Origin of the sequence: Micromonospora humida (genome assembly GCF_016901255.1) — a bacterium.
GTDB classification, from domain to species: domain Bacteria; phylum Actinomycetota; class Actinomycetes; order Mycobacteriales; family Micromonosporaceae; genus Micromonospora; species Micromonospora wenchangensis.
In genome coordinates this window covers 1-115,343 of sequence record NZ_JAFEUC010000016.1, presented here as the reverse complement: position 1 = coordinate 115,343, position 115,343 = coordinate 1, and the positions used below count along the sequence as shown (strand labels likewise).

Sequence of the window (115,343 nt, the reverse complement as noted above, 5' to 3'; positions counted from 1 at the left end):
GGGGTTTCCCGGACGGGACTCCGCCGGTCACGTTCGACCGTTACACCGGCCAGGAGAACCAGGAGGCTGGACGTCGGATTCTGCAGGATCCACCGGACATCCTGCTCACCAGCTATGTGATGCTCAAGCTGGTGCTGACCCGGCACCGGGAATGGGACCGCCTGATCGGGGCCGCCAGCGGATTATGGTTCCTCGTCCTCGACGAACTGCACACCTACCGGGGGCGACAGGGCGACTGGGCGGTCCCGGCCGACCAACGGTCCGCGCGCCGGGCCGTGGTGATGCGCACGTCGGCGGTGGCCAAGCGGACCACCCTGCGGCTGGTGCGGTTCCGGCTGCACCTGACCCTGCCCACTCGGGCCGCCGACGCCGAGCCCCGCCGGATGATCGTCGAGGAGGCCCTCCTACTGGCGTTCCGGGGCGCGCCGACCGCCGCCGAGTGGTTGGCCCGACGGGGAGGTGGCCGCGCTGCTGGAGCCCCGGACCGGCAACGTGCTGCCCGAGGTCGCCACCCCGCTGCTGGAGTGGGCAACTCGGCAAGCGCGACGCGGCGGTGCCGCACCTCGACCCGACGGCTTGGCCGAGGCGCCGCGCGGCGCGCCCATCCGGGCGCGGGAGGCGGCTGGCCGGCGGGTCCTGCCGCCAGGTCAGCGTCACCGCCCAGAAGCCCGCCGACGTGCTCGGCGTCTATGTCTACCTTCCACACGGCGGCTAAGAATTTCTAGCCCTGGAAATGTCGAGCATGTGCAATTTTTATGAGTCGCTCCGCGTGCGCGTGGACTGCGTTTGTCACTTACCTGCAAAGGGGTTTTAATGCGATCAGTGAGTCGAAGGCGGAACTCGACATCATCGGGCCAATTGCAGGGAAGCGATAATCGCCAAGTTGCGCGCATGGCGTTGATTGGTACAGTCTCGGCGGCAGTCATCACGGCTATTTCTGTGGTGATCGCGGCTATGTCGCCTCACCTTTTGTCGGGCGCTCAGAGTGGCGCTTCGCCTGGGGCATCCGTGCCCGGTGTTGCGTCTTCGTCCCCTCCTCTTCGGCAGCCACTCACTATTGCTGTTCAGCAATCCGATGAATACTGTCGCGAAGGGTGGGTTCTACCCAATGCCCCTCGGCCAATTCCTCAAGCTAATGAAGGTTGGATCGACTGGCCATCTTGGGCCCGGCAGCAGGGGGCAGTACGCGTCAATCGGCACGAGGTTCTGCTTACTGTGCAGGGGGTTTCGGAAGCCCGAGTTGTTATTGATCGAATTCGAGTTGTCATCCTAGGGCCTCGGAGAGCGCCTACTCAAGGAACGCTGGTGGATATCGAGTGTGGGGAGCCCTTCGAATACCGCTATATGGAGGCTAATCTTGACAAAAACCCTCCTACGGTGACCTCAAAGACAACGGGATCTATAAGCGGAGAGCGGGATGTTCGACTAGACCCTGCCAAATTTCCTTACCAAGTCGCAATCGATGAGGCGGAAAGTTTCATCGTTTCGTCCGTTGTCTCTAAGTACGATGTTGACTGGCGGATCGAGTTGGATTGGTCCTCGCAGGGTCAATCCGGAACAATCGAGGTCTACGACAATGGCCAGCCGTTCCGAACGAGCAGTTCGTCAAACGCGAATTCCACCTGTGTTTGGTGGGATAGCGGCATTTTTGTTTCGGACTCCTCTGTGAACTGCACCGTCTAATCAGCCGTTGTCGCGGCCTCTCGCCGGGGAATCCCGCGGCTCTAGCCGGTTTGCGTGTGTCCTTTGTAGAGGGTATGCGTACTCTCGATGGTTCTAGCTCGGCTTACAGGAGCGGGTCGGCCTTCGGGCGTCGCCGCCGAGGAGGCCGACGAGCTTGAGTCTGCCCCGGATACAGTTCGCTCGTCCGCCGGAAGGGCGAGGCCGCTCGCGGCGAGTACCGCACCAAACATCTTATCCTTGACTGCTACGACGCAATCGCGACTCTATTCATGCTGATTTACCGTATGAAACGCCGCTCATTCCGCTGCCAGGTTGTGACCCTCGTCACTCTGCACCGCAATTCATATGGAAGCTGTTCATTGCGCGAGTTGTGGCGAATTGCTCTTTCGGGGGACTTTTGATGGATGACGAGTATTACCGAAAGTATGCCCTTTACGAAACCAGGCGGCCGCCTCGGCTATCTTGGCCTAAAGCGGCTGAAGCTATTGCTCTGGGGGAGCCGTGTGGGGATATTTTCGCACTCCCCTTCTGGCAATCGGGACCAGTTCGGTGGCGATGGATTTGGGGGGCGCACTATAACAAATCCCGTATCAGGAAGCTTCTGGCTGCTCAGCCTGATGGTTATGACGATCAGGGTGACCCGTGGTATGTGGGGGTGCTGTATCCAGGGATGTCCGACGAATATGTATCGGACATGGTGGGGATTGTGACACGATCGGGGCATGTGGGTTGTGTTTGGCCAAATGTATCCGACGGGGGGCTGAGCGAGTTCGTTTGCTCGATGAGTTCCTCGTCCAAGCATTTAGTGGTCCCGCTTAGCATCAGGAACGGCGAACTATGCCATGCTTTCCCGGATAGTTCTGGCATTAATTTCTTCGAATGGGATGATGTTGGATCCCGTGATGGGCGTGCAGCTTGGGTCCTGAATAAGTCGAGGGTTTTGGCGTTGCATCTCCTCCGGTATGGCCCCACGAGTAAGTGGTTAAGATTGGTTGATCTTATCAACTCCGTGTCAGTTCAAGGGGTCCGAACTCTGCCGGCCCTTCCCCTTGCTCCTGGCTATGCGATCCTGAAGGAAGTGGAGCATGACCTCGAAAGTAACGCCATAGATTCAATTTGTCGACTAATGGGCATTCAGGTGCAGTTTGACCTGCAAGGCCCCCCGCATGCCGTCGTGTCGCGAAGCACGATCAAATCAGAGCGGAGGGTCATTCGAGATGCGCGGCGACTGCGTGTGCCGATCTATAGGCCGGAAACCTTCTTGGGAATGGCTGCCGAGGAGATGGTTAACCAGCTTAAGGGGGGCGCCCATAATTAGATCTCGGCCGGCTGTGGTTGCGAAACCGGGATTTAGTCACCCGTTGTCGGGAGGGTGGCTACCATTGACGAGGTAGCGGCATGTGTGGAGCGCGGCTGCTGCAAGAGAATTCGAGAGTCGATGCCAAACGTGTGGTCGAAGCAATGATTTGGCGTCGTCGGCCGTGCTCAAACGATACTCAAGTAGTTCGCCGTCGGCTAACCGCAGCGCCGCTGTCTCATCGCTACGAAGCACGCCGCCGTCGAAGACGAACATGAGGCTGTCGTCCCACGGGCCGTGCGGGGCGACCCAATCGATTACCAGCAGCCTTCCGACCCTTAGCCGGATGCCCATCTCCTCATACATCTCCCGCTCGGCGGCATGATCCGGTGGTTCGTTGGCCTCAGCCATGCCGCCGGGAAGGTCCCAGTCTGGCTTGTAAGATGGGTTGACGAGCAGCACATTTCCTTGTTCGTCCCTGATCAGGACGTCTGCACCGACCCGCTTGCGGGCCTGCTTCGCGTTCCCCTCCGCGAGGTATGCCTGCCACGCGACCGGATCCCGCTCGTACAGTGGGCGATCATCCGAGTTGTCCGTCACCGACTGCTCCTGCCTGTAGCGCACCCACCGTGCCGAGCCATGATCGCTCGCGGATCGTTTCGTGGAGACGGTCGAGGAGCGGCGGGACCTCGGTGCATGCCTTTGCGTGCGACCCGAAGAGTAACGAAGCGTGCCGCAGTTGATCGATGATGACGCCGGAGCCGAGACTTACGACCTCGTCCAGGACTACATGGGTTGCTGCGCATGCTTCCTCGACCTGACCCCTGCCGAGCAGCACCGTGACCAGCATGAGCTGAGCCAGCGCGCGGCTTCTGACCCGATCGGCCGGGCTGACCGCCAGCGCGGCCTGAAGCCGGCGCTGGGACTCGGACAGATCACCGACGCGAAGGAGGCAGCGCGCGGCCTCGATGGCGAACGAAGTCACGTCGAAAGGGCTCAACCATTCCGATGTGGCCACGCTCGGCCTGTGCAACGACGCCTCCGCCTCGGAGAGCGTTTGGGTGGCTTCGACCGGCTGGCCGGCGATGGCGAAAGCGCGTGCCTGCATGGCCAAGAGCCGGGCTTGGAGTCGCCCATGCGACGGAGCCTGCCGAAGACGTTCCAGCCCGTTCCGGGCGTGCAGCAGCGCCTCGTGCGCATCGCCGCCGTGGCTGGCGACATGACTCAGCCCTGCGTGCACCTGCGCTATGAGCTGGTGGTCATCGCTTCCCTCAGCCAGGGTGAGGGCTTCGCCGAGGTGTCGGCGGGCTGGCCCTGCGGCACCGGAGTCGTGTGCCATCCACCCGGCCATTTCGTTGAGCGAGGCGGCGGCAGCGATTGCCGACCTTTCTGGTGCGGTGGTCCCGCAGGGTGCCGGCTCGGCGATCCGTCCCGCGAGGTAAGCCGTCACAGTGGCGTACAGATGGCCTCCGCCTACTCGGCGATCGGCCTGTCGGAGTGACTGTACGAAGTGCAGGTGCTCGTCCCTGGATGCCAGCTTTTGGCGGATTCTGGTGCCGGCCGAGGCCGCGTTGACGTTGATCTCACAGGTGCTCCTCGTTGATCCTAGGCTTGACTTGCTCATGCCGTGCATGCCGGTGGACGTGCCGTTCCCATGATCAGAGGGCAACGCGAACCACAGCAGGGCAGCGGGGACCTGTAGGAGATGTGCCCAGTGCGCGAGGCGGTCGAGGTGGACGACCGCTGGCCCGTTCTCGATCCGGCTGAGCTGGGCCTGCGAGAGGCCGAGCCAGCGGGCCACCGTCTCCTGCGGCAGTGGGTGACGACCGTGGTACGGGTGGCATCGATACGCCCGGACGGCCCGCCCCAAGTGACGTTGGGCCAGCGCTTGCCGGATAGGCCCATGGTCCCAGAAGGAGGCGGGCAGGGCAGGTGGTGAGGCAATGCGGTTCCGTTCGGCTGCCTGACAGGGCCCACAGCGCCCACTGGTGTTGTCGAGGGCGAGCCTTCCGCCGCAGCGGGGGCAGCTTGCGTCACGTCCCGGCGATTTCGCCATGGTCCGGCCTCTCCGTCCATCATGGGCTGCGCTGAGCCTATCCATCTAACTCGCTGTGTGAGCACCTGGTATACGCCGCGCGCATATCGAAGAATCATGTTTTTCGGCGACGTGCATATCGGTCAGCTGTCGGCAGTCATACCCGTAGCCCTCGCGTGCCGCGAATCTGGACGCATGGCCCGGGGCGGGTGCTGGGTTCCGGCGGGGCGCGGCCCCCATCGCGTCTGCGCCGTCCCCGCCCCGGTGCCGTTCCACTTCGCGATCTCGACGGAAGGGCGTGCCATGGCGGCGGTGCTTGACGACTTCACCTGGATCCGGGCGTGACCGGGCTCGGGCCGTACCCCCTCGAAGCGCTCGGGTCGGCGGGGGCGCGCGACGCGGTGGCCCGGTGGCTGCGGCTGGTGGCGGCGGACGCCGAGCTGGCGCCGTACCTCATCGGGGTTGATCGGGTCCGGCTCGCCGGGCACCTGGCGCTGATCCTCACGGTGGCGCTCGGCGGGCCGGCGGGCGACATCGCCCGGCCGGCGGCCGGGGCGTGGCCTGGGCCTGACCGAGGAGCAGCACCGCCGGGTGGTCGACTACCTGGCCGGGGTGTTGTGGGCGCTGGACGTGCCGGCCGGCGCGGTGGACGCGGCCCGGCGGGCCTTCGCCGATGAGGCCGGCGCGTGACCGCCGCCCTGGCCACCTCGTGGTCCACCACCCTGCGGTACGCCCGCGCGGCGGCCGACGACTTCTGGTGCGCGGTCGAGGAGCGCTGCCCGGGGCGGCTGCCGGAGCGGGAGGCGGCCGTGTTCCTCGCCGCGCTGGGGCGGCTCGCCAGCGGCGGCGACGACCCGGCCGGGCGGGCGGCGCTGCTGGCCGTGCTCGGCCACGCCTACCGCCGCCACCGCCTGCTGCCACACCAGGCGGCCGTCGAGTCCGCGCTCACCGCCACCGTCGCCCGGCACGCGCCCGGGACGCCGGAGCTGGCGGCGGCCTGGGCGGTGGCCGCCCGGCGGGCGTCGGCGGCGGTGACCCCCGCCGTCGCGCGGGCCGGTGGTGGCCCGGCCTGGTGGCCGGCCGAGGTGATCGACCACGACCGGCCCGCCGACGGCGTCGCCATCCTGACCGTACGCCCGTGGCGACGCCTGCCGTTCCGCCCCGGCCAGGCGGTCCCGGTCTGCACCCCGCGCTGGCCCGGCCGGTGGCGCTGGTACTCACCGGCCAACGCCCCGCGCCCCGACGGCACCGTCGAACTGCACGTCCGGGCGGTCGGCGCGGTCTCCCGCGCCCTGGTCCACGCGGTACGCCCCGGCGACCCGCTCTGGCTGGGCCCGCCGCACGACGTCGGGCTGGGCCTCGACCCCGCCTTGCGGGCGGACCTGCTGCTGGTGGCCGGGGGCACCGGCCTCGCGCCGCTGCGCTCCCTCGTCGAGCAGGTCGCCGCAGCACCGGCCGGGCGGCGGGTGACCCTGGTCGTCGGCGCACGCGACTTCGCCGACCTCTACGACGCGATCAGCCTCGACAAGCTCCAGTGCGCCCACGACTGGCTGACCCTGGTGCCGGCGTTCTCGCACGACCCGCTCGCCGGGGCGGGGGAGCGGGGCGACGCGTTGACCGTCGCGCTGGACAATTACCGGCCGGGGCAGGAGGTCCACCTGTGCGGGCCGCCGCCGATGCTGGCCGGGTCGCGGCTGCGGCTGCTCACCGCCGGGGTGCCGGCCGACCGCATCCACCTGCCGACCGAGCCCGTCCCTTGATCGGCCCGTCGGGTCTCCGGGCCGCCACACCGTCAACTGCCTCAACCCCGGGCCGACCGCGTGCCGACGTTCAAGTTCAAGCTCTGGGCGTTCGATCCACAGGAACGGGCTGCGGTAGGTCACCAGGTCCTATCGGCGTCGCCTGGTCTCCAGCGGCCATTCCAGGCTGACCCGCTCGTCGCGGCCCTGCCGGTCGAAGTACGCCTGGAGCTTGCGCTTCTGCGCGGCGTACCAGGTGACCTGCGCCCGGTGGAGGTCGTCGGGGAGCAGCCGGGCGATGCGCTCGTGCCGGGCCGCGATCGACAGCGCCATCCCGACGGCGGCGCGGGCGTCGCTCGTGGCATCGTGGGCGGAGCTGAGCTGCACCTCGTAGTACCTGCACAGGTCACCAAGCTTCTGGCTGCCGTACCAGCCGGGTTCGACCTCCTGGTGCAGGATCGAGGGGTCGATGATGAGGGCGCGGTCCCAGTCCAGCGGCGGCAGGGCGTGCCGGGCCAGCTCGGCGTGCAACGTCGTGACGTCGAAGTGGGCGCAGAAGGCGACGAGGGGCGTGCCGTCGGCGATCACCTTCCCGACGGCCGCGCCCAGCTCGGCCAGCGCCTCCCCGGCCGGCCGGCCGTCGCTACGCGCCATCTCGTCGGTGATTCCGTGGATCTCGGTGGTGCGGGGCGGGATCGGCACGCCCGGATTGATGAGCCACCGCGCGGTCGTACCGTCGGAGTAGACCAGTGCGGCGGAGACGATCCGGGCATCCAACGGCTCGTTGTCGGTGGTCTCGATGTCGAAGCCCACCACCGGCAGGTCGTGCCACCCGTGGTGGGTGCCCGGCGGCGGGGCGGTCACGACCGGCGCGCAGCCGTCGTGGTAGGTGGTCCAGCCGGCCCCGCTCCTGATCAGCTGTCCGGCCCCGGCCTCCACCCGCCGTCGGCACGTGCCGCAGTTGCCGGGGTATTTGTTGATCACGTTGCGGACTCCTGGTTCGGTCGAGCGGATGCACCCGCACGTGCGGGCGTCGGGGAAAAGCGCGGAAAGCCGCGCGCCTCAAGATCCTGGATCATGGGGCGGGTTGCCGGCACCCGCCACGCGGGGTCATCCGATGACCAATGTGGACTGTCGGTGGAGGCCCTTCGTCGGTTCCCGTCTGGCGGGCGGCCCCGCTGGGCAGCGACGCGGTCAGCTCCGGTGACGACAAGGCGACAATCGGTATCCCCAATTGCCGGTGTTGCCGCCCGCGACGAGATCGACCCAGCCCGTGGTGCCCACGCTGGTACCCGCCCCCGGGCACGGACCGCGTCATCCGGTGGCCGGCGTCACCTGACGGGTTCACCTGCCCGCCGAGCCCACCACCGCGCGAGGCCGGACACCCGTAGCTCCCTCGCGTCCACGGACCGTAGGGTGTCATGATCGCCGATCGCCGCCTCCGAAAGGTCAGCGTGATGTCAGAGATGATCCGGAACGGGCTGCTGCTGCGCACCTGCCTGGAAGTGCTCCGCGACAACGGCGGTCGGATGCACGGCCGGGAGGTGCTCGACGAGGTCGCCAAACGGATCGACCTGACCGAGGTCGAACGGAAACCGCACAAGAACGGCGTTCCCGCCTGGAACGTGGCGGCCAGGTTCCACACCGGTGACGCCGCGACGGCCGGCTGGCTGGTGAAGCGGGACGGCCTGTGGTGGATCACCGAGGCCGGCCGCAAGGCCCTCGACACCTACCCGGGCACCGACGACCTCTACGCCGAGATCGGTCGGCAGTACCGCGAGGTGTATCGGCACCGCAAGCTTGCCCGCAAGAAGTACGAGAGCAGACTGCACACCCTCGCCAGCGCACTCGAACTCGTCCCGCCCGGCTCCTGGACCGCGTACGACGACCTCGCCGACCTCGTCGACGGCTCGGCCGACGACATCGCCCACCTGCTCGCCGAGACGTACGTCGAGAACTCGCACCGGGTCCTCCAGGCCGACGGCCAGGTGCCGTTGGCGATGCACCAACACGTCAAGCACCGGGGTAACGACCTCCGCGTCCAGTTGGCCGGGGAGGGGGTCGAATTCGAGGGCCGGCACGCCAACGCGGAGCAGCGGATCACCGCCGACTTCCTGCGGGAACGGGTGACGGAGGCCGAGGCAGTCGGCCCGGAGAGCACCGCCCGCCGGGCCTGGCTGGTGCGGGGCTCGAACGTCGACGGGGTGGACCTCGTCCCGGACTGGTTGGCGCAGGGCTGGGTGTCGCTCGCCGCCTCACAGCTGCCGGAGCTGGACGACGAGGTGGACTCGCAGCGCCTCCAGCAGGTCGTCGAGGAGGAATACCGGCACAAGAGCTATTCGGTGCGGGAGAAGCTGCTCGGCTACTTCAGCGCGTTCCTCCGCAGGATGCGGCCCGGGGACTACCTGATGACGATGCACCGCGGCGAGGTCTATCTCGGTCAGGTCGACGGCTCCGCCTACTTCGTCGAGTCGCCGGACCGGCGATCCAACCTGCGTCGCCCGGCCCGGTGGCTCAACGTGGGATCGCCCCGCGACCTCACCGACCTGACCGGGCCACTGCCCACCCTGACGCAGAGCCAGGACGACCTGATCGACCTGACCGACGCCCTCGACGCGCTGGACCGGCTCTTCGCCGACCTGGTACCGGAGCAGCCGGTGGTCGAACCGGCCCCGGAAGCACGGTTGGCCGACGTGACCCCGCAGATCGCCGAGGAGGTGCTGACCGACATCGGGTGGCTGACCGAGCTACGCGACCTGCTCGCCGAGCGTCGGCAGGTGATCCTCTACGGGCCGCCGGGCACCGGCAAGACCTACCTGGCCAAGAACCTGGCCGCCAAACTGACCGAGTCGCATGCGGTGAAGCTGATCCAGTTCCATCCCTCGTACACCTACGAGGACTTCTTCGAGGGCTTCCGTCCGGCGAGTGGCGACGACGGGACACTGCGGTTCAAGCTCACCTCCGGCCCGCTGCGCCAGCTCGCCGACGACGCTCGGGAGAACCCCTCCATCGCGTACATCCTGATCATCGACGAGATCAACCGAGGCAATCTGGCGAAGATCTTCGGCGAGCTGTACTTCCTGCTTGAGTATCGCGACCAGGGCATCCGATTGCAGTACTCCACCGGAGAGTTCACCCTGCCGCCGAACCTCTATCTCATCGGCACCATGAACACCGCCGACCGGTCCATCGCCCTGGTCGACGCGGCGATGCGGCGTCGATTCGCCTTCGTCGAACTGCATCCGACGAAGCCCCCGGTCGCCGGCCTGCTGCGCCGCTGGCTGGACCGCGAGGGTCTGGACTCGGACGCACCGGAGCTGCTCGATGCGCTCAACGGCCGGCTCGAAGACGCCGACTACGCGGTCGGCCCGTCCCACTTCATGCGGGAGTCGGTGCACACCAGGCCCGACGGGCTGGACCGCGTCTGGCGTCACGACATCCTGCCACTGCTCGTCGAGCACCACTACGCCGACGACGTCGACGTCGAGCAGCGGTACGGCCTTGACGCGTTGCGCGAGTCGCTGCCGCCCCGGCCATGACGCTGATCCAGCTCCGCGAGGCCGGCCCTGCCGTGCACGTACGCCTCCACGCCGACGAAGCCCGCCGGCTGGCCGTGGCCGGTGTGGTCGACGTGCGACCCGGACCGGCCGCCGGGGTGTGGACCGTGCGCGCCGGCAGGAAGGTCGGTGCGGCCCGGATCGGCGACGTCGAGCTGCACATCGAGCCGAAGGTGCCGATCGAACGACTGTTGTTCCTCGTCGGCTACGCCCGTAACCCGACGGGTTGGCGCGACGAGACCGTTCCGTTGGCCGACCACGCGGGGCTGGTGCCGGCGCTGGCGGCTGCCCTGTGGCGGCAGACGGACCGGGCGCTGCGTCAGGGTCTGCTCCAGGGTTACCGGACCGTCGACGACACCTCGCCGGTGCTTCGCGGTCGTCTCCGCGAGACCGCGCAACTGGGGCGGCGACCGGGCCTGCCCCTGCCGCTGGAAATCCGCCACGACGAGTACACGGTAGACATCCCGGAGAACCGCATCCTCGCCACCGCGGTCGACCGGATGCTGCGGGTGCCGGGGATCGACGCCGTGTCCCGGCGGATGCTCCGACACCTCGCCGCGCGGCTCGCCGGCGTCCCCCGGCTGCGACCCGGGGAGCCCGTGCCGCACTGGCGTCGGACGCGGCTCAATGAACGGCTGGTCATCGCACTTCGGCTCGCCGAACTGGTGCTCGCCGACACCTCCATCGAGGCCGGCCGGGGTGGCGTCCTGTCCAATGCCTTCCTGCTCGACATGTGGCGGGTGTACGAGGACTTCCTCTCGGTCGCCCTCCGGGCGGCGATCGTGCCGAAACACGGCGGCGCGGTCACCTTCCAGGCGCGTCGCCATCTGGACGAGCAGGGTCGCCTGGAACTGCGGCCGGACATCGTGTGGCGGCGGAGCCGGGCCGAGGTGGGCGCGGTGGTGGACGCCAAGTACAAGGCCGACACCGCCCGCGAGGACGTTTACCAGATGCTCGCCTACTGCGTCGCCTACCGGCTGTCTCGTGGGCACCTGGTCTACGCCCTCGGTGCGCACCCAGCGACCCGGCACGTCGTACGCAACGCCGGGATCGAGATCGTCTGCCACACACTCGACCTGGCCGCCGACCCATCGGCGCTTCTGGCTCACATCCGGGTTCTGGCTGACGAGGTCACCAGGGAAAGCTCCGGCCCGGAAGTCGATTGAAGCTGGCGGACGGGTCGGTACGGATCACGCGGGTGCCCCATACTGGCCCCGTGTTCACTCTCGCCCAGGCGCGGTACCTGGTCGCCACCCTGCACCCCCGCATCGACGAGCTGATCGGCATCCGGGCCGACCTGGCCGAGCTGCGGGCCGACCTGGCCGGCCCGGGGATGTCGGCGCTGGGCGGCCGGGCCGAGGTCAAGGCCCTGGAGGCCCGGCTGCACGGCGTGCTGGAGGAGCTGAACTCACACGACATCCAGGTCAAGGGGATCGCCCCGGTGCTGCTCGACTTCCCCGGCGAGCACGAGGGCCGGGCGGTGCTCTGGTGCTGGCTGGAGGGTGACCCCGACGTGCGCTGGTACCACCGCGTCGAGTGCGGCTTCGCCGGCCGCCGCCCCATCCGCTGACCGGCCCGGCCCGTCCATCCGGGGCGGTGGCGCTCAGGCCAGGGTGGTCAGCATGGTGGGGGAGACGTTGCCGCCGCTGAGGACCAGGATCGTCCGGGTGCCGGGGGCGGCGGTGACCCGACCGGTGCGCAGTGCGGCGAGGGTGACCGCCGCCGCCGGTTCGAGCAGCAGCCTCGTGGCGGCCATCAGGTCCCACCAGGCGGCCCGGATGTCCGCCTCGGTGACCTCCACCAGGTCGTCCACCAGGTCCCGTACGTGGGCCAGGGTGAGCCGGCCGGCGAACGGGGCGGCCAGCCCGTCGGCCATCGAGACCGGCCGGGTCGCCGGGGCGTCGCCGCCGGTGCGCAGCGCGTGGCCGACGACGTTGGCGGTGGCCGGCTCGACACCGACGATCCGGGCGGTCGGCACGGCATCGCGTACGGCGGCGGCCACCCCGCTGATCAGTCCGCCGCCGCCGACCGGGACCAGCACCAGGCCCGGCGGTGGACCGTCGGCCAGCAGTTCCCGTCCCAGGGTGGCCTGGCCGGCGATGACGTCCGGGTCGTCGAACGGCGGCAGCAGGTGGTAGCCGCGTTCGGCGGTGATCTCCTCGCAGGTGGCGAGCAGGTCGTCGGTGAGCACGACCTCCCCACCCCACCGGCGGACCGCTTCGATCTTGGTGGGTACCGCGTGCGGTGGCATGCAGACGACGGTGGGCAGGCCGAACGCACGTCCGGCGAAGGCCACCGCCATGGCGTGGTTGCCGGCCGAGAAGGCGGTCAGCCCGGTGGGCGTCGCCTGCCGTTCGGCCAGGGCGAGCAGCGCGTTCAGCGCGCCCCGGACCTTGAAGCTGCCGGTGTGCTGGAGGTTCTCCGCCTTCACCGCGACGTCGAGCGCGAACTCGTCGCCGAGCTGCGGGCAGGGCAGGAGCGGGGTCCGGACGATCCGCCCGGCGAGCCGGCGTTCGGCGGCCGTGACGTCGTCCACGCTGGTCAGTCGCACCGCCGGAGCCTAGCGGGCGGGGCGTGCGGGGCCGTGCCGGTGGGCGGGTCAGCCGGCCGCGGAGCGGGGGAGGGGGTCGACCGGCGGGTCGGCGACGGCGAAGACCACCACGTTGTCCCGGTAGTGGCCGACGCGCCTGTCGAAGTCGCCCCCGCAGGTGATCAGCCGCAGTTCCGGGCCGGGCGTCGGGCCGTACACGGTGGCGGTGGGGAAGGCGTCCTTGGGCGTCCGCAACGTGCCGGTGACCCGGAACGTCACCCGGCGGTCGTCCCGCCACACCTCGATCCGGTCGCCGGGGCGCAACTCGCCGAGCCGGGCGAAGACGGCCGGGCCGCGCCGCGAGTCCAGGTGACCGGCGATGACCGCCGGCCCCGGATCGCCCGGCGCCGGGCCGCCGCCGTACCAGCCGGCCCGGGTGAAGTCCGCCGGGGGGACCAGGGTGCCGGCCCCGTCCAGCCCGAGGGCGGTGAGCGGGGAGTCGACGCCGATCCGCGCGACGCGTACCCGGGTGGGGAGGGCCGGGGTGGCGCGGGGGGTGCCGGCCCCGGTGGCGCAACCGGTCCCGCAGCCGGGCTGCCAGGCCCCGGCCACCGCGACCGGCCGGGGTGCCCCGCCCGGCCCGCCGAGGCCGGTGGCGGCGGCGACCACGACGCCGACGCCGGCGGCGAGGCAGCACGCCGCGCCGGCCGCGACCAGGACGGTGGCCGGCGTGGGCCGGGCGCGGTGCCGGCGGATCGCGAAGCCGGGCCGGGTCACCAGACCGGCCGCCGCCGACGCCGCACCAGCACCGTCGTGCCCACCACCACGGCCCCCGCGAGCACCCCGCCGGCCATCACCGGGTACGCCCCGAGCCCACTCGTGGACAGCCCGCCGGCCCCCGCCGGCACCCCGCCCGCCGGTGCGGTCCCGCCACCCCGGGCGTCCTCGCGCAGCTCGACGGTCAACCCGCCCCGCTTGCCGTCGAGCACCAACAGCGAGTAGACCCGTCCCCCGGTGAGGGTCACCTCGACATCGGTGCCCGGCCCGCCGCCGCCACCGAGGCGCAGCCGCCAACGTCCCGGCTCGACCTGCCGGTAGTCGGTGGTGGTGGCGAACCGGACGGCGTCGGCGATGGTCGGCCCGTCGTCGGCGGCCACGTCGACCACCGGGGCGCGTACGGACGCCTGGACGACCCGCACCTTCGCCCGGCCGGCCGCCGGGGCGCTCAGGTCGTCGGCGAGCACCCGCAGGCCGAGGTCGGCGTAGCGGCCCACCCCGGCCACCGTGTACGCCTCACCTGCGCGCAGGGCCACCTCGGTGGTGAGCACCGGTGGCTCGCTGGCCGGGGCGCCGGCCTGCCGCATCGCCACCGCGTACCGGCCGACGGCCAGCGGCAGGTAGCGGGAGACGACGCCGTAGCCGACGGCGGGGAAGACCTGCGGCGTCGCCGCGCCCGGTGCGGAGAGGTAGACGTCCACGGCCGGGGTGTCGGGGGAGAGGTGGGCGAGCCGGACGTAGCCGACGTCGCCGGCCGCCGCCCCGGCCGGCGTGCCGCCGAGCGTGGCCAGTGCGGTGCCGAGCAGGAGCGTGCCGGCGGCGGCGAGCAGCCGGCGCGGCGCGGTACGGAGCTGGGGCATCTCGCCTCCGGAGGTGGTGTCGGTGCCGACCCCCAGCGTCCCGTGGACGGGACCCGGCCGCAAGTTGGTCGATCGTCGTGTACCCGTCGTTCCCGATCACCGTGGTGCGGTCCGGAGGCCGGTGCCCGCCATCCGGTACCGTCCGTTCGTGATCAACGTTCGACGGGCCGTGGTCGCCGACGCCGGTGAGATCGTCCGCCTGCGTGGGGTGATGCTGGCCGACATCGACCAGATGGCCCCCGCGCCGGGGCCCTGGCAGCAGGCGGCCCGGGAGGTGCTGCACCGGCGGCTGGCCGAGCCGGTCGACCTGATGGCGGTCTTCGTCGTCGACGACCCCGACCGGCCCGGTGCCCTGGCGGCCTGCGCGACCGGGACCATCGAGCAGCGCCTCGGCGGCCCCGGCAACCCCGACGGCCTGACCGGGTACGTGTTCAACGTGGTCACCGAGCCGGTGCACCGTCGGCGCGGCTACTCCCGGGCCTGCCTGGAGGCGTTGCTCGACTGGTACCGGCAGCGCGGGGTCGGCAAGATCGACCTGCGGGCCTCGCCCCAGGGCGAACCGCTCTACCGGTCGCTGGGGTTCGTGCCCACCATCGGGCCGACGCTGCGGCTGAGCCTGCCCGTCGCACACCGGAGGAACTGAAACGATGTTCGCGCTGCCGTTGACCGGGGACGCCGAGCTCCGCCCGCTCGCACCGTGGCAGGCCGAGGAGTTCCTGGCCCACCTGGACCGGGCCCGGGAACACATCGCCCCGTGGGTGGGCGCGTCCTTCGTGGCCACCGACCTGGAGTCGGCCCGCCGGGTGCTGCGTCGTTCCGCCGACAAGTGGGCCGACGACGCCGGGGGCATCTGGGGGATCTGGCTCGACGGCACCCTGGTCGGCGGGGTGCTGTTCGTGTCGTTCAGCACCGCGACCGGGGTGGCCGAGGCCGGCTGCTGGCTGGAGCCGGCCGCCGAGGGCCGGGGACTGGTCACCCGGGCGGCGACCCGGATCGTGGACTGGGCGATCCGGGAACGCGGCATCCACCGCGTCGAGTGGCGGACCAGCGTCGGCAACGTCCGCAGCATCGCGGTGGCCCGGCGGCTCGGCATGCGGCACGAGGGCACGCTGCGTCAGGTCGCCCGGGGGCTGGCGGGCCGGGTGGACATGGAGGTGTGGGCGGTACTGTCCGACGAGTGGCAGGCTCCTCGCTGAGCCCGGCGGGCCAACCGCCGGCCGCGCGGGCGGGACGGGCCTCACGGCTGCCGTCCCGCCCGGCGCGGTGGGGCGTCGGTCAGGCGTCGGCGTAGCGGCGGGCGGCGGCCAGGGCGTCCCGCAGCCGCTGCGCGTCGGTCGGCAGGCCCGGCTGCTCGAAGCCCGCCGCCGGATCGGCCGTGTAGAAGACGCCGTACGCGGTGGTGTCCCGCTGGAACCGCCAGCCCTCGGCCAGCGGCCCCACGTCGACCGCGTCGTACCCGACGGAGTCGATGAACGCGGTGACCTCGGCCTTGGCTGCCTCGTCGTCCCCGGCGACCGGCAGCGAGGTGCGGTCGGCGGCCCCCGCCGGGCGGGCCAGGGCGAGCAGGTGCTTGAAGTAGATGTTGTTGAATGCCTTGACCACCCGCGACTCCGGCAGGTGCCGCTGGAGCAGTTCGCTGGTGGTGGTCGACTCGTCGTCCAGCTCCGGGAAGCTGCCGTCGCGCTCCGGGTAGTAGTTGTTGGTGTCGATGACGGTCTTGCCGGCGAGCGGCGCGGCCGGCACGTCCCGGTAGGCCCGCAGCGGGATGGTGACCACCACCAGGTCACCCGCTGCTGCCGCCTCGTCCGGGGTGGCCGCCCGGGCCCGTATGCCCAGCTCGTCGACCAGGTCCTTGAGCGTCTCCGGACCGCGCGAGTTGCTGAGTACCACGTCGTGGCCGGCGGTGACCGCCAGCCGGGCCAGGGTGCTGCCGATGTTGCCGCTGCCGATGAGTCCCACAGTTGTCATGCCGGTGACCAACCGTCCTGGTTGGATGCGTATTCCCGACCTGATCGACGGGTTATGCGGGTGGATGTCGACCGTCCACGTCGGCCGGACGGGTCGGCCGCGCGTCGGGGACGTCGCGCGTCGGTGAACCCCTAGTCACCCCTGTTGCCCATCGATAATCTTCCGTAAACACGTGATTGAGTGATATCTATCTCCCACCACCACTTCCTCACCCCCAGGAGTGCGACGTGCGGAGATCCCGACTCGTGACCCTCGCCGTGAGTCTCGCGGCGTCCATCGGCGTGACCCTCGGCGCGGCGGTGCCCGTCCAGGCCGCCCCCACCGACCGGTACGTGGCCCTCGGCGACTCGTACGCCTCCGGTGTCGGCGCCGGCAGTTACACCTCCGAGAGCGGATCCTGTCAGCGCAGCACCAACGCGTACCCGGCGCTGTACAACACCAACATCAAGCCGGCGTCGTACAAGTCGGTGGCCTGCTCCGGCGCGACCACCACCGACGTGGTCAACAACCAGCTCTCCGCGCTGACCTCGACCACCACCCTGGTCAGCGTCACCATCGGCGGCAACGACGTCGGGTTCACCACGATCATGTCGACCTGCGTGCTGCAGGGGGAGACCCAGTGCGTCGCGGCCGTGCAGGCCGCCGAGAACAAGGCCCGCGCGGAACTGCCCGCCAAGCTCGCCACCGTCTACAACGGGATCAAGACCCGCGCCCCGTCGGCCCGGGTGGTGGTCGTCGGCTACCCGGTCTTCTACCAGCTCGGCACGGTCTGCGTGGGGCTCAGCGCGAACTCCCGCGCGAAGATCAACGAAGGCATCAACCTGATCGACGACATCACCCGCACCGCCGCCACCTCGGCCGGCTTCACGTTCGCCGACGTACGGTCCATCTTCGTCGGTCACCAGCTGTGCAGCTACGGCGAGAAGTGGCTGCACGCGTTGAACTTCGCCAACCTCGGCGTCTCGTACCACCCGACGGCGGCCGGCCAGTCCGGCGGCTACTACCCGGTCTTCCGGTCCGCCGCCGGCTGACCTGAACCGCGTCTCGCCGGCTCCACCGTGACCGCGTCGCCCCGCCCGGGTCGGCGCGGTCACGGCCGTCGGGCGGGTCTGCGGCCTGCTGTCCGGCCGGGTCGGGTCCGCAGGTGTCCCTGTTGCGGGCTGCTCCCCGGACGCAGGTGCGCCGGGTTCCGAGCGTGGGTGGGTCGCCCGGTCGAGTGCCGGACGCCGGCCCACCTGCCGGTGTCGTTGCGGGTGCTTTCGAGTCGATGACGCTGACGACTCGCAGCCCGGTCCCCGGTCCCCGACGCCCGTCCGGGCCGGGTGGGGTGTCGTGATCGGTGGGGGATCACGTGGCGTGTCGTCACCGTGGTGGCGGGGACGCGCCGTCAGGCGGGGAGAACCTTCTCGACGGCGGCGCGCAGCTCGGCCGAGTCCGGCGTGACCGTCGGCGCGAACCGGGCGGCGACCGTGCCGTCCGGGGTGACCAGGAACTTCTCGAAGTTCCACCGGACGTCACCGGTGTGCCCCTCGGCGTCGGGAGTGTCGACCAGCGCCGCGTAGAGGGGGTGGCGGGCCGGGCCGTTGACGTCGACCTTCTCGGTCAGCGGAAAGGTGACGCGATAGTTGACCTGGCAGAACTCGCCGATCTCGGCGGCCGTGCCGGGTTCCTGCCCGGCGAACTGGTTGCACGGTACGCCGAGCACCACCAGGCCCCGGTCGGCGTACTCGGTGGCCAGCTCCTGGAGGCCGGCGTACTGCGGGGTGAGGCCGCAGCGGGAGGCCACGTTGACCACCAGTAGCGCCCGACCCCGGTAGTCGGCCAGACCCACGGGTCCGCCGGTCAGCGCGTCGATCTCGATGTCGAAGACGGTCATCCCCTGAGGCTACGCGTGGTGCACGTCGTCCAAGCCGCCCCCGCCTCGCCCCGGGCCGCCGCCGCCCTGGGCCCCCCGCCCTGGGCCGCCAACCGTCCCGTCCGGGGGATGGAGGCCGGATGGGCTGGGTCGGGGCTGGCGGGGGTGACGGCCCGCACCTCGGAAGCCTGCCGTGAAGCTTCAAGATCATATTGCGATTTGAAGCACTCTCTCCGGCGTGTCGTCTACATTTCGGCAATTTGATCATGGGGTGGGGTGGGGTGGGTGGGGGCGCGCGGTCGGTCGAGCCGTCCCTCCCGCTCCGGGTCGGTGATGAATCGACGGATGCGCATCTTGACGAAGTGATGACGGTGTGAGTAGCGTCTCCCCATCGATTTGGAAAGTTTCCTAACTGTTTGAGGAGGCGCCTCATGAAGAGATCGCTCCGCCGCGCCCTCTGGGCCGGCGCCGTCATGGCGCTGACCGTGGCGGCGGTACCGGTGACCTCGGCGTTCGGCGCCGGAAGCGTCACCGCGACATTCGCCTCGGCCCAGGACTGGGGGACCGGCCACGAAGGGCGGGTCACCGTGGCCAACGGCTCCAGCGCCAGCGTCAGCACCTGGCGTATCGAGTTCGACCTGCCGTCCGGCACCACCATCAGCAGCTTCTGGGACGCCGACGTCACCAGCAGCGGCAACCACTACGTGGCGGTGAAGAAGAGCTGGGCCGGGCCGCTCGCCCCGGGGGCCAGCTTCAGCTGGGGCTACAACGGCACCGGGCCGTACAAGGCGCCGCTGAACTGCACGATCAACGGCGCGTCGTGCGGCGGCGGCACCCCGCCGCCCACCACGAAGCCGCCGACGACCCCGCCACCCACCACCGCCCCGCCGACGACCCCGCCCCCGACGACCCCGCCGCCCACCACCCCGCCGCCCAGCGGGGACAAGAAGGTCGTCGGCTACTTCGCCGAGTGGGGCGTCTACGGCCGCAACTACCACGTCAAGAACATCGCCACCAGCGGCTCCGCCGCCAAGCTCACCCACATCCTGTACGCCTTCGGCAACACCACCGGCGGCCGGTGCACGATCGGGGACAGCTACGCCGACTACGACAAGGCGTACACCGCGGCCGACAGCGTGGACGGCGTCGCCGACACCTGGGACCAGCCGCTGCGCGGCAGCTTCAACCAGCTGCGCAAGCTCAAGAAGATGTACCCGCACCTCAAGGTGATCTGGTCCTTCGGCGGCTGGACCTGGTCGGGTGGCTTCACCCAGGCCGCGCAGAACCCGGCCGCGTTCGCCGAGAGCTGCTACAACCTGGTCGAGGACCCGCGTTGGGCGGACGTCTTCGACGGCATCGACGTCGACTGGGAGTACCCCAACGCCTGCGGTCTGAGCTGCGACAGCAGCGGCCCGAACGCGTTCAAGAACGTGATCTCCGCGCTGCGGGCCAAGTTCGGCTCGTCGGCCCTGGTCACGGCCGCGATCACGGCCGACGGCAGCAACGGCGGCAAGATCGACGCCACCGACTACGCCGGTGCGGTGGGCAACCTCAACTGGCTGATGCCGATGACGTACGACTACTTCGGCGCGTTCAACGCCCAGGGTCCCACCGCCCCGCACTCGCCACTCACCTCGTACACCGGGATTCCGCAGCAGGGCTTCAACTCCGACGCGGCGATCCAGAAGCTCAAGTCCAAGGGCGTACCGGCCAGCAAGCTGCTGCTCGGCATCGGCTTCTACGGTCGCGGCTGGACCGGGGTGACCCAGGCCGCCCCGGGTGGCACCGCCACCGGCGCGGCCCCCGGCACCTACGAGGCGGGCATCGAGGACTACAAGGTGCTGAAGAACACCTGCCCGGCCACCGGCACGATCGCCGGCACGGCGTACGCCAAGTGTGGCAGCAACTGGTGGAGCTACGACACCCCGGCCACCATCGGCGGCAAGATGACCTACGCGAAGAACCAGGGCCTCGGCGGCGCGTTCTTCTGGGAACTCTCCGGCGACACCGGCAACGGTGAGCTGATCGGCGCCATCAAGGGCGGCCTCGGCTGAGCCGAGCGCCCGACGCACCACCCGCGCGGGGAGGGACCGGCCACCGGTCCCTCCCCGTCCGGCTGTCCGGCCCGGTCGGCGGCGGCCCCACCGGGCGACACGCCGACCGGCCGGGCCGGCGCGGCCGTGACGGGTTGCCACCGGACGGGTGCGGTGTGGCAGACTCGCCGCTCGGCATCCGTACCCAGGGAGGACGCATGGGCCGCAGGCTCCGCACCGCCGGCGTCGTACCGCTGGCCCTGTTGCCGTTCGCCCTGCTGGGCTGCGGCCAGAACGGCGACGGCGAGGCCGACGGCGGGCCCAGCCGGGTACCCGCCCAGGAGGCGTCGGCCAAGGCCCGGGAGCGGGTCCAGGCGTACCTCGACGCGATGGCCGCCAAGGACCCGGCCGCCGGCCGCAACCAGCTCTGCGCGACGATGCAGGAGGGTTTCGACGCCGCCGCGACCGGGCCGAACGGTGATTTCGCCGACCACTTCCAGGTGCCCGGGGCGACCATCACCGACATCCGCACCGGTGCCCGGGGGCAGGAGGTCAGCACCTCGGTGACCGTTTCGGTGGGGTCGAAGAAGGTCACCCGACCGCTGCTGTTCACCGTCACCCGCGACGGCGCGGACTGGTGCATCGCGGGCGAGGAACCCGGCGGGCACAGCCCCGCGCCCTCGCCGACCCCCTGACTCCCACCTTCCGGAACCCCGCCCCTCGGGGGCGCGGCGTCCGGACCGTCGCCGTACGCTTTCTCCCATGCGCCATGAGTGGCATCAGCTGAGCTACCCCGCCGTGAGCAGCCCCGGGCTGCAGACCAGCCGCCCCACCGTCGACTCGGCCGAGGACGCCGCTCTCGGCCTCGACCGGTGGCGTGACCTGCCCCGTCAGCAGATCCCGCCGTGGTCCGACCCGGCCCAGGTCGCCGAGGTGTGCAAGGTGCTCGACACCGTGCCGTCGGTGGTCGCCCCCTACGAGGTCGACCAGCTCCGACGCAAGCTCGCCCTGGTCTGCGAGGGCAAGGCGTTCCTGCTCCAGGGCGGTGACTGCGCCGAGACCTTCGCCGACAACACCGAGAGCCACCTGCTGGCCAACGCCCGCACCCTGCTCCAGATGGCGATCGTGCTCACCTACGGCGCGTCCCTGCCGGTGGTGAAGGTGGCCCGGGTCGCCGGCCAGTACACCAAGCCCCGGTCGCTGCCGACCGACGCCCGGGGCCTGCCCGCCTACCGGGGCGACATGATCAACGCGCTGGAGGCCGACCCGGCCGCCCGGGTCGCCGACCCGCAGCGCATGATCCGGGCGTACGCGAACTCGGCCGCCGCGATGAACATGCTGCGCGCCTACCTGGCCGGCGGGCTGGCCGACCTGCACGCGGTGCACGACTGGAACAAGGGCTTCGTCAAGAACTCCCCGGCGGGGGAGCGCTACGAGGCGATCGCCCGGGAGATCGACCGGGCCATCGCGTTCATCCGGGCCTGCGGGATGACCGAGGACGACGCGCTGCGTACGGTCACCCTCTACTGCTCGCACGAGGCGCTGGCCCTGGAGTACGACCGGGCGCTCACCCGGGTCTCCGACCGCCGGGCGTACGGGCTGTCCGGGCACTTCCTGTGGGTCGGCGAGCGGACCCGGCAGCTCGACGGCGCGCACATCGACTACATCTCGCGGATCGCCAACCCGATCGGGGTGAAGCTCGGCCCGACCACCAGCCCCGACGAGGCGATCGAGCTGTGCGAGAAGCTCAACCCGGAGAACATCCCCGGCCGGCTCACCCTGATCAGCCGGATGGGCAACCACAAGGTCCGCGACGCGCTGCCGCCGATCGTCGCCAAGGTCACCGCCGCCGGGGCGAAGGTGGTCTGGCAGTGCGACCCGATGCACGGCAACACCCACGAATCCTCCAACGGTTACAAGACCCGGCACTTCGACCGGATCGTCGACGAGGTCCTCGGCTACTTCGAGGTGCACCGGGGGCTGGACACCCACCCGGGTGGCATCCACGTCGAGCTGACCGGCGAGGACGTCACCGAGTGCCTCGGCGGCGCCCAGGGCATCGAGGACCTCGACCTGCCCGGCCGGTACGAGACCGCCTGCGACCCCCGGCTGAACACCCAGCAGTCGCTGGAGCTGGCCTTCCTGGTGGCGGAGATGCTCCGTGGCTGACCCCACGGCGGGCGTCGGTCCGGTGGCCGACCTGCGTTCCGACACGGTGACCCGACCGACCGCCGGGATGCGGGAGGCGATGGCCGCCGCCGAGGTCGGCGACGACGTCTACGCCGAGGACCCGACGGTCAACGCGCTGGAGGCCGAGGTCGCCGCGCTGTTCGGGCACGAGGCGGCGCTCTTCGCCCCGACCGGGACGATGGCCAACCAGATCGCCCTGCAACTGGTCGTCCCGCCCGGTGACGAGCTGCTCTGTGACGCCGACGCGCACGTGGTGACGTACGAGGTCGGCGCGGCTGCGGCGTACGGTGCGATCTCCACGCGGACCTGGCCGACCCTCGGCGCCGACCTGGACCCGGGCATGGTGGAGGCGATGATCCGGCCGGACGGCTACTTCGCGGTGCCGACCCGGGCGATCGCCGTGGAACAGACCCACAACCGGGGCGGTGGTGGGGTGATCCCGCTGGCGACCCTGCGGGAGCTGCGTCGCGTCGCCGACACCGCCGGCCTCGCCCTGCACTGCGACGGCGCCCGGATCTGGCACGCGCACGTCGCCGACGGGGTGCCGCTGCACGAGTACGGCGCGCTGTTCGACACCCTGTCGGTCTGTCTCTCCAAGGGTCTCGGCGCGCCGGTCGGCTCGCTGGTCGTGGGCAGTGCCGCGCGGATCGACCGGGCCCGGTTCCTGCGCAAGCGGATGGGCGGCGGGATGCGGCAGGTCGGGGTGCTCGCCGCCGCCGGCCGGTACGCCCTGGCCCACCACCTCGACCGGCTCGCCGACGACCACGTCCGGGCCGCCCGGATCGCCGAGGCGCTCGCCCCGTGCGGGGTGCTCGCCGGCCCGGTACGCACCAACATCGTGCCGCTGGACCTGACCGGGCACCGGCTCGACGCGCGGGCCCTGGCCACCGCCGCCCGCGCCGAGGGGGTGCTGCTGTCGGTGCTCGGCCCCCGTACCGCCCGCCTGGTCACCCACCTCGACGTCGACGACGCCGCCATCGACCACGCCGCCAAGATCCTCCCTGACCTCCTCACCCCCTGACCCCCCACCGGCACCGCCCGCGCCCTCCGGGCCTTCCCTGCCTTCCGGTGTTGATCAAGAGATTCGCGTCAGCCTGGAGATCACATTTGACGCGAACCTCTTGATCACCGGGGGCGTCGAGCCGGCGGCGTCGAGTGGGGGAGGGTTGCCGGGGGAGAGGACGGCCGTCAGGGGTGGAGGCGGGTGAGGGTGGCTATGTCGGTGGCGTGGCCCTCGTGCTTCTCGGTGGGGGTTTCCACGACGACGGGGATGCCGGCGGTCGCCGGGTGGGCCATCAACTCGGCGAAGGCCGGCTCGCCGATGTTGCCCTTGCCGATGTTCTCGTGCCGGTCCCGGGTCGAACCGCACAGGTCCTTGGAGTCGTTGGCGTGGATCAGCTTGAGCCGGTCCGCCCCGACCGTGGCGACCAGGGTGTCCAGGGTCGCCGTCATGCCGCCCGCCACGGCCAGGTCGTGCCCGGCCGCCCAGGCGTGGCACGTGTCGAAGCAGACGCCCAGCCCCGGGTGCCTGTCGACCGCGTCCAGGTAGGGGCCGAGGTGCTCCACCCGGGAGGCCAGTGACCGGCCGCCACCGGCGCTCGGCTCCACCAGCAGCAATGGACCGCCGCTGGCCGTGGTCTCGTCGAGCAGCGGCAGCAGCGCCTCGCGTACCTGTCGCATGGCGGTCTCGGCGTAGCCGGCGTCGACCGCGCTGCCGGCGTGGAACACCACGCCCCGCGCCCCGATCGCCCGCCCCCGGCGCAGCGCGTGCGTCAGCGTCTGCGTCGACTTCTCCACAGTCGCCGCCGTGGGCGAACCGAGGTTGACCAGCAGCGACGCGTGGATGTAGACCGGTACGCCCCGGGCGGCGCAGCCCTCGGCGAACAGCGCGTCCTGGGCGGGGTCGCCGGGCGGCAGCGCCCAGCCCCGCGAGTTGGAGACGTAGACCTGCACCACCCGGGAGCCGGTCGCGTCCACGTACGGCAGGGCCGCCCTGGCCAGCCCACCCGAGGTCGGGGTGTGCGAGCCGACCGGCCGGTGGCCGCTCACAGGCAGCCCAGGGTGACCGGGGTGCCCGGTGGCACCTGCGAGTTCTCGCCCGGGTTCTGGAACCGGACGATGCCGTTGGGGTTGAACTGCACGTTCACCGTGAACCCGGCCCCCTCCAACTGCTGCTTGGCCTGCTGGCAGGGCAGGTCGACCACCCGGGGCACGGTCACCTGCGGCGGGCCCTTGCTGACGTCCAGCTTGACCTTGGTGCCCTTCTCCACACCCGCGCCGTCGGCCGGGCTCTGCCCGAGGACCTCGTCGCGCGGCTTGTCGGATTCCTTGTACGTCTCGACCAGCTCCAGGCCGAGCCGGGACAGGGCGGTGCGGGCGTCGGTGAGGCTCTTGCCGACCAGGTCGGGCACCGTGATCGGGGCGCGGCCCCGGCTCAGGATGACCGTCACCTTGGTGCCCGGCTTCACCTCGGTGCCCACCTTCGGGTTGGTGTCCACCACCACCCCGGCCGGCAGGTTGTCGTCGTAGCGGGGCGTGCCCTTGGCGACCACCAGTTTCGCGCTGGTCAGGTCGGCCTCGGCCAGATCGAACTCCTTGCCGACGACGTCCGGCAGCGGGAACCGCTCCGGGCCCAGGGAGAGGGTCAGCGTGATGGTGCCACCCTTGAGGATCTTGGCAGCCGAGCCCGGGTCCTGGGTGATCACCCCGTCGCGGGGCACCTTCTCGTCGTAGCGGGGCTCGGCGAAGGCGACCTGGAAACCCGCCCGGTCCGCCTGCGCCTGCGCGTCGGCCCGGCTCAGGTTCACCAGCTGCGGCGCGACCGTGTACCGGCCCACCCCCACCCACCAGCCGCCCATCGCGGCGAGCAGGCCGACCACCACCACGGCCGCCGCGACCGACAGCCGCCCGCGCGGGGTGCCCATCACCCGGGTACGCAGCTCCGCCAGGCGGGATCCCAGGCCGGCGCTCTCGGCGGCCCGCCGCCGGTGCGGGCGCTGCGGGGCGGCCGGCTCGGGCAGCCGGGCCCAGGTCGGCCGGGTCGCCGGGCTGACCGCCGCGACCACCATCGTCGGCTCGGCCACCGCCGGCAGCTCCCCGGCCACCCGGCCCAGCACGGCGGTGTGCGCGTTCGGGTTGCCCAGGTCGTCCCGGGCCACCTGCACCTCGGCCAGCAGGGCGCCCGCGTCGGCCGGCCGGGCGCCCGGGTCCCGCCGGGTCGCCCGCGCGACCAGTTCGTCGAGCACCCGGGGCAGGCCGGGCACCAGGACCGAGGGGGCCGGGACGTCCTTGTCGACGTGCTGCCAGGCCACGTCGACCGGGCGGTCCCCGTCGTACGGCACCCGGCCGGTGAGCATCTCGAACAGCACGATGCCCGCCGAGTAGACGTCGGTGCGCGGGTCGGCGCGTCCGTCGGTGACCAGCTCCGGCGCCACGTACGCGACGGTTGCCATCAGCTGGTTGCCGTCGCCCTCCTCGGCGCTTGCCTCCACCGCCCGGGCCAGGCCGAAGTCGGCGACCTTGACCACACTGTCGACCAGGTTGGCCACCCCGCCGGTGGGCGCCTCGGCCACCAGCACGTTCTCCGGCTTGACGTCGCGGTGGACCAGCCCGGCCCGGTGCGCGGCGGCGATCGCGGCGAGCATCTGCTCCATGATCGCCAGTGCCTCGTCGGGGTTGAGCCGGCGGCGTTCGGCCAGCACCTCGCGCAGGGTGCGGCCCCGGACGTACTCCATCACCAGGTAGGGCAGCCCCTGGTGGGTGCCCTGGTCGTAGACGGCGACCACGTTGGGGTGGGTCAGCCGGGCGATGGCCTTGGCCTCGTCGGTGAACCGGTCCGGGAAGCCCGCCAGCCGGGACCGCGCCTCCGCGGCCTGGGACGGGTGGATGATCTTCACCGCGACGGTACGCTCCAGGCGCTCGTCGGTGGCGGTGTACACGGTCGCCATGCCGCCACGGGCCACGCGACCGCGTATGCGGTAGCGCCCGTCGAGCAGCGAGCCCAGCAACGTGTCGGCGACCTGTATGTCCATCGGCAGGGAGTCTATGTGTCCTGAGGGTGAAGGTTGAACAGGATGCTACAGCCGGGGTCGGTGCCGGTCGGTCCCGCCGCGCTCGCCCCGGCCCGACGGGGTGCCGCTGCACGGGCGGCCGGGCGACGTGGCAGGGTGGTCCGGTGACCGAACCCGTACCCGCCGACCAGTCCGCCGGCAGCGACCTCGGCGGCCCCAGCGACCCGGCCGCGTGGCTCACCCTCCCGGACGTCGCCGAGCGGCTCGACCTGTCGATCAGCAAGGTCCACCAGATGATCCGGGACCGCGAACTGCTCGCCGTCCGCCGCGACGGGGTGCGCCGGATTCCCGCCGACCTGGTCGCCAACAAGACGGTGCTCAAGCACCTGCCCGGCGTGCTCACCCTGCTCGCCGACGCCGGCTACGACGACGAGGCCGCCCTGCGCTGGCTCTACGAGCCCGACGACACCCTCTCCGGCGGCACGGGCGCGGCCACCCTCGGCGGCGACCACGCCCGCGAGGTCAAACGCCGCGCCCAGGCCCTGGGCTTCTGACCCCACTCCCACTCCTGCTCCCGCCGGCCCCCACCGTGCCGGCGGTCCGCCGCACCGCGTTGATCAAGAGGTTTCGGTCATCCCCGGGGACATCCGTGACGCAAACCTCTTGATCAACGCGCCCCAGCGACGGGCTCCAGCGACGCGCCCCAGCGACGGGCTCGAGCGACGGGCTCCAGCGGGGTGGGCGGGTCAGTCGGCGCGGCGGGTGGCGGCGATGGCGAGGTCCACCAGGGCCTGCCGGGCCTCGGTGTCGAGGTCGACACCGGCCAGGGCGGCCAGCGCGGCGTCGGTCAGGGTGACGATGCGCTGTTCGGTACGGGCCAGCGCGCCGGTGCCGGAGATCAGCTCACGGAGCCGGGTCACCCCGTCCCCGTCCAGCTCCGGATCGCCGAGCCGGCCGAGCAGCAGCTCCCGGCCGGCCTCGTCGGCGGCCTCCACCGCCGCCGCGACCAGGTAGGTGCGCTTGCCCTCGCGCAGGTCGTCCCCGGCCGGCTTGCCGGTCTGCGCCGGGTCGCCGAACACCCCGAGCACGTCGTCGCGGAGCTGGAACGCCTCACCGAGCGGCAACCCGTACGCCGAGTAGGCGGTGCACACGTCGGCGGACGCGGCGGCGAGCGCGCCACCGAGCAGCAACGGCCGCTCGACCGTGTACTTGGCCGACTTGTACCGGGCCACCTTGCCCGCCCGGTCCAGCGACACCTCCCCGGTGGCCTGGGTCAGCACGTCCAGGTACTGCCCGACGGTGACCTCGCCGCGCATCTCGTCGAAGACCGGCCGGGCCCGCGCCACCGTGTGCGGGTCCAGCCCGGCGGAGTGCAGCAGCTCGTCGGACCAGACCAGGCAGAGGTCGCCGAGCAGGATCGCCGCCGCGTCGCCGAAGGCGTCCGGGTCGCCGCCCCACCCGTGGGCGCGGTGCCGGGTGGCGAACCGCCGGTGCACGGCGGGCTCACCGCGCCGGGTGTCGGAGCGGTCCATCAGATCGTCGTGGATCAGGGCGCTGGCCTGGAAGAACTCCAGCGCCGCCAGGGCGGTCACCACCTGGTCGGCGTCCACCCCGCCGGCCCCCCGGAACCCCCAGTACGCGAACGCCGGGCGCAGCCGTTTGCCGCCGCCGAGTACGAACCCCTCGATGGTCTCGGCGATCGGCGTCAGGGCGTCGTCGATGCCGGCCATCCAGCTACGCCGGCCGGCCAGGAACTCGGTCAGCGCCTTGTCGACACGCTGCCGTAGGCCGGCACGGTCGACGGGGGAGACGGGAGCAGCGTGGGTCACGCCACGACGCTAGCCGGTCCCCACCTCCACCGCCTCACCAGCGCCTCGGCGCGTCACCCGGCCCGCTGCCCGCCCCGAGCGGACCGGACGGTCGGGGCGGGCAGCCGGACGGGACGGAGCGCGTCCGACGCCGGGCCGCTCCGACACCGCGCCGGCCCGGCGTCGCTCCGGTGGCGGGCCGGCCCCTGCGGACGCCGTTCGGCTCGGCCGCAGGCCGTTCGGCCCGTCGGCCCCGGTGCGGCGGTTCCGGCCCGGACCGGCCCGCCGGGCGCGGGACGACCCGGTGGACGGCGGCCCGATCGGGGCGTCGAGCACGACGGCGAGCTGCCGCCGCCAGCGGTCGCCTGGCACGCGTACCGAGCGTTCCCAGCGGGACACCTCGTGCCGGGTGAGGGTGGCCGTGCCGGCGGCGGCGCAGAGTTCGTCGGCGAGCCGCCGCTGGCTCCAGCCCCGGGCCAGCCGGAGCTGCGTGATCAGCGGCCCGAGCGGGCGGGGGTCGGACGGGGTCATCGGTCCTCCGGGGGATGTCGGCGCGGCCCGCCCGCCCCGCGGGGCGGCCGACGTGCCACGGTCGCGTGCTGCCGACCCCCGCGCGTGACCCCGGGCGTCGGCCCCCACCGACGCCACCCGCGCCCCCTCGTTCTACCCCCGGGGTACGACGTCGTCCGCAGCGGCGGCCGACGCGGTTTCGGCGGGTGTCGATGCTCCGGTGGGAAGTGTGTGAGGGCGGACGGCGTCGCCCGCTAGAGTCGTCACGTGGCGCTCGGTCTTCCCTCCGTCCTTCCCAATCCCCAGCCGGCGATCGGGGAGCTGATCCGCGACCGCCAGCCGACGTTCTCCTTCGAGTTCTTCCCGCCCAAGACGGCGCAGGGGGAGCGGCTGCTCTGGCAGGCGATCCGGGAGCTGGAGCCGCTGCGCCCGTCGTTCGTGTCGATCACCTACGGGGCCGGCGGCTCGACCCGGGACACCACGGTCGCGGTGACCGAACGGATCGCCACCGAGACCACCCTGCTGCCGATGGCCCACCTGACCGCCGTCAACCACTCCGTCGCCGAGCTGCGCAACGTGATCGGGCGGCTGGCCGGCGTGGGGGTGCGCAACGTGCTCGCCGTCCGGGGTGACCCGCCCGGCGATCCGGGTGGCGAGTGGGTCCGTCACCCCGAGGGCGTCGACTACGCCGAGGACCTGGTCCGGCTGGTCCGCGAGGCCGGCGACTTCAGCGTCGGGGTGGCCGCCTTCCCCTACAAGCACCCCCGCTCGGCCGACGTGGCCAGCGACACCGCGCACTTCGTCCGCAAGTGCCGGGCGGGTGCGGAGTTCGCCATCACCCAGATGTTCTTCGACGCCGACGACTACCTGCGGCTGCGCGACCGGGTGGCGGCGGCCGGCTGCGACACCCCGATCCTGGCCGGGGTGATGCCGGTGACCCAGATCGGCACCATCGAACGCTCGGTGCAGCTGTCCGGCGCGCCGTTCCCACCCGCGCTGGCCGCGCGGTTCGAACGGGTCGCCGACGACCCGGAGGCGGTCCGCCGGCTCGGCATCGAACAGGCCAGCGAGATGTGCGCCCGGCTGCTCGACGAGGGGGTGCCCGGCATCCACTTCATCACCCTCAACCGTTCTCCCGCGACCCGGGAGGTGTGGCGCAGCCTGCGGGCCGACGCCCGGGTGTGAACGCGCCGGCCCCGACACCTCGACCGCGCCGCGACGGTTGACCGATGGTGGGCACACAGCTGAAGTGGGACGAGTACGCGACCGCGTGGGCGCGGTTGCACGGCGGCTTCGACCCCCGGGTCGCCGCGCCGGTGGTCCGTGCCTGGCTGCGTTTCGCGTACCACGTCGGTTACGTGCTGGGTCGGCTGCGGGTGACCCCGACCGCGGTGACCGTCGGTGGGGTGCTGCTCTGCCTGTGCGTGCCGTTGTTCAGCGCCCGGTCGGGGCAGGGGCCGATCGTCGGCGCGCTGTTCGTGCTGCTCGCCTCGGTCGCCGACAGCGTCGACGGGGCGGTCGCGGTCGCCACCGGCCGGACCACCCGGCTCGGCTACGTCTACGACTCGGTCGCCGACCGGCTCGGTGAGATCGCCTGGCTGGCGGCGTTCTGGCTGGTCGGAGCGCCGGGTGCGCTGGTGGTCGCGGCCGGCGCGCTGTCCTGGCTGCACGAGTACGTGCGGGCCCGCGCGGTGGCCGCCGGGATGCGGGAGATCGGCGCGGTCACCGTGGGGGAGCGGCCCACCCGGGTCTGCGTCGCCCTGGTCGGGCTGCTGCTGGCCGGGCTGACCGGGCTGATCGACCTCGACCTGGCCGCCGGCACCATCACCATGGCCACCGCCGTCTGGGTGCTGCTGGCCGGCTTCGGCCTGGGGCAGTTGCTGTCCACCGTCCGCCGCGCCCTGCTCGACGCCGGCTGACCCGCCCGCCCCCGCCGCCGGCTCCCGCTCCCGCCCCTGCCCCGCCTCCTCGACGCCGGACCCGCCGCCACACTCCCGCCGCCTGGTCGGCGACGCGGCCGGGCGATGGTCAACTCATTGTCGGCGAAACAGCGGCTTCCGAGACGCGGGACACCGCTGTTTCGCCGCAACAGCGGCCACCCGCCCTGGCCACCCGGCCACGCGGCCCGGCCCGGCGGGCCAGGCAGGGCTGGGTCTACCAGGCGGGGCCGATCTCGTCGGCGACGATCTGCGCCGACAGGGTGACCATGGGCAGGCCGCCGCCGGGGTGGGTGGAGCCGCCGACCAGCCACAGCCCGCGTGCCGGGCCCCGGTTGGCCGGGCGGAGCAGCCCCCCGGCCGTGCCGTAGATCGACCCGCCGGGCGCGGCCGTCGCGGCGTCCAGGTCGGCGGGGGTACGGATCTCACGGAACACCAGCCGGTCCCGCACGTCGACCCCGCGCGCGGCGAGCACGTCGAGGACCCGGTCGGCGTACGCGTCGGCGAGCCCCGGCCGACGCCAGTCGACGGCATCCGGGGCGGTGCCGTGGCGGGCGGCGTTGACCAGCACGAACCACGCCTCGTGCCCGGCCGGGCGGACCATCGGGTCGTCGGCCACGGTGACGAAGACCGTCGGGTCGGTCGCCGGTCGGGCCCGGATCCCCCGCCCGGGGTCGCCGAAGACGGCGTCGAACTCGGCGTCGTAGTCGTCGGGGAAGAAGACGTTGTGGTGGGCCAGCCCGGAGTCCCCGCGTACCCCGAGCAGCAGCACGAAACCGGCCAGGCTGCGGTCGGTGAGCGCGGCCAGCCGGCCCGGGTGCGGCAGCAGGTCCCGGTAGACGGTGAGCGCGTCGGCGTTGGCGACGACCACGTCGGCGGGGACGGGTGCGTGGACCCCGGCGAGGCGTACCCCGTGCACCCGGCCCCCGGCGGCGTCGATCCGGGTGACGGTCTCCGCGGTGCGGACCGTCACGCCCAGGTCCAGGCAGCGGGACAGCAGCGCGTCGGCCAGGGTGCCCAGCCCGCCGCGCAGGTACCAGCCACCGAAGGTCAGCTCGGCGTAGGGGACGGCGACCAGCGCGGCCGGGGCGCGGCGCGGGTCGGCGCCGGTGTAGGTGGCGTACCGGTCGAGCAGCATCCGCAGCCGGGGGTCGGACAGGTGGCTGCGGCCCAGCCCGCGCAGGGTGCGGCCGGGCCCGATCGCGGCCAGGTCACCCAGCCGCCAGGCCAGCGTCGCCAGGTCGCGCGGCGAGTCGACGGTACGCCGCAGGATGTCCCGGTGCGACGCGGTCCACACCCGGGCGGCCCGCCGCCACAGCCGCCGCCAGTCGGCGGCGGCCCGGTCGCCGAGAGTGACACCGATGCGGGCGGCGAACTCGTCCGGGTCGGCACACGAGTCGAGGGCCGGCCCGCCGCCGGGGAAGACGTGCCGCACGATCGGGTCCAGCGGGGTCAGGTCGAGGTACTCGTCGAGCTTCGCGCCGGTGGCCTCGAACAGCTCGTGGAAGACCTGCGGCAGGGTGAGCAGGCTCGGCCCGGTGTCGAAGTGGAAGCTGCCGGCCGGGGTGTCGTGGACGTGCCGGCCGAGTTTGCCGCCGACGGTGTCGGACCGTTCGAAGACGGTCACCTCGTGCCCGCTGACGGCGAGCCGGGCGGCGGTGGCCAGCCCGCCCACGCCGGCGCCGATGACCACGATCCGCGCCATGCCGCGCCTCCTAGCTGACCGGGCGGCCACGCCAGGACAGGCGACGCCGCTTCCGCAGATGGTACGACCGCAGGGTCAGCCAACCGAGCACCACGACCGAGCCGGGGTGGGCCAGCGCGTCGGGCCAGGCCCGGCCGCCGGTGGCGCGGGCGGCGACCACCCGTCCGGCGACTCCCGCCGCGTACCCGCACAGGGCCAGCCCGGCGGCCGGCGGTGAACCCGCCACCAGCGCCGCCACCGCCAGCAGCGGCGGCGCGGTGTAGAGCAGGAGCAGCGCGGCGACCACGGCGGCTGCGGCTCCCGGGTGGCCGAAGGTGGCCCAGAGCGACTTGGTGTAGCCGTCGCGCAGCTGCGGCCAGGTCTCGTACATCCGGCAGGCGGCCAGCCGGGAGCCGTCGGCAAGCGCGATCCGGCCACCGGAGCGTTTCACCGCCCGCGCCAGCTCGATGTCCTCCAGCACCCGGTCGGCGACCGCGGCGTGCCCGCCGGCCCGCTCGTAGCCGGCCCGGTCCACCAGCAGGAACTGCCCACCGGCGGCGGCCAGCGACGGCCGCGGCGAGCGTTCCATCGCGCGCAGCGGCAGGAAGGTCAGCCACAACCACTGCAACAGCGGCTGCACCAGCCGGTCACCCACCGTCCGCACCAGAATCCTCGGGTACGCCGACAGCAGCGTCGCCCGCGCCGCGCGTAGCTCGGTCACCGCCGCCGCGACCGCGTACGGGGTGAGCACCACGTCCGCGTCGACGAAGGCGTACACGGTGGCGTCCGGCCCGGCGTGCCCGGCGAGCTGGTGGCAGGCGTACGGCTTGCCCAGCCAGCCCGGTGGCGGGGTGACCCCGGTGCGCAGGGTGACCCGGGGGTCGTCGCCGGCGACCGCGCGGACCACCTCGGCGGTGCCGTCGGTCGAGCCGTCGTCGAGCACCACGATCCGTAGGTCGGGCACCCCCTGCTGGGCGAGCAGCGCGCGCAGGCACGGGGTGACCCGGTCGGCCTCGTCGCGCAGCGGCAGCAGCACCGCCACCGTCTCGTCGACCCCGGCCGGCCCGTCGGCGGGCCGGCGCAGCCAGTACCGGGCGTTGACCCAGGTGTGCGCGGTCAGCGCGGTCACCGCGACGGCCAGCACGACCGCGACGACGGTCACCGCCATGCCCTGACCGACCCGGCCGGGCGCGGTCGTCGTCCCGGTGTCGGGTGCCGGCGCGGTGGCGGGGCGGGTCGACCGGGTCGGGTGCCGCTCATGCCGGTGTGTCGACGCCGGTGCGGGCCGGTGCCGGCCGGTCGGCGGGCCGGCGACGGGCGCGCAGCAGGGTCACCGCCAGCGGCACCGCCACCACCGCCATGCCCACCGCGCCCCAGATCGCCGAGGCGGGCAGCCGGAGGAAGACGGCGTGCGCCAGCACGCTGGAGAAGTACGTCCACAGGTAGAGGGCGGACATCGGGTCGTCGCGGGAGTCGGTGACCGCGACGGCCGGCCCGGCCAGCGGGCGCAGCGCGCTCATCAGCAGCACCGCGAACAGCAGCCAGCCCAGGTAGTTGCTGACCGGGATGCCGGGCAGTCCGGGCAGCGCCGGGGTGGCGTCGCGCCACACCCAGTAGCCCTCGGCCACCATCTGCGGGTCGAGGAAGAGGTCCCAGCCGGCCAGCCCGACGGTGGCCAACGCCACCCGCCCGACGTGCCCTCCCGGCGTCAGGGTGCCGGGCGTCCGGCCGGCGGGCGTGGTCAGCCGGACGGCGGCCAGCCAGGCGGGCCAGGCCATCCAGGTCCAGGCCAGCGGGATGATCAACGGCACCCCGGCCAGCTTCGGCCCCAACTCCCCCGAGTAGTCGTAGCTGCCGAACGGGAAGCCCGTCGCCACCCCCAGCGCCTCGATGGCGAACCCGCCGCCGGTGGCCACCGCGACCAGCGCCGCCGCCGTGCGGGGACCCCGGGTGAGCAGCGCGTGCCCCACCGCGAGTAGGTAGCCGAGCACGACCGTGGCGACGGTGAGCCGGGCCCGGGTGGCCCCGGTGGTGAGCGGGTAGCAGATCTGGATCAGCACCAGCAGGGCCAGCAGCAGCCACGGGACGTGCCGGCGGGTCACGACGCGGCCGGCCCGGACGTGTCGGGCCGGGGCAGCGGCAGGTCCCGGCCGAGCACCCCGAACGGTCGTTCGTCGCCGGGGAACCGGAAGTGCCGCAGCACGTCGACGAAGCCGAACCGCCGGTAGAGCCGCCAGGCCCGGGACGTCTGCTCGTCGGCCTCCGGGGTGGACAGCAGGGTGGTGCCGCCCTCGGCGATGCTGAGCAGGGCGGTGAGCTGCCGGGCGCCCAGTCCGTGCCCCTGCGCGGGCGGCCGGACGTGCAACTCGACCACCTCGAAGCAGTGGGTCAGCCAGCGCTGCCGGGCGTCCGGGGGAAGCGCCCGGTAGACCTGGTCGTGCCACCACTGTCCACCCGCGCCGAGGTAGCCGTATCCGAAGCCGGCCAGGTGGCCCTCGCTGGTGAGGCTGGCGACGGCGCGGAACCCGGGCCGGCGGGCGTGGGTGGCGATGTAGCCGCGTCGGGCCTCCAGCAGGTCGCTGCGGTAGCCCATCGCCTCCCCGTACACCGCGACCACGTCGTCGAGCCGCCGGACGAGATCCTCCGGCGTCCACCGCACCAACCTCATGCGCGTCCTCTCACGGTTGCGGATCACCGTCGGCGACCCAACCCAGCACCGACCGGTCACCGACCACTGCGCGCACCTCGAAGCGCGCGAACAACTCCTCCGCGTACCACCCCTCGGTGGGGGTGCGGGTGATCGCCGCGCGGTGCTCCGGGTGACGGTACGCGAAGGCCACGAGGTCCGTCGGGTCGCGCCACACGCTGACCGTGCCCTGCCAACCCAGCGGGGCCTCACCGACACCGAACCGGGCGAGCAGCCCCGGCGCGGCGTGCAGCGCGGCGGCGACCGGCGGGACGGCCCGCCAGAAGGTGAGCGCCCGGCGGGGACGCAACCGGGCCCGGGTCAGCGCCAGCACCGGCCCGTCGACCCGGCCGCCCGCCGGTTCGCCGAACGGCCGCCGGCCCGACCACTCGCCCCGGCTGGTCACCGGGCGCAGCTCCAGCCGGGCCGAGGCGTGGGCGATCCGGGCCCAGGAGCGGCCGACCGGGGAGACGTCGAAGCCGGCCGCCGCGGCGGGGGAGTCCCACACCACCAGCGCCGCCCACCGGGTCAGGTCGGCGTCCCCCGGGCCGAAGCCGGTGCCGGTCCCGGTGCCGAGCAGCTTGCCGAACCGTACGCCGGGGGTGCGCCGCAGCTGCCACGGATGCCGGGCCATCCGGGCCAACGCCCGCCCGACGGCGACCCGGGGCACCCGCCACACGTGCAGGGTGACCAGCTCCGGGGTGGTGTTCACGCCACCTCGGCGGGGGTGCCGCCGGTGATCCGCAGCAGCTCCGGGTAGGTGGTGGGGAAGACCGCCTGCGGTACGCCCCCGGCGGCCCACACCTGCGGGTGCCCGGCCAGGGCGGTGTCGACCAGGGTGCGCAGCGGCCCGGGGTGGCCGACCGGGGCGACCCCGCCGATCACCTGGCCGGTGTGCTCCCGGACGAAGTCGGGGGTGGCCCGGCGCAGGTGGGTCACCCCGAGCCAGGCGGCCAGGCCGGCGGTGTCGACCCGGTGCGCGCCGGAGGTGAGCACCAGCAGCGGTGTGCCGTCGGCGTCGAAGACCAGCGAGTTGGCGATCGCGCCGACGGTGACGCCGAGCGCGTCGGCCGCCGCGACGGCGGTGTGCGCCGCCGCGGGCAGCAGGCGGACCCGGCTGGCCGCGCCGGAACCGTCCCGCGCGCCCGCGTCGTCGAGCGCCCGCTGCACCGCCTGCACGTTCGGGTGTGACTGCATGCGGCCCATTCTCCCCGGTACGCCCCGACGCCCCGCACCCGGCCGCCCATCGTGGCGGGTCAGCGGGCGGGTGGCGACCCGGGACGGGTGCCGGGCCAGTGCCCGGTGGCCCGGATCCGGCCGTCGGCGGTCACCAGCAGCGCCTCGTGGTCGGCCAGGCCGGTCAGCCAGGTCAGTGCGTCGTCGGCGTCGCGGGTCATCGCCGCGGTGGCGTACACGTCGGCCCAGAGCAGTTCCGGCCCGACCACGGTGACCGACCGCAGCGCGGTCGCCGGTCGGCCGGTACGCGGGTCCACGATGTGCGCGCCGCGCCGGGCGGTGCCCGAGGTGGCGACCGCGCCGTCGCGCCGGTCCAGCACGTCCAGCAGGTGGCCGGGGCGGTCCGGGTCCTCGATGCCGACCCGCCAGGCCGGCCGGTCCGTCCCGGCGTGCAGCACCACGTCCCCACCGGCGTTGAGACAGAGGTCGTGCCCGGCCAGATCGGCCAGCCACCCGGCGGCCCGCTGCACCGCCCACCCCTTGACCAGCCCGGACGGGTCGTAGCCGGCACCGCCGGTGGGCAGCGGCAGCCGCCGGGCGTCGAACCGGCCGCCGGTGCGCGTCCGGGCCAGTTCGCACAGCTCCGCCACCTCCCGTACCAGTGGGCTCGCGGTGGCCGGATCGGGTTCCCGCCCGGCCAGCCGTCCGATCTCGCTCTCCGGCCGGTAGGCGCTGAACGTCGCGTCGATCGCGCCCAGCCAGGTGAAGAACCGTTCCACCCGGGCGGCGACCGCGTCGTCGTGCACGTCCGGGCCGCGCAGGTGCACGCTGACCGGCAGCCCCATCACCTGCACCACCCAGGCCCGCCGGTCCAGCTCCGCCGTCCGGCCCGTCGGCGTGCTCATCTCAGGTGCGCCGCGTCGATGGCGGCCTGGAGGGACTCGCGGTAACCGTCGCTGGTGACGGTCGCCCCGGACACGGTGTCGATCCGGGCGCTCTGCGCGGTGAGCGCCGCCTGCCGCAGGATCGGCACCGCGTAGTCGTTGATCTGCTGGTCCCGGAAGTTGCCGTCGGGCACCTGGAGGGTCGTGACGTCGGTGATCCGCCCGCCCGTCACGGTGATCCGGACCTGCACCGGCCCCCACCGGGTCTGCGCCACCGACCCGTCGTGGCTTCCGTCGCCGGTGTCTGCGCCGTCGCCGGTGTTCGCGCCCTCGCCGGTGTTTGCGCCCGGCGCGCCCGAGCCCGGGTCGGTGCCGGTGGGCGTGTCCCCGGAGCCGGGGGAGGTGCCGCCGCGGTCGACGGCGACGGCGCTGGTCCCCCCACCGACGCCCATGGTGCTGGTCCGGTAGCTGAACAGCAGCACCAGGGCGGTCACCGTGGAGAGCAGCCAGATGGTGATCCGTCGCACGGTTCCCCCTTCCCGCCCGTCACCAGGCGAAGCGTTCGTGATGGACGTGCCGCTCGGGCACCCCGGCGGCCCGGGTCGCGGCCTGCACCGCGTCGACCCAGCCGTCCGGGCCGCAGAGGTAGACGTCGTGGTCGGCGATGTCGGGGGAGAGCCGACGCAGCGCCTCGGCGTCCGGGAGCCCGGCCGCGTAGCCGGGCAGCCAGGCGGGCTGCCGGCCGCGCGGACCGACCAGGTAGTGGACCGACACCCCGCGTTCGACCGCGAGCCGCTCCAGCTCCGCCCGGAAGACCAGCTCCTGCGGGGTACGCACGCGGTAGAGCAGCACCGCCTGCCCGGGTGCGTACGGCAGTTCCCGGAGCAGGGCCAGCAGCGGGGTGACGCCGATCCCGCAGGCGAGCAGGGTGATCCCGCCGCCGCGCCAGTGTTCCTCGGTCAGCCGCCCGTACGGGCCCTCCAGCAGCACCCGGGTGCCCGGTCGCAGGGTGGCCACCCGGGAGCTGTCGTCGCCGAGGTCCTTGACGGTGATCCGCATCAGGTCGCCCGTCGGCGGGGCGGACAGCGAGTACGGGTGCGCCCGGGACCAGCCGGGGCCGGTCAGGAAGCGCCAGCCGAAGAACTGCCCGGCCCGGACCGGCAGCCGGTCCAGGTCCCGCCCGCGCAACCAGACCGAGGTGACGCCGGGTGCCTCGGGGACCACTGCGGCCACCTCGACCCGGTGCCGCAGCGAGCGGTACGCCGGCAGCCCGAGCCGGAACACCAGCACGCTGCCCAGCGCCCCCAGGTACGCCGTCCACCAGTACGCCCGCGCGGCGGCCGAGGAGACGAAGTCCGCGCCGGTCCACAACTGGTGCGGCAGCGCCAACCCGGTCCCCAGGTACGCGTACAGGTGCAGCAGGTGCCAGGACTCGTAGCGCAGCCGACGGCGGGCCGCCCGGACCGAGGTGACCACCACCAGCACCAGCAGTGCCAGCGCGGCGGTGGCCAGCAGCATCCCCGGGTAGCCGGTGACCAGCAGCCAGAGCTGCGTCACGGGGTTCTCCCGGGCGGTGCCGGCGTACCCCAGGGTGGTCAGCAGCACGTGGGCCAGCAGCAGGTGGAACGAGGTGAAGCCGGCCAGCCGGTGCCAGCGGGCGATCCGGTCCTGGCCGAAGCGCCGTTCGACGAGCGGCACCCGGGCCATCAGCACCACCTGGACGAGCATCAGGTCGGCGCTGAGCAGGCCGGTGAGCCGGCCGGCGGAGGTGAGGCCGGTGGCCACCCCGGAGAGCAGTTCCTGCACCCCCCGGTCGGCGGTCCAGAGCGCGACGACGACCAGCAGGCTGAGCACCGCCGCGCTGCCGGCCAGGTCGGCCCACCAGCCGGGGGCGGTGGGCAACGGCCGGCGCGGGGTACCCCGGTCCAGGACGGTGGCGCTCATCCGCGGGTCGTTCCGGCGGGTCCTTCACTCATGCGTTCCACCCTGCGGCGGTGACCTCGGGCCAGGCTTTGCCGTCGCTGTGCGCGGGCTGGGAATCGTCGCTGGCACGCCGTACGCCAGACGTTGCGTTTTCGTCGGGGGCAGGGTGTACTGTCAGAGCAGTTAGAACGAGTGTTCGATTCACTCGCACACCCGTTCCAACGCCCCCGGGCGGTGTTTCGCGGCGTCGACCCGGGCAGGTGCGGTTTCGCGGACCGCACCGGGTTCCGGGCAGTCGCGAGCCCGGTCCCGTCAAGGCAGGTCGTCGCCCGCCGCCCACGACCCCCGGGCGGCGGGCGACGAACCCGCCGGTTCGCCGGCCGGGTGTGGTGTGGGGAAGCTCCGCACCCGGCCGGCCCCCAGCGGTGCGTCTTCCTCCGCACCACCCGCCCCGGGCGTCACGCCGGTGGACCTCCTCCACCGGGCGTCCCGCCCGATCCGGTCACGCGGAGGAGACAGTCATGCCGACCAACCCGGCCCAGGCGCCGACGGTGCCCGCGCACGTGCTGCCGCACCGCACCCCGACCCAACTCCTCACGGCGGCCCGACACGGGCTGGCCGAGGCCGCCCAGACCCGCCCCGACGGGCTGCGCTACGCCGCCGCCCACCTGGCCGCGCTCCGCGCCGCCGCCGCCCTGCTGGCCGCCCGGGCCCGGCCCGCGCCCGCCCGCCGCCGCCGGATCACCAGCGTCTGGGTGCTGCTCGCCGGGGTCGCCCCCGAACTGGACGAATGGTCCCGCTACTTCGCCGCCGCCGCCGGCAAGCGGGCCGCCGCCGAGGCCGGCATACCCCGGGTGGTGAACGCCCGGGAGGCCGACGACCTGCTCCGGGCCGCCGAACAGTTCGTGACGGTGGTGGAGCAGGCGCTCGGAGTGACCCACCAGCCCGCCCTCGACGGTCTCGCCGCCTGACCCGGGGCGTGCCCGGGTCCCCGCCGGGCACCTGACCCGGCCGGCACCGGGCCCGCCGCAGCACCTCGACGCAGCGTCCCACCGCGTCCGGGGTGAGCACGCAGTGCACCTGATCCACGCAACGACACGACGGGGGGTTGGTCCGATGGCGGGCCGCATGGTGGTCGGTTCCGCCGCACTGGCCGATCTGGTCCGCCCGGCGAGCGCCCCGGACCCGGCCGGCAGCCACCGGGTGCTCCCGGTGGCACCCGAGTTGACCGGCCTGCTGCCGCACCGGGGGCTGCGCCGGGGCAGTACGGTCGCCGTCACCGTCGGCCAACCCCGGCGCAGCGGCGGCACCTCCCTGGTGCTGGCGTTGCTCGCCGAGGCGTCCCGGGCCGGGTCGTGGTGCGCGGTGGTCGGGGTGCCCACCTTCGGCGCCGGTGCTGCCGCCGAGCTCGGCATCGCCCTGGACCGGCTGGCCCTCGTCCCGCATCCCGGTCCGGAGTGGCCGACCGTGGTCGCCGCCCTGATCGACGGGGTCGACGTGGTGGTGACCGCCGTACCGCACACCGTCTCCGCCCCGGTGGCCGACCGGCTGGCCGCCCGGGCCCGGCAACGCGGCTGCGTGCTCGTCCCGTACGGCCGGTGGACCGGTGCGGACGTGACGCTCCAGGTGGTCCGGGGGGTCTGGGAGGGGCTCGGGGCGGGGCGGGGCCGGCTGCGCCGACGCGAGGTCACCGTGTCGGCACGCGGACGCGGAGCGGCGGCCCGTCCGAAGGAGATCACGATGTGGCTGCCCGGCGACGCGCTCACCCGGGTCGTGCCCCCCGCCGCGCCGGCCGTCCCCGCCGCAACCGTCGGGCCCCGGCCGGGCGGATTCACCGTGGTCGGGTCCGGGTGACCGGCGCGCCCGTGCGCACCCTGCTGCTCTGGTGCCCGGACTGGCCGGTGCTCGCCGCCGAGATCGTCGACGGGGTGCCCGCCACCGGCCCGGTGGCCGTGCTGCACGCCAACCGGGTGGTGGCCTGCTCCGCACCGGCCCGTGCCGCCGGGGTACGCCGGGGCCTGCGCCGCCGGGAGGCGCAGGGGCGCTGCCCCACGTTGACCGTCGTCGACCACGACCCCGGTCGGGACGCCCGCGCCTTCGAACCGGTCCTCGCCGCCGTGGAGGAGGTCGCCGCCGGGGTCGAGGTGGTCCGCCCCGGCGTCTGCGCGCTCGCCGCCCGGGGGCCCGCCCGCTACCTCGGCGGTGAGGAGGCCGCCGCCGAGCGGATCATCGAACAGGTCGCCGAGTCCTGCGCGGTGGAGAGCCAGGTCGGGATCGCCGACGGGGTCTTCGCCGCCGGTCTCGCCGCGCGCACCGGTCAGGTGGTGCCGCCGGGCGGGACACCGGGGTTCCTGGCCGGGCTGCCCGTCGAGGCGATCGGCCGACCGGCCCTGGCCGACCTGCTGCGTCGGCTCGGCGTACGCACGCTCGGCGAGTTCGCGGCGCTGCCCGCCGGTGACGTGCTGGCCCGGTTCGGCTTCGACGGGGCCCTCGCCCACCGGCTCGCCGCCGGGCACGACCACCGGCCGCTCGCCGTCCGGCAGCCCCCGGTCGACCTGACCGTCACCGCCCACCACGACGAGCCCCTCGACCGGGTCGACGCGGCGGCCTTCGCCGCCCGGATGCTCGCCGAACGGCTGCACGACCGGTTGGCCGGGCACGGGCTGGCCTGCACCCGGCTCGGCATCGAGGCGGTCACCGCGCACGGCCAGGAGCTGCACCGGGTGTGGCGGCACGACGGGTTGCTCACCGCCGCCGCCATCGCCGACCGGGTGCGCTGGCAGCTCGACGGCTGGCTCTCCGGCAGCACCGGTCGGGCCGGTGCCCGACCGGCCCGGCCGACCGCCGGGATCGTCCGGCTGCGGCTGGTGCCCGACGGGCTGCTGGCCCGGGGCGGACTGCAACCCGGCCTGTGGGGGGAGGCCGGCGAGGAACGCGACCGGGCGCACCGGGCGCTAAGCCGGGTGCAGGGCATCCTCGGCCCGGAGGCGGTGGTCACCGCCGTGCTGGGCGGTGGTCGCTCCCCGGCCGACCAGACCCGCCTGGTCCCCTGGGGCGACGAACGGCTCCCGGCCCGCCCCGGCCCGCCCCCGCTGCCGGACGTCGTCGAGGCGTCGCCGGATGCCGCCGGGCGGGCGGTGACGCAGCCCGGTGGTGCCGGGCGGGGCGAGCCACGGCGGCCGGGTCCCGTACCGCCGTGGCCGGGGCGGCTACCGCCACCCGCGCCGGCCGTCGTGCTGCCCGTTCCGCTGACTGCGACCGTGCACGACGTCACCGGGGAACCGGTGCTGGTCAGCGCCCGGCTGGCGGTCAGCGCCGCGCCCGCCCGGCTGGCCGTCGGCGGCGCCACCCCGACGGAGATCGTCGGCTGGACCGGCCCGTGGCCGGTGGACGAGCGGTGGTGGGCCCCCGCCGAGGCCCGCCGTCGGGCCCGGTTCCAGGTCTGCCTGGCCGACGGTGCCGCCCTGCTGCTGGCCGTCGAGGCGGGCCGGTGGCTGGTGGAGGCGATCTATGACTGACCGGTGGTCCGCGCTGGTCCGGTCGGTGTGGCGTTCCGTCCGGGGCCATCCCGCGTCCCGACGATGTTTCCGGGTGAGCGGTATGCCTGGCGGTCATAAATATGACTCAGCGGCATACCGCTCACCGAGCGATCCATTCCCGTCCGCGACGCCCCTGCCGCACCACGCAGCCGGTCGCAGGAAGAGATCCGGATGAGCTTCCACAATCCGAAGCTGCCCTGGTCGGAACTGGAGCGGGTGCTGTCCGGACGGTCCACCACCGACGGCGGCGCAGGCCCCGGCGAGCCCCGGGGTGACGGGGGACGGGGCGGGCGGCGGCGCGGGGAACGGCACCTGCACGTGGTGGACCCGCTCGCCGACGCCGACGGCGGCGACTCGCCGGCCTGGACCCGGCACCGCGAGCGGTACGCACCGCCGGAGCTGACCCGCCCGGACGACCCGGTGCCCTACGCCGAACTGCACGCGCACACCAACTTCAGTTTCCTCGACGGGGCGAGCCACCCGGAGGAACTGGCCGAGGAGGCCGCCCGGCTGGGGTTGACCGCGCTCGCCGTGACCGACCACGACGGGTTCTACGGGGTGGTCCGGTTCGCCGAGGCGGCCCGTACGCTGCGCCTGCCCACGGTCTTCGGAGCGGAACTGTCGCTGGGGCTGCCCGGCCCGCAGCAGGGCGAGCCCGACCCGCTGGGCCGGCACCTGCTGGTGCTCGCCCACGGCCACGAGGGGTACGCCCGGCTCGCGTCGGTCATCTCCCGGGCCCAGCTACGCGGCGGCGAGAAGGGCCGGCCGGTCTACGGCGAACTGGAGGAGGTCGCCGCCGAGCTGCGCGACCACGTGCTGGTGCTGACCGGCTGCCGCAAGGGGCACGTGCCGGCGGCGCTGCTCACCGAGGGGGTGGACGCGGCGGCCCGGGAGCTGGGCCGGCTCACCGCGCTGTTCGGCGCGGAGACGGTGGCGGTGGAGCTGACCGACCACGGGCACCCCGTCGACGCCGACCGCAACGACGCGCTCGCCGAGCTGGCCGCCGCCGCCGGGCTGCCCACCGTGGCCAGCAACAACGTGCACTACGCCAACCCGGGGCGACGGCGGCTGGCGACCACCCTGGCCGCCGTACGGGCCCGACGCAGCCTGGACGAGATCGACGGCTGGCTGCCCGCCGCCGCCACCGCCCACCTGCGCAGCGGCGCGGAGATGGCGGCCCGGTTCGCCGCGTACCCGGGCGCGGTGTCCCGGGCCGCCGAGTTCGGCGCGGAACTCGCCTTCGACCTGCACCTGGTCGCGCCCCGGCTGCCGGCGTACCCGGTGCCGGCGGGGCACACCGAGATGAGCTGGCTGCGCCACCTGACGCTGGCCGGGGCGCACGAGCGCTACGGGCCGCCCGGGGCGCACCCGGAGGCGTACGCGCAGCTGGAGCACGAGCTGCGGATGATCGACGAGCTGGGCTTCCCCGGATACTTCCTGGTGGTCTACGACATCGTGGCGTTCTGCCGCGCACAGGACATTTACTGCCAGGGCCGGGGTTCGGCGGCCAACTCGGCGGTCTGCTACGCGCTGCGGATCACCAACGTGGACGCGGTACGGCACCGGCTGCTGTTCGAACGGTTCCTCGCCCCGGAACGCGACGGGCCACCCGACATCGACGTGGACATCGAGTCCGACCGACGGGAGGAGGTGATCCAGCACGTCTACGCCCGCTACGGCCGGGAGCACACCGCCCAGGTCGCCAACGTCATCTCGTACCGGCCCCGGTCGGCGGTGCGGGACGTGGCGAAGGCGTTCGGCTACTCGCCCGGCCAGCAGGACGCCTGGAGCAAGCAGATCGACCGCTGGGGTTCCGTCGCGGCGGTCGACGTCGAGGGCATCCCCGAGCAGGTGGTGGCGTACGCCGACGAGTTGCAGACGTTCCCCCGGCACCTGGGCATCCACTCCGGCGGCATGGTGATCTGCGACCGGCCGGTGATCGAGGTGTGCCCGGTGGAGTGGGGGCGGATGCCCGGCCGCAGCGTGCTCCAGTGGGACAAGGACGACTGCGCGGCCGTCGGGCTGGTCAAGTTCGACCTGCTCGGGCTGGGCATGCTGTCGGCCCTGCACTACGGCTACGACCTGATCGGCCAGAGCCTCGACCTGGGCGAGATGACGTTGGACGACCCCGAGGTCTACGACATGCTCTGCCGAGCCGACTCGGTAGGGGTGTTCCAGGTGGAGAGCCGCGCCCAGATGGCCACCCTGCCCCGGCTGAAACCCCGCGAGTTCTACGACCTGGTGGTGGAGGTGGCGCTGATCCGACCCGGCCCGATCCAGGGCGGTTCGGTGCATCCGTACATCAGGCGCAAGAACGGCCAGGAGCCGGTGACGTACCCGCATCCGCTGATGCGCAACGCGCTGGAGAAGACCCTCGGCGTGCCGCTGTTCCAGGAGCAGCTGATGCAACTCGCCATCGACCTGGCCGGTTTCGACGCCGCCGGGGCCGACCAGTTGCGCCGGGCGATGGGGGCGAAACGGTCGGTGCAGCGGATGGCGCAGCTCGCCGACCGGCTCTACGCCGGGATGGCCGAGCGGGGCATCACCGGCGAGCTGGCCGACGACGTCTACCGCAAGCTCACCGCGTTCGCCAGCTACGGCTTCCCGGAGAGCCACGCGATGAGTTTCGCCTACCTGGTGTACGCCAGCTCCTGGCTCAAGCGGCACCACCCGGCGGCGTTCCTGGCCGCCCTGCTCAACGCCCAACCGATGGGCTTCTACGCGCCGCAGACCCTGGTCGACGACGCCCGGCGGCACGGCGTCGAGGTCCGCCGGCCGGACGTCAACGCCAGCGGGGCCGGTGCGGTGCTGGAGTCCACCCCGCAGACCCGCTGGGGGAGCGTGCCGGGGGAACCGCCGCACGCCTGGGGGCTGGGCGGTCCGGCGGTCCGGCTCGGGCTGGGCGGTGTCCGTACCCTCGGCGACGACCTGGCGAGGCGGATCGTGGCGGAGCGGACGGCGCACGGGGCGTACCGGGACATGCCGGATCTGGCCCGGCGGGTCGGTCTCACCGCGGGCCAGCTGGAGGCGCTGGCCACCGCGGACGCCTTCGCCTGTTTCGGGCTGACCCGGCGGCAGGCGCTCTGGGCGGCCGGCGCGGCGGCCCAGGACCGGCCGGGTCGGCTGCCCGGCACGGTGACCGGCGCGGCGGCCCCCACCCTGCCCGGGATGGAGGCGGTGGACCGGCTCGTCGCCGACGTCTGGGCCACCGGGCTGTCCCCGGAGACCCACCCGGCCCGGTTCGTCCGGGACCGGCTCGACGCGCTGGGTGCGGTGCCGATCGCCAGGCTGGGACGGGTGGAGCCGGGTCGGCGGGTCCGGGTCGGCGGGATCGTCACCCACCGGCAACGGCCGGCGACGGCCGGCGGGGTCACCTTCCTCAACCTGGAGGACGAGACCGGAATGCTGAATGTCACGTGTTCGCCGGGGCTGTGGCAGCGCTACCGTCGAATCGCCCGCACCAGCAGCGCCCTCGTGGTCCGTGGTCGGTTGCAGCGGCACGAGGGGGTCACCAACCTCACCGCCGACCGGCTGGACCCGATCACGCCGCCGGTGGAACCCGCCTCCCGCGACTTCCGGTGAAGTGATCCACATTACGGTTTTCCCGGCCGGGAGACAGGAGAATTCCGGCACGCGCGGGCAGAGCGGCCCGCGCGCGGCAAGGGGGAAGACCAGTGACGATGGACAGTACGTACACCGGTGGACTGGCGAACGCCCGGCGCACCCGGCTGGGTGCCGGTTGGACGCCCGCCCAGGACGCCGAGCCGCGGGAGTACCAGGTGACCGAGGGCCCGGTGGCGAACACCCGCCGGTCCCGTGCGGAGGAGGACCCGGCCGGCGGCGGGGAGATCTGAGCCGGCGACGGCCCCGCCGACGGGGGGTCGGTGGCGTGGGTGACTAGGCTCGACCGGGTGGAACAGAGCACCCGCAGCCGGTTCGCCGAGCCGCCGTTGACCCCCCGTACCGCCGTCATCTGGTCGGTGCTCGCCGCCGAGCTGGACCGGCGGGCCGACGACACGCTGACCGTGCTCGACGTGGGCGGCGGCACCGGCGGCTTCGCCGTGCCGCTCGCCCAGGCCGGCCACCGGGTGACCGTGGTCGACGCCAGCCCCGACGCGCTCGCCGCCCTCACCCGCCGGGCCGCCGAGGCCGGGGTCGCCGACCGGGTGCGCGCCGTGCAGGGCGACGGGGACGCGTTGACCGGGCTGGTCGAACCGGCCACCGTCGACCTGGTGCTGTGCCACGCGGTGCTGGAGGTGGTCGACGACCCGGCGCCGGTGGTGACCGCGCTGGCCGCCGCGCTGCGTCCCGGTGGCGCGGCGAGTGTGCTGGTCGCCGGCCGGGCCGCCGCGGTGCTGGGGCGGGCCGTGAACGGCCACCTGGACGTCGCCGCCGCGCTGGCCGCCGCCCCCGACGGGGCCGCCGGCCCCCGGGACACCCTGCGCCGCCGCTTCGACGCCGAGGAGGCCACCGCCCTGTTGCGCGCCGCCGGCCTCACCGTCGAGGAGATCCACGGGGTACGCGTCCTCGCCGACCTGCTGCCCGCCACCGTCGCCGACGGTCAGCCGGGTGCCCTGGTCGAGCTGGAGAAGGCGCTGGCCGGGCGTCCGCCGTACCGGGATCTCGCCGCCCAACTGCACCTGTTCGCCCGCCGCCCGGCATGACCGACCTGCCCCCGGCCGGGACGACCGGGCCCCCGGCCGCTGTGCCGGTGGACCGGGCGTCGGGGCCCGTTCCTGCGGCGGACCCGCTCGCGGTGGTGCCGCCGTGCTACGGCGGGGGCAGCCTGGCCGACGTGCTGCCCAGCGCGCTGGCCGTGCTCGGCGTGCCGGGCGCGGTCGACCTGCTCGGGCTCGCCCCCGGCCTGGCCGGGGTACGTCGGGTCGCCGTGCTGCTCGTCGACGGCCTCGGCTGGTACCAGCTGCCCACCGCCGCCCGGTACGCCCCGACCCTGACCGGGCTGGCCGCGACGGTGGGCCGCCCGTTGACCTCCGGCTTCCCCTCGACCACCCCGACCAGCCTGGTGACCCTGGGGGCGGGGGCGGCCCCCGGCGCGCACGGCGTGCTCGGCTTCACCGTCCGGGTGCCCGGCACCGACCGGGTGCTCAACCACATCGACTGGCACGGCGACCCGGACCCGCTGCACTGGCAGCCGGTGCGCACCCAGTGGCAGCGCGCCCGGGCCGCCGGGGTCGCGGTCAGCGTGGTGAGCCGCCCCGAGTACGCCGGCAGCGGGCTCACCCTGGCCGCGAACCGGGGCGGCGACTACCGGGGCGTCGGCGGGGTGGACGCGCTGGCCCGGACGATGCTGGCGGCGCTGTCCGCCGGGGCCGGCCCCACCCTGGTCTCCGGCTACCACCCCGACCTGGACCGGCACGGTCACCTCAGCGGGGTCGACTCGGCCCCGTGGCGGATCGCCGCCGCCGAGGTGGACGCCCTGCTCGCCCGCCTCGTCGACGGGTTGCCGGCCGACGCCGCGCTGCTGGTCACCGCCGACCACGGCCAGCTCGACGTGCCGGCGGGGCACCGGTTCGACCTGGACACCGACCCGCGGCTGCGGGCCGGCATCCGGGTGGTCGCCGGTGAGCCGCGGGTGCGGTACCTGCACGTCGACCCGGGGGCGGTGGACGACGTGGTGGCCACCTGGTCGGCGGTGCTCGGGCCGGCCGCCCGGGTGTGCACCCGGGCGGAGATGGTGGCCGAGGGGTGGTTCGGCCCGGTCGCCGAGGAGCACCTGTCCCGGGTCGGCGACGTGGTGGTGACCTGCCGCGACACGTACGCGGTGCTGGCCACCCGGTCGGAGCCGCCAGCGGTGTCCCGGCTGGTGGCGTACCACGGCGCGGACACCGCGGCGGAGATGACCGTGCCGCTGCTGGTGGTCCGGGGCTGACCGGGCCGTCGCCCGTGGGGCGGGCGGGCCGGGTGTCGTACCGGGCGGTTAGCCTGCCGGAATGGGTCGGAGCCAGTCGTTGCCGCGCGGTGGTGACCCGCGTTTCGGGCCCGACGCCGACGACTCGGCCAGCCCGATCCTGCACGTCGACATGGACGCCTTCTACGCCTCCGTCGAGGTGCGCCACCGGCCCGAGCTACGCGGCCTTCCGGTGGTGGTCGGCGGGGTCGGGCCGCGCGGCGTGGTCAGCTCCGCCAGTTACGAGGCCCGCCGCTTCGGCGTGCGCAGCGCGATGCCCACCGCGCGGGCCCGCGCGCTCTGCCCCGGCGCGGTCTACCTGCCCCCCGACTTCGCCCGCTACCGGGCGGCCTCCGACGCGGTGATGCGGATCTTCCGGGACGTCACCCCGCTGGTCGAGCCGCTCTCCCTCGACGAGGCGTTCCTCGACGTGGCGGGTGCCCGCCGGCTGTTCGGCCCGCCCGCCGCCATCGCCCGGCGGATCCGGGAACGGGTCACGGCCGAGCAGGGGCTGACCTGTTCGGTCGGGGTGGGCCCGAGCAAGTTCGTGGCCAAGCTCGGCTCCACCCGGGCCAAGCCGGACGGCGTGCTCGTGGTGCCGGCCGACCGGGTGCTGGAGTTCCTCCACCCGCTGCCGGTCGACGCGTTGTGGGGGGTGGGGGAGCGGTCCGCCGAGACGCTGCGCCGGCTCGGCCTGCGGACCATCGGTGACCTGGCCGAGGCGCCGGTGGGGATGCTGCGCAAGGCGCTCGGCGCGGCGTCCGCGACCCACCTGCACGAGCTGGCCCGGGGGCGGGATCCGCGCCCGGTCAACCCGGAGCACGTGGAGAAGTCGATCGGGGCCGAGGTGACCTTCGACGTCGACGTCGTCGACCCGCAGCAGATCCGGCGGGCGCTGCTGGCCCTCAGCGAGAAGGTGGGCAGCCGACTGCGCGGGGCCGGTCAGGTGGGCCGGACGGTCTCGCTAAAGGTGCGGCTGTCCGATTTCCGCACCGTCAACCGGTCCCGGACGCTCGGCGTGGCCACCGACGTGGCCCGGGAGATCTTCGACACGTCCTGGGACCTCTGGACGGTTCTCGACCCGGGTGAGCCGGTCCGGCTGGTCGGTGTGCGGGTGGAGGGTCTGGCCGGGGCGGTCGACACGCCGCGACAGCTCACCCTCGGCGCGCCCGAGCGTGGTTGGCGGGAAGCGGAAACCGCCGCCGACGCCGCGGCTGCCCGTTTCGGGCGGTCCGTCATAGGTCCGGCCAGTCTGCTCGGCAGGCGTGACGCCGGCCCCGGCGAAAATAGCAGTCGGCCATAGGTCGTCCCGCTTTCCGACGCGCGACCCCCCTCGTAGACTTGGCGGCAAGCAGCCGGTTGGCTGCCACGGTCTGTCGGCCCGACCGGGCCGACCAACGTGACCGGGGAGGAGTGCCGTGCCGCTCTCGGAGCACGAGCAGCGGCTGTTCGAGCAGATCGAGCGGTCGCTTGCCGAGGACCCCAAATTCGCCTCGGCCGTGCGCGCCAGCGACCCGCGTTTCCACACGCGGCGTCGCCTGCTCGTCGCTGCCGGCGTGGTGGTCGTCGGCCTGGCCCTGTTGGTCTACGGCGCGGTGATCAAGACGCCGCCACTGGCAGTGGCGGGCTTCGTCGTCATGCTGGCCGCGCTGGGCTATGCGGTGCAGTCGCACCGGCGTGGGCAGTCACCTGACCTGCACGTGGTGGGCGGCACGACGAGTCGTCGTCGCCCGCGTGGCCGCGGCGGCCGGCGGCCGTCGCTGCTGGACCGCATGGAGGACCGGTGGCGTCAGCGCCCGGAGGGACATCGTTGAACCCCGCCCACCCCTGAGGTGGACGGGCGACACCGACGACGGTAGGTGCCGGACCTGGTCCGGCCACCTCCGTCGCATCTTCCTGTCCGGCGACAGCTCGCGCAGGTGGGCGAGGTAGCTACGCATGTGGGGCGAGGTAGCGGTATCAGTCGTTTCGGATACCGCTACCTCGCCCCACATGCGCCTACCCCACCCCCCGGCCCGCCCGACCAGCCTGGCGGTCAGGCGCGGCGGGTGGCCAGCAGGCGGCGGGGGTTCCAGCGCAGCAGCAGGCGACGCAGCCGCCCGGAGGCCGTCACCAGCCGTGCCGAGCTGTCGCCCAGCGAGGCACGCCAGCGCAGCAGCACCGACGGCGGCAGCACGGCGGCCAGCAGCCGGGTACGCCGGTCGGCCCGCGCGGCGAGGGTGTCACGTACCGTCCGCAGCGCCGGGTGCAGGGGCTCGCCGGTGAGCGGGTCCCGGGCGTACCGGGCGCGTTCCTCGGCCCGGCCGAGCAGCCGTACCGCCGTGGCGGAGCCGGCGTCCTCGCCGACCGCCTCCCGGGCCAGGCGCTCGGCGGTCGCCCGGGGCGTCTCCGTCCGGTCGACCCGGACCCGGTAGTCGACCAGGGTGTCCAGCAGCTCGTCCCAGGCGGCGTGGGCGTCCGCGCGGGCCCGCTCGGCGTCCGCGCCCAGCACCGTCATCGGGATGCTCGCGCCCGCCCCGTCGTCGGGGGCGGCGCCGGCCGCCACCGGAACGGGCCGACGGTGCCGCTGCCGGCGTAGCGCGCGCCGCCGCAGTGCCGGCAGCGCCAGCAGCGCCGCCAACGCCAGCAGCGCGCCCAGCGTCCACCAGGGCCAGGTCGGGGCCCGCTCGACGGGGGCGCCGGTGGTCGGGTCGAACCCGGCGTCGGTGTCCTTGTCGATGGCCTCGTCACGCTGCGGCCCGGCCGTGGCGCCCGGGTCCTCCGGCGCGGCCGGCGCGGCCGTGTCCGACGGCTCCGGGTCCGGGGCGTCGGAGTCCGGCGCCCACGCCGACCGGGTCGACCCCTGGACGCCGTACGCCGGGGTGGCGTCGAACGGCACCCAGCCGAACCGGTCGAAGTAGACCTCCGTCCAGGCGTGCAGGTTGCGGTTGGTCAGCACGGCGGTGTCCCCGTCGACGCTGCTGCCGTTGGTGAAGCCGAACGCCACCCGGGCCGGGATGCCGGCCTCCCGCACCAGCCAGGCCAGCGCCGCCGCGTACTGCTGGCAGTAGCCGACCTTGTTGGTGAGGAAGTCGACGATCTCCTGGCCGCTGGTGCCGCCCTTGGTGCTCAGCGAGTAGCTGAACCCGTTCTCCCGGGAGAAGTAGTCGTAGAGCGCCCGGACCCGGTCGTAGTCGGTGGACTTCCCCTCCACCAGCCGGTTGACCAGCACGCTGACCTCGCGGACCTCCGGGGTGCGGGTCTGTTGCAGCCGGATCGGGTGATCGGCCGGCAGCGGGCGGGCCCGGCGCAGCGCCGCCGGGGTGTACGTCGAGCGCACGTACTCGAAGGAGTAGCGCTTGCCCCGGGAGTTGTCCCGGTTGGAGAAGACCACCCCGAGGTTCTGGTCGTACGACCAGTTGCCGTTGAGCCCGTCGAAGCTGACCGGGTCGGTGTAGACCGGCACGAAGGGCATGTTCAGCGACCGGTTCACCTCGACGGTCGCCCGGTAGGTCTGCTGCTCCACCCCCGCCTGGGCCCGGTCGGCCGGGTCGGGCAGGTCCCGGTTCACCGGCCGGCCGTTGGGCGGGCGCACCCGGAAGCCGTCCGGGCGCAGCTCGTCGGCGACGCCGAAGCGCAGGTAGAACGGGTTCTGCTCGGTGGTGGTGACGGTGACCATGTCGGCCACCTCGGACTGGTTGAGCTGCCCGCTGAGGGCGGCGAAGAGGTCGATCCGGCCGGGGCCGCCGCCCTGCCCGAGGCGTCCGTTGCCGGTGCCGTTGCCGGCGGTGTTGAACTGGTCCAGCAGCCCGCCGGACATCCCCGGCACGGCCAGCGGCAGCACCACGGCCAGCACCACCCCGACCACCGCCAGCCGGCGACCGGCGGCGGCCAGCGGGGACGACTCCCAGACGTCCACGTCGCGGCCCTCGCCGGTGAACCGGCGGCCGAACCGGCGGACCCGGTCGACGTTGTCGGTGACCAGCAGCCAGAGGTAGCCGGCGGCGCCGACCACGAACGGCAGCGCGGGGACGCTGTCGACGTAGACCGCCACCGGCACCGAATAGATGGCCAGCATGGGCAGCCCGGCCAGGGCCGGCCGGCGCAGCCCGACGGCGAGCACGTCGACCACGATCGCCACCGAGCCCACCCCGAGCACGCTGATGAACAGCAGCGGGGTGGTGTCGGGCACCTTCACGCCGTAGGAGCGCATGTCCTGCAACGAGCCCTGCGCCAGCTCACCGAAGTGGGCCAGCGTCGCCGGCGTGGGCAGGAAGGCGACCAGCTCGCCACCGCCCGGGAAGAGCCAGGTCAGGGCGAGTAGCAGGCCGGCGAGCATGCCCAGCACCTGGCCCCACAGCGGGGCCCGGACCAGCCGGGTGAGCGCCGCCGCGCCGGCCACCACGGCGACCGCGATGGCCGACTGGATCAGCCAGGTCCACTGTTGGAAGATCGACGACAGCGGGGCCGCGGCGAGCAGGGTCGCCGCGGCGGCCACGAAGCCGATGTTCCGGGACGCGTTCACGACGTCACCCTCTCTGTCGTCGGGCGTCGGTGGCGGGGCCGACCGCACGGCGGCCGACGACGGCGGTACGCCCGTCGGCGGCGCGGCGGACCGGCCGGTGGTGCCGGTGCGGGGCCGGTCGACGGCTCACCGGACGGCCCCGGCGACCGTCTCGGCGAGCGCCGCACGCAGCGCGAAGCCCTGTGAACCGCGGCCGGCCTGCGGCCAGAGCGCCGGGAGTTGGCCGTCGTGGTCGACCCCGATGACCCGCCAGCCGCCCTGCAACAGGGACAGCGCGGCGGCGGCGTGGGCCTGCTCGGACTCGAACCGGGCCCGCTCGGGCAGGCTGAGCCAGGTGGAGCTGTGCAGCACGAAACCGACGCAGGTCGCCCCGTTGCCGCGCAGCCCGCCGAGCAGTTCCGCCTCACTGGTGGTCAGCGACCCGAACAACGCGATGATCAGGCCACCGTCGGCACGCTGGCGGACCCGCTGCACCAGCGTCGCCACGTCGCCGCGCTGGTCGAGCCGGACGTCGGAGAGATGGTCGAGGAGCAGGCCGTCCCCGGTGGCCTCGTTGGCGTCGACGTCGACCCCGTCGCCGGTGACCAGGCGCAGCTTGTATCCGGCCTGGCGCAGGTGCACGGCGATGCTGGCGGCGGCGGAGACCGCCCACTCGAAACTGGCCGTCGGGCCGTCACCCCGGTGCCCGTGCGCCCGGGTGTCCAGCACCACCGTGGCCCGGCTCTCCCAGGGCTGCTCCTCGCGGCGCACCATCAGCTCACCGGTGCGGGCGGTCGACTTCCAGTGCACCCGGCGCAGGTCGTCGCCCCTGCGGTACTCCCGGGTGGCGGCGTCGTCCTCGCCGTGCACCGCCACCGACCGGGCCCGGCTGTCGCCGCTGCCGGCGTACTCGCCGGGCAGCCGTACCGAGGGCAGCGGGGTGACCTGCGGGATCACGGTGAGCTGTTCGGTGCTGGGGAACGCCCGGCTCAGCTCGCACAACCCGAACGGGTCGGTCATCCGGATCACCAGCGGACCCACCTCGTACCGGCCGCGCACGTCGGCGCGCACGGTGTACGCCACCGAGCTGGCCTGGTGCGCGCCGAGCCGTTCCAGCACCACCCGGGGCCGGCTGCCCAGCGCGTACGGCAGCCGGTCCTCCAGCAGCAGGGTGCCGGTGGGCAGCCGGGACATGTTCTGCAACCGCAGCACCACCCGGGAGCTGGCCCCGACCGGCACCCGGTGCGGGTCCAGCGAGCGGTTGCAGGCCAGCTTGTACCGGGTCCGGCCGACGTAGAGCGCGGCGAGCAGCGGCAGGACGGCGAGCAGCACCGCCACCCGGAGCAGGTCCCGTTCGCCGAGGATGCCGGCCGAGATCGCGGCGGCGATGGCCGCCGCCAGGAACGAACGGCCCCGGGTGGTCAGGCCACGCAGCCCGTCCCGCACGTCACGGCCTCCGCGGCTCGAACGGCGGGCGGCCGTTGCCGGCGGCGGGGCGGGGCGCGTCGTACCCGGTGGGGCGCTTGCGGTCCGGCGGCAGGGCCAGCCGGTGCACCAGCTCGGCGACGATCGCGTCGGTGGTGCGGCGGGCCAGCTGGGCGTCGGCCGTGGGGATGATCCGGTGGGCCAGCACCGGCACCGCGAGCGCCTGGAGGTCGTCGGGGAGCACGTAGTCGCGGCCCTCCAGGGCGGCCACCGCGCGGGCGGTGCGCAGCAGCTGGAGGGTGGCCCGGGGGGACGCGCCCAACCGCAGGTCGGGGGCCTCCCGGGTGGCGGTGACCAGGTCGACGGCGTACTGCTTGACGGCGTCGGCGACGTGCACGTTGCGCACGGTGGCGATCAGCCGGCGGACCGTGTCGGCGTCGGAGACCGGGCGCAGCTCCTGGAGCGGGTCGGCGGCGCCGTGCCCGTCCAGCATGGCCAGCTCGGCGTCCGGGCCGGGGTAGCCCATCGCGATCCGGGCGGTGAACCGGTCGCGCTGCGCCTCCGGCAGCGGGTACGTCCCCTCCATCTCGATCGGGTTCTGGGTGGCGATCACCATGAACGGGGTCTGCAGCTGGTAGGTGACGCCGTCGACGGTGACCTGCCGTTCCTCCATGCACTCCAGCAGCGCGGACTGGGTCTTCGGCGAGGCCCGGTTGATCTCGTCGCCGACCACCAGGTTGGCGAAGACCGCGCCGGGGCGGAACTCGAAGTCGTGCGTCTCCTGGTTGTAGACGCTGACCCCGGTGACGTCGCTGGGCAGCAGGTCGGGGGTGAACTGGATGCGCCGCACCGAACAGTCGATGGACCGGGCGAGCGCCTTGGCCAGTTTGGTCTTGCCGACGCCCGGGACGTCCTCGATCAGCAGGTGCCCCTCGGCCAGCAGGACGGCCAGGGCGAGCCGTACGGTCGCCGTCTTGCCCTCGATGACCTGCTCGATGTTGGCCACGATGGCCTCGCTGGCGGCGCGGAACTCGTCGTGCGGCAGCACGCCGCCCACCTCGTCCCAGGTCTGTTGTGTCACGGGCCTTCTCCTCGTCGCGACGGCAGCTCGGTAAAGAGCACCTGGACCCGTCGTTCGGTTCGCAACGGGAAGCCTCGTCTGCCGCAGGAATCGCACTGGTCTCTCAGGCTAACCATGTTTACGGTGAACGCCGAACCCTGCCGGAAGTCGGCCGGTCACCCGGCGGATATTCGTCAGGTCGGGGGACCGGACGCGGCCGGGCGACCACGGAAGGTGACGGTCGCGGGGTGGATGTGCCGGGCGGTCGCCCGACGCCACGGGGTACACTGCGGAACATGACCGGAGTCTTCCTGCTTCTTACCGGGCCGTGCTGATGCGCTGACGCGCGACAGCACGGCGGCCCCTCCTGTGCGAGGGGCTTTTTCGTGCCCGCGGCGGGGTCCTGCGGGCCCGACGCTCCCCAGACCCGACACGACCGCGCCAAGGAGCCAAGGAGAAGGCATGAGCGAGGCAGCCGCACCGGCGGGCGACATCCCCCCGTACCGCTACACCGCGGCCATGGCCGACGAGATCGAGCGTCGGTGGCAGGACACCTGGGAGCGGGAGGGCACCTTCCACGCGCCGAACCCGACCGGCCCGCTGGCCGATCCGGGCCACCCCCGGGCCGGCGCGGAGAAGCTGTACGTGCTGGACATGTTCCCCTACCCGTCCGGGGCGGGGCTGCACGTCGGGCACCCGCTGGGCTACATCGGCACCGACTGCTTCGCCCGCTACCAGCGGATGGCCGGGCGTAACGTGCTGCACGCGATGGGCTTCGACGCGTTCGGCCTGCCCGCCGAGCAGTACGCGGTGCAGACCGGCACCCACCCCCGCACGACCACCGTGGCCAACATCGAGCGGTACAAGGCGCAGCTGCGCCGGCTGGGGCTGGCCCACGACGACCGGCGCTCGGTGGCCACCATCGACACCGACTTCTACCGGTGGACCCAGTGGATCTTCCTGCAGGTCTACAACTCCTGGTACGACGTCGACGCCCGCAGGGCCCGGCCGATCGCCGAGCTGACCGCCGAGTTCGCCGCCGGTGACCGGCCCACCCCCGACGGTCGGGCCTGGGCCGAGCTGAGCCCGGCCGAGCAGCGGCGGATCGTCGACGACCACCGGCTGGCGTACGTCTCGCAGGCGCCGGTGAACTGGTGCCCGGGGCTGGGCACGGTGCTGGCCAACGAGGAGGTCACCCCGGACGGCCGCTCCGACCGGGGCAACTTCCCGGTCTTCAAGCGCAACCTGAAGCAGTGGATGATGCGGATCACCGCGTACGGTGACCGGCTGCTGGACGACCTGGACACGCTGGACTGGCCCGAGTCGATCAAGCTGCAGCAGCGCAACTGGATCGGCCGTTCGACAGGTGCGCACATCGACTTCCCGACCGGGACCACTGATTCCGGTGTCGCGGGCGAAGCCCGCATCAGAGTGTTCACCACCCGGCCGGACACCATCTTCGGGGCCACCTACCTGGTGCTGGCACCCGAGCACGAGCTGGTCGACGCGCTGACCCCGGCGGCTTGGCCGGCCGGGACGCGGGACGCCTGGACCGGTGGGTACGCCGGCCCCCGGGAGGCCGTCGAGGCGTACCGGAAGGCGGCGGCGGCCAAGACCGACGTGGAGCGGCAGGCGGACACCAAGGAGAAGACCGGCGTCTTCGTCGGCGCGTACGCCACCCACCCGGTCACCGGCGGCCAGATCCCGATCTTCATCGCCGACTACGTGCTGGCCGGCTACGGCACCGGCGCGATCATGGCGGTGCCCGCCCAGGACGAGCGGGACTGGGCCTTCGCCGAGGTGTTCGACCTGCCGATCGTGCGGACCGTGCAGCCGGCCGACGGGTTCGACGGGAAGGCGTGGACCGGGGACGGGCCGGCGATCAACAGCGCCGCGCCCGAGCGCGGCCTGGACCTGAACGGGCTGGGGGTGGCCGACGCCAAGGCGGCGATCATCGCCTGGCTGGAGGCCAACGGCCACGGCGTCGGCGCGGTCACCTGGCGGCTGCGGGACTGGCTGTTCTCCCGGCAGCGCTACTGGGGCGAGCCGTTCCCGATCGTCTACGACGCCACCGGCGCGGCGATCGCGCTGCCCGAGGAGATGCTGCCGGTCGAGCTGCCCGAGGTGGACGACTTCTCCCCGAAGACGTTCGACCCCGACGACGCCGACAGCAACCCGGAGACCCCGCTGTCGCGGCGGCGCGACTGGGTCGAGGTGGAGCTGGACCTGGGCGACGGGCCGAAGCGGTACACCCGGGAGACCAACGTGATGCCGCAGTGGGCCGGCTCCTGCTGGTACGAGCTGCGCTACCTGGACCCGACGAACTCCGGGCGGTTCGTCGACCCGGAGAACGAGGCGTACTGGATGGGCCCGCGCGCCGAGGGCGACTGCGGGGGCACCGACCTGTACGTCGGCGGCGCCGAGCACGCCGTGCTGCACCTGCTGTACGCCCGGTTCTGGCACAAGGTGCTGTACGACCTGGGCCACGTGTCGTCGTTCGAGCCGTTCCGCAAGCTGTTCAACCAGGGCATGATCCAGGCGTACGCGTTCCGCGACTCCAGGGGCACGCCGGTGCCGGCCGAGGAGGTCGTCGAGGTCGACGGGCGCTGGTTCCACGGTGAGCACGAGGTGACCCGCGAGTACGGCAAGATGGGCAAGTCGCTGCGCAACGTGGTCACCCCGGACGACATGTGTGCGGCCTACGGCGCGGACACCTTCCGGGTGTACGAGATGTCGATGGGCCCGCTGGAGGTGTCCCGCCCCTGGGAGACCCGGGCGGTGGTCGGGTCGTACCGGTTCCTGCAACGGGTGTGGCGGGCCGTGGTCGACGAGCAGACCGGCACGCTGCGGGTCGCCGACGCGCCGGCCGACACCGCGACCCGCCGGCTGCTGCACCGGGTGGTCGACGGGGTCCGGACCGACATGGAGGGCATCCGGTTCAACACCGCGATCGCCAAGCTGATCGAGCTGACCAACGCGGTGACCCGGCTGGAGCAGACCCCGCGCGAGGTGGCCGAGCCGCTGGTGCTGATGCTGGCCCCGTTCGCCCCGCATGTGGCCGAGGAGCTGTGGCGGATGCTGGGCCACGACACCTCGCTGGCGTACGCCGACTTCCCGGCCGCCGACCCGGCGCTGCTGGTCGCCGACACGGTCACCTACCCGGTGCAGGTCAACGGCAAGGTCCGGGGCCGGATCGAGGTGCCCGCCGACGCCGCGCAGGAGGCCGTCCGGGCGGCGGCCCTGGAGGCGGTCGCGTCCGCGCTGGCCGGCAAGGAGCCGCGCAAGGTCATCGTGGTGCCGGGCCGGCTGGTCTCGGTCGTCGCCTGACGTGAAAGGAAGGGCCCCTCGTCGACGCTTCACGCGGCGCGAGGGGCCCTTCCCGACGGCCCGCCCGGCGTGCTGCCGCCGGCCCGTGGGGCGGGTCAGGGTTCGCGGCGGTGCACGACCAGCGCGGCGACCAGGGTGGCGACGACCGGCCAGGCGGCGAGCGCCACCCAGGAACCCGGGACCGTGGCGAGGTGCTCGTTGAACTGGATGTACGGGTTCGCGACGAGCCGTTCCCAGGCTGGCACCGGCAGGGCGTTGTGGATCGCGGCCGTCCACCGGTTCTCCAGGTCGAACGCGAGCGGCAACAGGAGCAGCAGCCCCGTGGTCGCGACGATCGCCGGAGCGGTGTGCCGCAGCAGCGCGCCGAAGCCCAGGCCGATGAGCGCGCAGACCGGCAGCAGCAGCGCCGAGGCGACGACCGCCCGCAACGCCCCGGGGTCGCCGAGCGACGCGCCGGCCCCCCGGTCGGCGAGGATGGCCTGCGACAGCCCGAACGACACACCTGCGGTCAGCACCCCGACGACCAGCATGACCGTCGCCAGCACCAGCACCTTGGCGGCGGCGACGGCGGCTCGGGCCGGTACGGCGGCGAACGTCGTACGGATCTGGCCGCTGGCGTACTCAGCGGCGATCGTCACCGCGCCGACCGCCCCGGCGGCGAGGATGACGAACAACCAACCCTCCTCGGGGAAGGCATCGTGGATCGGGTCGAACGCGGCCTGCCGCTCCGCCGAGTAGCCAGGCCAGTTGTGGTGGTCGGCCAGGGCCGCCCGCACGCTGAACAGCACGGCCGACACCGCGATCAGCGCCAGCGACCCGTAGGTGGAACGCAGCGACCACAGCTTGAGCCACTCGGCGGCGAGCAGGTCACGGAAGCGGGCGGCGGGCTCGACGGCCCGGCGGCCGGCGCTCCGGGTGGCCTCGGTCGGTGCGGTCACCGGTCTTCTCCTGCCCGGTAGTCGACGCGGTCGGCGGTGAGGTTCATGAACGCTTCCTCCAGCGAGGTGGACCGGGTGATCAACTCGTGCACCGGGATGCCCCGGGTGAATGCGAGGTCGCCGAGCGCCGTCGGGCTCAGGCCGGTCACCGTGAGCGAGCCGTCGGGGGCCGTCCCCACGTCCGCGCCCACCTCGCGCACCGCGACGGTCAGCGCCGTCGGGTCGGGCGTACGGACCACGACCTGCGTCCGGACGCTGCGGGCGGCGAACTCGGCCAGGCTCTCGTCGGCGATCAACTCGCCCCGGCCGATCACCACCAGGTGCTGGGCGGTCTGTTCCATCTCGCTCATCAGATGGCTGGAGACGAGGACGGTCCGGCCCTCGGCGGCGAGCCGCCGGAACAGTTCGCGCACCCACCGCACCCCCGCCGGGTCGAGGCCGTTGAACGGCTCGTCGAACAGCAGCGTCGGCGGATCGCCGAGCAGCGCGGCGGCGATGCCGAGCCGCTGCTTCATGCCGAGCGAGAAACCACCGATCCGGCGTCCGGCGACCCCGGTCAGGCCCACCTCGCCCAGCACCTCGTCGACCCGCGACCGGCCGATGGCGTTGCTGGCGGCCAGCGCCCGCAGGTGCGACCGGGCGCTGCGCCCGCCGTGCACGTCGCCCGCGTCGAGCAGCGCGCCGACGTGCCGCAACCCGCGCCGGCGTGCGGCGAACGGCTGCCCGTCGATCAGGGTGCTGCCGCTGGTCGGGCGGTGCAGGCCGAGCAGCAGCCGCAGGGTGGTGGACTTGCCGGCGCCGTTGGGCCCGAGGAATCCGGTCACGTGCCCGGACCGGACGGTGAGGGTGAGCCGGTCGACGGCCGTGGTCCGGCCGTACCGCTTGGTGAGGTCACGTATCTCGATCACGGGTTCGACGCTGCCGGACGATGCGCTGCCGGACGTCGTACCGCCGGCCACTTCCGGCCCCGCGGGGTAGGCCCCGGGGCGTACGCCCGCCGGCCGATGACCACCCGGCCACCCGCTGGCTACGGTGTCCCCATGCGTGCCGTCGCCGCCCGTCCGGCTCCCGTCGCCCGTCGGGTGCGGACGGTCCTGATCTGGGCCGGGGTGGGCCTGCTCCCGGCCGTGGTGCTGCTCGCGTCGACCGTCGGCACGGGTGGCCCGCTCCTGCCGGTCGTCACCCCCGACGGAAGCGTGCCGGGGATCCCGCTGCGCTATCTCGCGCCGGCGCTGGTGGTGTTGCTGCCCGCCGCCCTGCTGGGGCGTCGCCCGCTGCTCGCGCTGGGGCTGGCGCTCGCCGGGGCCTGCACGGTGACCGTGGCGACGAGTGCCTGGGAGAACGGCTACCTGTCCGCCGTCTGGTACCTGCAGTTCCTCGTCGTCGATGCGATGGTGGGGCTGGTCGCGGCACGCTTCCCGGGCCGGATCGCGGTCCCCGCCGCCGCCGTGGTGCTCGTGCTGCAGGTCACGGCGGGTTTCGTCAACTCGGCCACCGGCCCGGTCGACCGGGCCACCAGTTCGGTGCTGCTGGTGGTCGCCGCCGTGGTGGCCGGCGGCGCGGCGCGGGCCCGCCGTCGGCACGCCGAGGAGTCACGCGCGCACGCCGCCGTCGAGGCGGTCACCGCGGAGCGGCTGCGGATCGCCCGGGAAGTGCACGACATGGTGGCGCACAGCATCGGCGTCATCGCCATCCAGGCGGGTGTCGGAGCCCGGGTCATCGACACCCAGCCGGGACAGGCCCGGGCCGCACTCGCCGCCATCGAGCAGACCAGCCGGGACACGCTGGCCGGGCTGCGGCGGACCGTCGGCGCGCTGCGTCACCCGCAGCAGGCGGCGGCGTCGCTGGACCCGCCGCCCGGTCTGGTGGACCTGGACCGGCTGGTCGACGTCGCCGCCGACGCGGGGGTCCGGGTGGCGGTACGCCGGGAGGGCCCGCCCCGACAGTTGCCCGGGGAGGTCGACCTCGCCGCCTACCGGATCGTGCAGGAGGCGCTGACGAACGTGGTCCGGCACGCGGGCGTCGACCGGTGTCAGGTCACCCTCGGCTACCTGCCGGACGGGCTCCGCGTCGAGGTGGTCGACGCGGGCCGGGGCGCTCCGCCCGGCGGTGCGGGTGCGGGACACGGGATCGTCGGCATGCGGGAACGGGTGACGCTGCTCGGGGGCCGGTTCGCCGCCGGGTCGCGCCCGGAGGGCGGCTTCCGGGTCGCCGCCCGCCTGCCGGCCGACGGCGGACGGGCCAGCGTCGAGATGCCTGCCGGGGTCGACGGGTGAGCATCCGGGTCCTGCTCGTCGATGACCAGCCGCTGGTCCGCGCCGGTCTGCGGGTGCTGATCGCCGACGCGCCCGACATCGAGGTGGTCGGTGAGGCCGGCACCGGCGCGGAGGCGGTCCGGCTGGCCCGGGACGTGCTGCCCGACGTGGTGCTGATGGACCTGCGGATGCCCGGGACCGACGGCATCACCGCCACCCGGGCGATCACCGCGGCCGGCGGCCCGCCCCGGGTGCTGGTGCTGACCACGTTCGATGACGACGTGCACGTGCACGGCGCACTACGTGCCGGGGCGAGCGGATTCCTGGTCAAGGACATGGCCCTGGAGGACATCCTCGGTGCGGTCCGGGTGGTCGCCGCCGGTGACGCCCTCATCGCGCCGGCGGTGACCCGCCGGCTGATCGCCGAATTCGCCCGCCGCCCTGACCGGGCGGCCCAACCGCGCCCCCTGCCCGGGGTGACCGGGCGGGAACGCGAGGTGCTGACCCTGGTCGGCCGGGGACTGTCCAACGCGGAGATCGCCGCGCACCTGTTCATCAGCGCGGCCACCGCCAAGGCCCACGTGGCCCGGCTGTTCACCAAGCTCGGCGCACGGGACCGGGTGCACCTGGTCATCGCCGCCTACGAGGCCGGACTGGTCCACCCCGCGCGCCGTGACGACCGTGACGCGGACCGGGGCCGCTGACCCACCGCGGCGACGGCCCGCCACCGGCCGGTCCGGTCGGCGTCAGCGTCGATCCCCGACGCCGGTCGGGCTCAGCTCGGGTCGCGCCGGCGGCGGCGTTCGGCCCGCCACCACTGGTACGCCAGCACCGCGCTGGCGATCAGCCCGAGGCTGGCCGGGGCGGCGGCGTACCAGTTGATGCTGCCGGGGGAGCTGGCCGCCGCGCCGATGGCGGCGTAGCCGAAGGCGGTCGGGGCGGAGGCCAGCACGCTGCCGACCAGGAACGGCAGCACCCGCGCGCCGGTGGTGCCGTAGCCGTAGCTGACCAGCCCGAACCCGGCGACCGGCAGCATCCGTACGGTGATCACGCCGAGCACGCTCTGCCGGGCGAACCAGCCGTCGAGCCGGGCCAGCCGGCCGCGTACCCGCTCGGCGACGAACTCCCGGCCCAGCACCCGGCCGACGGCGAAGCCGAGCGCGGCGGCCAGCAGTGCCGCGCCGAGCGCGTACGCCGCGCCCTCGAGCGGGCCGAAGACCGCTCCCGCCGCCAGCGTGACGAAGGTCCGGGGGACCAGGGCCACCAGCAGCAGCGCCCCGACCACCACGCCCAGCACCGGGGCGTACCCGCCGAGCGAGTCGGCCAGCCGGGGCAGCTCGGCGACGTCCGGGTGCGGCGTGACCAGCAGCAGCACCAGGAACCCCGCGAGCATGACCAGCAGCAGGGCGAACCGACGTGCCGACGGCTGGCGAAGCAGCCGCCGGACGGCGGTGGTCACGGGCGGGCGGCGGGCGTCACGGGCGGGCGGCGGCGGCCACGGCGGCGCGGCGTTCGGTGCGCAGCCGCTCGGCCCAGGTGTCGTCCAGCGGCGGGAGCTGGTGCGCGCCGGTGGCCCAGCGCAGCAGCAGGTCGGCCAGGGCGGGGTTGCGGGCCAGCGCCGGCCCGTGCGAATACGTGCCGAGCAGCTTGCCCCGCCACGCGCCCTCGGTGACGCCGTCGTTGCCGACCCCGGCACTGACCCGGGCCAGCGGCGATACGCCGGGGCCGAGGTGGGTCCGGCCGCCGTGGTTCTCGAACCCGGACAGCGGCGGCACGCCCAGCCGGGGGTCGATCTCGCCGGCCAGCTCGCCGACCGCCCGGGTCGGGCCCCGGTCGGAGGAGAGGTCGAGCAGCTCCAGCCCGGCGCACCGGGTGCCCTTGGCGAAGAAGGAGGTGCCGAGGAGCTGGTAGCCGGCGCAGACGCCGAAGACCACCGAGCCCTGGGCGACGGCCCGGTGCAGGCCGCCGTCGGCGAGCAGCCGCTGCGCGCCGAGCGCCTGCGGGCCGTCCTCGCCGCCGCCGAGCAGGTAGATGTCGGCGGTGGCGGGCAGCCGCTGGTCGGAGCGGACCTCCAGCACCTCGACCGGCATCCCGCGCTGCTGCGCCCGGCGGGCCAGGATCAGCAGGTTGCCCCGGTCGCCGTAGGTGGAGAGCAGGTCGGGGTAGATCCAGACGATACGCAGGCTCTCAGTTGACACGGTCCAACTCCGCTCGGATGTCCTGGAAGGCGGTGTAGTTCGCGATGACCTCCAGCCGGCCCGGCGGGACCGCCCGGACCGCCTCGCCGAACGCCCGGACGTGCTGGAACGGCACCCCGTTGACGTCGAGCCGGACCGCCAGGTCGTACGCGCGGTCGCCGGTGATCAGCACCTGCCGGCCGCGCAGCGGCGCGAAGTCGACGTCGAACAGCCAGGAGGTGTCCAGCCCGTCGGGGTCACGGGCGTTGATGGACAGCAGGGTGGGCGCCTCGTCGGCCATGTCGAACGCCTCCAGCCAGCTGGCCGGGTTCTTGGCCAGCAGCAGCCGGATGTTGCGCCCGTCCCGGTCGACCTGGGCGTACCGGCCGGCGACCGAGGTGACCGTGTGCAGCCGGGAGACGGCGTCGACGGGGCGTACCCCGAACTCGGCGGCGACGGCCAGCGCGGTGGCGGCGTTGCCGAGGTTGACCTTGCCGGGGAGCTGGAGGGTCACCTTGTGCCAGGCCCCGGTGGGGTCGAGCACGCCGTCGTCCTCCACCGTCCACTGGGCGTCCGGGCGGCGCAGCGGGCAGCCGGAGCACCACCACTGCTCGCCGGAGCGCTGGATGGTGGAGCCGCACTCGGGGCAGACCCAGGAGTCGTCGTGCCAGCGCTGGCCGGCGCTGAACCAGGTGACGTGCGGCGGGCGGACGCCCTGCGCGGGGTCGGCGGGCGGGGTGGCCGCCCAGACCACCATCGGGTCGTCGGCGTTGGCCACCACCCGTACGTCGGTGTGCCGGACCAGCGCCGCGCGCCAGAGCTGCGCCATCATGGCGACCTCCTTGGCGCGGTCGAGCTGGTCGCGGGAGAGGTTGAGCAGGGCCACCACGTGCGGCTCGGTGGCCTCCAGCACCTGCGCGAGGTAGTGCTCGTCGACCTCGAGCACCGCGTACGGGGTGCTGCCGGCCTTGGCCAGCGCCGAGGTGTGCCCGGTGGGCATGTTGGCGCCGAACGAGTTGGTCGCGACCCGGCCGAGCACGCCGACGGCGGCGGCGCTGAGCCGGGTGGTGGTGGTCTTGCCGTTGGTGCCGGAGACCAGCGCGATGGCGCGTCCGGCCGAGAGGTGGGCCAGCAGGTCGGGGTCGATCTTCAGGCCGATCCATCCGCCGATCACCGAGCCGTCGCCCCGGCCGGCGGCGCGCGACAGCGCCGCGGCGGTCCTCGACACGGAGCTGGCCACCTTCGCCCGCAGGGGCATCTTCGCGTCCGTCACGCGAGCGAGGTTACCGGACCCCCGCGCCCGCCAGATCGCCGCCGACGGCGAACCGTTCGGTCGGGGCGGGCCGGGCATCCGGTCGGCGGACGCTCCACCGGATGGAGTCGATCTATGTCGGGTAGCGGACGCGGCTGCGGCCCGGCGCGCCCCTCCACTCCGCTCCACCCGCTCTGACGTGCGGTTTTAGCCGCGACGGCGACGCGCCGGGGCGGCGATTCTGGTTGCAGGTGGAGGGAAGTGGAGTAGAGTGGGGCGCAATGGTGAGGCCGGGAGGGCCCACCGGCCCAGGGGGTCAGCGGCGCCGCGAACGCCGCTCAGGGCAAGGGGGTTGGGCCGATGTTCCTCGGCACCCACACTCCGCGCCTGGACGAAAAGGGCCGTTTGATCCTTCCGGCCAAATTCCGGGACGAGCTGGCGGGGGGTGTCGTGATCACCAAAGGGCAGGATCGCTGCCTCTACGTCTTCCCCACGCCCGAGTTCCACCGGATCGCCGACCAGTTGCGCGCGCAACCGATGACGAACAAGGCGGCCCGGGCCTACAGCCGGGTCTTCTTCGCCAGCGCGCACGACGAGGTCCCCGACAAGCAGGGCCGGGTCACCATCCCGTCCCACCTGCGGACCTACGCCGCGCTCGACCGGGACCTGGTGGTGATCGGGGCGTCCACCCGGGTGGAGATCTGGGACCGGACGGCCTGGGAGAGCTACCTCGCCGACAGCGAAGACGACTTCGCCGACATCGAGGAGGGGGTGCTGCCCGGCGGTCTGTAGGGCGCGGCGACGCCCGACGTACTGCGAGATCTCCAGCCGCTTTCGAGTTCCTGGCGCCCCTTCCCCGGTGCCAGGGGCACGATCTCCACTCCGGGCGTCGGCCCGGGGCCGGGGCGGGAGCGGATGGGGATCTGGCGGTACGACGGCACGGCGTCGTCCGACGGGCAGAGCGCGACACGACGAGACATATTCCACAGTGGGGGTCGACATGGGGGAGCTTCGCGGCACGCACGTGCCGGTGCTGCTTGAGCGGTGCCTCGAGCTGCTGGCCCCCGCGCTGGACCGGGGCGGCCGTACGGTCCACGTCGATGCCACGCTGGGGTTGGCCGGTCACGCCGAGGCGGTGCTGCAACGGCATCCGCACACGGTGCTGATCGGCCTGGACCGGGACACCGAGGCGCTGGCGCACGCCCGGGTCCGGCTGGCCCGGTTCGCCGACCGGATCCACCTGGAGCACGCCGTCTACGACGAGTTGCCCGAGGTGGTGGACCGGCTGGGCTACCCGGGCATCGACGGGGTGCTGTTCGACCTGGGCGTCTCGTCGTTGCAACTCGACGCGCCCGACCGCGGGTTCGCCTATGCCCAGGACGCGCCGCTGGACATGCGGATGGACCAGACCCGGGGGGTGACCGCCGAAGAGGTGGTCAACAGCTACTCCCACCCGGACCTGGCCCGGGTGCTGCGGGTCTACGGCGAGGAGAAGTTCGCCGGCCGGATCGCCTCGGCGATCCTGCGGGAGCGGGAGCGGGGTCGGATCACCTCCTCGGCCCGGCTGGCGGAGCTGGTCAGGGAGAGCATTCCGGCACCAGCGCGACGAACCGGGGGACACCCGGCCAAGAGAACGTTTCAGGCTTTACGCATCGAGGTAAACAGGGAACTGGCGGTGCTGGAGACGGCGCTGCCGGCTGCCCTCGACAAGCTCCACGTGGGCGGTCGCATGGTGGTCCTGTCCTACCACTCGCTGGAGGACCGGCTCACCAAGCAGGCGCTCGCCGACCGGGTCCGCAGTAAGGGCCCGGTCGACCTTCCGGTGGAACTCCCCGGGTCGGGTCCGACGTTCCGGCTGCTCAGCCGGGGCGCCGAGCTTGCCGGGGAGGCCGAGGTCGCCGCGAACCCGCGGGCCGCGTCCGTGCGGCTACGGGCGGCGGAGCGACTCGACCCGGCCACCGGTCACCAGGGGCGGACCGACCGCGAACGGTCCGGCCGACGGGTCAGGGCGATGCACCAACCGGGCACGGGGTCGACGCGGGGTTCCACAGTGGACCTGGAGGCGATCCTGGGGGACGGCAGGACGGACGAACAGGGGGAGGGGACATGAACGTCAACAAGCGTGACGGCCGCGACGCGGCCGTCGGGCAGCGCGCACCGCGGTCGGGGGGCCGGACCACGGCGCAGCGCACGGCCCGTACCACGACGCCGGCGGACCTCACCGGTCGAGCGGGGGAGGCGCGCCGGGGGGCGCGCGAGTTCCCCACCCAGGGCAGCGCCGCGTTGCGGCCGGCGGAGCAGCCGGCCACCCGTACCGCCGCCACCGCCGCCGGGTCGCCCCGGCTGCGGGTGGCGCCGCCGCCGCCGGTCCGGGTGCCCCGGGCGCCGTTCGCGGCACTGATCGTGGTGCTGGTCGTCGGCGGGGTGCTGGGCATCCTCGCGGTCAACACCAAGATCAACGAGAACGCGTTCAAGCTCCAGCAGCTCCAGCAGCAGCAGGCCCGCCTCGACGTCGACCAGCAGCAGCTGGAGAAGGAGATCGAGGAGGCCAAGGAGCCGGGCAACCTGACCGCCGAGGCCCGCAAGCTGGGCCTGGTCGAGGCGGGCGAACCGGCGTACATCCGGCTGCCGGACGGTCGGCTGATCGGCGTGCCGCAGCCGGCCGACGGGCAGCCGGCGATCACCAGCCAGCAGGGCAACGGGGGGTAACGCCCGTGCCACCGAGATCCGACGATCCGCGCCGGGACCCCACGGGCTCCCGGCGCGGATCGGTTCGTGGCGGGGCCGCCCGGGGCGGCGGGCCCCGGACGCCGGAACCACGCACCCCCGAGCCACGCACCCCCGAGCCGCGCGGCGGAGAATCCCCGGCCGCCGGTCCCCGCGCCGGTGAGCCCCGGGGACAGGGCCGCGCCGGTGAGCCCCGCACCGGGCAGCCCCGGACCGGGGACGTCGGGGGGATCTCCGACGCGCGGGCGTACACCCCCCGGGGCCGGACCATCCGGGAGAGCAGCGAGGACCGGGGCGGACAGCGGCGTACCCCCCGGGCCGGCCGCTCCGGCGACCCGTTCCGGCCCGCGTTGCAGGTGCTCGACGGCGGCCGGGCCGCCGCCGGTCGTGCCGCGGCCAACCGGGCGGGCCGGCGGGAGGCCGCCCCGACCGGGCGCACCGGCGTCATCCGGACCGTGCCGCCGCGCGCCGTCCCCGACGACGACGAGTTCGCCGAGCCGCCCGCGCCCCGCCGCCGCCCCGGTCGCCGCACCGACACCCCCGGCCGGGGCGCACCGCGCCGGACCGAGGCACCCCGGCGCACCGACCGGCCCGCCGGGCGTAGGCCGGTGCGCAAGCCGCGCCGCCCGCCGAAGCTCGCCGAGCCGCGTCGCCGGCTGCGCCTGGGCACCATGCTGGTGCTCGCGGTCTTCGCCGTGATCGGCATCCGGCTGGTCGTCCTGCAGGCCGTGGACACCCCGGCGTACGCCGGCGGCGGCGTCGACAACCGGCTCGCCCGCATCGACCTGCCCGCCCCGCGCGGCTCGATCCAGGACCGCACCGGCGCCCCGCTGGCCCGCAGCATCGAGGCCCGGTACGTCTTCGCCGACCCCACCATGATCAAGGACCGTACGGAGACCGCGAAGCTGCTCTCCCCGCTGCTCGGCGTCCCGGCCTCCGAACTGGCCGAGAAGATGAAGCGCAAGGGCAAGCTCCAGTTCCGCTACCTGGCCCGGGGCGTCGACATCGCCCGGGCCAAGCAGATCGAGGCGCTCGACCTGGCCGGCATCGGCACCCACCGCGACGAACGCCGCGAGGTGCCCGGCGGCGACCTGGCCGCCAACCTGGTCGGCTTCACCAGCCAGGACATGGACGGACTGGAGGGTCTGGAGGCCCGCTACGACGACGTGCTGCGCGGGCAGGACGGCCGCCGGGTGTACGAGGCCGGCCTCGGCGACCTCAACGCGCCCATCCCCGGCGGCTACAGCCAGACCACCGACCCCAAACCGGGCAGCTCGCTGGTGCTCACCATCGACCGGGACCTCCAGTTCCAGGTGCAGCAGATCCTCAGCCGGCAGATGGCACAGACCCGGGGCGCGATCGGCGCGGCGGTGGTGCTCGACGTCAAGACCGGTGACGTGCTGGCCCAGGCCAGCAACCCGACCTACAACGCGGCCACCCCGGAGCAGAGCCGGCCCACCGACCGGGAGGACGCGGCGACCAGCTTCGTGGTCGACCCGGGCTCGGTGCACAAGGCGATCACCTATGGCGCGGCCCTGCAGGAGGGCATCATCACCCCGGACAGCGCCTGGCCGGTCGCCAACACCATCACCCGGGGCGACGTCACCTTCCGCGACACCCACCCGGCCGACGGCAAGAAGCTCAGCGTGGCCGGGATGCTTGCCTACTCGTCCAACGTCGGCACCATCGAGATCGGCGACCGGCTCGGCCCCGACCGGCTGATCGACTACCAGAAGCGGTTCGGGCTGGGGCAGCCCACCGGCGAGGGGATGCCCGGCGAGGCGTCCGGACGGCTGCTCCCGGCCGACCAGTGGAGTGGCTCGTCGTACGGGTCGGTGCCGATCGGGCACAGCGTCGACGCCACTCCGTTGCAGATGGCCGCCGCGTACGCCACCATCGCCAACGACGGCACCTACGTCCAGCCGCACCTGATCAAGGAGGTGGTCGGGGCGGACGGGACACGCACCCCGTCCGCCGCCCCGGTCACCCGCTCGGTGCTCAGCCCGCAGAACGCTGCCGCCCTGCGCACCCTGCTGGAGGCCGTGACCACCGTCGACGGCGCGACCGGCCTGGCCGCCGCGGTGCCCGGCTACCGGGTCGCCGGCAAGACCGGCACCGGGCTGCGCTACGTCGACGGCAAGCAGCAGCCCGGCGAGGTCGGTTCGTTCATCGGGATGGCGCCCGCCGAGGCGCCCCGGTACGTGGTGGCGGTCTTCGTATGGAACCCCGAGGGCGGTGGCGGCGCGGTCGTCGCCCCGGCGTTCCGCGAGATGATGGGGTTCACGCTGCGTCACTACCGGGTTCCGCCGTCGCGCGGGAAATCCCCCAACTTCGAGGTCTTTCCGCGCTGACCGGGAACGGCGGGACATCATCGGTGAGTGCCGACGAACCACCGGGGCGGCTGTGCGGCCGGAACCGGACGACCGGGTAGGGTCTGACGCCGTGCCCGGCAATCCACGCCCCCGTACCGTGCCCGGAGTCCGGCTCGGCGACCTCGCCGACCGGCTCGCCGTGACGCCGCCGGCCGACGCCGCCGCGCTGGTCGTGACCGGGGTGACCCACGCCAGCCAGGAGGTCCGCCCCGGCGACCTGTACGCCGCGCTGCCCGGCGCCCGCCGGCACGGCGCCCAGTTCGCCGCCGCCGCCGCCACGGCCGGCGCGGTGGCCGTGCTGACCGACCCGGCCGGCGCCGTGGCGGCCGGCGCGACCGGGCTGCCCGTCCTGGTGACCGCCGACCCCCGGGCGGTGCTGGGCGAGCTGGCCGCCGCCGTCTACGGCGACCCGACCGACGGACTCACCGTGATCGGGGTGACCGGCACCGCCGGCAAGACCTCGACGGCCTACCTGATCGAGTCCGGGTTGCGCGCCGCCGGCCACGTCACCGGCCTGATCGGCACCGTGGAGACCCGGCTGGGTGACCTGGTGACCGACAGCGTCCGGACCACCCCGGAGGCCACCGACCTGCACGCCCTGCTCGCCGCCGCGCGGGAACGCGGGGTGACGGCGGTGGTCATGGAGGTGTCCAGCCACGCCCTGGCGATGGGGCGGGTCGGCGGGGTCCGGTTCACCGTCGGCGGCTACACCAACTTCGGCTCCGACCACCTCGACTTCCACGCCGACTCGGCCGACTACTTCGCGGCGAAGGCGAAGCTGTTCGACGGGCGCTGCCGGGTCGAGGTGCTCAACCACGACGACCCGGCGCTGCGTCCGCTGTACCGGTCGGCCACGGTCAGCTACTCGGCGGCCGGTGACCCGACCGCCACCTGGTGGGCCGACCGGGTCGGCGGCGAGGGCTACGCCCAGCGGTTCACCGCCCACGGCCCGGACGGGCTCGACCTGCCCGCCGGGGTGGCGCTGCCCGGCCGGCACAACGTGGCCAACGCGCTGCTCGCGATCGCCTGCCTGGTCGCCGCCGGGGTCGACCCGACGGTGGCCGCCGCCGGGGTGGCCGCCTGCGGCGGGGTGCCCGGCCGGCTGGAACTGGTCAGCGGGGACGCGCCGGTGCGCGGCGTGGTCGACTACGCGCACAAGACCGACGCCGTGGTGGCCGCCCTGGCCGCGCTGCGTGACTCCGGCACCGGCCGGCTGATCTGCGTCATCGGCGCCGGGGGCGACCGGGACCGGGGCAAGCGTCCGGCGATGGGCGCCGCCGCCGCCCGGGGCGCCGACGTGGTGCTGGTGACCGACGACAACCCGCGCACCGAGGACCCGGCGACGATCCGGGCCGAGGTGCTGGCCGGGGCGTACGGGGCCGAGGCGGCCGCCCGGATCGTCGAGGTGCCGGGCCGGCGGGAGGCGATCGCCGAGGCGGTGCGGCTGGCCGGGCCGGGCGACGTGGTGGCGCTGCTCGGCAAGGGGCACGAACGCGGTCAGGAGATCGCCGGCGAGGTGCACCCGTTCGACGACCGGACCGAACTGGCGGAGGCGTTGCGCGTCCGCTTCGGTGACCTGGCGGGTCGACGGTGATCCCGCTGAGCCTGGCCGAGGTGGCCTCGGCGGTCGACGGCCGGCTGCACGCCGCCGACCCGGACACCCGGGTCACCGGCCCGGTCGAGTTCGACTCCCGCAAGGTCGTCACCGGGGCGCTGTTCGTGGCGTTCCCCGGCGAGCGGGTGGACGGGCACGACTACGCCGCCGGTGCGGTCGCCGCCGGCGCGGTGGCGGTGCTCGGCACCCGGGAGCTGCCCGGGGTGCCGATGGTGCTGGTGGACGACGCGCTGGCCGCGCTGGGCCGGCTGGCCCGGGCCGTGGTGGGCCGGCTGCCCGGGCTCACCGTGATCGGGCTGACCGGGTCGTCGGGCAAGACCACCACCAAGGACCTGATCGCGCAGCTCGCCGTGCGGCTCGGCCCGACGGTCGCCCCGCCCGGCTCGTTCAACAACGAGCTGGGGCACCCGTACACCGCCTTGCAGGCCACCGCGCAGACCCGGTACCTGGTGATGGAGAAGGGGGCGCGGGGCGTCGGGCACGTCCGCTACCTCTGCGACGTGGTGCCGCCGCGGATCTCGGTGGTGCTCAACGTCGGGGTGGCGCACCTGGGCGAGTTCGGCTCGGTGGAGAACATCGCCCTGGCCAAGGGGGAACTCGTGGAGGCGCTGCCGGCCGACGGGCTGGCGGTGCTCAACGCCGACGACCCGCTGGTCGCCGCGATGGCGTCGCGCACCGCCGCCCGGGTGGTCCGCTACGGCGAGTCCGCCGACGCCGACGTGCGCGCGGTGGACGTCACCCTGGACGGGCGGGGCCGCCCGGCGTACACCCTGGTCACCCCGGAGGGGACGGCCCCGGTGCGGCTCGGGCTGACCGGCCGGCACCAGGTCTCCAACTCGCTCGCCGCGGCGGCGGTGGCCCGGGAGCTGGGCATGCCGCTGGCCGAGCTGGCGGCGGCCCTGGGTGACCTGGGGCTGGTCTCCACCCGCCGGATGGACGTGTTCACCCGTCCCGACGGGGTGACAGTGATCGACGACTCGTACAACGCCAACCCGGCCTCGACGGCGGTGGCGCTGCGCGCGCTGGCCGGGATGCACCGGGGCGGGCGGACGTTCGCCGCGCTGGGCTACATGGCCGAGCTGGGCGCGTACGAGGACGAGGGGCACCGGGAGGTCGGCCGGCTCGCGGCCGAACTCGGTGTCGACCGGCTGCTCGTGGTGGGTGAGCCGGCCGCGCCGATCCACGAGGGCGCGACAGCGGTAAGTGACTGGGGAGGAGAGTCGGTGCTGCTCACCGATCAGGCGGCGGCAGTCGAGGTACTGCGCAGCGAGCTACGACCGGGCGACGTCGTCCTGGTGAAGGGCTCCCGGTACCGCACCTGGGAGGTCGCCGACGCGCTGCGGGTCGACGCCTCCGGGGCCGGCGCGGGCGCGGGGGGTGCCGCGTGAGGGCGGTCATCGTCGCCATCGGCGTGGCGTTCCTGGTGTCGTTGCTGGCCACCCCGCTGGCGATCAAGGTGTTCGCCCGGCTCAAGGCCGGCCAGCCGATCCGGTCCAACCTCGGGCTGGCCAGCAACGAGGGCAAGAAGGGCACGCCGACGATGGGCGGCGTGGTGTTCATCCTGGCCACGGTGATCGCGTACGTCGCCGGCCACCTCGCCCTGACCACCCTGCCGGACGCGCAGATCGCCCAGGTCGAGCCGACCATCACCGCCCTGGTGCTGCTGGGACTGATGGTCTTCTCCGGCGCGGTCGGCTTCATCGACGACTTCCTCAAGGTGCGCAAGCGGCACAGCGGCGGGCTCAACAAGCGCGGCAAGCTGTTCGGGCAGATCCTGGTCGGCGCGGTCTTCGGGGTGGTCGCGCTGTACTTCCCGAGCAGCATGACCGACGCCAGCGGCGCGACGACCAACACCGAGACCGTGGGCAGCACCACGCTGAGCTTCATCCGGGACGTCCCGGCCCTGGAGATCGGCAAGGTCGCCTCGGTGATCGTGATCATCATGGTGGTGATGGCGGCGACCAACGGGGTCAACCTCACCGACGGGCTGGACGGGCTGGCCACCGGCGCCTCGGTGATGGTGCTGGCCGCGTACGCGCTGATCGCGTTCTGGCAGTACCGGCACTGGTGCGCCGACCCGACGTACACCGCCAACCCGAACAACTACTGCTACGCCGTCCGGGACCCGCTGGAGATCGCGCTGATCGCCGGGGCGGCGGCCGGGGCCTGCGTGGGCTTCCTGTGGTGGAACACCTCCCCGGCCCGGATCTTCATGGGCGACACCGGCGCGCTGGGCCTCGGCGGGCTGATCGCCGGGATGGCGATGTCCACCCGGACGGTGCTGCTGCTGCCGATTCTCGGCGGGCTGTTCGTGATCATCACGATGTCCGTGGTGATCCAGATCATCTCGTTCCGCACCACCGGGAAGCGGGTGTTCCGGATGTCCCCGCTGCAGCACCACTTCGAGTTGGCCGGCTGGAGCGAGGTCAACATCGTGGTCCGGTTCTGGATCATCGCGGGCATCGGGGTGGCCATCGCGCTGGGCCTGTTCTACAGCGACTTCCTGGCCAGCATGGGCTGACCGACCCGGTGTGCCGGACGGGGGTTCCTCCTACCGGAGGGGCCCCCGTTTCGTATTTCGACACGCCGACCGGGGGGAACGGCCGGAACGGGCCGCCCGCAGCGGCGATGATGGGCGGGTGGGGGAGGACCGAGGCACGAGCACCGGGACGACGACGGAGACCCAGCCGCGGCGGGCCGCGGGGACGGGACGTACCGCCGACCCGCCCGGCGGGCTGTCCGGGCTGGGCCCGGCCAGCGGCCTGGCGGCGCTGCGCGGCCTGCTGGCCCGCCCGCTGACCTCCTACTACCTGCTGCTGTCCAGCGCCGGCCTGCTGCTGCTGATCGGCCTGACCATGGTCTTCTCGGCCACCAGCGTGCGCGACTACGCCGAGGCCGGCGACGCCGCCGCCTCGGTGACCAAGCAGGCCATCTTCGCGGTGATCGGCATCGTCGCGTTCTGGGCCTGCCAGCGGCTGCCGGCCACCACCTTCCGTTCGCTGGGCCGACCGCTGCTCGGCGGGGCCGTGGTGCTGCTGCTGGTGCTCAACCTGCTGGTCGCCCTGGAAGCGCTGTTCGGGGTGACCTCGGTGGGGCCGCTGCGGGCCCACCTGCTCTGGCTCTACCTGGGGCCGATCCAGGTGCAGCCCGCCGAGCTGACCAAGCTGGCGCTGGTGCTGTGGGGCGCGCACGTGATCGCCCGCAAGGGCGCGGCACTGGGCTGGTGGCGGGAGCTGGCCACCCCGCTGTTCCCGGTGGTCGGCCTGCTGTTCGTCCTGGTCGGCTACAACGACCTGGGCAGCATGCTCTGCCTGCTGGCCATCGTGGTCGGGCTGCTGTGGGCGGCCGGGGTGCGGCTGCGGGTCTTCGCCGCGCTGTCCGCGGTCGGCCTGGTCGGGGTCGGCCTGCTGATCGCGGTGGCCTCGCTCGGGGCCGGCTCCGGGGCGCGCGGCCAGGAGAACTACCGGCTGGCCCGGCTCACCTCGTTCCTCGACACGCCCGACCCCAAGGTCTGCGCCGAGCAGGCGCTGGAGGGCTGCTGGCAGATGGTCCAGGCGCGCAACGCCATCGAGCACGGCGGCTGGTTCGGCGTCGGCCTGGGCAAGAGCAGCATCAAGTTCGGCTGGCTGCCGGAGGCCCACAACGACTTCATCTTCGCCGTCATCGCCGAGGAACTGGGCGTGGTCGGCTGCACCGTCATCCTGGTGCTGTTCGCCGTGCTGGCCTACACCGGGCTGCGGATCGCCCGCCGGGTCGCCGACCCGTTCCGCCGGCTCGCCGCCACCGCCGTCACCGCGTGGCTGGTCGGCCAGGCCGTGATCAACATCGGTGGGGTGACCAAGCTGCTGCCGCTGACCGGCGTACCGCTGCCGTTCATCTCCGACGGGGGCAGCGCCCTGGTCGTCACCCTGGCCGCGGTGGGCATGCTCGCCTCCTTCGCCCGCGCCGAGCCCGACGCGGCCCGAGCCCTGCACGCCCGTCCGCCCGCCCGATGGGTCCGACTAGTCTGGGCCCCGTTGCCGCCGCTTCCCGGTGCGCGGAGCCGACCGGCGTCGCCACCGGCTGCCCCGGGGTCCGTACCCCGGGCGCGCGGGCGGCGACCCGACGATCAGGCCGTACCGCGCGGCGTCCGGCAGGACCGGACCCGGGGCGGGCCGGCGAGCGAGAGGAGACGCTGATGGGTCCGCTGCGTTCGGTGGTGCTCTGTGGAGGGGGCACCGGTGGGCACATCTACCCGCTGCTCGCCTTCGCCGACTGCCTGCGCCGACACGACCCGGGCGTCCGGATCACCTGCCTCGGCACCCCCAAGGGCCTGGAGAACGAGCTGATCCCGCCGGCCGGCTACGACCTGCGGCAGATCCCCGCCTACCAGCTGCCCCGCTCGGTCAACATGGGCCTGGTCCGCACCCCGGACCGGATGTGGAAGGCGGCCCGCGCCGCCGGCAAGGTGATCGACGAGGTCGCCGCCGACGTGGTCGTCGGCTTCGGCGGGTACGTCTCCGTCCCGGGCTACCTGGCCGCCTGGCGGCGCGAGATGCCGATCGTCATCCACGAGGTGAACGTCCCGCCGGGGGTGGCCAACCGGCTCGGGATGAAGTTCACCAAGAACATCGCCGTCGGTTTCCCGCACCAGCCGGCCCAGGCCGAGGCGCTGCGCGACGCCCGGGTGGTCGGGGTGCCGCTGCGCCGGGGCATCGCCGGGCTGGACCGCAACGCCGTGCGGGCCGCCGCCCGCGCCCACTTCGGACTCCGCCCCGACCTGCCGGTGCTCTTCGTCGCCGGCGGCTCGCAGGGCGCCCGGTCGATCAACCTGGCGGTCTCCGGCGCGGCCAAGGAGCTGGCCCGCAACGGCGTGCAGGTGCTGCACGTGATGGGCGCCCGCAACGAGCCGGTGCCGATCCCCACCGACCTGCCGGTGCCGTACGTGGCGCTGCCCTACCTGTCCGAGATGGAGTTGGGCTACGCCGCCGCCGACCTGATGCTGGCCCGGGGCGGGGCGATGACCTGCGCCGAGGTCGCCGCCATCGGACTGCCCACCATCTACGTGCCGTACCCGCACTCCAACCAGGAGCAGAAGCGCAACGCGCTGCCCGTGGTGGAGGCCGGCGGCGGGCTGCTCGTCGACGACGCCGAACTGACCCCGGCGTGGCTGGAGCGCACCGTGCTGCCCCTGCTGCGCGACCCGCAGCGGCTGTACGCGATGGGTGCCGCCGCCGCCGCGTACGGGCGACGCGACGGCGACGTGGCCCTGCTCAACTTCGTCTACGAGGCGGTGGCCCGGTGAGCCGGTCCAGCGCGACGGGAAGGTACCTGGCATGAACACCGCGCAGTTCACCCCGGCCGGCACGCTCACCGCGGAGGACCTGGGCCGGATCCACCTGATCGGGGTGGGCGGGGTCGGCATGAGCGGCCTGGCCCGGCTCTTCCTCACCCGGGGCCTGCCGGTCTCCGGCAGCGAGCTGCGCGAGTGGCCGTCGCTGGCCGGGATGCGGGCGCTGGGCGGCACCATCCACATGAGCCACGAGGCGACCAACCTCGACGGGGTGGACACCGTGGTCTACTCCTCGGCCATCCCGCAGGACCACCTGGAGATGGTTGAGGCGCGGCGGCGTGGGCTGCGGGTGCTGCACCGCTCCGAGGCGCTGGCGGCGGCGATGACCGGCCGGCGGACGGTGGCGGTGGCCGGCACCCACGGCAAGACCACCACCACCTCGATGGTGACCATGGTGCTCCAGCAGGCCGGGGTCGACCCGTCCTTCGTCATCGGCGGGGAGATCTCCGAGGTGGGCTCCGGGGCGCACCACGGCACCGGCGAGCACTTCGTGGTCGAGGCCGACGAGAGCGACAGGTCGTTCCTGATCTACCGCCCGTTCGTCTCGATCATCACCAACATCGAGGCCGACCACCTGAACACCTACGGCGACCTGGCCACCCTGGAGGCGACCTTCGCCGAGTTCGCCCGGCTCACCGACCCGGCCGGGTTCGTCATCACCTGCGCCGACGACCCGGGCGGGCGGCGGCTGGCCGAGACGCTGCGCGCCGAGGGGCGGCGGGTCTGGACGTACGGCGAGGCGGCCGACGCCGACCTGCGGCTGTCCGAGATGGCCTCGTCGGCCCAGGGGGTTCGCTACCTGGCGGCGCTGGACGGCCGGTCGCTGGGCGAGATCCGGCTGCCGGTGCCGGGGCGGCACATGGGGCTCAACAGCGCCTCGGCGGTGCTCGCCGCCCACCTGCTCGGCCTGCCGGTGGCGGCGGCCGAGGCGGCGCTGGCCGCGTTCCCCGGGGTACGCCGACGCTTCGAGCGTAAGGGCGTCGCCGACGGGGTGCTGGTCTACGACGAGTACGCCTACCACCCGACCTCGATGACGCTGGCCCTGCAGACGCTGCGGGAGGTGGCCGGCGACGGCCGGCTGATCGTGGTGTTCCAGCCGTACCGGCTCTACCGCACCCGCGACCTCCAGGCGGAGATCGCCGCCGCCCTGGGCATCGCCGACGAGCTGGTGCTGCTGGAGGTCTTCGGCCCCGGTGAGCTGCGCCAGCCGGGCGAGGGGTCGGCGGCGTTGCTGGCGGCGGTGCCGCTGGACGCGGCGCACAAGGTCTTCGTGGACTCGTTCGACGACGCGCCGGTGGAGGTGGCCCGCCGGGCCCGTCCGGGCGACGTGGTGGTGACCATGGGCGCTCCGCCGAGCTCGCTGCTGGGTGACCAGCTGCTCGACGCGCTGACCGCCCGGGTGACCGGGCCGGCGACCGGGTCGGGCCGGGACGGCACGGCCTTCACCACCGGATGAGTCCCGGCCCGGCCCGGGGCCGGACCGGCCGCGCCACGGGCGCGGACGGCGGCCCCCGACGTGGTCCGGTGCGGCGCTGGCAGCTCGTGCGGGCCGGTAGCGACGCCGTCCCGCCGTCCACCCGGCGGTTCATGGCGCGGGCCCGGCAGCGGCGGATGCGGGCCGCCCTGCCCTGGGCGGTGCTGGCCGGGGTGCTGGTTCTCGTCGCCCTGGTGGCCTGGACGGTGCTCGGCTCCGGCCTGTTCGGGGTGCGCGAGGTCCGGGTGGAGGGGGCCCGGCTGGTCACCCCGGTCGAGGTGCGCGACGCGGCGGCGGTGCCGGACGGGGTGCCGCTGGCCCGGGTGGACCTGGCGGCGACGGCCCGGCGGATCGGCGCGCTGCCCCCGGTACAGCGGGCCACGGTCCGCCGCGACTGGCCGGACACCCTGGTGGTGACGGTGGTGGAGCGCACCGGGGTGGCGGCGGTGCCCCGCGACGACCGGTTCGTGGTGCTCGACGCCAGCGGGGTGGTGTTCCGCGAGCTGCCCCGCGCCCCGCAGGGACTGCCGCTGGTGCGGTTGGCCACGCCGGGGCCGGACGACCCGGGCACCCGGGCGGCGTTGCAGGTGCTGGCCGTCCTCACCCCGCAGCTGCGGGCCGTGCTGGTCGAGGTGGGCGTCGAGGGGCTGGCCCGGATCGGGTTGCGGCTGCGCGACGGGCGGACGGTGGTGTGGGGCGACGCGACCCGCAGCGAGGACAAGGCGCGGGTGGCGACGGCGTTGCTCGGTCGGAAGGCCGACACGATCGACGTCAGCGCGCCGGACGTGGTCACGTTCCGGTGAGGTCCGCAGCGAACGTGAGTCGTTACGCTCCCGGCGGCGACACGCCGGTGAGGTCCTTGGCTCTCGGCGTGGGGGCGCTTACGTTGCCCCGAAGAGGATCAGTGGTTGACATAACTGTAAGCCTCTAGTAGAGGGTTAGGGTTCACCACTGATCCTCGCTGGTGACAGCTCGTCGACCACCGGTCTGGGCCACGCCGTACCGGGGCGCTGCGAGCCAATCTCGAAGGGAAAGGACCGGAGATGACACCTCCGCACAACTACCTGGCGGTCATCAAGGTCGTCGGCATCGGCGGCGGCGGCGTCAACGCCGTCAACCGCATGATCGAGGTTGGGCTCAAGGGCGTCGAGTTCATCGCGATCAACACCGACGCGCAGGCGCTGCTGATGAGTGACGCCGACGTCAAGCTCGACGTCGGCCGGGAGCTGACCCGGGGGCTCGGCGCGGGCGCCAACCCCGACGTCGGCAAGAACGCCGCCGAGGACCACCGCGACGAGATCGAGGAGGTGCTCAAGGGCGCCGACATGGTCTTCGTCACCTGCGGCGAGGGCGGCGGCACGGGCACCGGCGGCGCGCCGGTGGTCGCCAACATCGCCCGCAAGCTCGGCGCGCTGACCATCGGCGTGGTGACCCGGCCGTTCTCCTTCGAGGGCAAGCGCCGCCAGGTGCAGGCCGAGGCGGGGATAGACGAACTGCGCAACCAGTGCGACACGCTGATCGTCATCCCGAACGACCGGTTGCTCGCGCTGGGCGACCGGGGGATCAGCATGATGGACGCCTTCCGCACCGCCGACCAGGTGCTGCTCTCCGGTGTCCAGGGCATCACCGACCTGATCACCACGCCCGGCCTGATCAACCTCGACTTCGCCGACGTCAAGAGCGTGATGAGCGGGGCGGGCAGCGCGCTGATGGGCATCGGCAGCGCCCGGGGCGAGAACCGGGCGGTCGAGGCGGCCGAGGCGGCCATCTCCAGCCCGCTGCTGGAGCAGAGCATGGACGGCGCGCGGGGGGTGCTGCTGTCCATCGCCGGCGGCTCCGACCTGGGCCTGTTCGAGATCAACGACGCCGCGCAGCTGGTCACCGACGCGGCCCACCCGGATGCGAACATCATCTTCGGCGCGGTCATCGACGACGCGCTCGGCGACGAGGTGCGGGTCACCGTGATCGCCGCCGGCTTCGACGGGGGCACGCCCGCGTACAAGGCGTCCGAGTCGCCGCGCAAGAGCAACCAGAACCAGCCCACGCCGCAGGCTCCGGCGGTCACCGCACCGGCCGTCATGCCGCCGCCGCAGCAGTCGCCGCGCCGGGTGCTCTTCGACGACGTCGACGTGCCCGACTTCCTCAAGAACGGTTCCTGATCCCGCCGATGACGGACAACCACGTCGGCGACCACGCCACCCCGCCCCCGGCGGGCACGTCCCCGGTGGGTCGCGCCACCGCGTCGCCGACCGGGCGGCCCGGCCGATGACCGCTGCGCCGGATCCGGTGGGTGCCGACCGTCGCGCCGCGCTCGCGGCCGGGCTGGCCGCGGTGCGGGCCCGGATCGCCGACGCCTGCGCCGCCGCCGGCCGGGACCCGTCCGAGGTGACGATGATCGCGGTGACCAAGACGTACCCGGCCGGCGACGCGGTCGCGCTGGCCGGGCTCGGGGTCACCGACCTGGGGGAGAACCGGGACCAGGAGGCGGCCCCGAAGGCGGCCGAGGTGGCGGCGGTCGGCGCGGCCGTCCGCTGGCACTTCATCGGTCAGTTGCAACGTAACAAGGCCCGCTCGGTGGTGCGCTACGCCGACGTGGTCCACTCGGTGGACAGTGTGCGGCTGGCCCGCGCGCTGGGCACCGCCGCCGAGTCCGGGCGGGACCGTCCGTTGACGACGTTGGTGCAGGTCAGCCTGGACGGTGACCCGGCGCGTGGCGGCGCCCTGCCGGACGCGGCCGACCCCGACCGGGGGCTGCGCCCGGTGGCCGAGGCACTGGCCGGCGCGGCGGCGCTGCGGCTGGCCGGGCTGATGGCGGTGGCGCCGCTGGGCTGGGAACCGGAACGGGCGTTCGCCCGGCTGGCCGAGGTGGCGGCGGCGTTCCGGGTCGGGTATCCGACGGCCACCGTGCTCTCCGCCGGGATGAGCGGCGACCTGGAAACGGCCATCGGATACGGCGCGACACATGTCCGCGTCGGCAGCGCGTTGCTCGGAATGCGTTCCACGCTGCGGTAGCCTGACCGCGGTAGAAGCAAATTACATCAGTGTTGTTCAGGGGTGGCGCCCCCGGTCGGGGGCCACGACGGGCGAGCCGCGAATCGCACGTCGGGGATTGCCGCTCTGATCCGGTGGGCATGGAGTCCACTCGCGATCATGGCGACACGGCACGGGGGTGCGTGCCGCACGGCGGACGGAAGGGCGCGGGATGGGTGCACTGCGCAAGGCGGGGGTCTGGCTCGGTCTCGTCGAGGAGGACGACGAGCGGGGCTACGACGAGGGCTACGACAAGCCCGGCTACCGCGAGTCGCGGTACCGGTCGAGCCGGTACGCCGAGGAGTTCGCCGACGACGACGAGGACGACGCGGAGGAGCCGCCGGCGCCGCGTCCGCGCCTCGGTGACCGGGGCCGGCTGAGCGAGCGGTCGAGCCGGCTGGCCGACGCCGACCGGGCCGACGACGAGCGGTCGGAGCGTGCCGAGCGGCCGGAGCGCCCGGAGCGGGCCAGCGTCCGGTCGATCACCCGGTCCGGGGGTACGGACACCTCGGGCGCGCTGAGCTACCACACCCGGGACAATCTCGCGCTGGCGCCGCAGGCGTCGCCCCGGGAGCGACCGGTGGTGGCCGAGGAGGAGCAGCGCTACCAGATCACCACCCTGCACCCGACCACCTACCGCGAGGCGCGGACCATCGGCGAGCACTTCCGCGACGGTGTCCCGGTGATCATCAACCTCACCGAGATGGACGAGGCCGACGCCCGCCGGCTGGTGGACTTCGCCGCCGGGCTGGCGTTCGGGCTGCGCGGTACGATCGAGCGCGTGACCAACCGGGTGTTCCTGCTCTCACCGGCCAACGTCCAGGTCACCGCGGAGGACAAAGCCAAGATCGCTGAGGGCGGCTTTTTCTCCCTGAGCTAAGTCCACCCGACCGAGGGACGTCGCTGCCGTGTTGTCGATCATGTTCCAGCTGCTCTACCTGATCTTGTACGTCTTCCTTATCGTGCTGCTGGCCCGATTCGTTCTCGGTGCCGTCCTCCAGTACGGTCGTCGGTGGCAACCGGGGCGTGGCGCGTCCGCCGGACTCGAGTCCGTGTGGAGCGTCACTGATCCGCCTCTGAAGGCGTTGAGGCGGGTGATCCCCCCACTGCGAATTGGTACCGTGAGCATCGACCTGGCCTCCCTTGTGCTCCTGGTTATCCTGTTCGTGCTGATGAGGTTTGTGTTAGATCCGCTGATCAGGAACTTCTCCTGACCAGCGCGCGCTTTCGCGGCCGCAACTGACCCGAGGAGTTTCGATGCCGCTGACACCGGCCGACGTGCACAACGTCGCCTTCAAAAAGCCGCCGATCGGCAAGCGGGGGTACGACGAGGAGGAGGTCGACGCCTTCCTGGACGAGGTCGAGCGTGAGCTTGCCCGTCTGATCGAGGAGAACAACGAGCTGCGCGCCCAGGTGGAGCGCGGCGGTCGTGGCGGGGCCCCTGCCGGCCCCGGTGGCGATGCCCGGCTGGCGGCTGAGCTCAACGACGTCAAGGCCCAGCTCGACCGGGTGCAGCGCGACAAGGCCGCCGCCGAGCAGGCCGCCCGTGCCATGCAGGCCGAGCTGGAGCAGGTCCGCACCACCGGTGGCCCGGCCGTCGGCGGCGACGGCGAGCAGCAGGCGCTGCGGGTGCTGATGATGGCCCAGCGCACCGCCGACGACCACGTCTCCGACGCCCGTCGGGAGGCCGACCAGCTGCTCTCCGAGGCGCGCTCCAAGGCCGAGGAGGTCACCCGCGAGGCGCGGGCCAAGGCCGACGCGCTGGAGCGTGACGCCCGTCAGCGGCACCAGGAGGCCATGGGCGGCCTGGACGCCAAGCGGACCGCGCTGCAGAAGCACATCGAGGAACTCAAGCAGTTCGAGCGCGAGTACCGCACCCGGCTCAAGGCGTACCTGGAGAGCCAGCTGCGGGACCTCGACGGTCGGGGCCAGGGCCTCGAGGCCGAGATGACCCGCGCCGAGGGCACCCGTGCCGTCGGCGGCAACGGCCTCGCCGCGGCCGGCCTCGCCGGCTCGTACGGCGGCGGTCGCTCCGGCGCCCTCGAAGCAGGTCGCTGATCCACGGTCGGCGACCGTCCCCCGACGGTCGCCGACCCAGCCGACGACCCATGACGCGGCGGGGGTGAGCTGTGCTAGTCGCCAGTCTGCTGCTCATCCTCGTCGCGGTCGTCCTGCTGGCGTTCGGTCTCGTCGACGGCTCCAGCACGTTGTTGACCAGTTCCATCGCGGCCAGTCTGCTGGCCGCCGTCGCGTTGGTGGCCGGTGCCCGCCAGGCAGCCGTCACCCGAGCGAGGGCGGCGGACCAGGCGCGGGGTCGGGGCGCGACGGAGTCCCGCCCGACCACCCCGCCGGCCGCGACCACGCCGTCGGACGAACCGACGACGTACCCTGCGACGACGTTCGGCACCGGTGACGCCGGGTGGCGGCAACCACCCGGCGCGCCGGTGGCCGGCGACCCCGTCGACGTTTCCACCCGCCCCGACGCCGGCGCCTGCGAGCCCGACGCGGAGGCACCCTGGGAGCCCGTCGTCGTGTCCGCCGCGCCGGACCGGACGACCTCGGGCCGCGCCGAACCGGCGACCGACCGTGCCCCCGATCCCGATCCCGACCGGCCCGACCCGGACGACCCCCGGTGGGACCCGGTCACCGACCCCGACCGGCCCGACCCGGACGACCCGGCCTGGGCGGCCGGGGACGATCTCGCGCCGCCCTGGGAGCACTCGGACGACGCCGCGTCGCCGTGGGACCCGCCGGCCCAGCGGGTCCCGCCCGCCGACGCCGCCCGGGTCGCCCAGCTCGACGCCGAGGTGCGGGTGGTCGACGGGCACCCCCGCTACCACCTGCTCTCCTGCGCCCACCTGATCGAACGGGAGCACGAGCCGCTGCCGGTGCACGAGGCGGTCTCCCTCGGGTTCACCCCGTGCGGCCTGTGCAACCCGGACACCGCCCTGCTCGCCGACACCTACCCCCGCTGAGGCCGGCGTCGATGCCCACGGACGACACGGTGACCGTCGCGGTGCGGGTCAAGCCTGGGGCGTCCCGGCCCCGGGTCGGCGGTTGCTTCACCGGCCCGCACGGGCCCGCCCTGGTGGTCGCGGTGTCCGCGCCGGCCGTGGACGGCCGGGCCACCGAGGCGGCCCGCCGGGCGCTGGCCGACGCCCTGGGCGTCCGCCCGGCGGCGGTGGCGCTGCGCACCGGCGCGGCCAGCCGGGACAAGCTCTTCCTGGTGGACGGGGCGACGCCGGAGGTCACCGCGCTGTTGCGGCGACTGCGCGACGGATCGGCCGGGTGAGGACGCCCCGGGTGGGGCGCCCGTGACGCCGGGACTGGATCTGGCCCTGCTCCTCGGGGCGGCCGTGCTGCTGGTGGCGATCGGCGCGGTGCGGTTCTCCACCCGACTGGGTGTGCCGAGTCTGCTGGTCTATCTCGCGCTCGGGGTGGCGATCGGCGAGGCCGGGCTGGGCATCCGGTTCGACGACGCCGAGCTGACCCGGATGCTGGGGTTCTGCGCGCTCATCGTGATCATCGCCGAGGGTGGGCTCACCGCGCGGTGGAGCACCCTACGCCCGGTGCTCGGGCTGGCCGGCGCGCTGTCCACCATCGGGGTGCTGGTCAGCATCGTCGTCGTCGGCCTGGTGGTGCACCTGCTGCTCGGGCTGGACTGGCGGTTGGCGCTGCTCTACGGCGCGGTGCTCTCCTCCACCGACGCGGCGGCGGTGTTCGCCACGCTGCGCCGGTTGCGGCTGCCGCCCCGGCTGGTGGCCGCCCTGGAGGCCGAGTCGGGCATGAACGACGCCCCGGTGGTGATCCTGGTGGTGCTGCTGTCGCGCACCGGGCCGGTGGAGCACCCGTGGTGGTTCGAGGTCTTCCTGGTCGGCTACGAGCTGGGGGTGGGCGCGGCGGTGGGGTTGGCCGCCGGGCTGGCCGGCCGGTTCGCGCTGCGTCGGGCGGCGCTGCCGTCGTCCGGCCTGTACCCGATCGCCGCCGTCGGGTTCACCGTGCTGGCGTACGCGGCCGGTGCGGTGCTGCACGCCTCCGGGTTCCTCGCCGTCTACGTGGCCGGGGTGCTGCTCGGCAACGCCCGACTGCCGCACCGGCAGGCGATCCTGGGGTTCGCCGACGGGCTGGCCTGGCTGGCGCAGATCGGGTTGTTCGTGCTGCTCGGGCTGTTGGCCACGCCGGAGCGGCTGCACACCGCGCTGGTGCCGGCGGTGGTCACCGGGCTGGCCCTGCTGCTGCTGGCCCGGCCGCTGTCGGTGCTGGTGTCGGCGTTGCCGTTCCGGGTGGGCCTGCGCGAGCAGCTCTTCCTTTCCTGGGCGGGGTTGCGCGGCGCGGTGCCGATCGTGCTGGCCACCATCCCGCTGTCGGCCCGGGTGCCCGGGGCGGACCGGCTGTTCGACGCGGTGTTCGTACTGGTGGTGATCTTCACGGTGCTCCAGGCGGGCACGCTCGCGCCGGCCGCCCGCCGGTTGCGGGTGACCGCCCCCGCCGAGCCGGCCGAGATCCGGGTGGAGACCGCCCCGCTGGAGCGGATGCGGGCGGACCTGCTCCAGTTGGAGGTGCCGGCGGGGTCGCGGCTGGCCGGGGTGCACGTGGACGAGCTCCGGTTGCCGGTGGGCGCGTCGGTGACCCTGGTGCTGCGCGACGGGGTGGGATTCGTGCCGGGCGCGGACACCCGGCTCAAGACCGGCGACAGCATGTTGATCGTGGCGACCGCCGGGGTGCGGGACGAGGCGGAGCGGCGGCTGCGGGCGGTCAGCCGGCGGGGCCGCCTGGCGCGGTGGTTCGGCGAGTACGGCGAGGACCGGGACGGCTGATCTGCTAGTCTTCGTTTTGCCCCAATTAGCGGTTATTAGGGGCTGAATAGCGGTACGACAGTGCGGCACGTTGTCGGACGCCTGTACGTTCCGTATTCTTGCCAACCTCCGGAGTGCGCGGCCACCGTTGCCGTGCGCCCGTTTTGTTACCCGGGGACGCCACGTCGGCGGACCCTGTCCGGGCACCGCCGAGCGCCGCGTCCCGCGGCTGAGGGAGCTGACGATGGCGAAGCCAGCCGACACCAGGACGGCCGGTCGCAAACCTGCGGCGAAGGCCACCGCGCAGGCCACCCGCAGCACGGCGGAGACCGAGAAGATCCGGGCGGCCCTGGCGGCCCGCCGCGACGAGCTGCGCGCCGAGTACGATCAGACGCTGAGCGAGATCACCGAGCTGCAGCGCGACCGGCTGACCGACTCGGCCGGGGACGACCAGGCCGACACCGGCACCAAGACGTTCGAGCGTGAGCAGGAGATCTCTCTCGCCAACAGCATCCGGGAACGGATCACCCAGGTCGAGCGTGCCCTGGAGCGGCTCGACGAGGGCGGCTACGGATGGTGCGAGCGGTGCGGGAACCCGATCCCGGTGGAGCGGCTCGCGGCCTTCCCGTCGGCGACCCTCTGCGTGACCTGCAAGCAGCTGGAGGAGCGGCGCTGACATCCGCTCCCCGGTGACCTCGCGAGACGGCGGACCTGCGTCGTCGGGACAGTCGATGGGGAGTCGATGACCACAGCACCGACCGCCGGACCCGGCACCACCGAGCCGGCCGGCCGTACGCCCCGCCGCAGGGCGGTCGTGCTCCTCGTCGGCATCGCGCTGCTCGCGCTGCTGACGGATCTGCTCACCAAGCACCTCGCCCTGCAACAGCTCGACGACCGCCCGCCGGTCCGCCTGCTCGGCGGGGCGGTCTACCTCACCCTGACCCGCAACAGCGGCGCGGCGTGGAGCATCGGCGCCGACCACACCTGGGTGTTCCCGCTGATCACCATCGGGGTGGTCGGCTGGATCACCTGGATGGCGCTGCGGCTGCGCTCGCTGCCCTGGGCGGTCTCCCTGGGGCTGGTGCTGGGCGGGGCGCTGGGTAACCTCGCCGACCGGATCTTCCGCGCACCCGGTCACTTCGTCGGGCACGTGGTGGACATGGTCAGCCTCTTCGACCCGTACGGCCAGGTCTGGCCGGTGTTCAACCTGGCCGACAGCTGCCTGGTCGCCGGGGTGCTGCTGGCCGTCCTGCTGGAACTGACCGGCCGGCAGCGCGACGGGCGACGGATCGGGGCCAGGGGCGACACCGCCCCGGAGGCGGCCGGGCCGTCCACCGGGCCGGTGTCCGCCGAGACCGCGCCGACCGACGCCGAACCCCGGGAGCGGGCATGACCTCCACCGCCACCGGTGGCGACCACCGGTCCCTGCCCGTCCCGGACGGCCTCGACGGCATGCGGCTCGACCAGGCGGTGTCCCGGCTGTTCGGGCTCTCCCGCACCGCCGCCGCCGCACTCGTCGACGCGGGGGACGCGCTGGTCGACGGCGCGGCCCGGCAGAACTCGCACAAGGTCAGGGCCGGCTCCTGGCTGGAGGTGACGCTGCCCGCCCCGGTCGCGCCGCCGACCGTGGTCCCGCAGGCGGTCCCCGGGCTGACCGTGGTCTACGCCGACGACGACATCGTCGTGGTGGACAAGCCGGTCGGGGTGGCCGCCCACCCCAGTCCCGGCTGGACCGGCCCGACCGTCATCGGTGGCCTGGCCGCGATCGGGCACCGGATCTCCACCAGCGGGGCCGCCGAGCGGCAGGGCGTGGTGCACCGCCTCGACGTGGGCACCACCGGGATCATGGCGGTGGCCAAGAGCGAGCAGGCGTACACCGCGCTCAAGCGGGCGTTCAAGTACCGCGAGGTGGAGAAGCGTTACCACGCGGTGGTCCAGGGGCACCCCGACCCGTCGCGCGGCACCATCGACGCCCCGATCGACAGGCATCCGCACCACGACTACCGCTGGGCGGTGGTCTCCGACGGCAAGCCGAGCGTCACCCACTACGACACCATCGAGGCGTTCCCGGCGGCCAGCCTGCTCGACGTCCGGCTGGAGACGGGGCGTACCCACCAGATCCGGGTGCACTTCTCGACCCTGCGGCACCCCTGCGTCGGCGACCTCACCTACGGCGCCGACCCGACCCTGTCGGCCCGGCTCGAACTGCGCCGGCAGTGGCTGCACGCCAGGTCGTTGACCTTCGCCCACCCGCGCACCGGCGACGACGTGACCTTCGTCAGCGAGTACCCGGACGACCTGGCCCGCGCGCTGACCATCCTGCGCGACTGACCGTGCGGCACGACCCGTCGGCCGGCCCGGGGCCGGACGGCGACGACACCCCGGCGACCGGCGTCCCGGCCGCCGGGACGTCCCGGCCGGCCCGCTGGCTGGTCACCACGGCGGTGTTCGCCGTCGGCGCGGTGCTGCTCGCCGCCGGCTGGTCGGCCCGCCGGCCGGCACCCGTCGGTGACCGTACGGTCGGGCAGGTCACCCGGGTCGGGGTGCTGCCCGGGGACTCGCTGCCCGGCTACGCCACCGCCAGCCGGGCCGAACTGGCCGCGCTGACCGCCGGGGCGTACGCGCTGGTGAGTTTCGACAGGTACGTCGCGCCGGACGAGCTGCCGGCGCTGCTGGCCGGCGTCGAGGTCACGGCGGTGGTGGTCCGGGTGCCGCTGCCCGACCGGCAGACCGAGGTGGTCCGGCTGCCGGCGCAGCGACTGCCGCAGGACGTGACCGCCGGCATGGCCGGCCTGGCCGACCGCAAGGACCGGGAGGCCGCCGACCAGCGCACCCGGGCCGCCGCCGGCACCGACCCGACGACCCGCCGGGGGTACGAGACCGGGGCGCAGGTCGCGGCGCGGGAGGCGGCCGGTTACCGGTCGGCGTGCGCCTGCGTCTACGCGGCGGTGGTCCGGGCCGAGCCGCCCGCCCTGCGCGCCACGGCCGGGCGGGACGGGGTCCGCGCGGTCGACCCCGCCCCGGAGGTGACCCGGCTGGACCGGACGGTGTTCCTGCCGCCGCTGCCGGAGCAGCGGGACGTGGCCCGGCCCCCCGCCGACACCGCCACGTCACCCGGCTGACCCGCTCCCGACCGCCCGGCCCGGCCACCGGCCGTGGGGCCGTCTGTCCGAGCGGGCCGCCCTGCCCGAGCGGCCCGGCGAAGGGATCCGGGACGTCCCACCGCAGCGGGTGGACGTCCCGTCGACCGGCCAGGACGTCCGGTGGTGGGTTCCGGTGGGGGCGCGGGGATGGGCGATTCGTCGGAAGGGGCACCCGCTGTGATCGGTCCGGTACGGTCGCCGACCGGGGCGGGGTGGGGCCGGCCGGTGCCGACCCCCGCCCCACCTCCCCGGACGCCCGTCGCGGTGCGTCTCGCGTCCGATCGCGGTAAGTATTGTCCCCGGCAGATGTGTGCAGACCGGTGTGGTCCGAATAGGGTTTCGTTCGTAGCCTGTCAGGCGGAGATCGACGGCGCGGGAGGGCGAGCCTTGGACGGCACCGAGACCGGCTGGGGCCGGTCGGCCGAACCGGCACCGCGATGGCGGACGCTCTTCGAGCGCGCCCGCCTCGGCGGGCGCGCCGCCGAACCGGCGGAGCCGGACCGCCGGGGCGAGGACGCGCCCCGGGAGCCGCTGCCCGGCCGGATGCCCGGCGGTGGCTGGTCCGGCCGGGGATCGGCCGCCGTGCCGCCACCGCCCGACCCGGGCTACGGCCCCGATCCCGGCTACGCCCCCGACCCGGGCTACCGCGCCGGCGCCGCCTACCGGGCGGACCCGGGCCACCGCGCCGACCCCGGCTATCCGGTCGACCAGGGTTACCGGGCCGACCCGGGCTATCCGGCCGATCCCGGCTACCGCGCCCCCGGCGGCTACCCGGCCGACCCCGGATACCTGCCGGAGCCGGCCCGGCCGCCGGAGCCGCCGGTCGTCCCGTCCCGCTACGCGCTGCTCGACAACGGCTACCGGGCCGAGCCGCCGCCCCCCGAGTCCCGCTATGCGCTACTCGACAACGGTTACCGCGCACCCGGCTACGCACCCCCCGAGCCGACGTACCAGCCGCCGCAACCCGCCTACCCCGAGCCGGCGGCGTATCCCGAGCCCGGCTACCCGGCGACGCCGACGTACCAGCCGGAGCCGGTCTACCAGCCCGAACCGACGTACCAGCCGGAACCGACCTACCAACCCGAGCCGACGTACCAGCCCGAGCCGGCGGCGTATCCGCCGGCGGTGACCGCCGACCGGGGCTACCCGGCCCGGATCGAGCCGGCCCGCATCGAGTGGCGTCAGCAGGGCCCCCAGGACGAGCAGGAACGGGCCGCCGGCATCCTCCGCCGCGACCTCGGCACCCCCCGGGTGCTGGCGTTCGCCAACCCCAAGGGCGGGGTGCACAAGACCACCGCCACGGTGCTCGCCGCCGCCACCGTCGGCAGCGTCCGGGGCCGGGGCGTGCTCGCCTGGGACGACAACGAGCTGCGTGGCACCCTCGGCCTGCGCGCCGGCAGCGCCCGGCACGCCCGGACGATCCGGCACCTGATCAGCGACCTGGCGCACATCGAGATCCGCGACGGCGCGGAGCTGTTGGAATCCCTCGACGACTACCTGCGGCACGCCTCCGACGGCTCGTACGACGTGCTGGCCGGGGAGGAGAGCCCCCGGTTCGCCCAGCGGCTCGACCAGTTCACCGTCAAGCGGGTGCTGGAGCTGCTGCGCCGTACCCACGACGTGGTCTGCGTGGACACCGGCAACAACGTGGAGAGCCCCAACTGGCGGACGGTCATGCACGCCGCCGACCAGCTCGTGGTGACCACCGTGCCCCGCGAGGACGCCGCGTTCAGCGCCGACTGGATGCTCGACCTGCTGCACGAGGAGGGCATGGGTGAGCTGGCCGACAACGCGGTCACCCTGATCTCCTGCCCCACCCCCGGCCGGTCGACGCTCCAGGACGACCTGGAGCGGCACTTCGCCACCCGCACCCGGGCCGTCGCCGTCGTGCCGTACGACCCGGTGCTGGAGACCGGCTCGTCGATCGAGTACCACCAGCTCCAGGCGGAGACCCGGGCCGCGTGGCTGCGGGCGGCCTCGGTGATGCTGGAACCGTTCGCCCGGTGAGGGGTGGTACGGGCTCCGCCGCCCCGCCGTACCGCCCGGCCTGAGAGGATCATCGGGTGAGCCCGGACACCCCCGATCCGCACCGCCCCGCCGACACCCCGGCGGGTGCCGCGCCCACCCCGCACGCCGTCCCGACCGGGCCGCCCGCCGACGGGCCACCGGCCGGGCCCGGGTACGCCCCGACCCCGCCGGGACCCGAACCGACCGCGCCCGGCCACGCCGCGACCGGACCCGAACCGGCCGGGCCCGGCCACGACCCGGGTGGGTCGTACCTGCCGTGGCCGCCGCCGTCCGGCTGGCCGGCGCAGCCGGTGCAGCAGCGGCCCCGGCACACCCGGGCGGTGGCTGCCGGCCTCGTGCTGGGCCTGACCGCGTCGGGGGTGCCGCTGGGGCTGCTCTGGGCGGCGCTGGCCCCGGACACCCCCGTGCTCAAGACCGCCGAGGGGGCCGTCTACGCCCAACCCCAGCCGGAACAGCCGATCGCCGCCGACGGCTGGTTCAGCCTGCTCGGGATCGGGTTCGGGGTGCTCGCCGCGATCGCGGTGTGGACGCTGCTGCGCCGCCGCCGGGGGCCGGTGAACCTGGTCGCGCTGACCGTCGGCGCGCTCGGTGCCGCCCTGGTCGCCTGGCAGGTGGGCCGCCGGGTCGGGCTGGCCGGCTACCAGCGGCTGCTCGACACCGCCCCCGCCGGCACGCCGTTCGGCAAGCCGGCCGACCTGCGGGCCGGGGGCATCGACCGGCTCTTCGGCGTGCTGCCCGTACCGTACGGCAACCTGCTGCTGGCCGCGTTCGCCGCCGCCGTCACGTACACCCTGCTGGCCGGCTGGTCGCGGTGGCCGTCGCTGCGCCCGGAGCCGGAGCCCGGCGGCCCCGGCTGGCCGGACGCGCCGGGCGCGGTCGGTGCGCCCGACGGGGGCGGCCCGCCGGGTGCGGCCGGTACGCCGGGCGAGGTCGGCCCGGCGGGCGGGGTCAGTTGGGGGCCGGCGGGGACGCCAGCTCCGACAGCGGCACCGGAACCGCCCGCACCTGGCGCAGCAGGGCCGACTCGCGGTTGAGCAGCCGCAGCTCGGCGCGGAGCCGGGCGGCGGTGTCGTCGATGGCGAGCAGCCGTTGCCGGTCGGCCAGGGTTAGCACGGCGGTGGCCGCCACCAGGTGCGACAGCACCGTCGGGTCCTCCGGGAGCTGCTCGGACAGCTCCTGCGGGTCGTCCCGGATCAGGCCCAGGTACTGCCGGAACACCGCGATCACCCGGGCCGCCAGCAGCTCGGCCGCCTCGTCCGGGCCGGCCGGGTCGGGCAGCCACTCGACGTCGGCGGTCAGGTAGGGGGCGGCCTCCCGGTCGACCCCGGCGACCCGGAACCGCCGCCGGCCCACCGTGACGATGTCGAAGCCACCGTCGTCCAGCTCGGTGACCTGCCGCAGCTCGGCGGTGCAGCCCACCTCGTGCAGGGTCACCTCGCCGCCGCCCGGGGCGGCCCGGCCCGCGCCCGGGGCGACCTCCCAGCCGGAGCGGATGGCCACCACACCGAACTCGCGGGGCACCCCCTCGGGCTTCCCGACCAGGTCCCGCACCAGGTGGCGGTACCGCTCCTCGAAGATGTGCAACGGCAGCACCAGACCCGGGAAGAGCACCGTTGCGAGGGGAAACACCGGCAGCCGTGCGGTCACGCGTCCGAGCGTAGCCCGATCCGGCGCGGTCGGCGTGTCCCGGCTCACCGTCCCGCGGTGCGGGCGGCGCGGGTCGCCCTGCGGGCCGCCGCCTAGACTCGGGGGCGTGTTGAAACGGATCGACCTGCGCGGCGGGGTTTCCGACCCGCGTCGCCTGCTGCCCCGTGCCCAGCTCGACGTCTCCGTGGCGGTCGAGCGGATCCGCCCGCTCGTCGAGGCGGTCCGGGACCATGGGTACCCGGCGATCCGGGAGGCCAGCGAACGGTTCGACGGCGTCTGCCCGCCGGTGCTGCGGGTCCCGACCGAGGCGATCACCGCGGCCGAGGGGGTGCTCGACCCCGACGTGCGGGCCGCGCTGCTGGAGTCGATCGCCCGCGCCCGTCGGGTGCACGACGACCAGCGGCGCACCGACCACACCACCCAGGTCGTGCCGGGCGGCACGGTCACCGAGCGCTGGGTGCCGGTCGACCGGGTCGGCCTCTACGTCCCCGGCGGGCTGGCGATGTACCCGTCGACCGTGGTGATGAACGTGGTGCCGGCCCAGGCGGCCGGGGTCCGCTCGCTGGTGGTGGCCAGCCCGCCGCAGCAGGACAACGGCGGCCTGCCGGACGCCCGGGTCCTCGCCGCCTGCGCGCTGCTCGGCGTCGACGAGGTGTACGCCGTCGGCGGCGCCCAGGCGGTCGCCATGCTGGCGTACGGGTCGACCGTCGACGCCGAGGGCACCCGGCGCTGCGCGCCGGTCGACATGATCACCGGGCCGGGCAACATCTGGGTGACCGCCGCCAAGCGGCTGCTGCGCGGCGTGGTCGGCATCGACGCCGAGGCCGGACCGACCGAGATCGCCGTGCTGGCCGACGACACCGCCGACCCGGCGCACGTCGCCGCCGACCTGATCAGCCAGGCCGAGCACGACCCGTTGGCGGCCAGCGTGCTGGTCACCCCGTCGGTCGAGCTGGCCGACGCGGTCGACCGGGAGCTGGCCCGGCAGGTGCCGGCGACCAAGCACGCCGAGCGGGTCGGCACCGCGCTCGGCGGGGAGCAGAGCGGCGTCGTGCTGGTCGACGACCTGGCCGACGGGCTGCGGGTGGTCGACGCGTACGCCGCCGAGCACCTGGAGATCCAGACCCGGGACGCCCGCGACTGGGCGCTGCGGGTGCGCAACGCCGGGGCGATCTTCATCGGGCCGTGGGCGCCGGTGTCGCTCGGCGACTACTGCGCCGGCTCCAACCACGTGCTGCCCACCGGGGGCTGCGCCCGGCACTCGTCGGGGCTGTCCGTGCAGTCCTTCCTGCGCGGGGTGCACCTGGTGGAGTACACCCGCGAGGCGCTGCGCGACGTCGCGCCGCACGTGGTGACCCTGGCCACCGTGGAGGACCTGCCGGCGCACGGGCAGGCGGTCGCCGTGCGGTTCGCCGGGGAGGCGTCGTGACCACCCTGGACGACCTGCCGATCCGCGACGACCTGCGGGGCCGGTCGCCGTACGGGGCACCGCAGCTCGACGTGGCGGTCCGGTTGAACACCAACGAGAACTCCTACGCCGTGCCCGAGCCGGTGGTGGAGGCGATCGGCAAGGCGCTCGCCGCCGAGCTGCGCGACCTCAACCGCTACCCGGACCGCGAGGCGGTGGCGCTGCGCGCCGACCTGGCCGGCTACCTCGGGCACGGGATCACCGCCGACCAGGTCTGGGCGGCCAACGGCTCCAACGAGATCCAGCAGCAGCTGCTCCAGGCGTTCGGCGGGCCGGGGCGCAGCGCGTTGGGCTTCGTGCCGGCGTACTCGATGCACCCGTTGCTGTCCCTGGGCACCGGCACCCGGTGGGTGCCGGCGCAGCGGGGGGTGGACTTCGGGCTGACCGCCGACGAGGCGGTCGCCGAGGTCCGGGCGCACCGCCCCGACGTGGTCTTCCTCTGCTCGCCGAACAACCCGACCGGCACCGCGCTCGACCCGGCGGTGGTCGCCGCCGTCCTCGACGTCGCTCCCGGCATGGTGGTCCTCGACGAGGCGTACGCCGAGTTCGCCCGGCCCGGCACGGTCAGCGCCCTGACCCTGCTCACCGGGCACCCGCGGCTGGTGGTGACCCGGACGATGAGCAAGGCGTTCGGGTTCGCCGGTGGCCGGCTGGGTTACCTGGTCGCCGACCCGGCGGTGGTGGCGGCGGTGCAGCTCGTCCGGCTGCCGTACCACCTCTCGTCGCTCACCCAGGCCGCCGCCCGCGCGGCGCTGGCCCACCGCGACGTCCTGCTGGGCACCGTCGACGCGATCAAGGAGCAGCGGGACCGGATCGTGACCACCCTGCGGGCCCGGGGGCACCGGGTGGCCGACAGCGACGCCAACTTCGTGCTGTTCGCCGTCGGCGACGACCAGTCGGCGGCCTGGCGGACCCTGCTCGACGCCGGGGTGCTGGTGCGCGACGTGGGCCTGCCCGGCTGGCTGCGGGTCACCGCCGGCACCCCCGCCGAGACCGACGCCTTCCTCACCGCGATGGAGAAACTGTCATGAGCCGCACCGCCCGGGTGGAACGGATCACCAAGGAGACCAAGGTCCTCGTCGAGATCGACCTCGACGGCACCGGCCGGGCCGAGATCAGCACCGGGGTCGGCTTCTACGACCACATGCTCCACCAGATCGCCCGGCACGGCGGTTTCGACCTGACCGTGCGCACCGTCGGTGACCTGGAGATCGACGCCCACCACACGATGGAGGACACCGCGCTGGCCCTGGGCGCCGCGTTCGACCAGGCGCTGGGGGACAAGGCCGGCATCCGGCGGTACGGCTCGGCCACCGTCCCGATGGACGAGGTGCTCGTCCGGGCCGCCGTCGACCTGTCCGGCCGTCCGTACGTGGTGCACGACGAGCCGGCGCTGTCGCCGTACATCGGGCCGGTCTACCCGACCAGCATGACCCGGCACATCTGGGAGTCCTTCGGCCAGGCGGCCCGGGTCACCCTGCACGTGGACGTGCTGCGCGCGGCCCGGCCGGGCGGCCACCCGGACGCCCACCACGTGGTGGAGGCCCAGTTCAAGGCGGTCTCCCGGGCGCTGCGGGAGGCCACCGCGCTCGACCCGCGCACCGCAGGTGTGGTGCCCAGCACCAAGGGCGCGCTGTGAGCGGCCCGCTCGGGGTCGGAGGGCGGCGCTGATGGGCCCGGTGCTGCCGACCCTGCTGCTGATCCTCGCCGGCATCCTGGTCGGTGGGGCCTGGTCGTTGTACCGGCAGGACGCGCCGCGCGGTGCGATCGTGGTCACCGGGCTGCTCGCCGTGCTGGCCACCGTCGGCGGGGTGCTCTGGCTGCTACCCGGGGAGGGCTGATGGGCGCGCACGGCACCGGCAAGCGGATCGTGGTGCTCGACTACGGCTCGGGCAACCTGCGTTCGGCCGAGCGGGCCCTGGCCCACGCCGGGGCGGAGGTGACGGTCACCGCCGACCTGTCCGCCGCCGCCGATGCCGACGGCCTGGTGGTGCCGGGTGTCGGCGCGTACGCGGCCTGCATGGCCGGGATCGAGGCGTCGGGTGCCGGCCCGGTGATCGCCGAACGGGTCGCCGCCGGCCGCCCGGTGCTCGGCATCTGCGTCGGCATGCAGGTGCTCTTCGCCCACGGCGACGAGCACGGTGTGGTGACCAAGGGGCTGGGGCTGCTGCCGGGCGGGGTGACCCGGCTGCCCGCCGACCGGCTGCCGCACATGGGCTGGAACACGGTGACCCCACCGGACGGGTCGGTGCTCTTCGCCGGGCTGCCCGCCGACAGCCGGTTCTACTTCGTGCACTCCTACGGGGTGCTCGACCAGGCGTCGTTGCGCGAGGCGGGTGCCCGGGTGACCACCGCCCACCACGGCACGGACTTCGTCGCGGCGGTGGAGTGGGGTCCGCTGTCGGCGGCCCAGTTCCACCCGGAGAAGTCGGCCGAGACCGGTGCCCTGCTGCTGCGCAACTGGCTGGCCACGGTTGACTGAGACGCGCGGCCGCACCGGACCGGGTGCGCGGTGAGCAAGGAGCGGGCCCGTCGGCGGGCCGTCCGGGAGGCGGAGGCGGCCCGCGACCGCGTCGTACGTCAGCGCAAGCTGGCCCGTCGGCAGCGTCGCCGCGCCCTGGTCCGCCGGGTCACCCCGCAGTGGCGGCGGGGCCGGACGGGCCGGCTGGCCCGCCGCACCCGGGGTGAGCGGGCCGCCATCATCGGGTTGACCGCGGCGGCGCTGGCGCTGATCTGGGTGTTCGTCGACGATCTCGCGCTGCGGGTGGTGCTGGTCGTGCTGTTGCTTCTGGTCCTGCCGGCGATCGTGGTGATCGCCCTGGACCGTCGGATCTGAACGAGGAGTAGGAAACGTGACCCTGACCCTGTTGCCCGCCGTGGACGTCGCCGACGGCCAGGCCGTCCGGCTGGTGCAGGGCGCCGCCGGCAGCGAGACCGCCTACGGCGACCCGCTCGACGCGGCGTTGGCCTGGCAGAACGACGGCGCGGAGTGGATCCACCTGGTCGACCTGGACGCCGCCTTCGGCCGGGGTTCCAACGCCGCCCTGCTGGCCGAGGTGGTCGGCAAGCTGGACGTGCGGGTGGAACTCTCCGGGGGCATCCGCGACGACGCGTCGCTGCGCGCCGCGCTGGGCACCGGCGCGGCGCGGGTGAACATCGGCACCGCCGCGTTGGAGGACCCGCAGTGGTGCGACCGGATCTGCGCCGAGTACGGCGACCGGGTGGCGATCGGTCTGGACGTGCGGGGTCGTACCCTCTCGGCGCGGGGCTGGACCCGCGACGGCGGTGACCTGTGGGAGGTGCTGGCCCGGCTGGACGCCGCCGGTGCGTCCCGGTACGTGGTGACCGACATCACCAAGGACGGCACGATGCGCGGGCCGAACCTGGACCTGCTGCGCGAGGTCTGTGCCCGTACCGACGCCCCGGTGATCGCCTCGGGTGGCGTGTCGACCCTGGAGGACCTGCGGGCCCTGGCGACCCTGGAGGAGGCCGGCGTGGAGGGCGTGATCGCCGGCAAGGCGCTGTACGCGGGCGCGTTCACGGTGGCCGAGGCGTTGGCGACGCTGCGGGCCGCGGGGTGACCGACGCGGCGGACCCGGACGACGGGACCGTCACCCGGCTCGGCTCGGGCGGCCCGTGGGAGGCCCGGTACGGCTACTCCCGGGTGGTCCGGGCCGGCCGTTCGGCCTGGACGTCGGGCTGCACGTCGACCGTCGACGGGGTGGTGACGCACGTCGGTGACGCGGCGGCGCAGACCGCCCAGGCGTTGCGCATCGGCCTGTCCGCGCTGGCCGAGGTGGGCGCGGGCCCGACCGACGTGGTGCGGACGCGGATGTACGTGACCGACCGGCTCTTCGTCGATGAGGTGGGCCGGGCGCACCAGGCGGTCTTCGGCGCGGTCCGGCCGGCCGCCACGATGGTGGTGGCCGGCCTGCTCGATCCGGACCATCTGGTCGAGATCGAGTTGGAGGCGCACCTCCCGCCGTCCTGACCGGCCCGGCCGGTCGGTCGGGTCGGGAGACGGGTGTCACTCCCGGCCCAGATAAGTAGTGCACAACTGAATTGCGGGCTACCTTTGCCGGGTGAGTGACCATCTGGTGTTGCGCGATCAGGTCTGCTTCGCGCTCTATGCGGCCTCCCGGGCGCTCACCGACGTGTACCGGCCCATCCTCGACGAGTTCGGGCTCACCTACCCGCAGTACCTGGTGCTGCTGGTGCTCTGGGAGCGCGGTGACGACCCGCCCACGGTCTCCGAGCTGGGCGCCGCGCTCCGGCTCGACTCCGGCACCCTCTCCCCGCTGCTCAAGCGGCTGGCGGCGGCGGGCCTGGTGGTCCGCACCCGCTCCGCGCTCGACGAGCGGCGGGTGGAGGTGGGGCTGACCGCCGAGGGCGCGGCCCTGCGCCAGCGGATGACCGACGTGCCGCTGCGGGTGGCCTGTTCCACCGGCCTCGACGAGACCGAGCTGGTCGCGTTGCGCGACACCCTCACCCGGGTCACCGAGACGATCCACCGACAGAAGGAGCAGTGATCCCCATGCAGGTGCTCTACACCGCCTCCGCGACGGCCACCGGCGACGGGCGCGACGGCCACGTCCGCACCTCCGACTCCACCCTCGACCTGGACCTGGCCGTGCCGAAGGAGATGGGCGGCGCCGGTGGCGCGGCCAACCCCGAGCAGCTCTTCGCCGCCGGCTACGCGGCCTGCTTCCACTCCGCGCTGCGCGTGGTCGCCCGCCGGGCCAAGGCCGACGTCACCGGCTCGGTCGTCGAGGCCGAGGTCGGTATCGGCGCGAACGGCAGCGGCGGCTTCGGTCTGGCCGTCACCCTGGTGGTGGACCTGCCGGCCGTCGAGCGCGCGGCCGCCCAGCAGCTCGTCGAGGCGGCCCACCAGGTCTGCCCCTACTCCAACGCCACCCGGGGCAACATCGAGGTGACCCTCACCGTGCGCGAGGTCGCTGCGGCCTGACCACCGCACCGGGCCACCACCATCGGGTACGAGAGGACGACACCGTATGACCAGCAACCGTGAGATCCACCTGGCCTCCCGCCCACAGGGCTGGCCGACCGCCGACAACTTCCGCCTCGTCGAAACCGGGGTGCCCACCCCGGGGCCGGGGCAGATCGTGGTCCGCAACCAGTTCATCTCGGTCGACCCGTACATGCGGGGACGGATGAACGACGTGAAGTCCTACGTGCCGCCGTTCGCCCTCGACGCACCGCTCGACGGTGGCGCGGTCGGCGAGGTGGTGGCCGGCGGCGGCGACGGGATCAGCGTCGGCGACACCGTGCTGCACGGGCTCGGCTGGCGGGAGTACGCGCTGCTCGACGCCGGCTCCGCCCGCCGGGTCGACCCCGACCTCGCCCCGGTCACCGCCTACCTGAGCGTGCTCGGGATGACCGGGCTGACCGCGTACGCCGGGTTGCTCGACGTGGCGGCGATGCGGCCGGGGGAGACGGTGTTCGTCTCCGGCGCGGCCGGCGCGGTGGGCAGCATGGTCGGCCAGATCGCCAAGCTCAAGGGGGCCGGCCGGGTGGTCGGCAGCGCCGGCTCGCCGGCCAAGGTGGCCCGGTTGACGGAACTCGGCTTCGACGCCGCCTTCGACTACCACGACGGTCCGGTCCGCGACGCGCTGAAGGCCGCCGCCCCGGACGGGATCGACGTCTACTTCGACAACGTGGGCGGCGAGCACCTGGAGGCGGCGATCGGCGCGATGAACCTGCACGGCCGGGCCGCCATCTGCGGGATGATCGCGCAGTACAACTCGGCCGAGCCGCCGGCCGCGCCGCGCAACCTGGCGCTGGTCATCGGCAAGCGGCTCACCCTGCGCGGCTTCCTGGTCGGCGACCACGGCGGCCTGCGCGAGCAGTTCGTCACCGAGGTCGCCGGCTGGCTGCGCGAGGGGAAGCTCTCCTACGACGAGACGATCGTCGACGGCATCGAGAACGCCCCCGACGCGTTCCTCGGCCTGCTGCGCGGCGAAAACCTCGGCAAAATGCTCGTCCGCCTCTAACCCCCCGCCCCACCCGCGCCCCCGCCCCGCCCCCTGGCCGTGGTGATCAAGAGGTTCGCGTCACGCTTCGAGATCGAACTGACGCAAACCTCTTGATCACCGGCGGGGTGGCGGGGTTGGCGCGCGGGCGGGGCAGGGTGGGGTGGTAGGTCGGCGGCGGTGGGGCGGGGTGGGTGCGGGGGCGTTGGATAGGCTCGGGGCATGACGGTGGCGGTGCGGGTGATCCCGTGTCTGGACGTGGACGCCGGTCGGGTGGTCAAGGGGGTCAACTTCCTCGACCTGCGCGACGCCGGTGACCCGGTGGAGCTGGCGGCCGCGTACGACCGGGCCGGCGCGGACGAGTTGACCTTCCTGGACGTCACCGCCTCCTCCAGCGACCGGGGCACCATGCTCGACGTGGTACGCCGCACCGCCGAGTCGGTGTTCATCCCGCTCACCGTCGGCGGTGGGGTACGCCAGGTCGCCGACGTGGACACCCTGCTGCGCGCCGGGGCCGACAAGGTGGGGGTGAACACCGCCGCCATCGCCCGCCCCGAGCTGATCGCCGAGATCGCCGACCGGTTCGGCCGGCAGGTGCTGGTGCTCTCGCTGGACGTCCGACGGGCGCCCGCCGGCACCACCCCCAGCGGTTTCGAGGTCACCACCCACGGTGGCCGCCGGGGCACCGGGCTCGACGCGGTCGAGTGGGCGGCGCGCGTGGCCGAGCTGGGCGCGGGGGAGATCCTGCTCAACTCGATGGACGCCGACGGCACCAAGGCCGGCTTCGATCTGACCCTGATCGAGGCGGTCCGGGCGGTGGTCGACGTGCCGGTGATCGCCAGCGGCGGCGCCGGCCGGGTGGCGCACTTCCCGCCCGCGATCGGCGCGGGCGCCGACGCGGTGCTGGCCGCCAGCGTCTTCCACTTCGGCGAGCTGACCGTCGGCGAGGTCAAGGACGCCCTGCGCGACGCGGGTCACCCCGTCCGCTGACCCGAGCCCGCGCGGGCCACCCCGCCCGTGCCGACCCGGGTGGGCGGCTCAGCGGCGGCGCGGCCGGCTCAGCGCCCGCTCTGCCCCTCGGGCGAGCGGCGGGGGGCCGGGATCGAGCGGACCACGTACTCCTGGACGGCGGCGGCGTGCTCCTCCTCGGCCAGTTGCCAGTCGGCGCTGCCCGGGGCGTGCCGCCGGACGAGCACCCCCTGCATGCTGTCGACCGTGCCCCCCACCCCGGCCCGGGGTCGGGTACGCCAGAGCTGCTCACCGTCCGGGGTGATCCGGAACCAGCCGTCGGAGACGGTGACCAGCCCCGCGCCGACCAGCCGCCGGACCGCTGTCTCCACGTCCTGTCGTTCGGGTATCGCCTGGTTGAGATGGTCGGCGGTGGACAGCACGTCGGTGAGCCGTACCCCTTCCGGGCGGCGGGAATCCGCCGCCCGCCGGTGCCGTCCGGCCCCGCTGGCGATCACCAGTGACACGAAGATCCAGGCGTCCGTCCAGCGCCACGCGTTCTCCCCCATGCACGAATGATGCCCGTAGGTGTCCGTTGAGGAAACACCTACTTTCCCCCTGTCCTGTCAGCGCAGCTCAGCGTGCCCACGTGCGGACGCAGCGCCGCACGGCGGGGTGGGAACCGGTGCCGGGGCACCGGATCGCGGGGCGGTGGGGGCCGCCGCCGGCGGGTCGGGAAGCGCGAGGCGGGGGATGAAGAACTGGGCGAGCGGGCCGATGCCGAGCGCGTACGCGACGGTGCCCACGCCGACCGTGCCGCCGAGCAACCAGCCCAGGGCCAGCACGGTGACCTCGATCACGGTGCGGACGAGCCGGACCGAGCGGCCCGGCCGGCGGGCGACGTACCCGGTCATCAGGCCGTCGCGGGGGCCGGGGCCGAGCCGGGCACCGAGGTAGAGGCCGGTGGCGGCGCCGTTGGCGACGATGCCGCCGATCAGCAGGGCGATCCGGGCGGGCAGCGGCCATCCGGCCGGCAGCAGGGCCACCGTGGCGTCCACCACCAATCCGATCACCAGCACGTTGCTCACCGTGCCGAGCCCGGGTCGTTGCCGCAGCGGGATCCAGAGCAGCAGCACCACCGCGCCGACCGCGATGGTCACGGTGCCGAACGACAGGCCGGTCTGCCGGGACAACCCCTGGTGGAAGACGTCCCACGGGTCCAGCCCGAGCCCGGAACGGATCATCATGGCCATGCTGACCCCGTAGAGGACCAGCCCGGCGTAGAGCTGGGTGAGCCGGCGGCCGGGCCGGTGCCGGAGATTGCCAATCGGAGCCATGCATGCCACCCTAGGGTCCAATATCGCCCACTGAAGAGCCAATTCCGAAGGGGTGGCCGTGACCAGCCAGGTGCGAGGGGTCCAATTGGCGCGGCTGCTCGGGCAGTGGCATGCCCTGCCCGGTCGCCGCCGCAGCCCCGACTACGCCGCGCTCGCCGCCGCCGTCCGGGGCCTGCTCGCCGACGGTCGGCTCCCTCTGGGGGTACGCCTGCCGGCCGAACGGGAGCTGGCCGAGGCGCTGCGGATCAGCCGTACCACGGTCACCGCCGCGTACCGGCAGCTACGGGAGACCGGCCACCTGGCCAGCCGGCGCGGTGCGGGGAGCTGGACCATGCTGCCCGGCACCCACCGGGTCGCCAGCACCGGCCTGTGGACCCCGCTGGACGACCGCGACATGATCGACCTCGGGGTGGCCGCGTTGGCCGCCCCACCCGAACTGGTCCCGGCCGCCCGGGCCGCGGTGGAGGACCTGCCCCGGTACCTGTCCGGCGCGGGCTACCACCCGACCGGCATCATCGAGCTGCGGGAGGCGGTCGCCCGGGCGTACACCGAGCGGGGGCTGCCCACCAGCGCCGAGCAGATCATGGTGACCAGCGGCACCCAGCACGCGTTGGACCTGGTGCTGCGGCTGGCCCTGGTGCCCGGCGGGAACGTCCTGGTCGAGTCGCCCACCTACCCGAACGCGCTCGCCGCGCTGGCCGCCCGGCGGGCCCGGATCACCACCCACGGCCTCGCCGTCGACGGGATCGGGTGGGACGCCGACCTGCTGCTGGGCAGCGTCCGCCAGACCCGGCCGAAACTGGCCTACCTGATCCCCGAGTTCCACAACCCGACCGGGCACCTGATGGCCGCCGAGCTGCGGGAGCGGCTGGTCGCCACCGCCCACGCCGCCGGCACCGACCTGGTCGTCGACGAGTCCTTCGTGGACCTGCCGCTGGACGGCACGCCGCTGCCCCCGCCGATGGCCGTGTTCGACAGGCACTCCCGGGTGATCTCCATCGGCGGGATGAGCAAGCCCTACTGGGGTGGCCTGCGGATCGGCTGGGTCCGCGCCTCGGCCCCGCAGGTGCAGCGGCTCGCCGCCGCCCGGGTCGGGGTGGACATGGCCAGTCCGGTGCTCGACCAACTGGTGGCGGTGCACCTGCTCGCCCAGGCCCCGGCCATCGTCGCGGCCCGCCGGGCGCAACTGGTCACCCAGCGCGACGCGCTGCTCGCCGTGCTGGCCGAACGGCTGCCGGACTGGCGCTTCGACGTCCCCCGGGGCGGCGTCACGCTCTGGGTCGAGCTGGACGGCCCGATCTCCAGCGCGCTGGCCCGCGCGGCCGAGGAGGTCGGCGTACGGCTGGCGCCCGGTCCCCGGTTCGGCCTGGACGGCACCCTGGAACGGTTCCTGCGGCTGCCGTTCACGCTGCCCGTCGCCGACCTGGTGGAGGCGGTCGGTCGGCTGGCCGCGATCCGCTACGACCTCGACCGGGGCGCGGGTCGGCCGCGCTGGCGGGAACCGGCCGTCATCGCCTGACCGGCCGCCCGCGACGTTCCGCCGCCCCGGGCCCCGACCGCACCGGGCGGGTCGCCCGTCACCGTCGGTCGGCCGGGTCGCCGGTCGGGGCGAACCGGCCTGACCGGGCGGCCCCGGCTGGGAGACTGCCGGTGTGGGTGGCCCGGGACGGTGGCACGGGATCCGGCCCGGTGCGCCCGGCTCCCGGACCACCCGGCTGGAACTCTTCTACGACCTGGTCTTCGTCTTCGCGTTCTTCACCGTCACCGCGCTGACCTCACAGGAGCCCACCGGGGCCAACCTGCTGCGCTGCCTGCTGGTGCTGGGCCTGCTGTGGTGGTGCTGGACCGGTTTCGCGGGCCTGGGCAACGCGGTCCGCGCCGACCAGGGACCGCTGCCGCTGCTCGGCTTCCTCACCGTCACCGCCACCTTCCTGCTGGCGCTGAGCATGCCGGGGGCGTTCGTCGACGAGCCGGGCGGGCTGAACGGCCCACTGGTCTTCGCCGGCTGCTACTTCCTCGTCCGGGCCTGCCAACTGGGGGTCTTCGGGGTGCTGGCCCGGGGCGACCCGGCCCGGTGGCGGCAGTGGACCCGGCTCGCGCTGCTGCCGGTGGCCGCCACGGCGCTGCTGGTCGCCTCCGCGCTGCTGCCCCACCGGGTCGCCGCCGACGGCACCGCGACCGTCCTGCAACTCACCCTCTGGACGCTGGCCCTGCTGGTGGAGTACGTGGCCGGGATCCGCCTCGGCGGGACCTACTGGGCGGTGCTCTCCGCCGGGCACTGGGCCGAACGGCACGCCCTGATGGTGCTGATCGCGCTCGGCGAGTCGATCATCGCGCTCGGCGTCGGCCCGAAGTTCGTCACCGGCCTGCCGCTGACCTGGCCGGTGGTGATCGCCGCGGTGTTCGGCATCGCCGTCGCGTCGGTGCTGTGGTGGGCCTACTTCGACACCCTGGCGCTCGCCCTGGAGCAGGCGCTGCACGCCAGCCGCGATCCGGTGGGCAGGGCCCGGTTGGCCCGCGACGTCTACACCTACCTGCACCTGCCGATCATCGCCGGGGTGATCTTCTTCGCCCTCGGCCTCAAGGACCTGCTGGCCGAGGTGGCCGACCCGGACACCCCGACCTGGGGGGTGCCGCTGGGCGGCTTCTGGGTGCTGGTGCTCTGGGGCGGGGTGGGCCTCTACCTGCTCAGCCTCGTGGCCTGCGAGCTGCGGGCGACCCGGGTGCTGCGCTGGCCGCCGGTGCTGGCGGTGCTGGCCCTGGCGGCGCTCGCCCCGGCCGGGGCCCGGGTGCCCGAGGTGGGCGCGTTGGCCCTGCTGGCGCTGGTCTGTGTGGTGCTGGCCGCGGTGCAGACCCGCAGCCAGGGCCGCCGCCGGCGACGGGTGCGCCGGCTGGCCCTGGCGCAGGAGGAGGCCGTCGAGGAGGCACAGAGCCGGTGGCGTCACGAGCACCTGTGACCGGCCGGCGGCCGTGTCCCGGGACGGGGGGACACGGACGCCGGCCGGTCGGCGGGGCTCAGATCTCGGCCAGGCTGCCCTCGTACATCCGGTCGATCTCGGCGGCGAAGTTGCTCTCCACACCGCGCCGCTTGATCTTCAGCGAGGGGGTCATCTCGCCGTCCTCGATGGTCAGGTCGCGGGGCAGGACGGTCACCTTCTTGATCGTCTCCCAGCGGTTGAGCCTGGTGTTGAGCTGGGCGACGTGCTCCTCGACCATCGCGCGGGCCTCGGGCGAGGCGACGATCTCGGCGTAGTCACGCCCCTCCAACGGGCCACCCGCCGCCCAGCCCCGGATCGCGTCCGGGTCCAGGCTGACCAGCATGGTGCAGTAGTTGCGGGCCTGGCCGATGACGATCGCCTGCGAGGTGTACGGGCAGATGGCCTTGAACATCCCCTCGATGTGCGACGGCGCGACGTACTTGCCGCCGGAGGTCTTGACCAGGTCCTTCTTGCGGTCGGTGATGCGCAGGTAGCCGTCGTCGTCGAGGCTGCCGATGTCCCCGGTACGGAAGAAGCCGTCCTCGGTGAACGCGGCGGCCGTCTCCTCGGGCAGGTTGTGGTAGCCGCGCATGACCGGCCGGCCGCGTACGAGGATCTCCCCGTCGGTGTCGATCCGGCACTCCAGGTCGCCCATCGCCCGGCCGACCGTGCCGATCCGCAGCCCGTCGGGCGGGTTGACGAAGTTGCCGGCGCTGGTCTCGGTCAGGCCGTACCCCTCGGAGATCGGCAGGTTGGCCGCGGCGAAGAAGGTGGCGATCTCGGCGCTCAGTGGGGCCGCGCCCGAGACGAGCACCCGGATCCGGCCGCCGAGGCGGGCCTGGAGCTTGCTGAACACCAGCTTCTCGGCCACCGCGTACTTGGCCTTCAGCATGCCCGGCACCGGCCGGCCGGCCTGCTCCAGGGCGACCTTTCGCTTGCCGACCTCGACCCCCCAGGCGAAGATCTTCGCCTTGGCGCCCCCGGCGTCCTGCGCGGTGGTGACCGCCTTGTTGTAGACCTTCTCGTAGACCCGGGGTGCCCCGCACATCAGCGTCGGCCGGATCACCCCGAGCAGCTCGACGAGCTTGTCCACCCGGCCGTCGACGTAGGTGGGCAGGCCGACGTGCGTCGAGCCGCAGAGCAGCGTCTTGCCGAACGAGTGCGACAGCGGCAACCACAGGTACTGCACGTCGTCGTCGCGCAGCAGGCCCGTCTCCGCCTGCACCACCCCCTCCCAGCACCAGCCACCGTGCAGCAGCTCGACCCCCTTCGGCCGGCCGGTGGTGCCCGAGGTGTAGATCAGCGTGGCCAGGTGCTCGGGGCCGACCGGGGCGATCAGCCGGTCCACCAGGCCCGGGTCCGCGGCGAGCGCCCGCGCGCCCTGCTCCTCCAGCTCGGCCAGGGTGAGCTGGGGCACGGCGGCGGTCGGGTCGGGGGTGCCGTCGAAGAGCACCACGTGGGTCAGCGCGGGCAGCTGCGCGCCGGACACCTTGGCCGCCTGGGCCGGGTTCTCGGCGAACAGCACCCGCGAGCCGGAGTCGGCGATGATGTACGTCGCGTCCTGCGGCTCGGTGGTGGGGTAGACGGTGGTGGTCGCGCCGCCCGCGCACATGATGCCGAAGTCGGCGATGATCCAGTCCAGCCGGGTGTTGGCCAGGATCGCCACCGGGTCCTCCAGCCCGACCCCGAGCCCGTGCAGGCCGGCGGCGACCGCGTCGGCCCGCTGGCCGACCTGCGCCCAGGTCAACCAGACCGGCCCCGAGTCGTCCGCCGCCGGGTGGGCGAAGGCGCGCTGGTCGGGGGTGGCGGCCACCCGCTTGCGGAACATATCGGGGATGGAACGGTAAGGGACATCGAGAGCCATCGAGGTTGCCGCCTTCGGGGGTGGGTGACGTGACGGGGGTCACGTCGCTCTGCGGTTACCGAAGGGTATTGCCTGCACCCGGGCATCGGCTAGCCCTCGAACCTGTGAGGCGGCTGAGTCCCGCCGGGCGCGCCGGACGGCCCGGCGTACCGGTCCGCCCGCATCGACCAGTCGTAGGTGGCGCGTAGCCAGGCGCGGCGGGCCGCCAGAAAGGGCGTCACCGCCGGCCCGGCGTGCGCGACCAGGGCCGCCTCCCGCACCAGGTAGCCGGCCAGCCCGTCGTTGAACCAGCCGGCGGCCAGTTGGAAGGCCGCCGCCTCGTCCCGCCCGTGCTGCTCGGCCAGGACGGTCACCAGGTTGTGCGGGTCGGCCGCCGCGTCCCGTTCCTTGCGGTAGGAGAACAGGTCGTTGCACCAGCAGACCAGGTCGACGGTGAGGTCGTCCAGGGCGAGCAGCGCCGGATCGACCCGCCGGGCCGGGGCGGGCGGGTGGCCGTACGCCAGGTCGGTGAGGGTGAGACTGGGGCGTACGCCACCGGTGTGCCGGCGCATCTGGCGGTACTCGGCCAGCCCGGGGACCCGGCGGCGCTCCCGGTTGGTGGCCTCCCACAGCAGTGCCAGCAGGTACTCCCGCAGTTGGCTCACCAGGCGCAGCAGCAGGGTGGGCCGGCGCTGGTCGACCACCCGCCGGCACAGGTCGGCCAGCGCGACGCCGAGCGCCCCGGCCAGCGTGTCCCGGTCGCCCGGGGGGACATTGTCGCCGACCGATCCGCCCTGGCCGGTCGACGCCCCGGCCGGTCCGCCCCGGCCGGCCCACGTGCCGGCGTCGGTCGGCTCGCCGTGCCGGTCGAGCACGTCCAGCAGTGCGGCGACCGTCGGCGCGAGGGTGGCCGGTGCGCTGCCCAGGCCGTCGTCGTCGCAGACGTCGTCCATCACGAACAGCCAGGAGAACAGGTCGGTGAGCAGTCGTAGCTGGGTGACCGGGGCCTGCGGGCAGGCCCGTCCGGCCAGTTCGGCCGCGCCGGCCCGGTGCAGCCGGGAGGTCGACGGTCCGGCCGCGACCAGGCCCTGGCCCCGGGCCCACTCCAGGCTCTCCGCTGCCACCCGGTCGGTGGCGACGTGCCGGCGGCTGACGAACGGTGGCTCGTACAGGGCCGAGACGTCGAAGCTTCGCATGGCGTCCCCAGTCGGCCGCCCCGCACGAGCGACGTCGCCGGAGAGTACGGCAGAGAGATCGACACCAGTCGTTGTCGAGGCGGTCGGGGTGACCGATTCCACCCCTGTCGCGAACAGCGACGCTTCTCACTGCGCCAAGTGATCAACCGGCCGCACAGGGTGTCCGCCGCAGTGGCCCCGCCGGACGGCCCGACGGAGGCGATGCGGGGCTCACAACCCCAGCGCGGCCGTCCGCAGCCGCTCGGTCAGCGCCGGTGGACCGTCGAGCTGGACCCGGGCCACCCGCTGCCGACCGGACAGGAACAGCACCAGCTCACCGGGGGGCCCGACCAGCCGTACCCGGTCACCGCCCCGGCCGGCGGTCAGCTCGCCGTGGCCGGGGGCCTGCACCAGCAGGTGCGCCGGGAAGCGTCGGGCCCGGGTCCGGGTCAGCAGGGACACCGGCTTCCACAGCCGGGCGGCCAGCCCCGCCGGGACGTCCCGGGGGTGCCAACCCGGGCGGGCCCGCCGGACGTCCTCGTGGTGGATGAAGAACTCCATCGTGTTGGCCAGCTCGTCGGTCAGCGGATTGCTGACCGGGCTCCACACCGGGGGCCGGCGCACCTGGTCGACCAGTTCCGGCCAGGGGCGGGCGGCGACCCGCAGCCGCACCCGCTCGGCGTACCCGTGCAGGGGCGGCAGCAGGATGCCGCCGGCGGCGTCGGGGCGGCGCTCCCGCACCACCAGGTGGGCGGCGAGGTCCCGGGCGGTCCACCCCTCGTTGAGGGTGGGGGCATCCGGGCCCACTTCCAGCATCAGGTCGGCGAGCGCCTCGCGCTCCGCTCGGGCGTACCGCGGCATGCAGCGATCGTAGGTCGGCGGGCCGCCGTCGGCGCGGCGGAGACCCGCCGCGACGGGCGCGGGCGGGACGTGACGGTGGACATACGTCGCCGGGCGGCGGCGGTGGCCGGGACCGGTAAGGATAAGGGAGATAATTGCGGCTTACGGCGGGGGAGAGCGTGGCGAGCGGGACGAGTCGGGACGTGATCCGCCGAGGGTTGTGGGTCCTCGGCCGGGCGATCCGGGAACAACCGCGCATCTTCGCGGTGGCGGTGGCCGGCAGCGTGCTCTTCGGCGGGTTGGTGATCGCCAGCGCGTACGTGGTCGGCGCGGTCGTCGGCGACGTGGTGGTGCCGGCGGTCGAGGCCGGCGAGGTCGGCACCGGCACGGTGGCCCTGGCCGCCGTGGCACTGTTCGGGATCAGCGTGCTGCGGGTGGTCGGCATCTTCGGCCGGCGGCTCGGGGCCGGCTACATGCAGTTCCGCCTCCAGGCCGCCTACCGTCGCCGGGTCACCCGCCGCTACCTTGACCTGCCGCTGGCCTGGCACCACCGCAACGCCACCGGCACGTTGCTGTCCAACGCCAACTCCGACGTCGAGGCGGCCTGGTACCCGATCGCGCCGCTGCCGTTCGCGGTCGGCACGCTGGTGATGCTGGTCGGCGCGGTCGGCTCGCTGTTCGTCACCGACTGGGCGCTCGCCCTGGTCGGGCTGGCCGTGTTCCCCGCCCTGTTCGCGCTCAACGTGGTCTACTCCCGCCGGATGGCCCCCCGCCAGGCCCGCGCCCAGCGGCTGCGGGCCGAGGTCAGCGGCATCGCCCACGAGAGCTTCGACGGCGCGCTGGTGGTCAAGACCATGGGCCGGGAGGCCCAGGAGACCGCCCGCTTCGCCGGCCGGGCCCGGGAGCTGCGGGACTCGCTGATCGCGGTCGGCCGGTTGCGCGGCGTCTTCGACCCGCTGCTGGAGACGCTGCCCAGCCTCGGCACCCTGGCTGTGCTGGTGGTCGGCACGGTCCGGCTGCGGCAGGGCGCGATCACCGTCACCGAACTCGTCAGCGTCGCCTTCCTGTTCACCGTGCTCGCGTTCCCGGTGCGGGCGATCGGCTGGGTGCTCGCCGAGCTGCCGCGCAGCGTGGCCGGGTGGGACCGGGTCAGCCGGGTGCTCGACGCCACCGGCGAGATGCCCTACGGCGAGGTCACCCTCGACGACGCCGGCCCGGCGACCCTCGCCTTCGACGGCGTCCACTTCGGCTACGAGCCCGCCGAGGCGCACCTGCCCGGCACGTCTGTGCTCGGCGAGGTCGCCTTCACCGTGCCCGCCGGGCGGACGGTGGCGCTGGTCGGGCCGACCGGCGCCGGCAAGTCCACCATCGCCTCGCTGGCGGTCCGGCTGGTCGACCCGGACGCCGGCACGGTCACCCTCGACGGGGTGGACGTGCGCCGGCTCACCGCCGCGTCGCTCGCCTCGACCGCCGCCCTGGTCGCCCAGGTGCCGTTCGTCTTCGACGACACCGTCCGGGCCAACATCAGCCTGGACCGGCCGGGCATCGACGACGAGGACGTCTGGGCGGCGCTGCGGCTGGCCGAGGCGGACGGTTTCGTCGCCGCCCTCCCCGACGGGCTGGACACCATGGTCGGTGAGCGGGGCACCTCGCTCTCCGGCGGCCAGCGGCAGCGGCTCACCCTGGCCCGCGCCCTGGCCGGCCGGCCCCGGCTGCTGGTGCTCGACGACGCCACCAGCGCGGTCGACCCCCGGGTCGAGGCCGCCATCCTGGCCGGGCTGCGCGCCCCGGCGCCCGGACAGCCGGCCGCCGCGTCGATCCTGGTGGTGGCGTACCGGCGGGCCACCATCGCGCTCGCCGACGAGGTGATCTACCTGGAGCACGGCCGGGTGCTGGCCCGGGGCACCCACGCCGAGCTGCTGGCCACCGTGCCCGGCTACGTCGACCTGGTCACCGCCTACGAGCAGGCCGAACAGGAACGCGCGGAGAACCGGACGTACGACGAGGTCGCCCCGCTGCCGACGGGCCTGGAGATCGAGGTGGACCGGTGAGCGAGAGGAGTGCAGCGCAGCGGAGCCCCGCAGTCGCGAGCGGAGAGGTAATCCGGTGAGCGTGAGGAGTGCGGTGCGGGGTCGGGTGGTCGCGAGCGGAAGGTCGACGGCGGTGGGCGAGGGTGGCGGGGACGAGCCGGTCGAGCGGACCGAGGGGACCTGGCAGACGTTGCGGCGGGGGTTGGCGCTCTCGCCGGAGCTGCGTACCGGACTGGCCGGCACGTTGGCGCTGGCGCTTGTCTACATGGTCGGCCGGGTGGCCGTGCCGGTGGCGGTGCAGCGCGGCATCGACCAGGGGATCGCCGTTCCCGGCGGGCCGAATCTCGGGGTGATCGTCACGGTGGTCACCGCGACGGCGGCGGTGCTGGTGCTCACCACCGTCTGCGGTTACCTGATGATGCGGCGGCTGTTCACCGTCAGCGAGACCGCGCTGGCCAACGTCCGGACCAGGGCGTTCCGGCACGTGCACGACCTGTCGATGCTGCACCAGCAGTCGGAGCGGCGCGGGTCGCTGGTCTCGCGGGTGACCAGCGACGTCGACCAGATCACCCAGTTCCTCCAGTGGGGCGGGGTCATCCTCATCGTCAACCTGGGTCAGCTCGCGGTCACCACGGCGGTGATGCTGGCGTACTCCTGGCAGTTGACGCTCGTGGTGCTGGTCGCCTTCGCGCCGGCGGTGCTGATCATCCGGTTGTTGCAGCGCCGGTTGGCCGGGGCCTACGGGGTGGTCCGCCAGCGGACGGGCACGCTGCTCGGCACGGTCGCCGAGAGCGTGGTGGGGGCGCCGGTGATCCGGGCGTACGGCGTCTCGGGGCGCACGGCCCGGCGGTTGGACGCGGCGATCGAGGGGCAGCGGTTGGCCCAGCAGCGGGCCATCCGGATCAGCATCATGGGCAGCTCGGTGGGGGAGTTGGCGGCCGGGGTGGCGCTGGCCGGGGTGGTGGTGGTCGGGGTGTCGCTGGGGGTGGACCGGACGCTGTCGGTCGGCCAGCTCACCGCGTTCCTGTTCCTGGTCACCCTGTTCATCCAGCCGGTGCAGATCGCCACCGAGGTGCTCAACGAGGCGCAGAACGCCATCGCCGGCTGGCGGCGGGTGCTCGACGTGCTGGACATCGCGCCGGACGTGGCCGATCCGGGGGAGCAGGGCCGGGACCTGCCGGCCGGCCCGTTGGACATCCGCTTCGCCGACGTGACGTTCGCCTATCCGGGTGGGCCGCCGGTGCTGCACGGCGTCACCCTGGACATCGCCGCGAAGAGCCGGGTGGCGGTGGTCGGTGAGACCGGCAGTGGCAAGACCACCTTCGCCAAGCTGCTCACCCGGCTGATGGACCCGACGCAGGGGCGGGTGCTGCTGTCCGGGGTGCCGCTTCACGACGTGCGGTTCGACTCGCTGCGGTCCCGGGTGGTGATGGTGCCGCAGGACGGGTTCCTGTTCGACGCCACGGTCGGGGAGAACGTCCGCTTCGCCCGTCCCGAGCTGACCGACGCGGAGTTGACGGCCGCCTTCACCGAGCTGGGCCTGGCCGACTGGCTGGACGGCCTGCCGGCCGGACTGGCCACCCCGGTGGGGGAGCGGGGGGAGGCGTTGAGCGTGGGGGAGCGGCAGCTGGTGGCGCTGGCCCGCGCGTACGTGGCCGATCCGGACCTGCTGGTGCTGGACGAGGCGACAAGCGCGGTCGATCCGGCCACCGAGGTACGTCTGCAACGCACCCTGGACGCGGTGACCCGGGGGCGTACGACGCTGGCCATCGCGCACCGGTTGTCCACCGCGCAGGCCGCCGACGAGGTGGTGGTGGTGGACCGGGGTCGGATCGTCCAGCGGGGTCCGCACGAGGAACTGCTGCGTGATCCGGACTCGGTGTACGCCCTGCTCTACGCGTCCTGGTTGGAGCAGACCCGCTGATCCACGTGCTGCCCACCGGTGGGAATGGCGTCCGGTGGACGTGGTCGCCCCGGTGCTCTACTCTGCGGGTTAGGTAAGGCTAACCTTTTTCGGAGGTGCCCGTGGCTCCGACCCCTGCTGAGCTGATCCGTACCCTGGTGGCCGGTCGGTTACCCGGCCTGGTGCACCTCGCCCACCGCCCCGGTCCGTTCCACGTCCGGCACGCCACCGACGCGGAGGGGCGGGTGCTGCTGCTCGTCCCGGTCTTCAGCGACCTCGCCGCCGAGCTGGACCCGGCCGCCGCGCGGGACGTGGCCCTGGTGCTCGACGTGCTCGACCTGCCCCCGGCCGCCGGTGCGCCGTCGACCGGCCGGGCCTGGGTGTCCGGCTGGGCGGCGCCGCTGACCGGCGACCCGGCCCGTCGGGCGGCCGTCGAGTTCGCCGCCGTGGACCCGACCGGCGACCTGCTCGACGTCGGGAGCCGGTTCCGGCTGCACCGCTTCGAGGTGGCCGAGGCCCGGCTGGAGACCGCCGGTGCGGTGCACCGGGTCGATCCGGGCGACTACGCCGCCGCCGAACCGGACCCGCTGCACGCCGACGAGGCCGCCCTGCTGGCCGATCTCGCCGACCACCACGGGCCGCAGGTGACGGCGTACCTGTGCCGCCGGCTCGGCCTGACCGGCGGCGAGCCCCGGGTGGTCCGACTCGACCGGTACGGACTGGTCGTGGCGCTCGGCGGCCCCGGCGACAGGCGTCGTGCCCGCCTGCCGTTCCCGCAGCCGGTGACCGACCTGTCGGAGCTGTCCCGGGTGCTGCACCCGCTGCTCTGCACCCGTTCCACCGCGCACCCCCGCACCCCCCGTCACCCCGCCAACACCCGAACCGACCGCGACTAGCCCAGCCACAGCCCGTGGCCCCTCCAGCCACGGGCTGTCGCGCGCCCGGCCCCGCGCGTCCCCGCCCCGGCCCCGCGCGTCCCCGCCCTGCCCCGGCCCCGCCTCGCCCCGGTGATCAAGAGGTTTGCGTCAGGGCAGCCGAGGCGGTTTCATGGGGTCGGTGCAAGTAGTAGTCGATCAAGGGCTTCGGCGGGAGTGTCCCATCCGAGGGTCTGTCGGGGGCGGCCGTTGAGTTGGATCGCGACGGTGTCGAGGTCGTTTTGGG

At 73.9% G+C, this 115,343-nt stretch carries 104 protein-coding genes and 2 pseudogenes (1 of these 106 running past the window's edge); 70 read left to right on the top strand and 36 right to left on the bottom strand.

The window, feature by feature from the left end:
- Positions 1-725: the 3' portion of a DEAD/DEAH box helicase gene (locus JQX11_RS27330; protein ID WP_204927811.1), read on the top strand. It extends 508 nt beyond the left edge of the window; the window shows 725 of its 1,233 coding nt (coding positions 509-1,233); its start codon lies off the left edge, out of view; the stop codon is at positions 723-725.
- A gap of 2,312 nt (positions 726-3,037) precedes the next feature.
- Here the strand turns inward: JQX11_RS27330 and JQX11_RS27325 are convergent.
- Entirely contained in the window at positions 3,038-3,580 is a 543-nt protein-coding gene (locus JQX11_RS27325) for an NUDIX domain-containing protein (RefSeq protein WP_204927810.1), read from the bottom strand.
- On the bottom strand, positions 3,561-4,781 hold the full coding sequence (locus JQX11_RS27320; protein WP_204927809.1) for a helix-turn-helix domain-containing protein: 1,221 nt from the start codon (positions 4,779-4,781) through the stop codon (positions 3,561-3,563). Before JQX11_RS27320 ends, JQX11_RS27325 begins: the two co-directional genes overlap by 20 nt.
- Before the next feature lie 351 nt (positions 4,782-5,132).
- Here JQX11_RS27320 and JQX11_RS27315 point away from each other — a divergent pair, with 351 nt between their 5' ends.
- Positions 5,133-5,360, top strand: coding sequence for a hypothetical protein (locus JQX11_RS27315; RefSeq protein ID WP_204927808.1), 228 nt, complete (start codon positions 5,133-5,135; stop codon positions 5,358-5,360).
- Positions 5,361-5,701: 341 nt separating this feature from the next.
- The gene (locus JQX11_RS27305; RefSeq protein WP_204927807.1) at positions 5,702-6,775 is read left to right on the top strand and encodes an FAD-binding oxidoreductase; all 1,074 of its coding nucleotides are present in this window, start codon (positions 5,702-5,704) and stop codon (positions 6,773-6,775) included.
- A 129-nt stretch (positions 6,776-6,904) separates the two neighbouring features.
- Here the strand turns inward: JQX11_RS27305 and JQX11_RS27300 are convergent, their stop codons facing one another.
- Positions 6,905-7,738 (bottom strand): exonuclease domain-containing protein, encoded by an 834-nt coding sequence (locus tag JQX11_RS27300; RefSeq protein WP_204927806.1) that lies wholly within the window; start codon positions 7,736-7,738, stop codon positions 6,905-6,907.
- A gap of 473 nt (positions 7,739-8,211) precedes the next feature.
- Between JQX11_RS27300 and JQX11_RS33195 the strand changes: the two genes are divergently transcribed.
- The 3 genes from JQX11_RS33195 to JQX11_RS27285 are packed head-to-tail and all read left to right on the top strand — an operon-like array spanning position 8,212 to position 11,881.
- Positions 8,212-10,293 carry an AAA family ATPase gene (locus tag JQX11_RS33195; protein ID WP_204927805.1) on the top strand — a complete coding sequence of 694 codons (2,082 nt, stop codon included), beginning with the start codon at positions 8,212-8,214 and terminating at the stop codon, positions 10,291-10,293.
- A complete protein-coding gene (locus JQX11_RS27290; protein ID WP_204927804.1) occupies positions 10,290-11,477 on the top strand; it encodes an McrC family protein in 1,188 nt (395 codons plus the stop codon). Before JQX11_RS33195 ends, JQX11_RS27290 begins: the two co-directional genes overlap by 4 nt.
- 50 nt (positions 11,478-11,527) lie before the next feature.
- Entirely contained in the window at positions 11,528-11,881 is a 354-nt protein-coding gene (locus JQX11_RS27285) for a DUF2203 domain-containing protein (RefSeq protein WP_145921023.1), read from the top strand.
- Positions 11,882-11,914: 33 nt separating this feature from the next.
- Here JQX11_RS27285 and JQX11_RS27280 read toward each other — a convergent pair whose 3' ends face one another.
- Genes JQX11_RS27280 through JQX11_RS27270 form a run of 3 tightly spaced genes read right to left on the bottom strand, consistent with a single transcriptional unit; the run spans position 11,915 to position 14,478 of the window.
- Positions 11,915-12,862 carry a threonine ammonia-lyase gene (locus JQX11_RS27280; protein ID WP_204927803.1) on the bottom strand — a complete coding sequence of 316 codons (948 nt, stop codon included), beginning with the start codon at positions 12,860-12,862 and terminating at the stop codon, positions 11,915-11,917.
- 48 nt (positions 12,863-12,910) lie between these two features.
- Positions 12,911-13,618: a class F sortase gene (locus JQX11_RS27275; protein ID WP_307826372.1), complete on the bottom strand. Its 708-nt coding sequence runs from the start codon at positions 13,616-13,618 to the stop codon at positions 12,911-12,913.
- Complete coding sequence (locus tag JQX11_RS27270) at positions 13,615-14,478, bottom strand: DUF4397 domain-containing protein (RefSeq protein WP_204927802.1); 864 nt, start codon at positions 14,476-14,478, stop codon at positions 13,615-13,617. The genes JQX11_RS27275 and JQX11_RS27270 overlap by 4 nt, the downstream gene beginning before the upstream one ends.
- Before the next feature lie 148 nt (positions 14,479-14,626).
- Between JQX11_RS27270 and JQX11_RS27265 the strand changes: the two genes are divergently transcribed.
- Complete coding sequence (locus tag JQX11_RS27265) at positions 14,627-15,121, top strand: GNAT family N-acetyltransferase (RefSeq protein WP_307826371.1); 495 nt, start codon at positions 14,627-14,629, stop codon at positions 15,119-15,121.
- A gap of 4 nt (positions 15,122-15,125) precedes the next feature.
- Positions 15,126-15,674, top strand: coding sequence for a GNAT family N-acetyltransferase (locus JQX11_RS27260; protein WP_204927801.1), 549 nt, complete (start codon positions 15,126-15,128; stop codon positions 15,672-15,674).
- Between the two features lie 79 nt (positions 15,675-15,753).
- Here JQX11_RS27260 and JQX11_RS27255 read toward each other — a convergent pair whose 3' ends face one another.
- Positions 15,754-16,446 carry an NADPH-dependent F420 reductase gene (locus JQX11_RS27255; RefSeq protein ID WP_204927800.1) on the bottom strand — a complete coding sequence of 231 codons (693 nt, stop codon included), beginning with the start codon at positions 16,444-16,446 and terminating at the stop codon, positions 15,754-15,756.
- 227 nt (positions 16,447-16,673) lie between these two features.
- On the opposite strand from JQX11_RS27255, the gene JQX11_RS27250 reads away from it, so the two are divergent.
- On the top strand, positions 16,674-17,477 hold the full coding sequence (locus tag JQX11_RS27250) for an SGNH/GDSL hydrolase family protein (protein WP_204927799.1): 804 nt from the start codon (positions 16,674-16,676) through the stop codon (positions 17,475-17,477).
- Positions 17,478-17,833: 356 nt separating this feature from the next.
- On the opposite strand, the gene JQX11_RS27245 is transcribed toward JQX11_RS27250, so the two are convergent.
- Positions 17,834-18,322 (bottom strand): glutathione peroxidase, encoded by a 489-nt coding sequence (locus tag JQX11_RS27245; protein WP_204927798.1) that lies wholly within the window; start codon positions 18,320-18,322, stop codon positions 17,834-17,836.
- 410 nt (positions 18,323-18,732) lie between these two features.
- Here JQX11_RS27245 and JQX11_RS27240 point away from each other — a divergent pair, with 410 nt between their 5' ends.
- The 4 genes from JQX11_RS27240 (at position 18,733) to JQX11_RS27225 (ending at position 23,545) form a co-directional block, all read left to right on the top strand.
- Positions 18,733-20,355 carry a glycosyl hydrolase family 18 protein gene (locus JQX11_RS27240; protein WP_204927797.1) on the top strand — a complete coding sequence of 541 codons (1,623 nt, stop codon included), beginning with the start codon at positions 18,733-18,735 and terminating at the stop codon, positions 20,353-20,355.
- A gap of 197 nt (positions 20,356-20,552) precedes the next feature.
- Positions 20,553-21,029, top strand: a complete 477-nt coding sequence (locus JQX11_RS27235) for a hypothetical protein (RefSeq protein WP_204927796.1) — start codon at positions 20,553-20,555, stop codon at positions 21,027-21,029.
- Positions 21,030-21,096: 67 nt separating this feature from the next.
- On the top strand, positions 21,097-22,503 hold the full coding sequence (locus JQX11_RS27230; RefSeq protein ID WP_204927795.1) for a class II 3-deoxy-7-phosphoheptulonate synthase: 1,407 nt from the start codon (positions 21,097-21,099) through the stop codon (positions 22,501-22,503).
- 22 nt (positions 22,504-22,525) lie between these two features.
- Complete coding sequence (locus tag JQX11_RS27225; RefSeq protein ID WP_204927886.1) at positions 22,526-23,545, top strand: threonine aldolase family protein; 1,020 nt, start codon at positions 22,526-22,528, stop codon at positions 23,543-23,545.
- Between the two features lie 167 nt (positions 23,546-23,712).
- Here JQX11_RS27225 and JQX11_RS27220 read toward each other — a convergent pair whose 3' ends face one another.
- Together JQX11_RS27220 and pknB are read right to left on the bottom strand one after the other, a co-directional pair.
- Positions 23,713-24,573, bottom strand: coding sequence for a deoxyribonuclease IV (locus JQX11_RS27220; protein WP_204927794.1), 861 nt, complete (start codon positions 24,571-24,573; stop codon positions 23,713-23,715).
- On the bottom strand, positions 24,570-26,555 hold the full coding sequence (gene pknB, locus JQX11_RS27215; RefSeq protein ID WP_204927793.1) for a Stk1 family PASTA domain-containing Ser/Thr kinase: 1,986 nt from the start codon (positions 26,553-26,555) through the stop codon (positions 24,570-24,572). The genes JQX11_RS27220 and pknB overlap by 4 nt, the downstream gene beginning before the upstream one ends.
- A gap of 143 nt (positions 26,556-26,698) precedes the next feature.
- On the opposite strand from pknB, the gene JQX11_RS27210 reads away from it, so the two are divergent.
- On the top strand, positions 26,699-27,088 hold the full coding sequence (locus tag JQX11_RS27210) for an Rv2175c family DNA-binding protein (RefSeq protein WP_088643009.1): 390 nt from the start codon (positions 26,699-26,701) through the stop codon (positions 27,086-27,088).
- Positions 27,089-27,280: 192 nt separating this feature from the next.
- Here JQX11_RS27210 and JQX11_RS27205 read toward each other — a convergent pair whose 3' ends face one another.
- Complete coding sequence (locus JQX11_RS27205) at positions 27,281-28,363, bottom strand: polyprenyl synthetase family protein (RefSeq protein ID WP_204927792.1); 1,083 nt, start codon at positions 28,361-28,363, stop codon at positions 27,281-27,283.
- A 9-nt stretch (positions 28,364-28,372) separates the two neighbouring features.
- Complete coding sequence (locus tag JQX11_RS27200; RefSeq protein ID WP_204927791.1) at positions 28,373-28,873, bottom strand: helix-turn-helix domain-containing protein; 501 nt, start codon at positions 28,871-28,873, stop codon at positions 28,373-28,375.
- 246 nt (positions 28,874-29,119) lie between these two features.
- Here JQX11_RS27200 and metF point away from each other — a divergent pair, with 246 nt between their 5' ends.
- Together metF and JQX11_RS27190 are read left to right on the top strand one after the other, a co-directional pair.
- Positions 29,120-30,037 carry a methylenetetrahydrofolate reductase [NAD(P)H] gene (metF, locus tag JQX11_RS27195; protein WP_088643011.1) on the top strand — a complete coding sequence of 306 codons (918 nt, stop codon included), beginning with the start codon at positions 29,120-29,122 and terminating at the stop codon, positions 30,035-30,037.
- Positions 30,038-30,081: 44 nt separating this feature from the next.
- Positions 30,082-30,771: a CDP-alcohol phosphatidyltransferase family protein gene (locus tag JQX11_RS27190; RefSeq protein WP_204927790.1), complete on the top strand. Its 690-nt coding sequence runs from the start codon at positions 30,082-30,084 to the stop codon at positions 30,769-30,771.
- A gap of 235 nt (positions 30,772-31,006) precedes the next feature.
- Here JQX11_RS27190 and JQX11_RS27185 read toward each other — a convergent pair whose 3' ends face one another.
- From JQX11_RS27185 to JQX11_RS27145, 9 genes are all read right to left on the bottom strand, one after another.
- The gene (locus JQX11_RS27185; protein ID WP_204927789.1) at positions 31,007-32,494 is read right to left on the bottom strand and encodes a phytoene desaturase family protein; all 1,488 of its coding nucleotides are present in this window, start codon (positions 32,492-32,494) and stop codon (positions 31,007-31,009) included.
- Positions 32,495-32,504: 10 nt separating this feature from the next.
- The gene (locus tag JQX11_RS27180; protein ID WP_204927788.1) at positions 32,505-33,641 is read right to left on the bottom strand and encodes a glycosyltransferase family 2 protein; all 1,137 of its coding nucleotides are present in this window, start codon (positions 33,639-33,641) and stop codon (positions 32,505-32,507) included.
- A gap of 88 nt (positions 33,642-33,729) precedes the next feature.
- The gene (locus tag JQX11_RS27175) at positions 33,730-34,575 is read right to left on the bottom strand and encodes a carotenoid biosynthesis protein (protein WP_204927787.1); all 846 of its coding nucleotides are present in this window, start codon (positions 34,573-34,575) and stop codon (positions 33,730-33,732) included.
- Entirely contained in the window at positions 34,572-35,141 is a 570-nt protein-coding gene (locus JQX11_RS27170; protein ID WP_204927786.1) for a GNAT family N-acetyltransferase, read from the bottom strand. The genes JQX11_RS27175 and JQX11_RS27170 overlap by 4 nt, the downstream gene beginning before the upstream one ends.
- Before the next feature lie 10 nt (positions 35,142-35,151).
- Positions 35,152-35,871, bottom strand: a complete 720-nt coding sequence (locus tag JQX11_RS27165; protein ID WP_204927785.1) for a monooxygenase — start codon at positions 35,869-35,871, stop codon at positions 35,152-35,154.
- Positions 35,868-36,356, bottom strand: coding sequence for a YbaK/EbsC family protein (locus JQX11_RS27160; protein WP_204927784.1), 489 nt, complete (start codon positions 36,354-36,356; stop codon positions 35,868-35,870). Before JQX11_RS27160 ends, JQX11_RS27165 begins: the two co-directional genes overlap by 4 nt.
- Positions 36,357-36,415: 59 nt before the next feature.
- Positions 36,416-37,240 (bottom strand): FAD:protein FMN transferase, encoded by an 825-nt coding sequence (locus tag JQX11_RS27155; RefSeq protein WP_204927783.1) that lies wholly within the window; start codon positions 37,238-37,240, stop codon positions 36,416-36,418.
- A complete protein-coding gene (locus JQX11_RS27150) occupies positions 37,237-37,746 on the bottom strand; it encodes an FMN-binding protein (RefSeq protein WP_204927782.1) in 510 nt (169 codons plus the stop codon). Before JQX11_RS27150 ends, JQX11_RS27155 begins: the two co-directional genes overlap by 4 nt.
- A gap of 19 nt (positions 37,747-37,765) precedes the next feature.
- Positions 37,766-39,163: a ferredoxin reductase family protein gene (locus JQX11_RS27145; RefSeq protein ID WP_204927781.1), complete on the bottom strand. Its 1,398-nt coding sequence runs from the start codon at positions 39,161-39,163 to the stop codon at positions 37,766-37,768.
- A gap of 500 nt (positions 39,164-39,663) precedes the next feature.
- Between JQX11_RS27145 and JQX11_RS27140 the strand changes: the two genes are divergently transcribed.
- From JQX11_RS27140 to JQX11_RS27100, 9 genes are all read left to right on the top strand, one after another.
- Positions 39,664-40,113 (top strand): SAV_6107 family HEPN domain-containing protein, encoded by a 450-nt coding sequence (locus JQX11_RS27140; protein WP_204927780.1) that lies wholly within the window; start codon positions 39,664-39,666, stop codon positions 40,111-40,113.
- A 145-nt stretch (positions 40,114-40,258) separates the two neighbouring features.
- A complete protein-coding gene (gene imuA' / locus JQX11_RS27135) occupies positions 40,259-40,996 on the top strand; it encodes a DnaE2-dependent mutagenesis accessory factor ImuA' (RefSeq protein WP_204927779.1) in 738 nt (245 codons plus the stop codon).
- Positions 40,993-42,660: a DNA polymerase Y family protein gene (locus JQX11_RS27130; RefSeq protein ID WP_204927778.1), complete on the top strand. Its 1,668-nt coding sequence runs from the start codon at positions 40,993-40,995 to the stop codon at positions 42,658-42,660. The genes imuA' and JQX11_RS27130 overlap by 4 nt, the downstream gene beginning before the upstream one ends.
- A gap of 192 nt (positions 42,661-42,852) precedes the next feature.
- A complete protein-coding gene (locus JQX11_RS27125) occupies positions 42,853-46,263 on the top strand; it encodes an error-prone DNA polymerase (RefSeq protein WP_204927777.1) in 3,411 nt (1,136 codons plus the stop codon).
- A 98-nt stretch (positions 46,264-46,361) separates the two neighbouring features.
- On the top strand, positions 46,362-46,535 hold the full coding sequence (locus JQX11_RS27120) for a hypothetical protein (RefSeq protein WP_232378670.1): 174 nt from the start codon (positions 46,362-46,364) through the stop codon (positions 46,533-46,535).
- A 39-nt stretch (positions 46,536-46,574) separates the two neighbouring features.
- Entirely contained in the window at positions 46,575-47,345 is a 771-nt protein-coding gene (locus JQX11_RS27115) for a methyltransferase domain-containing protein (RefSeq protein ID WP_204927775.1), read from the top strand.
- The gene (locus tag JQX11_RS27110) at positions 47,342-48,571 is read left to right on the top strand and encodes an alkaline phosphatase family protein (RefSeq protein WP_204927774.1); all 1,230 of its coding nucleotides are present in this window, start codon (positions 47,342-47,344) and stop codon (positions 48,569-48,571) included. Before JQX11_RS27115 ends, JQX11_RS27110 begins: the two co-directional genes overlap by 4 nt.
- A 61-nt stretch (positions 48,572-48,632) precedes the next feature.
- Positions 48,633-49,892 (top strand): DNA polymerase IV, encoded by a 1,260-nt coding sequence (locus tag JQX11_RS27105; protein ID WP_204927773.1) that lies wholly within the window; start codon positions 48,633-48,635, stop codon positions 49,890-49,892.
- Positions 49,893-50,007: 115 nt separating this feature from the next.
- Positions 50,008-50,403, top strand: coding sequence for an SCO2097 family morphological protein (locus JQX11_RS27100; protein ID WP_088643026.1), 396 nt, complete (start codon positions 50,008-50,010; stop codon positions 50,401-50,403).
- Between the two features lie 221 nt (positions 50,404-50,624).
- On the opposite strand, the gene JQX11_RS27095 is transcribed toward JQX11_RS27100, so the two are convergent.
- The 3 genes from JQX11_RS27095 to JQX11_RS27085 form a co-directional block, all read right to left on the bottom strand.
- The gene (locus JQX11_RS27095) at positions 50,625-53,093 is read right to left on the bottom strand and encodes a transglutaminase TgpA family protein (RefSeq protein ID WP_204927772.1); all 2,469 of its coding nucleotides are present in this window, start codon (positions 53,091-53,093) and stop codon (positions 50,625-50,627) included.
- 126 nt (positions 53,094-53,219) lie between these two features.
- Complete coding sequence (locus tag JQX11_RS27090) at positions 53,220-54,518, bottom strand: DUF58 domain-containing protein (protein WP_204927771.1); 1,299 nt, start codon at positions 54,516-54,518, stop codon at positions 53,220-53,222.
- Position 54,519: 1 nt separating this feature from the next.
- Positions 54,520-55,578 carry an AAA family ATPase gene (locus JQX11_RS27085; RefSeq protein ID WP_204927770.1) on the bottom strand — a complete coding sequence of 353 codons (1,059 nt, stop codon included), beginning with the start codon at positions 55,576-55,578 and terminating at the stop codon, positions 54,520-54,522.
- A gap of 441 nt (positions 55,579-56,019) precedes the next feature.
- Between JQX11_RS27085 and leuS the strand changes: the two genes are divergently transcribed.
- Positions 56,020-58,884, top strand: a complete 2,865-nt coding sequence (leuS, locus tag JQX11_RS27080; protein ID WP_204927769.1) for a leucine--tRNA ligase — start codon at positions 56,020-56,022, stop codon at positions 58,882-58,884.
- 95 nt (positions 58,885-58,979) lie between these two features.
- Here the strand turns inward: leuS and JQX11_RS27075 are convergent, their stop codons facing one another.
- On the bottom strand, positions 58,980-59,822 hold the full coding sequence (locus JQX11_RS27075; protein ID WP_204927768.1) for a hypothetical protein: 843 nt from the start codon (positions 59,820-59,822) through the stop codon (positions 58,980-58,982).
- Positions 59,819-60,730: an ABC transporter ATP-binding protein gene (locus tag JQX11_RS27070; protein ID WP_204927767.1), complete on the bottom strand. Its 912-nt coding sequence runs from the start codon at positions 60,728-60,730 to the stop codon at positions 59,819-59,821. The genes JQX11_RS27075 and JQX11_RS27070 overlap by 4 nt, the downstream gene beginning before the upstream one ends.
- A gap of 132 nt (positions 60,731-60,862) precedes the next feature.
- Between JQX11_RS27070 and JQX11_RS27065 the strand changes: the two genes are divergently transcribed.
- Entirely contained in the window at positions 60,863-62,098 is a 1,236-nt protein-coding gene (locus tag JQX11_RS27065; RefSeq protein WP_204927766.1) for a sensor histidine kinase, read from the top strand.
- Complete coding sequence (locus tag JQX11_RS27060; RefSeq protein ID WP_204927765.1) at positions 62,095-62,781, top strand: response regulator; 687 nt, start codon at positions 62,095-62,097, stop codon at positions 62,779-62,781. Before JQX11_RS27065 ends, JQX11_RS27060 begins: the two co-directional genes overlap by 4 nt.
- A 71-nt stretch (positions 62,782-62,852) precedes the next feature.
- Here the strand turns inward: JQX11_RS27060 and JQX11_RS27055 are convergent, their stop codons facing one another.
- Genes JQX11_RS27055 through JQX11_RS27045 form a run of 3 tightly spaced genes read right to left on the bottom strand, consistent with a single transcriptional unit; the run spans position 62,853 to position 65,512 of the window.
- Positions 62,853-63,536, bottom strand: a complete 684-nt coding sequence (locus JQX11_RS27055; protein WP_307826370.1) for a TVP38/TMEM64 family protein — start codon at positions 63,534-63,536, stop codon at positions 62,853-62,855.
- 16 nt (positions 63,537-63,552) lie between these two features.
- A complete protein-coding gene (locus JQX11_RS27050; protein WP_145920988.1) occupies positions 63,553-64,275 on the bottom strand; it encodes a type 1 glutamine amidotransferase in 723 nt (240 codons plus the stop codon).
- Positions 64,265-65,512 (bottom strand): MurT ligase domain-containing protein, encoded by a 1,248-nt coding sequence (locus tag JQX11_RS27045; RefSeq protein ID WP_204927884.1) that lies wholly within the window; start codon positions 65,510-65,512, stop codon positions 64,265-64,267. Before JQX11_RS27045 ends, JQX11_RS27050 begins: the two co-directional genes overlap by 11 nt.
- A 354-nt stretch (positions 65,513-65,866) precedes the next feature.
- On the opposite strand from JQX11_RS27045, the gene mraZ reads away from it, so the two are divergent.
- From mraZ to JQX11_RS26920, 25 genes and pseudogenes are all read left to right on the top strand, one after another.
- Entirely contained in the window at positions 65,867-66,298 is a 432-nt protein-coding gene (mraZ, locus tag JQX11_RS27040; RefSeq protein ID WP_204927764.1) for a division/cell wall cluster transcriptional repressor MraZ, read from the top strand.
- Positions 66,299-66,506: 208 nt separating this feature from the next.
- Positions 66,507-67,616, top strand: coding sequence for a 16S rRNA (cytosine(1402)-N(4))-methyltransferase RsmH (gene rsmH / locus JQX11_RS27035; protein ID WP_204927763.1), 1,110 nt, complete (start codon positions 66,507-66,509; stop codon positions 67,614-67,616).
- On the top strand, positions 67,613-68,215 hold the full coding sequence (gene ftsL / locus JQX11_RS27030) for a cell division protein FtsL (RefSeq protein WP_204927762.1): 603 nt from the start codon (positions 67,613-67,615) through the stop codon (positions 68,213-68,215). Before rsmH ends, ftsL begins: the two co-directional genes overlap by 4 nt.
- Positions 68,216-68,589: 374 nt before the next feature.
- Positions 68,590-70,584 (top strand): peptidoglycan D,D-transpeptidase FtsI family protein, encoded by a 1,995-nt coding sequence (locus tag JQX11_RS27025; RefSeq protein WP_372444642.1) that lies wholly within the window; start codon positions 68,590-68,592, stop codon positions 70,582-70,584.
- Between the two features lie 52 nt (positions 70,585-70,636).
- Positions 70,637-72,199 (top strand): UDP-N-acetylmuramoyl-L-alanyl-D-glutamate--2,6-diaminopimelate ligase, encoded by a 1,563-nt coding sequence (locus JQX11_RS27020; RefSeq protein ID WP_204927760.1) that lies wholly within the window; start codon positions 70,637-70,639, stop codon positions 72,197-72,199.
- On the top strand, positions 72,196-73,608 hold the full coding sequence (locus JQX11_RS27015) for a UDP-N-acetylmuramoyl-tripeptide--D-alanyl-D-alanine ligase (RefSeq protein ID WP_204927759.1): 1,413 nt from the start codon (positions 72,196-72,198) through the stop codon (positions 73,606-73,608). Before JQX11_RS27020 ends, JQX11_RS27015 begins: the two co-directional genes overlap by 4 nt.
- On the top strand, positions 73,605-74,741 hold the full coding sequence (mraY, locus tag JQX11_RS27010) for a phospho-N-acetylmuramoyl-pentapeptide-transferase (RefSeq protein ID WP_204927758.1): 1,137 nt from the start codon (positions 73,605-73,607) through the stop codon (positions 74,739-74,741). The genes JQX11_RS27015 and mraY overlap by 4 nt, the downstream gene beginning before the upstream one ends.
- A 241-nt stretch (positions 74,742-74,982) precedes the next feature.
- The gene (locus JQX11_RS27005; protein ID WP_204927883.1) at positions 74,983-76,398 is read left to right on the top strand and encodes an FtsW/RodA/SpoVE family cell cycle protein; all 1,416 of its coding nucleotides are present in this window, start codon (positions 74,983-74,985) and stop codon (positions 76,396-76,398) included.
- Positions 76,398-77,504 carry an undecaprenyldiphospho-muramoylpentapeptide beta-N-acetylglucosaminyltransferase gene (gene murG, locus JQX11_RS27000; protein ID WP_088643040.1) on the top strand — a complete coding sequence of 369 codons (1,107 nt, stop codon included), beginning with the start codon at positions 76,398-76,400 and terminating at the stop codon, positions 77,502-77,504. The genes JQX11_RS27005 and murG overlap by 1 nt, the downstream gene beginning before the upstream one ends.
- Before the next feature lie 31 nt (positions 77,505-77,535).
- Complete coding sequence (gene murC / locus JQX11_RS26995) at positions 77,536-79,008, top strand: UDP-N-acetylmuramate--L-alanine ligase (protein ID WP_204927757.1); 1,473 nt, start codon at positions 77,536-77,538, stop codon at positions 79,006-79,008.
- Positions 79,005-79,829: a cell division protein FtsQ/DivIB gene (locus JQX11_RS26990; RefSeq protein ID WP_204927756.1), complete on the top strand. Its 825-nt coding sequence runs from the start codon at positions 79,005-79,007 to the stop codon at positions 79,827-79,829. Before murC ends, JQX11_RS26990 begins: the two co-directional genes overlap by 4 nt.
- A 240-nt stretch (positions 79,830-80,069) precedes the next feature.
- Positions 80,070-81,185 (top strand): cell division protein FtsZ, encoded by a 1,116-nt coding sequence (ftsZ, locus tag JQX11_RS26985; RefSeq protein WP_088643043.1) that lies wholly within the window; start codon positions 80,070-80,072, stop codon positions 81,183-81,185.
- Between the two features lie 106 nt (positions 81,186-81,291).
- Positions 81,292-82,038, top strand: a complete 747-nt coding sequence (locus JQX11_RS26980; RefSeq protein ID WP_204927755.1) for a YggS family pyridoxal phosphate-dependent enzyme — start codon at positions 81,292-81,294, stop codon at positions 82,036-82,038.
- 190 nt (positions 82,039-82,228) lie between these two features.
- A complete protein-coding gene (locus tag JQX11_RS26975; protein ID WP_204927754.1) occupies positions 82,229-82,936 on the top strand; it encodes a cell division protein SepF in 708 nt (235 codons plus the stop codon).
- A gap of 28 nt (positions 82,937-82,964) precedes the next feature.
- Positions 82,965-83,270, top strand: a complete 306-nt coding sequence (locus JQX11_RS26970) for a YggT family protein (protein WP_088643046.1) — start codon at positions 82,965-82,967, stop codon at positions 83,268-83,270.
- 43 nt (positions 83,271-83,313) lie between these two features.
- Positions 83,314-84,114 carry a DivIVA domain-containing protein gene (locus JQX11_RS26965; protein ID WP_088643047.1) on the top strand — a complete coding sequence of 267 codons (801 nt, stop codon included), beginning with the start codon at positions 83,314-83,316 and terminating at the stop codon, positions 84,112-84,114.
- A 686-nt stretch (positions 84,115-84,800) separates the two neighbouring features.
- Positions 84,801-85,031 (top strand): annotated as a pseudogene (locus JQX11_RS32770) (hypothetical protein); the annotation flags it as partial.
- Positions 85,032-85,042: 11 nt separating this feature from the next.
- Positions 85,043-85,348: a DUF167 domain-containing protein gene (locus JQX11_RS26955; protein ID WP_204927752.1), complete on the top strand. Its 306-nt coding sequence runs from the start codon at positions 85,043-85,045 to the stop codon at positions 85,346-85,348.
- A 22-nt stretch (positions 85,349-85,370) separates the two neighbouring features.
- Entirely contained in the window at positions 85,371-86,873 is a 1,503-nt protein-coding gene (locus JQX11_RS26950) for a potassium/proton antiporter (protein ID WP_204927751.1), read from the top strand.
- Positions 86,874-87,096: 223 nt separating this feature from the next.
- Entirely contained in the window at positions 87,097-87,528 is a 432-nt protein-coding gene (locus JQX11_RS26945) for a TraR/DksA family transcriptional regulator (RefSeq protein WP_204927750.1), read from the top strand.
- A 66-nt stretch (positions 87,529-87,594) separates the two neighbouring features.
- Positions 87,595-88,245: a signal peptidase II gene (gene lspA, locus JQX11_RS26940; protein ID WP_204927749.1), complete on the top strand. Its 651-nt coding sequence runs from the start codon at positions 87,595-87,597 to the stop codon at positions 88,243-88,245.
- Positions 88,242-89,183 carry an RluA family pseudouridine synthase gene (locus JQX11_RS26935; protein WP_088643052.1) on the top strand — a complete coding sequence of 314 codons (942 nt, stop codon included), beginning with the start codon at positions 88,242-88,244 and terminating at the stop codon, positions 89,181-89,183. Before lspA ends, JQX11_RS26935 begins: the two co-directional genes overlap by 4 nt.
- A gap of 2 nt (positions 89,184-89,185) precedes the next feature.
- Positions 89,186-89,974 (top strand): hypothetical protein, encoded by a 789-nt coding sequence (locus JQX11_RS26930; protein ID WP_204927748.1) that lies wholly within the window; start codon positions 89,186-89,188, stop codon positions 89,972-89,974.
- Positions 89,975-90,382: 408 nt separating this feature from the next.
- Complete coding sequence (locus JQX11_RS26925; RefSeq protein WP_204927747.1) at positions 90,383-92,002, top strand: MinD/ParA family ATP-binding protein; 1,620 nt, start codon at positions 90,383-90,385, stop codon at positions 92,000-92,002.
- Between the two features lie 56 nt (positions 92,003-92,058).
- Entirely contained in the window at positions 92,059-93,057 is a 999-nt protein-coding gene (locus JQX11_RS26920; RefSeq protein ID WP_204927746.1) for a DUF2567 domain-containing protein, read from the top strand.
- Here the strand turns inward: JQX11_RS26920 and JQX11_RS26915 are convergent.
- Positions 92,972-93,670 (bottom strand): LON peptidase substrate-binding domain-containing protein, encoded by a 699-nt coding sequence (locus JQX11_RS26915; protein ID WP_204927745.1) that lies wholly within the window; start codon positions 93,668-93,670, stop codon positions 92,972-92,974. The genes JQX11_RS26920 and JQX11_RS26915 overlap by 86 nt on opposite strands.
- 106 nt (positions 93,671-93,776) lie before the next feature.
- Here JQX11_RS26915 and hisD point away from each other — a divergent pair, with 106 nt between their 5' ends.
- The 12 genes from hisD to hisF all read left to right on the top strand — a co-directional run bounded on the left by hisD (position 93,777) and on the right by hisF (position 102,118).
- A complete protein-coding gene (hisD, locus tag JQX11_RS26910; protein WP_204927744.1) occupies positions 93,777-95,099 on the top strand; it encodes a histidinol dehydrogenase in 1,323 nt (440 codons plus the stop codon).
- Entirely contained in the window at positions 95,096-96,169 is a 1,074-nt protein-coding gene (locus JQX11_RS26905) for a histidinol-phosphate transaminase (protein WP_204927743.1), read from the top strand. Before hisD ends, JQX11_RS26905 begins: the two co-directional genes overlap by 4 nt.
- A complete protein-coding gene (hisB, locus tag JQX11_RS26900; protein ID WP_088643058.1) occupies positions 96,166-96,777 on the top strand; it encodes an imidazoleglycerol-phosphate dehydratase HisB in 612 nt (203 codons plus the stop codon). The genes JQX11_RS26905 and hisB overlap by 4 nt, the downstream gene beginning before the upstream one ends.
- 31 nt (positions 96,778-96,808) lie before the next feature.
- Positions 96,809-96,979: a CG2302 family histidine operon protein gene (locus JQX11_RS26895; protein ID WP_168222542.1), complete on the top strand. Its 171-nt coding sequence runs from the start codon at positions 96,809-96,811 to the stop codon at positions 96,977-96,979.
- The gene (hisH, locus tag JQX11_RS26890) at positions 96,979-97,620 is read left to right on the top strand and encodes an imidazole glycerol phosphate synthase subunit HisH (protein WP_204927742.1); all 642 of its coding nucleotides are present in this window, start codon (positions 96,979-96,981) and stop codon (positions 97,618-97,620) included. The genes JQX11_RS26895 and hisH overlap by 1 nt, the downstream gene beginning before the upstream one ends.
- 30 nt (positions 97,621-97,650) lie before the next feature.
- Positions 97,651-97,974 carry a hypothetical protein gene (locus JQX11_RS26885; protein WP_204927741.1) on the top strand — a complete coding sequence of 108 codons (324 nt, stop codon included), beginning with the start codon at positions 97,651-97,653 and terminating at the stop codon, positions 97,972-97,974.
- A 16-nt stretch (positions 97,975-97,990) separates the two neighbouring features.
- The gene (priA, locus tag JQX11_RS26880) at positions 97,991-98,719 is read left to right on the top strand and encodes a bifunctional 1-(5-phosphoribosyl)-5-((5-phosphoribosylamino)methylideneamino)imidazole-4-carboxamide isomerase/phosphoribosylanthranilate isomerase PriA (RefSeq protein WP_204927740.1); all 729 of its coding nucleotides are present in this window, start codon (positions 97,991-97,993) and stop codon (positions 98,717-98,719) included.
- Entirely contained in the window at positions 98,716-99,129 is a 414-nt protein-coding gene (locus tag JQX11_RS33190) for a RidA family protein (protein ID WP_204927739.1), read from the top strand. Before priA ends, JQX11_RS33190 begins: the two co-directional genes overlap by 4 nt.
- Before the next feature lie 91 nt (positions 99,130-99,220).
- Positions 99,221-99,667 (top strand): MarR family winged helix-turn-helix transcriptional regulator, encoded by a 447-nt coding sequence (locus tag JQX11_RS26870; protein ID WP_204927738.1) that lies wholly within the window; start codon positions 99,221-99,223, stop codon positions 99,665-99,667.
- A 5-nt stretch (positions 99,668-99,672) separates the two neighbouring features.
- A complete protein-coding gene (locus tag JQX11_RS26865) occupies positions 99,673-100,104 on the top strand; it encodes an organic hydroperoxide resistance protein (RefSeq protein ID WP_232378684.1) in 432 nt (143 codons plus the stop codon).
- A gap of 46 nt (positions 100,105-100,150) precedes the next feature.
- A complete protein-coding gene (locus tag JQX11_RS26860; RefSeq protein WP_204927736.1) occupies positions 100,151-101,149 on the top strand; it encodes an NADP-dependent oxidoreductase in 999 nt (332 codons plus the stop codon).
- Positions 101,150-101,350: 201 nt separating this feature from the next.
- Positions 101,351-102,118 (top strand): imidazole glycerol phosphate synthase subunit HisF, encoded by a 768-nt coding sequence (gene hisF, locus JQX11_RS26855; RefSeq protein WP_204927735.1) that lies wholly within the window; start codon positions 101,351-101,353, stop codon positions 102,116-102,118.
- Positions 102,119-102,186: 68 nt separating this feature from the next.
- Here the strand turns inward: hisF and JQX11_RS26850 are convergent, their stop codons facing one another.
- Together JQX11_RS26850 and yczE are read right to left on the bottom strand one after the other, a co-directional pair.
- Positions 102,187-102,645 (bottom strand): hypothetical protein, encoded by a 459-nt coding sequence (locus tag JQX11_RS26850; RefSeq protein WP_145920959.1) that lies wholly within the window; start codon positions 102,643-102,645, stop codon positions 102,187-102,189.
- A gap of 57 nt (positions 102,646-102,702) precedes the next feature.
- A complete protein-coding gene (gene yczE / locus JQX11_RS26845) occupies positions 102,703-103,413 on the bottom strand; it encodes a membrane protein YczE (protein ID WP_204927734.1) in 711 nt (236 codons plus the stop codon).
- Positions 103,414-103,471: 58 nt separating this feature from the next.
- Between yczE and yczR the strand changes: the two genes are divergently transcribed.
- Positions 103,472-104,932 carry a MocR-like transcription factor YczR gene (gene yczR / locus JQX11_RS26840; RefSeq protein ID WP_088643138.1) on the top strand — a complete coding sequence of 487 codons (1,461 nt, stop codon included), beginning with the start codon at positions 103,472-103,474 and terminating at the stop codon, positions 104,930-104,932.
- 133 nt (positions 104,933-105,065) lie between these two features.
- Positions 105,066-106,370 carry a low temperature requirement protein A gene (locus tag JQX11_RS26835; protein ID WP_307826369.1) on the top strand — a complete coding sequence of 435 codons (1,305 nt, stop codon included), beginning with the start codon at positions 105,066-105,068 and terminating at the stop codon, positions 106,368-106,370.
- Positions 106,371-106,428: 58 nt separating this feature from the next.
- On the opposite strand, the gene JQX11_RS26830 is transcribed toward JQX11_RS26835, so the two are convergent.
- From JQX11_RS26830 to JQX11_RS26820, 3 genes are all read right to left on the bottom strand, one after another.
- Positions 106,429-108,255, bottom strand: a complete 1,827-nt coding sequence (locus tag JQX11_RS26830; protein WP_204927733.1) for an AMP-dependent synthetase/ligase — start codon at positions 108,253-108,255, stop codon at positions 106,429-106,431.
- Between the two features lie 89 nt (positions 108,256-108,344).
- Positions 108,345-109,430, bottom strand: coding sequence for a terpene synthase family protein (locus JQX11_RS26825; RefSeq protein ID WP_204927732.1), 1,086 nt, complete (start codon positions 109,428-109,430; stop codon positions 108,345-108,347).
- A 210-nt stretch (positions 109,431-109,640) separates the two neighbouring features.
- Positions 109,641-110,270 carry a TIGR03085 family metal-binding protein gene (locus JQX11_RS26820; RefSeq protein ID WP_204927731.1) on the bottom strand — a complete coding sequence of 210 codons (630 nt, stop codon included), beginning with the start codon at positions 110,268-110,270 and terminating at the stop codon, positions 109,641-109,643.
- Between the two features lie 158 nt (positions 110,271-110,428).
- Here JQX11_RS26820 and JQX11_RS26815 point away from each other — a divergent pair, with 158 nt between their 5' ends.
- From JQX11_RS26815 to JQX11_RS26805, 3 genes are all read left to right on the top strand, one after another.
- On the top strand, positions 110,429-112,300 hold the full coding sequence (locus JQX11_RS26815) for an ABC transporter ATP-binding protein (protein ID WP_204927730.1): 1,872 nt from the start codon (positions 110,429-110,431) through the stop codon (positions 112,298-112,300).
- A gap of 112 nt (positions 112,301-112,412) precedes the next feature.
- Entirely contained in the window at positions 112,413-114,203 is a 1,791-nt protein-coding gene (locus JQX11_RS26810) for an ABC transporter ATP-binding protein (RefSeq protein WP_204927881.1), read from the top strand.
- Positions 114,204-114,304: 101 nt separating this feature from the next.
- The gene (locus tag JQX11_RS26805) at positions 114,305-115,078 is read left to right on the top strand and encodes a DUF2470 domain-containing protein (protein WP_204927729.1); all 774 of its coding nucleotides are present in this window, start codon (positions 114,305-114,307) and stop codon (positions 115,076-115,078) included.
- 149 nt (positions 115,079-115,227) lie between these two features.
- On the opposite strand, the pseudogene JQX11_RS33720 reads toward JQX11_RS26805, so the two are convergent.
- Positions 115,228-115,343 (bottom strand): annotated as a pseudogene (locus JQX11_RS33720) (IS30 family transposase); the annotation flags it as partial.

Coding starts and splice junctions, on each gene's coding strand:
- JQX11_RS27140 (WP_204927780.1), top strand. CDS start 39,664: ATGCCGACCAACCCGGCCCAGGCGCCGACGGTGCCCGCGCACGTGCTG.
- JQX11_RS26990 (WP_204927756.1), top strand. CDS start 79,005: ATGAGTCCCGGCCCGGCCCGGGGCCGGACCGGCCGCGCCACGGGCGCG.
- hisB (WP_088643058.1), top strand. CDS start 96,166: ATGAGCCGCACCGCCCGGGTGGAACGGATCACCAAGGAGACCAAGGTC.
- JQX11_RS27145 (WP_204927781.1), bottom strand. CDS start 39,163: ATGAGCGCCACCGTCCTGGACCGGGGTACCCCGCGCCGGCCGTTGCCC.
- JQX11_RS26830 (WP_204927733.1), bottom strand. CDS start 108,255: ATGGCTCTCGATGTCCCTTACCGTTCCATCCCCGATATGTTCCGCAAG.
- JQX11_RS26825 (WP_204927732.1), bottom strand. CDS start 109,430: ATGCGAAGCTTCGACGTCTCGGCCCTGTACGAGCCACCGTTCGTCAGC.
- JQX11_RS27190 (WP_204927790.1), top strand. CDS start 30,082: ATGGTGGGCACACAGCTGAAGTGGGACGAGTACGCGACCGCGTGGGCG.
- JQX11_RS27125 (WP_204927777.1), top strand. CDS start 42,853: ATGAGCTTCCACAATCCGAAGCTGCCCTGGTCGGAACTGGAGCGGGTG.
- JQX11_RS26850 (WP_145920959.1), bottom strand. CDS start 102,645: ATGGGGGAGAACGCGTGGCGCTGGACGGACGCCTGGATCTTCGTGTCA.
- JQX11_RS26945 (WP_204927750.1), top strand. CDS start 87,097: ATGGCGAAGCCAGCCGACACCAGGACGGCCGGTCGCAAACCTGCGGCG.
- JQX11_RS26955 (WP_204927752.1), top strand. CDS start 85,043: ATGCCCACGGACGACACGGTGACCGTCGCGGTGCGGGTCAAGCCTGGG.
- JQX11_RS27260 (WP_204927801.1), top strand. CDS start 15,126: ATGTTCGCGCTGCCGTTGACCGGGGACGCCGAGCTCCGCCCGCTCGCA.
- JQX11_RS27185 (WP_204927789.1), bottom strand. CDS start 32,494: ATGGCGCGGATCGTGGTCATCGGCGCCGGCGTGGGCGGGCTGGCCACC.
- JQX11_RS27180 (WP_204927788.1), bottom strand. CDS start 33,641: ATGGCGGTGACCGTCGTCGCGGTCGTGCTGGCCGTCGCGGTGACCGCG.
- JQX11_RS26965 (WP_088643047.1), top strand. CDS start 83,314: ATGCCGCTGACACCGGCCGACGTGCACAACGTCGCCTTCAAAAAGCCG.
- hisF (WP_204927735.1), top strand. CDS start 101,351: ATGACGGTGGCGGTGCGGGTGATCCCGTGTCTGGACGTGGACGCCGGT.
- JQX11_RS27065 (WP_204927766.1), top strand. CDS start 60,863: ATGCGTGCCGTCGCCGCCCGTCCGGCTCCCGTCGCCCGTCGGGTGCGG.
- leuS (WP_204927769.1), top strand. CDS start 56,020: ATGAGCGAGGCAGCCGCACCGGCGGGCGACATCCCCCCGTACCGCTAC.
- JQX11_RS27160 (WP_204927784.1), bottom strand. CDS start 36,356: ATGCAGTCACACCCGAACGTGCAGGCGGTGCAGCGGGCGCTCGACGAC.
- JQX11_RS33195 (WP_204927805.1), top strand. CDS start 8,212: ATGTCAGAGATGATCCGGAACGGGCTGCTGCTGCGCACCTGCCTGGAA.
- rsmH (WP_204927763.1), top strand. CDS start 66,507: ATGGGGGAGCTTCGCGGCACGCACGTGCCGGTGCTGCTTGAGCGGTGC.
- mraZ (WP_204927764.1), top strand. CDS start 65,867: ATGTTCCTCGGCACCCACACTCCGCGCCTGGACGAAAAGGGCCGTTTG.
- JQX11_RS27170 (WP_204927786.1), bottom strand. CDS start 35,141: ATGAGGTTGGTGCGGTGGACGCCGGAGGATCTCGTCCGGCGGCTCGAC.
- JQX11_RS27110 (WP_204927774.1), top strand. CDS start 47,342: ATGACCGACCTGCCCCCGGCCGGGACGACCGGGCCCCCGGCCGCTGTG.
- JQX11_RS26820 (WP_204927731.1), bottom strand. CDS start 110,270: ATGCCGCGGTACGCCCGAGCGGAGCGCGAGGCGCTCGCCGACCTGATG.
- JQX11_RS27155 (WP_204927783.1), bottom strand. CDS start 37,240: ATGAGCACGCCGACGGGCCGGACGGCGGAGCTGGACCGGCGGGCCTGG.
- JQX11_RS27045 (WP_204927884.1), bottom strand. CDS start 65,512: ATGCCCCTGCGGGCGAAGGTGGCCAGCTCCGTGTCGAGGACCGCCGCG.
- JQX11_RS27255 (WP_204927800.1), bottom strand. CDS start 16,446: ATGACAACTGTGGGACTCATCGGCAGCGGCAACATCGGCAGCACCCTG.
- yczE (WP_204927734.1), bottom strand. CDS start 103,413: ATGGCTCCGATTGGCAATCTCCGGCACCGGCCCGGCCGCCGGCTCACC.
- imuA' (WP_204927779.1), top strand. CDS start 40,259: ATGGCGGGCCGCATGGTGGTCGGTTCCGCCGCACTGGCCGATCTGGTC.
- JQX11_RS26980 (WP_204927755.1), top strand. CDS start 81,292: ATGACCGCTGCGCCGGATCCGGTGGGTGCCGACCGTCGCGCCGCGCTC.
- JQX11_RS27200 (WP_204927791.1), bottom strand. CDS start 28,873: ATGACCCCGTCCGACCCCCGCCCGCTCGGGCCGCTGATCACGCAGCTC.
- JQX11_RS27235 (WP_204927796.1), top strand. CDS start 20,553: ATGGGCCGCAGGCTCCGCACCGCCGGCGTCGTACCGCTGGCCCTGTTG.
- ftsL (WP_204927762.1), top strand. CDS start 67,613: ATGAACGTCAACAAGCGTGACGGCCGCGACGCGGCCGTCGGGCAGCGC.
- pknB (WP_204927793.1), bottom strand. CDS start 26,555: ATGGACATACAGGTCGCCGACACGTTGCTGGGCTCGCTGCTCGACGGG.
- JQX11_RS27245 (WP_204927798.1), bottom strand. CDS start 18,322: ATGACCGTCTTCGACATCGAGATCGACGCGCTGACCGGCGGACCCGTG.
- hisH (WP_204927742.1), top strand. CDS start 96,979: ATGGGCGCGCACGGCACCGGCAAGCGGATCGTGGTGCTCGACTACGGC.
- JQX11_RS27270 (WP_204927802.1), bottom strand. CDS start 14,478: ATGCCCCAGCTCCGTACCGCGCCGCGCCGGCTGCTCGCCGCCGCCGGC.
- ftsZ (WP_088643043.1), top strand. CDS start 80,070: ATGACACCTCCGCACAACTACCTGGCGGTCATCAAGGTCGTCGGCATC.
- JQX11_RS26935 (WP_088643052.1), top strand. CDS start 88,242: ATGACCTCCACCGCCACCGGTGGCGACCACCGGTCCCTGCCCGTCCCG.
- JQX11_RS26895 (WP_168222542.1), top strand. CDS start 96,809: ATGGGCCCGGTGCTGCCGACCCTGCTGCTGATCCTCGCCGGCATCCTG.
- JQX11_RS27315 (WP_204927808.1), top strand. CDS start 5,133: ATGTTTTTCGGCGACGTGCATATCGGTCAGCTGTCGGCAGTCATACCC.
- murG (WP_088643040.1), top strand. CDS start 76,398: ATGGGTCCGCTGCGTTCGGTGGTGCTCTGTGGAGGGGGCACCGGTGGG.
- JQX11_RS27230 (WP_204927795.1), top strand. CDS start 21,097: ATGCGCCATGAGTGGCATCAGCTGAGCTACCCCGCCGTGAGCAGCCCC.
- JQX11_RS26865 (WP_232378684.1), top strand. CDS start 99,673: ATGCAGGTGCTCTACACCGCCTCCGCGACGGCCACCGGCGACGGGCGC.
- lspA (WP_204927749.1), top strand. CDS start 87,595: ATGACCACAGCACCGACCGCCGGACCCGGCACCACCGAGCCGGCCGGC.
- JQX11_RS27105 (WP_204927773.1), top strand. CDS start 48,633: ATGGGTCGGAGCCAGTCGTTGCCGCGCGGTGGTGACCCGCGTTTCGGG.
- JQX11_RS27290 (WP_204927804.1), top strand. CDS start 10,290: ATGACGCTGATCCAGCTCCGCGAGGCCGGCCCTGCCGTGCACGTACGC.
- JQX11_RS27120 (WP_232378670.1), top strand. CDS start 46,362: ATGGACAGTACGTACACCGGTGGACTGGCGAACGCCCGGCGCACCCGG.
- JQX11_RS26975 (WP_204927754.1), top strand. CDS start 82,229: ATGGGTGCACTGCGCAAGGCGGGGGTCTGGCTCGGTCTCGTCGAGGAG.
- murC (WP_204927757.1), top strand. CDS start 77,536: ATGAACACCGCGCAGTTCACCCCGGCCGGCACGCTCACCGCGGAGGAC.
- JQX11_RS26860 (WP_204927736.1), top strand. CDS start 100,151: ATGACCAGCAACCGTGAGATCCACCTGGCCTCCCGCCCACAGGGCTGG.
- JQX11_RS27240 (WP_204927797.1), top strand. CDS start 18,733: ATGAAGAGATCGCTCCGCCGCGCCCTCTGGGCCGGCGCCGTCATGGCG.